This window comes from Streptomyces altiplanensis (genome assembly GCF_053591575.1).
The window spans coordinates 1-107,502 of sequence record NZ_JBSFUB010000017.1 but is presented as its reverse complement, the minus strand read 5'-3'; the positions used below and the strand labels follow the sequence as shown (position 1 = coordinate 107,502).

Below are 107,502 nucleotides of genomic sequence, written 5' to 3'. Positions count from 1 at the left end.
CAACACACTCTCCCCAACCCCCCCTCTTTTCCTTTCTCAACCCCCGTCCGGGGCTGCCCGTTCTTCCTTGTTGGCCCCCAGGGCCCGCGGCAACCCCCCGCGGCCCCCGTGTCCGAGACTTACGCCTCGTCGTTGTCGACCCAGCTCATGAGCTTGCGGAGCTCCTTGCCGGTGGTCTCCAGCAGGTGCTCGGAGTCCTGCGTCTTGTACTCGTTGTACTTCTTCAGACCGCCGTGGTACTCGTCCATCCAGTTCTTGGCGAACGTGCCGTCCTGGATCTCGGTGAGGACCTTCTTCATCTCGGCCTTGGTCTGGTCGGTGATGATGCGGGGGCCGGTGACGTAGTCGCCCCACTCGGCGGTCTCGGAGACCGACCAGCGCATCTTCTCCAGGCCGCCCTCGTACATGAGGTCCACGATGAGCTTCAGCTCGTGCAGGCACTCGAAGTACGCGATCTCCGGCTGGTAACCGGCCTCGACCAGGGTCTCGAAGCCCGCCTTCACGAGCGCCGACGCACCGCCGCAGAGCACGGCCTGCTCACCGAACAGGTCGGTCTCGGTCTCCTCGGTGAAGGTCGTCTTGATGACACCCGCGCGGGTGCCGCCGATGGCCTTGGCGTACGAGAGCGCCAGCGCGAAGGCGTTGCCGGTGGCGTCCTGCTCGACGGCGGCGATCGCCGGAACGCCGCGGCCTTCCTCGTACTGACGGCGGACCAGGTGACCCGGGCCCTTGGGGGCGACGAGGGCGACGTCGACGCCGGCCGGGGCCTTGATGAAGCCGAAGCGGACGTTGAAGCCGTGGGCGAAGAACAGCGCGTCGCCGTCCTTGAGGTTGTCCTTGACGGACTCCTCGTAGACCTGGGCCTGGATCGGGTCCGGGATGAGGATCATGATGACGTCGGCCTCGGCGGCGGCCTCGGTCGGCGTGACCACGCGCAGGCCCTGCTCCTCGGCCTTCGCCTTGGACTTGGAGCCCTCGTGCAGACCGACGCGGACGTCGACACCCGAGTCACGGAGCGACAGCGCGTGGGCGTGGCCCTGGCTGCCGTAACCGATCACCGCGACCTTGCGGCCCTGGATGATGGACAGGTCGGCATCGTCGTCGTAGAACAGCTCGGCCACTGGGATTCTCCTTGTGTGCTGGTGGTGCGTCCCACCGTACGGCGGGGTGCGGAATGAAAGATTTTGGGTCTCGCCATGCGAACAGCGGGACCGGATTCCGGTCAGGCCGAGCGGTCGAGGGCCCGCAGGCTGCGGTCCGTGATCGACCGGGAGCCGCGCCCTATGGCGATCGTCCCGGACTGGACCAGTTCCTTGATGCCGAACTGCTCCAGCATCTTGAGCATCGCTTCGAGCTTGTCGGCGCCGCCCGTCGCCTCGATCGTCACGGCCTCCGGGGAGACGTCGACGGTCTTGGCGCGGAACAGCTGGACGATCTCGACGATCTGCGAGCGGGTCTCGTTGTCGGCCCGCACCTTCACGAGGACGAGCTCACGCTGGATCGCGGCGCCCGGCTCCAGTTCGACGATCTTCAGTACGTTGACGAGCTTGTTGAGCTGCTTCGTCACCTGTTCGAGCGGCAGGGCCTCGATCACGTTGACCACGATCGTGATGCGCGAGATCTCGGGGTGCTCGGTGGTGCCGACCGCGAGGGAGTCGATGTTGAATCCGCGGCGGGAGAACAGGGCCGTGATCCGGGCGAGGACGCCCGGCTTGTTCTCGACCAGGACGGAGAGGGTGTGCTTGGACATGGGCGTTGGGTCTCTCTCTCGTCTGCTCAGTCGTCTTCGTTGTCGCCGAAGTCGGGGCGGACCCCGCGGGCGGCCATGACCTCGTCGTTGGAGGTGCCCGCGGCCACCATCGGCCACACCATGGCGTCCTCGTGCACGATGAAGTCGACCACGACCGGACGGTCGTTGACGGCATTGGCCTCGGCGATGACCCTGTCGAGATCGGCCGGGTCCTCACAGCGGATCGCGTGGCAGCCCATGGCCTCGGACAGCTTCACGAAGTCCGGGACGCGGGTGCCCGAGCTGGGCTGCTTGCCGTCGGCGCCCGGACCACTGTGCAGCACGGTGTTGGAGTAGCGCTGGTTGTAGAAGAGGGTCTGCCACTGGCGGACCATCCCGAGCGCGCCGTTGTTGATGATCGCGACCTTGATCGGGATGTTGTTGAGCGCGCAGGTGGTGAGTTCCTGGTTGGTCATCTGGAAGCAGCCGTCGCCGTCGATGGCCCAGACCGTACGCTCCGGCATGCCGGCCTTGGCGCCCATGGCGGCCGGGACGGCGTACCCCATCGTGCCCGCGCCGCCGGAGTTGAGCCAGGTGGCGGGCTGCTCGTACTGGATGAAGTGCGAGGCCCACATCTGGTGCTGGCCGACGCCCGCGGCGTAGATGGTGCCCTCGGGGGCGAGCTGGCCGATGCGCTGGATGACCTGCTGCGGGGAGAGCTGGCCGTTCTCCGGCAGGTCGTAGCCGAGCGGGTAGGTGCCCCGCCAGCGGTTGAGGTCGTGCCACCAGGCTTCGTAGTCGCCGGTGTTGCCCTCGGTGTGCTCGGCCTGGACGGCCTGGACGAGGTCGGCGATGACCTCGCGGGCGTCACCGACGATCGGCACGTCCGCGGCCCGGTTCTTGCCGATCTCGGCCGGGTCGATGTCGGCGTGGACGATCTTGGCGTACGGGGCGAAGCTGTCCAGCTTGCCGGTGACGCGGTCGTCGAAACGGGCTCCGAGGGCGACGATCAGGTCGGCCCGCTGCAGCGCGGTGACGGCGGTGACCGCTCCGTGCATGCCCGGCATTCCCACGTGCAGCGGGTGGCTGTCGGGGAAGGAGCCCAGCGCCATCAGGGTGGTGGTGACGGGGGCGCCGGTGAGCTCGGCGAGGACCTTCAGCTCCGCGGTGGCGTTCGCCTTCATGACGCCGCCGCCGACGTACAGCACGGGCCGCTTGGCCTGGACGATCAGCTTGGCGGCCTCGCGGATCTGCTTGGCGTGCGGCTTGGTCACCGGGCGGTAGCCGGGCAGGTCCTGGCTGGGCGGCCAGCTGAACGTGGTCTTCGCCTGGAGGGCGTCCTTGGCGATGTCGACCAGGACCGGGCCCGGGCGGCCCGTCGAGGCGATGTGGAAGGCCTCGGCGATGGTGCGCGGGATGTCCTCGGCCTTGGTGACCAGGAAGTTGTGCTTGGTGATCGGCATCGTGATGCCGACGATGTCCGCCTCCTGGAAGGCGTCCGTGCCGATCGCCTTGGAGGCGACCTGGCCGGTGATCGCGACCATGGGGACGGAGTCCATGTGGGCGTCGGCGATCGGCGTGACCAGGTTCGTGGCGCCGGGCCCCGAAGTGGCCATGCAGACGCCGACCTTGCCGGTGGCCTGCGCGTAACCGGTCGCCGCGTGGCCCGCACCCTGCTCGTGGCGGACCAGGACGTGACGGACCTTCGTGGAGTCCATCAGCGGGTCGTACGCCGGCAGGATGGCGCCGCCGGGAATGCCGAATACCGTGTCGGCGCCCACTTCCTCGAGAGAGCGGATGAGCGACTGGGCGCCCGTCACGTACTCGACAGCGGTGGCGTGGTTTCCGCCGTTGCGGGGCCGCGGCTGCGGATGGTGGGCCCCGGAGGCCTGCTCGGTCATCGGCATTCTCTTCTCGAAGCTGAGGGTTTTGCGAGGGTTTGGGGAGTGCCAGTGCAACAAAAAACCCCCCGTGCCGTGAGGCAAGCGAGGGGAGCGCGCCGGTGCGGTCTGCAGAGCTGCATGTGCGTGCTCTGCTTCAGCCGACGCGCTTTCCAAGTACGAGAATTCGGGTGCGCATGGCACTGACCCTCCCTCCGGCGCCCGGTGCCTGTCAAGTAGGTGGGACGGGCGTCTCACTATTTGAGCGCATTGGAGGACGTGTGATCGTTTCGCTTCCGTTCCCGCCCGCATGACGTACGGGAAGCGATCCGCCCGGTCCACCCGCCAGGACGGGCAGCGCCTCCTTGCCCGGTACGGGGAACTGCCCGCGCACGAGCGCCCGCCGCAGCCGGTACTCGTCGAGCGGCCCCGAGAAGGCCATCCCCTGCGCGTGCGTGCATCCCATGGCGCGCAGGGCGAGGACCTGCTCCGGCACGTCCACGCCGTCCGCCACGGACTGCATCCCCAGGTCACAGGCGATCCGCAGCAGCCCACTGGTGATCTTGTGCAGCCGCGCCGACTCGACGACCCCCTCGACCAGACCGCGGTCCAGTTTCAGTACGTCGACGGGGAGCCGGCGCAGCGCGTTGATGGCGGCGTACCCGCTGCCGAACCCGTCCAGCGCGATCCGCACCCCGAGCCTGCGCAGCGCCACCAGGCGCCGCTCCAGCTCCTCGAAGGAGATCCGGGGGTCGCTGTCGGCCAGTTCGATGATCAGCGAGCCCGAGGGCAGGCCGTGCCGGGTGAGGAGGGCCTCGATGGAACCGAGCGGCAGGGACTTGTCCACCAGCCTGCGGGCCGAGAGCCGGACCGTCACGGGCACCTCGTGGCCCGCCCGGTTGCGCTCCGCCGCCTGCTCGACCGCCTCTTCGAGGAGCCACCGGCCGAGCTCGGCGGTGCGGACGCTCTCCTGGGCGTCGCCGGTGTCGGCCACTCTGAGGAACTCGGCGGGCGTGAAGAGGATGCCCTGTGTGGAGCGCCAGCGGGCCTGGGCGGCGACGGAGACCACCCGGCCGGTGGTGAGGCTCACCACCGGCTGGTGGAGCAGCGCGAACTCGCCGTCGTGGAGCGCGGTGCGCAGCCGGGTGGCCTGCTCGGTCCTGCGGATCACCTCGGCCTGCATCTGCGGCGCGTACAGCTCGACCCGGTCCTTGCCGCCGGCCTTCGCCCGGTACATGGCGAGATCGGCGTTGCGCATGAGGTCGGTGTGGGTGACGCCGGCCTCGGCGAAGGCGATACCGATGGACGCGGCGACACGCACCTCGTTGCCGTCGATCCGGTACGGCTGCGAGAGCGTGAGGCGCAGCCGCTCGGCGATCTCGTGGACCTGGCACTCGCGGGTGGCCTGGTCCCTGGTCCCCTCGCCGAGGATGAGGGCGGCGAACTCGTCTCCGCCGAGCCGGGCCGCGGTGTCCCCCGACCGCACGGATTCCTGGAGACGGCGGGCCGCCTGGATCAGCAGCTCGTCGCCGGCCTGGTGGCCGAGGCGGTCGTTCACTCCCTTGAAGCCGTCGAGGTCGATGTAGAGCACGGCGGTGCCGGGATCGCAGGGGCGGCGTCCGCCGAGGGCCTGACGGACGCGTGCGGTGAACAGGGCGCGGTTGGGCAGGTCGGTGAGCGGGTCGTGTTCGGCGTTGTGCTGGAGCTGGGCCTGGAGGCGGACTCTTTCGGTCACGTCCCGGCTGTTGAAGATCAGGCCGCCCTGGTGCCGGTTGACGGTGGACTCGACATTGAGCCACTCCCCCGTGCCCGACCTGAAGCGGCATTCGATGCGGGTGGTCGGCTCCTGGGCGGGGGACGCGGCCAGGAAACGGCGTACCTCGTGGACGACTCCGCCCAGGTCCTCCGGGTGGATGAGCGAGGCGAGCTCGGATCCGATGAGCTCCTCGGCCTCGCGTCCGTAGACGCCGGAGGCGGCCGGGCTGACGTAACGCAGTACCCCGGTGGGCGCGGCGATCATGATCACATCGCTCGACCCCTGCACCAGCGAGCGGAAGTGGTTCTCCTTCTGCGCCAGTTCCTGGGTGAGGGAGATGTTGTCGACGAGCATGATGCCCTGACGCACGACCAGGGCGAGCACGACCGTACAGCCGGTGAAGATCACCACACGGTCCACGCGGCGGCCGTCGACGACGTTGTAGAGAATTCCCAGGGTGCAGACGGCGGCGGCGAGGTACGGCGTGAGGGCGGACAGTGAGCCGCTGATGGGACGGCTGCCCGGATGGCGCGTGCCCCGGTGGTACGGAGCGCCCTGGCCCCGCCGCGCCGCGCGGCGCGCGCCCCAGGGCGCGTAGGCGAGGAGCAGCGAGCCGGCGAACCAGCCGGCGTCGAGGAGCTGGCCCGAGCGGTAGTTCTCCCGCAGCAGGGGCGAGGTGAACAGCGCGTCGCACAGCACGGTCATGGCCAGGGCGGCTATCGCGGTGTTGACCGCCGCGCGGTTGGCGCTGGAGCGCCGGAAGTGCAGCGCGAGCACCATGCTGACCAGCACGATGTCGAGCAGCGGGTAGGCGAGGGAGAGAGCGGCGTGGGCCACGCTCTCGGCCTGGAAATGCGCGGTGTGCGCGAGGGCCAGGCTCCAGGAGAGCGTGAGCAGCGAGCCGCCGATGAGCCAGGAGTCGAGCGCGAGGCACACCCAGCCGGCCCGGGTGACGGGGCGTTTGGCCAGGACGAGCAGGCCGACGATGGCCGGCGGGCCGAAGCAGAGGAAGAAGAAGTCGGCGGCCGAGGGCGAGGGGACCTCGCGGCCCAGCACCACTTCGTACCAGCCCCAGACGGCGTTCCCGCACGCCGCCATCGCGGAGGAGACCGCGAACAGCAGCCAGGCGGGCCGGAAGCGGCTCTCTCGCGCGCGTGCGTAGAGGAAACAGGAGACCGCCGCGACCAGGGCGGCGGCGGCGAGGCCGAAGTCGCCCATGATGAGCGCGACCCGGGCGGACCCCCAGCCGAGGGCCGCGCCGATGGCATAGGCCCCGCAGACGAGGGCGAGCGCGAGCCGGCAGAGCAGGCCCGCTCCGCTGCCGGGCCCCTGGTACCGGGCGAGGAGCGCTCCGGGGGCACTCACCGGGCCACCCTGAGGCGCCGCGTCCCGGGTACCGCAAGTGCGGGAAGCACCTGCGGGCCGTGCCTGTCCGCCGGATCGTACGAGGGTTGTCGTCGGTGGCCCTGCCGCGTCGGATCGGTGGTCCATTCGCCGTGCATCGCCCGTCGCCCCCCTCACAGTCCGGTCGCTCCCCAGCGCCGTGACATCGCGCGGCGCAGCCCCTTGGTCCGGACGATACACCAGTCTCGTCACTCAGGGACATAGGTTCTCTACGCTCCGTGACGATCAGCGGAGTGGGCGGCACGCGGTGCATCCGGGTGACTTCGGAACGTGTTCGTGAGCCGGTGTCAGTGAGTGGTGAGGACGATGTTGCGCAGCGGTTCACCGGCGGCGAACCGGGTCAGCTGGTCGGCCATCAGGCGCTTGGCGCGGGGCATGAACGCCGAGGTGCTGCCGCCGACATGGGGGCTGATGAGGACGCCGGGCGCGTGCCAGAGGGGATGACCTGCGGGAAGGGGCTCGGGGTCGGTGACGTCGAGGGCGGCGCGCAGCCGGCCCGATTCGAGCTCGGCGAGGAGGGCCTTGGTGTCGACGACGGGGCCCCGGGCGACGTTCACGAGCAGCGCTCCGTCCTTCATGCGGGACAGGAAGCCGGCGTTCACCAGCCCCTGGGTCTCCTCGGTGAGCGGGGTGGAGAGAATCACGACGTCCGCCCCGGGCAGCAGTCCGGGGAGGTCGGCCAGTGGGTGCACGGGGCCGCGCTCCGTTGTACGGGCGGAGCGCGCGACGCGCGCCACCCGCGCACACTCGAAAGGCGTGAGCCGGTCCTCGATGGCGGCGCCGATGGAGCCGTAACCGACGATGAGTACGGACTTGTCGGCGAGCGCGGGGTAGAAGCCTGCCCGCCACTCCTCCTTGTCCTGGCCGTGCACGAAACCGGGGATGCCGCGCAGCGAGGCGAGGACCAGGGCGAGGGTGAGCTCGGCGGTGCTGGCCTCGTGGACACCGCGGGCGTTGCACAGGTGCACGCCCGCGTGCAGGTCGGCGAGGCCGGGCTGGACGTGGTCTATGCCCGCGGAGAGCGTCTGGACGGCGCGCAGGGACGTCATCGCGGCGAGCGGGCGCACCGCGATCTCGGGGCCCTTCATGTAGGGGACCACGTAGAAGGCGCAGTCGGCGGGGTCGGCGGGAAAGTCCTGGCCACCGTCCCAGAAGCGGTAGTCGAAGCCCGCGGGGAGCCCTTCGATCCCGGCGGCGGGGACGGGGAGCCATACGTCTGAAGTCATGGTCAGGAGGCTATGCGAAGGACCGGGAGGCACAGAGGTTAGTTTGGGGAGCGGCAGAGGGAGGGGTACGGGGAGTTGGAGCGCAGGACAATCGGTGCGGCAGCGCTCGAAGTGGGCGCGATCGGACTCGGATGCATGCCGATGAGCTGGGCGTACACCGGTTCGCAGCAGCGCGGGGACCGGTCGCTCCGTACCGTGCACGCGGCGCTCGACCAGGGGACGAGCCTGCTCGACACTGCCGACATGTACGGGCCGTTCACCAACGAGCTGCTGCTGGGGCGGGTGCTCAGGGAGCGGCGCGCCGATGCCTTCGTCTCGACCAAGTGCGGGCTGCTCGTCGGTGACCAGCACATCGTCGCCAACGGGCGCCCGGGGTACGTACGGCGGGCCTGCGACGCCTCTCTGCGGCGGCTGCAGACCGATGTGATCGACCTCTACCAGCTGCACCGGCCGGATCCGGAGGTGCCGGTCGAGGAGACCTGGGGTGCGATGGCGGACCTGGTCGGGGCGGGGAAGGTGCGGGCGCTCGGGATATGCGCGGTGGGGGCGCGGGCGTCGCGGCGTTCCGGGGCACGGATGTACGACGAAACGATTCGTCAGCTGGAGCGCGTGCAGCAGGTCTTCCCGGTGAGCGCGGTGGAGGCCGAACTCTCGGTGTGGTCGCCGGAGGCGCTGGCGGCGCTGCTGCCGTGGTGCGAGGCGCGGGGCGTCGGTTTCCTGGCCGCCATGCCGCTGGGCAACGGCTTCCTGACGGGGACGCTCAAGCCGGGGCAGGGTTTCGAGCCGGACGACGTACGGGCCAGGCATCCGCGGTTCACCGCCGAGATGATGGCGGCGAACCAGCCGGTGGTGGCGGGTCTGCGGCGGGTCGCCGGGCGGCACGGCGCGACTCCGGCGCAGGTGGCGCTGGCGTGGGTGCTGGCGTGCGGGCGTCATGTGGTGCCGGTGCCGGGGACCAAGCGGGAGCGGTGGGCGGTACAGAACGCGAGGGCGGCGGCGCTGCGGCTCACGGCGGAGGATCTCGCGGAGATAGCGGCCCTGCCGTCGGCGCGGGGTTCGTGGGACTGACCCGGCCGGCCGGTCCGGCCGGGAACGGAACCTGCGGGACGGCGGCGGTGTATGAAGAGTGAGAGCCGCCGCCGGTGACGACTGCCGGCCGTCGAAGGGATGCGTACCGTGCAACGTCCTGCTGTGACAGCTGTAGTGGCTGCAGCCGTTCTCCTGCTCGCGGCGGGGTGTTCCGGCCCGGACGAGAACGCGCCGGGCGGCCGGAAGAGTTCCGCACCGGCTTCCGAGGCCCCGGGCGGTGGGTCCCCGTCGCCGTCGGGCGACGCGGCCGGTCCCGGGTCCCGCGCCGAGCCGCCGCCCGCCAAGGGGTCGGTCAAGGTGGTGAGCACCCTCACCGAGGACCTCAAGTCGCCCTGGGGGCTGGCCCCGCTGCCGGACGGCGACCTGCTGGTCTCCTCGCGCGACGAGGGGACCATCACGCGGATCGACGGCGAGAGCGGCAGGAAGACGGAGGCCGGCTCGGTGGCGGGGGTCGCGCCGGACGGGGAGGGCGGGCTCATGGGCCTGGCCGTCTCACCGTCCTTCGCCTCGGACCACATGGTCTACGCGTACTTCACCACCGCGTCCGACAACCGCATCGCCCGCCTGGCGTACGACGAGGAGAAGCCCGCCGGGCAGCAGCTGGGCGCCCCGGACACCATCCTCAGAGGCATCCCGAAGGGCATGGTCCACAACGGCGGACGGATCGCCTTCGGCCCGGACAAGATGCTCTACGCCGGGACGGGGGAGACGGGTGACACGGGACTGGCGCAGGACAAGGAGTCGCTGGGCGGCAAGATCCTGCGGATGACCCCGGACGGTGATCCGGTGCACGGCAATCCGGACGCGGACTCGGTCGTCTACTCCTACGGGCACCGCAATGTGCAGGGCCTGGCCTGGGACAGCGAGAAGCGGCTGTGGGCCGCCGAGTTCGGCCAGAACACCTGGGACGAGCTCAATCAGATCCGGCCGGGCCGGAACTACGGCTGGCCGGAGGTCGAGGGCAAGGGCGGCAAGGAGGGATTCGTCGACCCGGTCGCGCAGTGGAAGACGTCCGAGGCATCGCCGAGCGGTATCGCGTACGCCGCGGGCTCGGTCTGGATGGCGGGCCTGCGCGGCGAGCGGCTGTGGCGGATTCCGCTGGACGGTACGGAGCCGGTGGCCGGCCCTCAGCCGTTCCTGGAGGAGAAGTACGGCCGGCTGCGCACGGTGGTGGCGGCCGGCGGCGACAAGCTGTGGCTCGTCACGAACGAGACGGACACCCGGGGCACACCGGGGCCGGGCGACGACCGGATCCTGAACCTGGAGGTGAAGTAGCCCCTGGTACGGAACCGGCCGGCCCGGCCGCCGCGAGCACACCCGGCACCCGTCACCCGGCTGCTGCCTCGGCCCGTTCCGGCACGTCGGTGAAGAGCCGCAGGCGGTGAGCCACCGCGGCGGCCTCGCCCCGGCCGGAGACGCCCAGTTTGGCCAGGATGTGGGAGACGTGGACGCTCGCCGTCTTGGGTGAGATGTAGAGCTCTTCGGCGATCTGCCGGTTGCTGCGGCCGGCCGCGACCAGGCGCAGTACGTCCTGTTCACGGGGGGTCAGGCCCAGCGACTCGGCCGGGCTCGCGGTCAGCTCCGGGACTTCGGGGGCCCGGGTCAGCGAGAGGCGGGCGCGCTGGGCGAGCAGCGCGACGCTCTCGCCGAGCGGACGGGCGCCCAGGTGCTCCGCCGCGGCCCGGACCAGCCGGAGCAGCTCGGTGGCCCGCACACGTTCGCCGGCGTCCGGCTCGCGGAGGCTCACCGCACCGCTCCGGGCGTCGCCGCCGCCCGTGACGGAGGCCGCGAGCAGGGACTCCGCCCAGCGCAGGCGGACGCGGGCCAGGTCGTACGGGCGCTCCAGGGGCTCGAACGCGGTGACGACACCGGCCCAGTCGTCCGGGGTGGCGCGGCCCTCGGCCCGGCGCACCTCGGCGCGGACCCAGCGTTCGTACGCGTGCCAGAGCGGCGCCGGCGTGGCCAGCAGCTTCGTTCCGGAGCGGATCAGCTCCAGGGCCTCGGTCCGGCCCGCGTCCGCCGCCGGGAGGCCGCGCGCGTCCGTCTCGGCGGCGGCGGCTTCGGCCAGCAGGAACCAGGCGTAGCGGTGCGTGCCGAGCGGGAAACCCGCCGAGACGGTCTGCGCCAGTGCCGCGCGGACCTCCAGGATGCGGCCGCGGGCGGCGGCGATGGTCAGCTCGACCTTGTGCAGCGGGAGGTCGTGCTGGGGCATCGGGTCGTGGCTGCCGAAGTACGCGCGGGCGGCCGCCGACTGCTCGTCGGCCTCGGTCAGTTCGCCGCGGGCCCGCGCCACGTCGGCCCGTATCCAGGCGGCGACGCCGCGGGGCTTGGTGCTGGGCACGGAGGCGCGCTCGATGCCCACGGCGTGCTCGACCGCCTCGCTCCAGCGCCCGAGGGAGGCGAGCGACTCGGCGAGGTTTCCGCGGACCCAGGCTTCGTTGTCCGCGAGGCCGTACTTCCGGGAGAAGGCGAGACCTTCCTCCGCAACGGCGACCGCCTCCCGGGAGCGCCCCACGGACTCCAGGTGGGAGGGGAGGTTGACATAGACGCGGCCCGCCACGCTGGCCAGGCCCTGCCCGGCCGCCTGCTCCTTGACGGCGTACAGCACGGCGAGGCCGCCTTCGACGTCACCCGAGTCGACCATCAGGCCGCCCAGCGTGGTCCGCGCGGTGAGTTCGATGTCCCGGGCGCCGACCATGCGCGCGTACTCCACGGCCTGTTCGGCGGCGACCAGAGTCTCCGGGCCTGGCTCGTGCAGCATGCCCCAGCCCGCCACCTGGGCCAGCACCTCCGCGTGGACGGCGGACGGCGGCAGCCCGCGCACGAGGTCCCGCGCGGTGGCCAGCTCGGACCAGCCGTCGCCCCGCGCGAGGTTCGACACCATCCTGGCGCGCTGGACCCAGAACCAGGCTTCGCGCAGGGGGTCGTCCTCGCCCTCCAGGATCCGCAGCGCCTTCTTCGCGATCTTGAGCGCCCGTTCGCGCTCACCGCCGAACCGGCCGGCGACGGTGGCCTCCGCCATGAGGTCGAGGTAGCGCAGGGGCGTGGTCGCGGGGGCGCAGCCGCAGGGCGGGTAGACCCCGGCGTAGTCGAGGGGGCGCAGCACCGCGCGGACGTCGGCGGGGGCGTCGTCCCACAGCTCCATGGCGCGCTCCAGGAGGCGCAGCTGTTCGGCGTAGGCGTGGCGGTGGCGCGCCTCGACGGATGCCTTCAGCACGGCGGGAAGCGCCTTGGCCGCGTCGTGCGCGGCGTACCAGTAGCTGGCGAGACGCGTGGCGTACTCGTCGGCCGGCACGAGCGTGGGGTCCGCCTCCAGCGCTTCGGCGTACCGCCGGTTGAGGCGGGAGCGCTCGCCGGGCAGCAGGTCGTCGCTGAGCGCCTCGCGGACCAGGGAGTGCCGGAAGCGGTAGCCGTCGCCGTCCGGCGTCGCGAGGAGCAGATTGGCGCCCACGGCGGCCCGCAGCGCCTCGATCAGCTCGTCCTCGGGGAGCCGGGCGACGGCGAGCAGCAGCCGGTACTCGACGGTGGAGCCGCCCTCGGCGACGATCCTGGCGACCTTCTGGGCGTCGTCGGGCAGCGCTTCGACCCGTACGAGCAGGATGTCGCGCAGCGAGTCGCTCAGGCCCGCGGTGCAGCCGGTCCCGATGCAGCAGGCCAGTTCCTCGACGAAGAACGCGTTGCCGTCGGAGCGGGTGAAGACCTCTTCGACCAGAGCCGCTTCCGGTTCGGTGGCGAGGATGCCGGTCAACTGTCGGTGCACTTCCGAGCGGTTGAAGCGGGCCAGCTCGATGCGCCGGACGGTGCGCAGCCGGTCGAGTTCGGCGAGGAGGGGGCGCAGCGGGTGGCGGCGGTGGATGTCGTCCGCGCGGTAGGTGCCGATGACGACGAGGCGCCCGCGCCGCAGCGTACGGAAGAGGTAGGCGAGGAGGTGGCGGGTGGAGGTGTCGGCCCAGTGCAGGTCCTCCAGGGCGAGGACGACCGTACGGTCCGCGGTGATGCGCTCCAGGAGGCGGACGGTCAGCTCGAAGAGGCGCGCCATGCCGTCTTCGCTGTGCTGGTCGCGGGCGGTCTCGCCGAGTTCGGGCAGCAGCCGGGCCAGTTCGTCCTCCTGGCCCGCGGCCGCGGCGGCGACCTCGTCGGGGAGCCTGCGCCGCAGGGTGCGCAGCGCGGTGGAGAACGGCGCGAACGGCAGCCCGTCGGCGCCGATCTCGACGCAGCCGCCCACCGCGACGACGACGTCCTGCCGGCAGGCCGCCGCGAAGAACTCCTCGACGAGGCGGGTTTTGCCCACCCCGGCCTCACCGCCCACGAGCAGCGCCTGCGGCTCGCCCGCGGTGGCGCGGGCGAGCGCATCGGTGAGCTGGGCCAGTTCGCCGGCGCGGCCGACGAACACCGGGCTGACGGACCTGGTTTCCACACCGCTGAGCATCGCACAGGGGTCCGACAACGCGGGACCCATTATGGCGCTCGCGGAAGGCGTGATCGTCATCCCGTGTCCTTCACGCCGTCACGCCGTCACGCGGCCCGCGCGAAGCGGTTGCGCAGTGAACTCACCGGCCCTTCCGGTGTGTTCTCCCCGGAAGCGCGGCCGGCCCTGCGGGCGGCCCGACGGGCCTTGGCGGCCTGATGTACGAGGCGTTCGGCGGCGGCCCGGCGCATCAGTTCGGCCGCGTACTGCTGCTGGAGCTCGTGCTGGAACATCGGGTTCTCCTCGGTGAGCGGTGTGTCGGCATCGCTTTCCGCGATGTCTCGACTTTCGCTTCCCAGGGGGTTCCGGCACATCGGGAGAGTGCCGCATCTTGGCGGCACGAAGGGCCTTAGGGACGTACGCGCAGGTGTACGTACGTCCCTAAGGCCCCTGGTGCGGATGCCCTACTGGCCTGCTCCGGCGCCCGTTTCCGCCACCGGCGGCACCGGCATGGCGGCGAAGAGGTCGAAGTACATCCCGGCGGAGACGAGCAGTCCGAGGACGCCGAGGGCGAAGCCCGCCCAGGCGAAGGAGCGGACCCAGCCGAAGGGGTGGGTACTGCCGGGCGTACCGAATGCCGGGCGGACCAGCACCACGACCGCGACGACCAGGGCGAGCAGTGCGAAGCCGCCGTTGACGAGGGCGGTCATGTGCCAGCCGTTGCCGTACAGCGCGGCGACCTGGTCGGCGGGGCTGTCGGTCTGCGTGGTCCCCAGCTGGCCGATGAGCGTCTGGCGCTCGGCGGCGACACGGCCGGTCCAGGTGCCGGTGAGGGCGGCGAAGCCGAGCACGGTGGAGAGCACCGCGGCGGCGCCGGCGCCGACGCCGGAGGAGACGCGCGGAGCCTTGTCCGAGGCGTCCGCGTCCGCGGCCTCGTTCCCGTCGTCGGCGTTCTCGTCGGCGTCGGCGTCGTTCCCGTCGCCGGCACCGGCGTTCTCGGCGTCAGCAGCCTTACTGGTCTCTTCTGCGGCGATCTTCTCCTCGCCCTGCTCGGACGCGTCTGCGGCGGCGGCTTCGTCGGACTCGGTACGGGCTGTGACTGTCATACGCCGCACGCTAGGTGCCGTTTCTGAGAGCCCCCTTAACGCGCCTCGCGCCACTCCCCCGCCAGCACCGACCAGATCTCCACGTCGTGCCGTACCCCCTGGTAGGGGGAGCTTTCGCGCAGTACGCCGTCCCGTGTCATCCCCAGCCGCTTCGCGACATTGACGCTCGCGGTGTTCGCGGAGGACGCCCTCCACTCGACGCGGTGCATTCCGCGCTCGTCCACCGCCCAGTCGATCAGCACCCGCGCGGCGCGGGTGACCAGGCCGCGGCCCACCGCGGACTCCTCCAGCCAGCAGCCCACCTCGCAGTTGCCCGTCGAGGCGTCGAAGATCCGGAAGAGGACCCCGCCGACGAGCGTGCCCTCGCGCCAGATGCCGTAGATCCGGCCGGTGTCGGCGGCCTGCTTGTCGGCGTACGACTGGAGGAAGGACCGCGCCGAACCGAGGTCCGTGGCGGCCGCCGCCAGCCCGATGTACCGGCCGATGTACTCGCGCCCCCGGTCCATGTGGGCCAGGTACTCCTCGGCCCGCCACGGTTCCAGGGGGCGCAGTTCGGCGTCGTCACCCAGCGGTATCGCGAACATCCTGCTCCTTGCCGGCTAGGGCACGAGCTGCTGGGAGTCCTCCGACTCGCCCGTGCGCTGTGCGTCGATCTTTTCATGCGCGACGCCGCGCTCGGGGGGTTCGATGCTGATACGCGGCAGCCACCGGTCGAGCCGGCGCGGCAGCCACCAGTTGGCACCGCCCAGCATGTGCATCAGAGCGGGCACCAGGAGCGTACGGAGAACGAACGCGTCCAGGGCGACCGCCGCCGCCAGCGCGATGCCGAACATCGCGATCACGCGGTCGCCGCTGAGCACGAAGGCCAGGAAGACCGAAATCATGATCACGGCAGCGGAGTTGATCACACGGCTGGTCTCGGCGAGGCCGACGCGCACCGCCCGCCGGTTGTCGCCGGTCTCCAGCCACTCCTCGTACATCCGGCTGACCAGGAAGACCTGGTAGTCCATCGAGAGCCCGAAGAGCACCGACACCATGATCACCGGCAGGAACGGCTCGATCGGTCCCGCGCTGCCGAGGCCGAGCAGCTCGCTCCCCCAGCCCCACTGGAAGACGGCCACGACGACTCCGAAGGAGGAGGCGACGGCGAGCACGTTCATCAGCGCGGCCTTGAGCGGGATGCCGATGCTGCGGAAGGCGAGCAGCAGCAGGACGCAGCCGAGCGCGATCACGGCGCCGACGAAGAGCGGCAGCTTGCCGACGATGACCTCGGCGAAGTCGTCGTAGCTCGCGGTCACCCCGCCGACGTACACGTCGAGCGACGTGCCCTGCTGGGCCTGGGGCAGGACGCTGTCGCGCAGCCGGTCGACGAGTTCGCTGGTGTCCTGCGACTGCGGCGACGACTGCGGTACGACGGTGAGGGCCGCCGTGTCGCCGCTGCCGTTGTACGTGACCGGGCTGACGGACGCGACGCCCTCGGTGGCGCGTACGGTGCCTTCCAGGGCGTCCATGGCGGCACGGTCGGCGGCGCCGTCGACTTCGGTGACGAGCGTCAGCGGGCCGTTGCTGCCGGGGCCGAAGCCTTCGGCGAGCAGGTCGTACGCCGCGCGGGTCGTCGTGGACGCCGGGTTGTTGCCCTGGTCGGACGTGCCCAGGCGGAGCGAGAGCGTCGGCAGCGCGAGGACCAGCATGACGACCGCGGCGACGGCGCCCAGCAGCTTGGGCCGGCGCTCGACGAAGGCGGACCAGCGGGCGGCGAAGCCGGTGGGAAGTTCGGGCTGCGGGCCGTGCTCGGCGAGCTGCCTGCGCTCGCGGCGGCTGAGCGCCCTCGTGCCGATGAGGGAGAGCAGGGCGGGCAGCAGGGTCACCGAGGCGGCGACGGTGAGGACGACGGTGAGCGAGGCGGCGATCGCGACGCCGTTGAGGAAGGACAGCCGCAATATCAGCATGCCGAGGAGGGCGATGCAGACGGTGGCGCCCGCGAAGACGACCGCGCGGCCGGTCGTGGCGACCGCGTTCACCGCCGCCTCGGTGACGGACAGGCCGCGGCGCAGTCCCCTGCGGTGCCGGGTGACGATGAACAGGGCGTAGTCGATGCCGACGCCGAGCCCGACCAGCATGCCGAGCATCGGCGCGAAGTCGGCGACCGTCATGACGTGGCCGAGCAGCACTATGCCCGCGTACGCGGTGCCGACGCTGACCAGGGCGGTGGCGATGGGCAGCAGACTGGCGGCGAGCGAGCCGAACGCGACGAAGAGGACGACGGCCGCGACCACGACCCCGACGATCTCGCTGACGTGCCCGGCCGATGTCTCGGTGAGGGCCACGGCGCTGCCGCCGAGCTCCACCTGGAGTTCGTCGGTCTCCGCGTCCTTGGCGGTGTCCACGACGGCCTTGGCCTGCCGCTCGAGCGCGTCGTCGGCCTGCGCGTCGAAGGTGACGGTGGCGTAGGCGGTGTGCCCGTCGGGGCTGGTCTGGCCCGCGCCCTCGCGCTCGTACGGGCTGATGACGGTCGCGACGCCGGGGAGGTCCTCGATGGCGTCGAGCGTCCGCGTCATCGACTGCTGGACTCCGGCGGCCTGGACGGTGGTGCGGCCCGCGGTGTGCCAGACGACGGTGTTGCCGTCACCTCCCCCGCCGTCGAATCCGGCGTCGAGGAGGGCGGTGGCGCGGCCCGACGGGGTGCCGGGCACCTCGTAGTCGTTGGTGTACGCCGAACCGGCGACGCCTGCGGCTCCGGCCACTGTGCCGAGCGCGAGCAGCCACAGCAGGACTGCGGCGAAACGGTGCCTGACGCACCACCGTGCGATTGCTGCCAACGGACTGGCTCCCTGGGGTTCGTGGCTCTTCACAGGGAACAACAGCCCGCAAAGACCTCATGACCTACGCTCAGCCACTCTGACACCTAAAACTGATCAATTGTCCCTTTCGTGTGCTTACTCACATGTGCTGGCCGGCACGCCGGCGCGGGAGGCCGGGCCGCGGCCCCGGGCTCCCGCGCACCCCCGGCGCTTCAGCCCGAAACGCTCGCACGCCCGTTCTCGATGTGCCCCATGAGGCGCCTGCGGAAAGCGTCGTCGCCCGTAACGGTGATGTCCAGGTCGTACCAGCCGTGCGCGTCGGCGGCCGAGTGCACCACGGTGCGACTGCGGCCCGGCTTCACCGTGACCTCGCGGGGACGCCTCTCGTCGAGGTCGGCCTCGTCGGCGTACGCGAGCGTCCGCACGGTGAAGGTCAGCGGCTCCCCGCCCCGGTTGACGAGGGTGAGATGCAGGTCACGGTCGCGTGCGTCGAGGTACGAGGAGACCTCGGCGGCGCCCGCCTCCGTACCGGCGAACTCGCGGCGGAAACCGTTCGGCCCGGTGATCGTGAAGCGGTAGGCGTCCTTGGCGAGGGGTACGTCCCACCGCGCCGTGCCCCTTACGTCCCGGTGCTGCGGGACGGCGAACTCACCGGCGTACGGGTAGAGGGCGAAGTGCGCGCTCGCGCGCCCCGTGTTGCTGAGCGTGACCTTGAAGACGCCGCCTTCGGCCCTGCCGTGGGCGTCCGGCTGGTACGGCAGCGGACGCGCGGGGCGCGTCCCCTCCTCCTGCACGGGCATGTGCTGCTCCAGCGGGGGCACGGGCCGCCAGCGCCCCGTGAACGGCGGAATCGCCCCCGGCCGCTCCACCTCGGGCTGCCGGCGTCCGCGCTTGAAGTCGAACGCGGAGGTCAGGTCGCCGGTGACGGTCCGGCGCCAGGGCGTGATGTTGGGCTCCTCCACACCCGTCCACCGCTCCAGGAAGCGGATCACGGAGGTGTGGTCGAAGACCTCGGAGCAGACGTACCCGCCGACGGTCCACGGCGAGACCACCAGCATCGGGACCCGGATGCCGAGCCCGGTCGGGCGGCCCTGCCACCGCTCGTCGGTGTTGTCCGCGGGCGGGACGGGCGGCGGGACGTGATCGAAGAAGCCGTCGTTCTCGTCGTAGTTGATCAGCACGACGGTGTGCCGCCAGACGTCCGGGTGCGAGGCGAGCGCGTCCAGCACCTGGTAGACGAGCGAGGCGCTGGCGACCGGCGACGAGGAGCCGGGGTGCTCGGAGTCGACCGCCGAGGGCACCAGGTACGACACCTCCGGCAGCTTGCCCGCCGCCACGTCGGCCCGGAAGTGATCGGCGAGCCCGCCCGTCTCGACGCGCCGCAGTCCGCGCTCGAAGAGCGAGCGCTCCTCGCCGCTCAGCGTGGCCACGCCCTCGTCCAGTGCGGCGAGCAGCCGCTCGCGCTCGGCGGCGTCGTCCGTGTCGCGGACCTTGGCGTAGAAGGCCTCCATGTAGGTGAAGCCGCCGGGAGCCTTCGCCAGCGCCTTGCGGGCGATCTTCTTGAAGGTCGTGAAGAACTCGATGTTGTTGTCGGTGAAGTTCTCCCACTCCGTGTACGTCTTCCAGCTGCGGCCCGCCTTCTCCAGCCGCTCCGCGTACGTCGGCCACGGGTAGCCGGGATGGCTGCCCTCGGCGTACGCCGCGTTGGTGACGGCCCGGCTGCCGTCGGCCTCGAACCCGGTCCAGCCGCTCCACAGGTGGTTGCGGTTCGGGCTCGTGGACGTGTGGATCGACGAGTGGTAGGCGTCGCAGATGGTGAACGTGTCCGCGAGCTCGTAGTGCATCGGCAGGTCGCGGCGGTCGTAGTACGCCATGGTGGCGCCGGTCTTGGCCGACACCCAGCCGTCCATCCAGCCCTGGTTCCAGGCCTTGGCGCCACCGCCCCAGGAGTGGTCGAGGTCGCCTATGTACTGGAGGTCCTTCTTCTGCGCCTCGGCCGCGTCCCGTACGGGGAAGGGCAGGACGGTGCGCAGCGGCCCGGGCTGCTCGAAGACCGGCTTCCCCGACGGGAGCTCCACGGCGTTGCGGTCGCCGAATCCCCGTACCCCGCGCAGGGTCCCGAAGTAGTGGTCGAAGGACCGGTTCTCCTGCATCAGGACGACCACGTGCCGGACGGCGCCCAGCCCGCCGGACGGCGGCTCCGCGGCCAGCGCGGCCTGGAGCGACGGGGGCAGCACGGACCCCGCGGCGGCCGCGCCGAGCGCTCCCCCGCCGAGTGCGAACAGCCGTCGCCGTGAAATGTCAGTGGCCAATTGATCCTCCCGAGTCAGGTGTGACGGCGGGGACGCTAATCACCTTCCGTGGCGGAAGGAAGGCCTGCGGACGGCGCACCGGTGAACGTCCTCGGCGCCCGGCCGTGCCACCGGCCGGGCGCGGGCACGCGGAAGGGGCGGCGCACCGGTCCTCACCGGTGCGCCGCCCCTTCTTCACCTGCGTACGGGCCGGGAACGTCAGCCCTCGACGCCCGGCTTCTCCAGGCTGTGCTCCGTTATTCCTTCGGGGCAAGCCGCTCAAGAACCAGCTCACGCACGCGCGCCGCGTCCGCCTGGCCCCGGGTGGCCTTCATGACCGCGCCGACCAGGGCGCCGGCCGCCGCGACCTTGCCGCTGCGGATCTTGTCCGCGATCCCGGCGTTGGCGGCGATCGCCTCGTCGACGGCCGTGGACAGCGCGCCCTCGTCCGAGACGACCTTCAGGCCGCGCTTCTCGACGACGTCGTCCGGGCCGCCCTCGCCCGCGAGGACGCCCTCGATGACCTGGCGGGCCAGCTTGTCGTTGAGCGAGCCCTCCTTCACCAGGGCGGTGACACGGGCGACCTGCTCGGGCGTGATCGGCAGCGACGCGAGGTCGCGGCCCGACTCGTTGGCGTTGCGGGCCAGCTCGCCCATCCACCACTTGCGTGCCGAAGCGGCGTCCGCGCCGGCCTCGATCGTGGCGACGATCGGGTCGATGGCGCCGGCGTTCAGGATCGACTGCATGTCGTGCTCGCTGACGCCCCACTCCTCGCGGAGGCGGTTGCGGCGTACCCGCGGCAGCTCGGGCAGCCCCTTGCGGAGCTCCTCGACCCACTCGCGGGAGGGGGCCACGGGGACCAGGTCGGGCTCCGGGAAGTACCGGTAGTCCTCGGCGTTGTCCTTGATGCGGCCGGCCGTGGTGGAGCCGTCCTCCTCGTGGAAGTGCCGGGTCTCCTGCACGATCGTGCCGCCGGAGGAGAGCACCGCGGCGTGCCGCTGGATCTCGAAGCGGGCGGCGCGCTCGACCGAGCGCAGCGAGTTGACGTTCTTCGTCTCGGAGCGCGTACCGAACTCCTCGCGGCCGTGCGGCCGCAGCGAGAGGTTCACGTCGCAGCGCATCTGGCCCTGCTCCATGCGCGCCTCGGAGACGCCGAGCGCCTTGATGAGCTCGCGGAGCTCGGCGACGTACGCCTTCGCGACCTCGGGGGCGCGCTCGCCCGCGCCCTCGATCGGCTTGGTGACGATCTCGATGAGCGGGATGCCGGCCCGGTTGTAGTCCAGCAGGGAGTGGGACGCGCCGTGGATACGGCCCGTCGCGCCGCCGACGTGCAGCGACTTGCCGGTGTCCTCCTCCATGTGGGCGCGCTCGATCTGCACCCGGAAGATCTCGCCGTCCTCCAGCTGGACGTCCAGGTAGCCGTTGAAGGCGATCGGCTCGTCGTACTGGGAGGTCTGGAAGTTCTTCGGCATGTCCGGATAGAAGTAGTTCTTCCGGGCGAAGCGGCACCACTCGGCGATCTCGCAGTTGAGCGCGAGGCCGATCTTGACGGCCGACTCGACGCCGATCGCGTTGACGACCGGGAGCGAGCCGGGCAGACCCAGGCAGGTGGGGCAGGTCTGCGAGTTGGCGTCCGCGCCCAGCTCCGTGGAGCAGCCGCAGAACATCTTCGTCTTTGTGCCGAGCTCGACATGGACCTCCAGGCCCATGACGGGGTCGTAGGTCGCGAGGGCGTCCTCGTACGACACCAGTTCAGTGACGGTCACGGTGAAACTTTCCCTCTCAGCCCAGCAGAACGTCGTCGTCGCCGAGGCGCTTCAGCTCGCGGTAGAGCAGAGCGACACCGGTGGCGATGGCGGCAGCGGAGAAAACGGCGTCGACGAGCCGGAGCGTGTCGTTCTCGAAGCGGGCCTGCTTGGCCTGCTTGAGCACTCCGAGCGCGCCGAAGGCCGTCGTGCCGATCGACAGATACAAACCGGTCTTGGACTTCTTGAAGCCCTTGGCCTTGGTCATTGCACTCACAGCGACGGTGCCTCCTCGAGCAGCGGGTGGCCCCACTTTTCCACGAAGGCCGCCTCGACGGCGGCGCCGACCTTGTAGAGACGGTCGTCCTTCATGGCCGGGGCGATGATCTGCAGGCCGACCGGCATGCCGTCCTCGGGCGCGAGGCCGCAGGGCAGCGACATGGCGGCGTTGCCGGCCAGGTTGGTCGGGATCGTGCACAGGTCCGCGAGGTACATCGCCATCGGGTCGTCGGCGCGCTCGCCGATCGGGAAGGCGGTGGTGGGCGTGGTCGGCGAGACGATCACGTCGACCTTCTCGAAGGCCTTCTCGAAGTCCTGCGTGATGAGCGTGCGGACCTTCTGGGCGGATCCGTAGTACGCGTCGTAGTAGCCGGAGCTGAGCGCGTACGTACCGAGGATGATCCGGCGCTTGACCTCGTCGCCGAAGCCGGCCTCACGGGTGAGGGCGGTGACCTCCTCGGCGGACTTCGTGCCGTCGTCGCCGACCCGCAGGCCGTAGCGCATGGCGTCGAAGCGGGCCAGGTTGGAGGACGCCTCGGAGGGTGCGATGAGGTAGTACGCGGAGAGGGCGAGGTCGAAGGACGGGCAGTCCAGCTCCACGATCTCGGCGCCGAGCCCGCGCATCAGCTCGACGGACTCGTCGAAGCGCTGGAGGACACCGGCCTGGTAGCCCTCGCCGCGGAACTGCTTGACGACGCCGACGCGCAGGCCGGCGACGGAGCCGCTCCGGGCGGCCTCGACGACCGGCGGGACCGGGGCGTCGATGGAGGTCGAGTCGAGCGGGTCGTGCCCGGCGATGACCTCGTGCAGGAGCGCGGCGTCCAGGACCGTACGGGCGCAGGGGCCGCCCTGGTCGAGGGAGGACGAGAACGCGACCATGCCGTAGCGGGAGACGCCGCCGTACGTCGGCTTGACGCCGACGGTGCCGGTGACGGCCGCGGGCTGGCGGATGGAGCCGCCGGTGTCCGTGCCGATGGCCAGCGGCGCCTCGTACGACGCGAGGGCGGCGGCGGAGCCGCCTCCGGAGCCGCCGGGGATCTTGGCCAGGTCCCAGGGATTGCCGGTCGGGCCGTACGCGCTGTTCTCGGTGGAGGACCCCATGGCGAACTCGTCCATGTTGGTCTTGCCGAGGATGACGACGCCGGCCGCCTTGAGCTTCCTGGTCAGCGTGGCGTCGTACGGCGGGATCCAGCCTTCGAGGATCTTCGAACCGACCGTGGTCGGAACGCCCTCGGTGGTGAAGATGTCCTTGAGCGCGAGCGGCACGCCGGCCAGCGGGCCGAGCTTCTCGCCGTTCTCCCGCTTCGCGTCGACGGCGCGCGCCTGGGCCAGGGCCCCCTCGCGGTCGACGTGCAGGAAGGCGTTCACCTTCTCGTCGACGGCGTCGATACGGGCCAGGTGGGCCTCGGTCACCTCGACGGCCGTGAGCTCGCCCGAAGCGATCTTCGAGGCGGTCTCGGCTGCGGTGAGCTTGATGATGTGCGTGTGGTCCGTCATGACTGTTTAGTCCTCCCCCAGGATCTGCGGCACCTTGAAACGCTGCTGCTCCTGGGCGGGGGCACCGGAGAGGGCCTGCTCCGGGGTGAGCGACGGACGGACCTCGTCCGCGCGCATGACGTTGGTCAGCGGCAGCGGGTGGGAGGTCGGCGGTACGTCTTGGTCGGCGACCTCGGAGACGCGGGCGACCGCGCCGATGATGTCGTCGAGCTGACCGGCGAAGTGATCGAGCTCTTCGCCCTTCAGCTCCAGACGCGCCAGCCGTGCGAGGTGGGCGACCTCCTCGCGCGTGATGCCAGGCATGCAGCGATCCTCAGGGGTGAGTGTGTGGGTTTTGGCCCAATCCTATGGGTCGCGGGCCCCTGCCCACGCAACGGATTCCCCGCGGATGCCGCGCGGGGCCCGCCCGGAGCCCGTACGGAGCCGTGCGGATGTCCCGCGGATACCCCGTGGATGTCCCGCGGACACCCCGCGAGTGGCTCCGGGGGCCTACTGCACCGGCTGGCCGGACGGGGAGGGGGACGGGTGGTCCGCCTCTTCCAGGGCCGCCGTCGCCGCGGCGATCCTGTCCAGGTCCACCTGCCGGTGCCAGCCCCGCTCGCCGCGCGCCAGCAGCCACGCCGTCGCCTCGTCCGGCGGCATCGCCGCCGCCACCAGCCAGCCCTGCACCGCGTCGCAGCCCAGGTCCCGCAGCCGCTCCCACGTCTCGTCGTCCTCGACGCCCTCCGCCACCACCAGCAGGCCCAGCGAGTGCGCCAGGTCGACCGTGCAGCGGACGATCTCGGCGTCCTCGTTGTCGACCGCGAGCCGGGCCACGAACGACCGGTCGATCTTGAGCTCGCTCACCGGGAGCCGGCGGAGGTGGACCAGGGAGGAGTAGCCCGTGCCGAAGTCGTCCAGGGACATCTTCACGCCGTGCCCGGTCAGCCCGGCCAGCGTGTCGGCCGCCCGCTGCGGATCCTCCAGCAGCACGTGCTCCGTTATCTCCAGCTGGAGGGAGCCGGCGGGGACACCGTGCCGGGCCAGCCGCGCCGCCACCGCGCCGGCGAACCCGGGCGTGTGCACGTCGCGCGGCGACACGTTCACCGCCACCGGGGTGTTCAGCCCCTGCTTCCGCCAGCGCGCGACCTGCGCGAGCGCGGTCTCCAGGACGTACTCCGTCAGGTGCGGCATCAGGCCCGACGACTCCGCGATGGCGATGAACTCGTCCGGGGGGACTCGCCCCCGCTCCGGGTGCACCCACCGGACCAGCGCTTCGAGGCCGGCCACCTGCCCGTCGAAGCGGACCTTCGGCTGGTAGTGGAGCTCGACCTCGCTCGCGTCCAGCGCGCGCCGCAGGTCGCCCAGCAGGCCGAGCCGGTCCGGTGTGTTGCTGTCGCGCTTGGACTCGTAGACCTCGACGCCCGTACGGTCCCGCTTGGCCTGGTACATCGCCACGTCGGCCCGGCGCAGCAGCCCTTCCGCGTCCAGCGCGTGGTCGGGGAAGACGGCGACCCCCGCACTGGCCTCCAGAACGAGCGTCAGGCCGTCCAGATCGAGCGGCGAGGAGAGCTCGGCCACCAGGTGCCTGGCGACGCGCTGCGCACTGGTCGTCGAATCGGCGGTCGGGAGCAGGACCGCGAACTCGTCGCCGCCGAGCCGCGCGGCCTCCGCCCCGCGCGGCAGCGCCAGCCGCAGCCTGTCGGCTATCTGCAGCAGCAGCCGGTCGCCCGCCAGATGACCGAGCGTGTCGTTGACCGCCCTGAAGCGGTCGAGGTCTATCAGGACGAGAGCGGTCCTGGTGCCGGTGTTCTCGGCCTCCTCCAGCGCGGGCCAGGTCCGCTCCAGCAGCCACTGCCGGTTGGGCAGCCCGGTCAGCGGGTCCCGCAACTGCTCCTCCGCCCTCGCCCTGGCTATCCACAGGGTGGAGTCCAGGGCGATCAGCGGTACGGCGAACAGCGGCAGCAGAACGGGCAGCGCCACCGCGATCACACAGATCAGCGGTGCGATGCCGAGCAGGGCGACCGCGACGAGCCCCTGCCGGTACAGGGCCGTCCGGGCGACCGACGGCAGCCGTCCGCTCCTCGGCGCCAGCGCGTACCAGAGCAGGACGCGCGTGAGGGCGAGATACGCCAGGGCGGCCAGGGCGACCTCCGGGACCGCCCCTATCCCCCACTCCAGCGGATTCCAGGGCCTCTCGACGGTCGGTACGTCGCCGAACACGGCCAGCACGAGCGCTGCGGCGCCTATGCCCAGGATGTCCACCGCGCCGTGCAGCAGCCCCTGCCGCCAGCGGTGCCTGCGGGCCATGCCGACCAGCACCACCACGGCCAGGCTGACCAGACCGGCGGGCACCCAGCCGTACAGCAGCAGGACGGCGAGGGTGAGCGCGGCGCCGGAGCCCGTGCCGCCCCACCACCGGTCGCGGCCGAGGGCGACCAGGTGGCCGACGATGACTCCGGTGAGCAGCGCGAGGGACCAGCCCACGTCGCCGTCGGGGAACAGCGCGCGGTCCCCCGTCACGGCGCCGAAGACCCCGGTGGCCAGGACGAGGGCGGCCAGTGTCACGACGGCGGCGGGCAGCACCCTCGGGGCGCCTGCCCACCGCCGCAGCCGTGAGGCCGGGTCGGCGCTCTCGGTCGGTTTCATTGCGTCCCTCTCACAGCCGGCGGTGCCCGTGCCACGTGATGGCCCCGTTGTCATGCCACCACGACAAAAGCCCTTCCCCAAGCCCTTCCTGAGCACTTCACGAGCAGGGAACACCTCATCGCAGCCGCGCACGACAGGCGCACGTCTCAACAGTAGGCCGCAGAAGGCTCTCGCGGGCAGCGGTCCACCGCTGTTGCCCGAATGCGACCCAGCCGCCCTTGTCCGTCTGCTATGCGCTGAACGGGTGATCCCGGCTGCGGTTCTTCCCCTCTCACCGGCCCTTTCCCCGCCCGGCGCCGCGCCTACTCCTCGGCGGGCACAGCTGCTTCACGGGCCGCTTCCGGGCCCTGGGCCAAAAGGACGGCGAATCCCTCTTCGTTGAGGACCGGCACCTTCAACTGCATGGCCTTGTCGTACTTCGAACCGGGGCTGTCACCGACCACCACGAACCCGGTCTTCTTCGAGACAGACCCCGTCACTTTCGCACCGAGGCTCTGGAGCGCCTCTTTTGCGCCATCCCGTGTGTGGTTCTGCAGGGTCCCGGTCACCACGACCGTGAGGCCCTCCAGCGGACGGGGCCCCTGGTCCTCACCGGCGCCCTCTTCCTCCATCCGCACCCCGGCCGCCCGCCATTTGCGCAGGATCTCCCGGTGCCAGTCCTCCTCGAACCACTGTTTGAGCGAGGCGGCGATGGTGGGTCCGACGCCCTCCACGGCGGCCAGTTCCTCCTGTGTCGCCTGCTCGATCCGCTCCAGCGAACGGAACTCCCGGGCCAGCGCCTCCGCCGCGACCGGACCCACGTGGCGGACGGACAGCCCGGTGATGATCCGGGCCAGCGGCCGCTCCTTCGCCGCTTCGATGTTCTTCAGCATGGCGAGGGTGTTCTTCTTCGGCTCGCCCTCCTGGTTGGCGAAGAACGTCACTATCTTCTCCTCGCCCGTCTTCGGGTCCCGCTTGGGAAGGCCCGAATCCTGGTCCAGGACATACGACTTGATGGGCAGCAGCTGCTCGGCCCGCAGGTCGAAGAGGTCGCCCTCGTCGCGCAGCGGCGGCTCGGCCGGCTCCAGCGGCCGGGTGAGCGCGGCCGCCGCGACGTATCCGAAGTTCTCGATGTCCAGGCACTTGCGGCCGGCCAGGTAGAACAGCCGCTCCCGCAACTGTGCCGGGCAGGAACGGGCGTTGGGGCAGCGGAGGTCGATGTCGCCCTCCTTCATGGCCTTCAGCGGCGTACCGCACTCGGGGCACTCCGCCGGCATCACGAACTCCCGCTCGCTGCCGTCCCGCAGGTCGACCACGGGCCCCAGGATCTCGGGGATGACGTCACCCGCCTTGCGCAGCACCACCGTGTCCCCGATGCGCACGCCCTTGGCCTTCACCACTTCCTGGTTGTGCAGGGTGGCGAACTCGACCTCGGAACCGGCGACCGTGACCGGCTCCACCTGGGCGTACGGCGTCACACGGCCCGTCCGCCCCACGCCGACACGGATGTTGACCAGCTTGGTGTTGACCTCCTCCGGCGCGTACTTCCAGGCGATGGCCCAGCGCGGCGCCCGCGAGGTCGAGCCGAGCCGCCCCTGGAGCCGGATCTCGTCGAGCTTGACGACGACACCGTCGATTTCGTGCTCCACGGAGTGCCGGTTCTCGCCGAAGTACGCGATGAACTCCCGTACGCCCGCGAGGTCCTCGACGACCTTGTTGTGCCGCGCGACCGGCAGGCCCCATTCGCGCAGCAGCTCGTACGCCTGCGACAGGCGGTCGATGCCGAAGCCCTCGCGGGCCCCGATGCCGTGCACCACCATGTGCAGCGGGCGGCCCGCGGTGACCTTGGGGTCCTTCTGCCGCAGCGAACCCGCCGCCGCGTTGCGCGGGTTGGCGAAGGGCTTGTCCTGCGCCGCCACCAGCCGCGCGTTCAGCTCCTGGAACTTCTCCATCGGGAAGTAGACCTCGCCGCGGATCTCGACCAGGTCCGGGACACGGTCGCCCTTCAGCCGCTCCGGAACGCCCGCGATCGTACGGACGTTGGGCGTGATGTCCTCGCCCGTGCGCCCGTCGCCCCGTGTCGCGGCCCGGGTCAGCCGCCCCTTCTCGTACGTCAGGTTGACCGCGAGGCCGTCCACCTTCAGCTCGCACAGCAGGTGGTACGGCACGGCGCCCAGCTCGGCCGCCACGCGCTCGCCCCAGGCCGCGAGCTCCTCGTCGTCGAAGGCGTTGTCGAGGGAGAGCATGCGCTCGCGGTGCTGGACCGCCGTGAACTCCGTCGCGTACGCCCCCGCGACCTTCTGGGTCGGCGAGTCGGGCGTACGCAGCTCCGGATACTCGTCCTCCAGCGCTTCCAGCGTCCGCAGCAGCTTGTCGAACTCGGCGTCGCTGACGACCGGCTGGTCCTTCACGTAGTACCGGAAGCGGTGCTCCTCGATCTGCTCGGCGAGGTGTGCGTGCCGCTCCCGTGCCTCTGCGGGTACCGCCGCCGCGTGCTGTTCGCCAGCCACCGTCTTGTCCTCCCGTTTCCGATGCCCGTCACTCAGGGTTGTCCGCGAGTGATCTCGCCGCCCGGGCGCAGTGCGCGAGGGCCGCGCGCGCATACGCGGGAGAAGCCCCCGCGAGCCCGCACGACGGAGTGATCACCAGGGACTCGGCGAGAGTCCCAGGATTCAGCCCCAGCCTGCGCCACAGCGTCCTGACACCCATGACGCTACCGGCCGGGTCCGACAACGCGGTGTCGGTGCCCGGCACGATTCCGGCGAACAGCTGCGTACCGCCTTCCACCGCCTCACCGATCACCTCCTCGTCACGCTCGGTGAGCAGCGAGAAGTCGAACGAGACCCCGGCGGCGCCGGCCCTGCGCAGCAGGGCGAACGGTACGTCCGGCGCGCAGGAATGGACCACCACGGGCCCCCCGGCGGCCCCGGTCACGTCCCGCAGCGTTCCCTCGACGACCTGGCGGTCCACAGCCCGGTACGTCCGGTACCCGCTCGCGGTCCTGACCTGCCCGCGCAGTACGGCCGTCAGCGACGGCTCGTCGAGCTGGAGCACCACCTGGGCGCCCGGGACCCGCCGCCGCACCTCCGCCAGGTGCGCCCGCAGTCCCTCGGCCAGCGATCCCGCGAGGTCCCGGACCGCGCCCGGGTCGCCCAGCGCCGCCTCGCCGCCGCGCAGCTCCAGCCCCGCCGCCAGCGTCCACGGGCCGACGGCCTGCACCTTGAGCGGCCCCGTGTACCCCTGCGTGAACTCCTCCAGCGCGTCGAGGTCCTCCCCGAGCCAGGACCGCGCCCGCCGCGTGTCGCGCCCCGGCCGGTCGCCGAACCGCCAGCCGCTGGGTTCGAGGTGGACGTACATCTCGACGAGCATCCCGGCGGTCCGCCCGATCATGTCGGCCCCGGGGCCGCGCGCGGGCAGCTCCGCCAGGTACGGGAAGTCCTCGAAGCTGCCCGTGACGGTCTTCGCGGCCTCCCGGGCGTCCCCGCCGGGCATCGAACCGACGCCGGTCGCCGGGCCCCACGCGTACGCGTCCGTGTGGTCGGTGCAGTCGGTGGTTCCGCTCATCGGCCCGGCCGCACCGTCAGGTCGTTGACCTCCGCGTCGCGCGGCAGGTCGAGTGCCATGAGGATCGTCGTCGCGACCGACTCGGGGTCGATCCACCGCGACGGGTCGTACTCCTTGCCCTCCTGGTGGTGGACCCTCTCCTGCATGGCGCTCGCGGTGCGTCCCGGATAGACCGAGGTGACGCGCACGCCGTTGTCGTGCTCCTCGTGGCGCAGCGCGTCGGCGAGGGCCTTCAGGCCGTGCTTGCTCGCGGCGTACGCACCCCACTGGGCGTGCGCGGCGAGGCCCGCGCCCGAGTTGACGAAGACCACGTGGCCCTTGTCGAGCCGGAGTTGGGGCAGGAAGAGCCGGGTCAGCTCGGCCGGGGAGATCAGGTTCACGTTCAGCTGGCTGTGCCAGGCGCGGGTGCCGAGGTCGCCGATCCCGCCGAGGTCGACGACGCCCGCGATGTGCAGCAGCGAGTCCACCCGCTCCGGCATCGGCTGGTGGGAGAACGCCCAGGAGAGCCGGTCGGGATTGGAGAGGTCGCCGACGAGCGTACGGGCGCCGGGGAGGCCCTCCGCGAGCTGCTTGGCGCGGCCCGCGTCGCGGGCCATGAGGACGACGTCGTCGCCGCGCTCGTGCAGGCGGCGGGCGACGGCGGCGCCGATGCCCGAACCCGCTCCGGTGATCACATGTGTAGCCATAGGGCCCATGCTCGCATCACTGCACCCCGGCGCCCTCGGCGGCAGCCTCTGATGTCGCCGCCTCAAGGTAGGCGAGTGCCGCCACGCCGTCGTCGGCGAAGAAGACCAGGTCGGTGAGGGGAAGGGGCAGGAAGCCCTCCTCGTCCATCCGCTGGAACTGCTGCTTGAGGCCGTCGTAGAAGCCCGCCGTGTTGAGCAGCACCACCGGCTTGGTGTGCAGGCCGTGCTTCTTCAGCTCCAGTATTTCGGTGGCCTCGTCCAGCGTGCCGGTGCCGCCGACCATGACGACGACCGCGTCGGACTTGGAGAGCAGCAGCGCCTTGCGCTCGGCGAGGTCCTTGGCGATCACCATCTCGTCGGCGTCCTTGCGCGCCGCGGCGCGCAGGAACTCCACCGAAACACCCACGAGCCGCCCGCCCCCTTCCTGCACACCGTCCGCGACGACCTTCATCAGGCCGGCTTCCGAACCGCCCCACACCAGGGTGTGGCCGCCCTTGCCGATCAGTTCGGCGAATTCGCGGGCGGGGCGCGTGTAGCGCTCGTCGAGGTCGGCGGCGGAGAGGAAGACGCAGATGTTCATCCCTCCAAAGTACGGGCCGCCTCCGGCACCGGGACGCCGGGACGGTTCGCGGAAGTTTTTCCGCGCGCACCGATGAGTTCCGGTGAGCCGCCCGGTCACCCTCTTCATGACCAAAGTGATTTCGCGTGACGGGACTCCCCTCGCCTATGAACGGCGGGGCGGGGGTGAGCCGTTGATCCTGGTGGGCGGTGCCTTCAGCACGGGCGCCGCCCAGGCGCCGCTGGCGGCGTTGCTCGCGCCGTACTTCGGTGTGGTCACCTACGACAGGCGCGGCCGCGGCGGCAGCGGCGACACCGCCCCCTACGCGGTCGCGCGCGAGGTCGAGGACCTGGCGGCCCTCGTCGAGGAACAGCGCGGACCCGTGTCGGTGTACGGCATGTCGTCGGGCGGGGCCCTGGTCCTGGAGGCGGCGGCGAGCGGCGTGCCGTTCGACCGGATCGCGGTGTACGAACCCCCGTTCACCGTCGTCGGGCCGGAGGACAGGATCGCGAAGGCGCGGTACACGGCGCGGCTTCGCGAACTGCTTTCGGCGGGGGACCACGGGGGCGCCGCCGAGCTCTTCCTGTCGGCGGTCGGCATGCCGGCCGAGGTCGTCGCGCAGGTGCGCAGGGCACCGATGTGGCCGGAGCTGGAAGCGGTGGCGCCGACCCTGGCGTACGACGACGCGGTGATGGGCGACGGCACGGTGCCGGCCGAGCGGCTGGCGTCCGTCAGGGCGCCGGTGCTCGTCGTCGACGGCGGGGCGAGCCCGTACGTGATGCGCGAGGCGGCCCGTCAGGTGGCGGGAGCGGTGCGGTGCGGCCGCCACCGCACGCTGACGGGCCAGGTCCACGACGTCGCGCCGCAGGTGCTGGCGCCGGTGCTGCGGGAGTTCTTCGCGGCGTGACGGCGTGGAGGACTCCGTCCCGGGCCCCCTCTGCTCCTCGGCCGCCGGAGAGGCCGGAGCCGTCGGAGAGGCCGGAGCCGCCGCTCAGGCCAGGGCCGTCGCCCGCGCCGTCGTCGCGATGGTCGCCGAGCCGACCACGCGTGTGCCGTCGTACAGCACGATCGCCTGGCCGGGCGCCACGCCGCGCACCGGCTCGGCGAAGGTGACGCGCAGCTCGCCGTCGACCAGCTCCGCGGTGACCTCGGTCTCGTCGCCGTGCGCGCGCAGCTGGGCCGTGTACGTTCCGCTGCCGGCCGGGGCCGTGCCGCACCAGCGGGGCCTGATGGCCGTGAGGGCGGTGACGTCGAGGGCCTCGACCGGGCCCACCGTCACCGTGTTGTTCACCGGGGAGATGTCCAGGACGTAGCGCGGCTTGCCGTCGGGGGCGGGGTGGCCGATGCGCAGGCCCTTGCGCTGGCCGATGGTGAAGCCGAAGGCGCCCTCGTGGGTGCCGACCTTGGTGCCCGACTCGTCGACGATGTCGCCCTCGGCCGAGCCGAGACGGTTCGCCAGGAAGCCCTGGGTGTCGCCGTCCGCGATGAAGCAGATGTCGTGGCTGTCGGGCTTCTTCGCGACCGCCAGGCCCCGGCGCTCGGCCTCCGCGCGGATCTCGTCCTTGGTGGTGAGGGTGTCGCCGAGCGGGAACATCGCGTGCGCCAGCTGCCGCTCGTCGAGGACCCCGAGGACGTACGACTGGTCCTTGGCCATGTCGGAGGCGCGGTGGAGCTCGCGGCTGCCGTCCTCGTTCAGCACGACGGTCGCGTAGTGGCCGGTGGCCACCGCGTCGAAGCCGAGCGCGAGCGCCTTGTCGAGCAGCGCCGCGAACTTGATCTTCTCGTTGCAGCGCAGGCAGGGGTTGGGGGTGCGCCCCGCCTCGTACTCGGCGACGAAGTCCTCGACGACGTCCTCGCGGAAGCGCTCGGCGAGGTCCCAGACGTAGAACGGGATGCCGATGACGTCGGCGGCCCGGCGCGCGTCGCGCGAGTCCTCGATGGTGCAGCAGCCGCGCGCGCCGGTGCGGAACGACTGCGGGTTGGCGGACAGGGCGAGGTGTACGCCGGTCACGTCGTGCCCGGCCTCGGCGGCTCGGGCGGCGGCAACGGCGGAGTCGACCCCGCCGGACATGGCGGCGAGGACACGGAGGCGGCGCGGGGTCTCAGTCATAGCTCTCCCAGGGTAGACGGAACCACCGACAGGGCCGAAAGCGTTATCAGGCTCATGGGACACAAGAGGCCGGCAGGCACGGGCAGAGGGCCGAGCAGACGCACCCTGCTCATCGGGGGTGGCGCGGCCGTGGTGGGCGGGACGGCCGCCGTGTTCGGGGAGGAGCTGTCCCGGCTGTGGTGGCTCGTGCCGGGCGTCGACAAGCAGCGCACGGAGGGAGAGGTGGATCACAAGGGCGCCCGGTGGGTGGCGGCGTCGGCCGCGAACCTGCGGACCGCCGACCGGCCCGCCGACTACTCCATCGACCGGATCGTGATCCATGTGACGCAGGGCAGCTTCGCTTCGGCCGTGCGCGTCTTCAAGGACCCGCTGCACGCGGCGGCCGCGCACTACATCGTGCGCGCGAAGGACGGACACATCACGCAGATGGCACGGGAGCTCGACGTCGCCTTCCACGCCGGGAACCGCTCGTACAACGAACGGAGCGTCGGCATCGAGCACGAGGGCTTCGTCGACCGGCCGGAGGACTTCACCGACGTGATGTACCGGTCGTCGGCCCGCCTCGCCGCCGGGATATGCCGGCGGTACGGGATACCCGCCGACCGGGAGCACATCATCGGCCACGTCGAGGTGCCGGGCACCGACCACACGGATCCGGGCCCGCACTGGGACTGGGACCGCTACCTGCGGCTGGTACGGGAGGAGCTGGCGGGCGGCCCGCCCGTCAAGGCGTAGCCGGCCGTCACGGCGCAGCCGGCCCGTCACGGCGCAGCAGCCCGTCAGGAAGCGGCCGGGGGCCCGGCAGCGTCAGACGAGCCCTGCCGTGCGCGCCCGCTCGACCGCCGGGCCGATCGCGTCCGCCACCGCCGTCACGTCCTCGGCGGTCGAGGTGTGCCCGAGCGAGAAGCGGAGCGTGCCGCGGGCCAGGTCGGGGTCGGTCCCGGTGGCCAGCAGGACGTGGCTGGGCTGGGCGACCCCGGCCGTGCAGGCGGACCCGGTGGAGCACTCGATGCCCTGCGCGTCGAGGAGGAGGAGCAGGGAGTCGCCCTCGCAGCCGGGGAAGGTGAAGTGGGCGTTGGCCGGCAGCCGGCCGCCCGGGGACGGATCGCCACCGAGGACCGCTTCCGGCACCGCGGCGCGCACGGCCGCGACCAGGTCGTCGCGCAGGCCGCCGATCTCGCGGGCGAACCACTCGCGCCGCTCGGCCGCGATCCGGCCGGCCACCGCGAAGGCGGCGACGGCCGGGACGTCGAGGGTGCCGGAGCGCACGTGCCGCTCCTGGCCGCCGCCGTGCAGCACGGGCACGGGGGTGTACTCGCGGCCGAGCAGCAGCGCGCCGATGCCGTACGGGCCGCCGATCTTGTGCCCGGACACGGTCATCGCGGCGAGTCCGGAGGCGGCGAAGTCGACCTCCAGCTGCCCGAAGGCCTGCACCGCGTCGGCGTGCAGCGGCACTTCGAACTCGGCTGCCACGTCGGCCAGTTCGCGGACCGGCATGACGGTGCCGATCTCGTTGTTGGCCCACATCACGGTGGCCAGGGCGACATCGGACGGGTCGCGCGCGACGGCGGCGCGGAGCGCTTCCGGGTGGACCCGCCCGTACGCGTCCACGGGCAGGTACTCCACGGTCGCGCCCTCGTGCTCGCCCAGCCAGTGGACGGCGTCCAGCACCGCGTGGTGCTCGACGGGGCTGGCCAGGACGCGGGTCCTGCGCGGGTCGGCGTCACGCCGCGCCCAGTACAGGCCCTTGACGGCGAGGTTGTCGGCCTCGGTGCCGCCGGCGGTGAGGACCACCTCGCTGGGCCGGGCGCCGAGGGACTCGGCGAGCGTCTCGCGGGCCTCCTCGACGGTACGCCGGGCCCGTCGGCCGGCGGCGTGCAGGGACGAGGCGTTGCCGGTGACGGCGAGCTGGGCGGTCATCGCCCCGACCGCTTCCGGAAGCATCGGGGTGGTCGCGGCGTGGTCGAGGTAGGCCATGGTGCACTCGATTCTACGAGCCCGTCGGCCGTCCCCCGGTCCCGCCCTCGCCCCGTCGCGCCCGGTCAGCCGCCGAAGCTCCAGGACACGGTGCCGTCGGCCGAGGCGAGGACGGCGAGGACCACCAGGTCGGCCGCCCCGAGGCCGAGGCCGAGCAGCGCCCTGCCCCGGCGTCCGGTGCCCCGCCGCAGGGCCAGGGAGGCCAGGACCATGGCGGCGGGCCCGAGGAAGATGTTGAAGACGAGCAGTCCGACGAGGCCGAGGACGAACGAGGCGACGGCCATCCCGTCGGGGTCCCGCGTGCCGGTCCGGCCGCGTACGGAAGCGGATGTGGGTGCGGTGAACTCCATGGCGCGTTCAGCTCCTTCGGACGGACCGTCGCGAGTGACGCTCACGGGCGGCGAAGACGAGCAGCCAGAGACCGATGAGTCCGGCGGCGACGAGGGACGCCGGGACCGGCACGTGCGCCACCGATCCCACCAGCACCCCCAGCAACAGCAGAGCCGCTACGAGGACGAACACGTGAACCCCTCCTGAGAGTACGGTTGTTCACTGACTATCCAGTCTAGGCTTTCCCCCGGGGTTTCCGGCAACAGAGAACAGTTGTTTACTGAATGTCATGAGTCACACCGCCGGGATCCGTCAGGCCCAGAAGCAGAAGACCCGCCGGGCCCTCATGGAGGCGGCCCTCGTCCTGCTGGAGGACCAGAGCCTGAGCAGCCTCGGCCTGCGCGAGGTCACCCGGGCGGCCGGTGTCGCCCCGACCGCCTTCTACCGGCACTTCCGTGACACGGCGGACCTCGGCGTCGCACTCGTGGACGAGGCTCTCGGCAGCCTGCACGCGGTGATCCGTGCGACCCTCGCCGCGACCGGCGACAGCGCCGAGCGCATCGACAGCACGGTCGGCCTCATCGCCCGCCACGTCCACGCGTACCCCGCCCACGTCCGCTTCCTCGCCCGCGAACGCCACGGCGGCGTGGCGCGGGTGCGGGCCGCGATAGGCGAGCAACTGGGCCTGTTCGCGGACGAGGTGGCGGCCTGGCTGCGTACGCAGCCCGATTCCGCGGGCTGGAGCGAGGAGGACCTGCGGATGCTCGCGCACGTCTACGTCGACCACATGGTGATGACCGCGTCCGCGTTCCTGGAGGCCGAGCCGCACGGGGACGAGCGTGTCGAGGCCGCCGCCTCCCTCGCCCGCCGTCAGCTGCGCCTGGTCGGCCTGGGCAGCCGCCACTGGCTGGACTGACGCCGGGCGGGGGCCCGGCGCCGCAGCACCTCCCGGGCGCCGGCCAGTTCCACGCCGGGCCGCCGCCGCACGGGCTCGTCGGCGGACGTGGCCGCGCGCACGCGGTCGACGCGGTGGAGCGCGGGGCTGCCGTCGTGGTCCGCGAGGATTGCGCCCCAAAGCTCCGTCAGGCCGGCCTCGGGCAGTGCGGCCATCACCTCGCGCAGCGCGGGTCCGAGTGCCCCGTCGCGCCCGAGCGCGGTGCGGGCGCCCTGCGCGGCCAGGACGAACAGGGCCCGCGACCCGTCGCCGGTCGGCCCCGTCACATCGGTGCGGAAGCCGGGCAGCAGCGCGATCCGCCGCGCCGTCCGCGCTCCGCGTACACCGGGACGCCCGACGCCCGACAACGACTCGACGTCCCGGCAGATGGTGCGTACGGAGACTCCCGGCCGCCCGGCCGGCCCGGCGGCCGGGATCAGCCCCCGGTCCGGTTTCACGGTGCCCGTCCCGCTCGAAGAGGCCCGCCCGGGGAGGCGGCCGGCCCTCAGCCGCGCGGCGCCCGCGCCAGCTGCCGGGACTGGGCGACGAGCCGGTCCGCGCTGTCCCAGACCTCCGCGTCCTCCTCCAGGAAGCCGCCCGCGAGGTTGCGGGTGGTGATGGAGACGCGCAGCGGTCCGGGGGCGGGGCGGCAGCGTATGTGGGTGGTGAGCTCGACGGTCGGCGTCCAGCCCCTGAGGCCCAGCTCGAACGAGGTCGGCGGCAGGGCGTCGACCGCGAGCAGCAGCGAGAGCGGGTCGGCGTCACGGCCGTCGGCGAGGCCGAACCAGCCGCGCATCTCGCCCTTGCCGGAGGGCGCGCCGACGGCCCAGCCGGCGGTGGCGGGGTCGAGCCTGACGTCGAGCCGGTCGGCGATGGCCGAACTGCCCGGGAGGACGACGGGCCCGGCGTCCGCGCCCAGGCAGTGCTCGTACGGCGGCATGGCCGGCGGCTTCGCGGCCGTGCGGACGTCGTCGGGCAGGGCGTCGAGGTCGCCGTACGAGGCGAGGACGCGGATCCGCTCGACCTCGGTGCCGTCCTCGGCGTACTGGAAGAGGGACGCCTGGCCGGTGGAGAGGGTGCGCCCGGCGCGGACGGTCTGGGTGCGGACGACCGCCCTGCCCGGCACGGAGGGGGTCAGGTAGTGCGCGGAGACGGTGAACGGGTCGGGGTGCGGCAGGGCGTCGCCGAGCGCCCGGCCGAGCAGGGCGAGGAGGTAGCCGCCGTTGACGGCGAGGAGGATCGTCCAGCCCGCGGAGAGCTCCGCGTCGTAGACGCCCGGTTCGTCCGGTGCGCGCGAGGAGAGGGCGGTGTCGCGGTCGAACTCGCTGTCTCCGATGGATGCCTGTGCCATGGCATGCACCGTACACCGACACGTTACTAAGCGGTAGCTTCAGATTGCTCCTCGGCCTTCGCCGAGTTCCGGTGCCAGGCGCGCGGCGCCCGCCAGTGGAAGCGCAGCGCCAGCAGGCGCAGCAGGAAGGCCGCGACGACGGCGACCGTGCTGGTCACGGCGTTCAGCGCGTCGAAGCGTATGAACAGGGCGACCATCGAGGCCCCGACGATCGCGGGGACGGCGTACAGATCACGGTCCCAGCGCAGCAGCGAGGGCACCTCGTTGGCGAGGACGTCCCGCAGGACGCCGCCGCCGACGGCGGTCGCCAGGCCCAGGGCGGCCGAAGCGGTCAGGCCGAGCCCGTGGTCGTACGCCTTGGTGGTGCCCGTGACGCAGAACAGTCCGAGCCCGGCCGCGTCGAAGGCCATCACCGAGCCCTGGATGCGCTCCACCTCGGGGTGGAGGAAGAAGACCAGGGCGGCCGCGATCAGCGGGGTGGTGAAGTACCCCAGGTCGGTGAAGGCGGCCGGCGGCACCGCGCCGATGATCAGGTCGCGGAGCAGCCCCCCGCCCAGCGCGGTGACCTCTGCGAGCACCACGATGCCGAAGACGTCGAAGTTCTTGCGGACGGCGAGCAGGGCGCCGGAGATCGCGAAGACGAAGATCCCGACGAGGTCGAGCGCATGCTGGACGGAGGGCGTGAAGAGTTCCTGGAACACCGGGCAATTGTGCCGGTTCTATTCCTTGCCGGTGTCCTCCGTGCCCGCGGGCCCGGTTTCGCCCCCGGTTTCGCCCGCCGCCTTCGCCGCCGCCGCGGGTGGCGTGACGTCGACGAGCTCGATCGCCTCGCGCGCCGTGTCGAGCACGACGGACGACTCCGGCGCCTGGTCGGGCGCGTTCTCCGGGTGGTGGCAGGCCACCTGGTGACCGGTCTTCAGAGCCGTCAGCGGCGGCTCCTGCGTCTTGCAGATCTCGGTCGCCTTCCAGCACCGGGTGTGGAAGCGGCAGCCCGAGGGCGGCGAGATCGGCGAGGGCACGTCGCCCTTGAGCAGGATGCGCTCGCGCTTGTGCTTGCTGCGCGGGTCGGGCACCGGGACGGCCGAGAGCAGGGCCTTCGAGTACGGGTGCATGGGCGACTCGTACAGTGCCTTGCGGTCCGCCAGCTCGACGATCTTGCCGAGGTACATCACGGCGATGCGGTCCGAGACGTGCCGGATGACCGACAGGTCGTGCGCGATGATCACGTACGTGAGACCGAGCTCGTCCTGGAGGTCGTCCAGCAGGTTCACCACCTGCGCCTGGATCGACACGTCCAGCGCCGACACCGGCTCGTCGGCGACGACCAGCTTCGGCTTGAGCGCGAGCGCCCGCGCGATGCCGATGCGCTGGCGCTGCCCGCCGGAGAACTCGTGCGGATAGCGGTTGTAGTGCTCCGGGTTGAGGCCCACCAGCTCCAGCAGCCGCTGGACCTCCCGCTTCACCCCGCCCTCGGGCGTGATGTCCTGCAACTTGAAGGGCGCGCTGATGATCGTGCCGACCGTGTGGCGCGGGTTCAGCGAGGAGTACGGGTCCTGGAAGATCATCTGTACGTCGCGGCGCAGCGGACGCATCTGCCCGGTGCCGAGGTGGGTGATGTCCCGGCCCTCGAACTCGATCTTCCCGCTGGTGGGCTCCAGCAGGCGCGTGATCAGCCGGCCCATCGTCGACTTGCCGCAGCCCGACTCGCCGACCACGCCCAGGGTCTCCCCCGGGCGCACGTTGAAATCGAGACCGTCGACGGCCTGGACCGCGCCGACCTGGCGCTGGAGCAGGCCCTTCCTGATGGGGAAGTGCTTCACCAGGCCGCTGACCCTCAGCAGGGGCTCGGGGGACGGCGGCGGCGAAGAGGACGCCTGCTCCGGGATCGTCACTTCGGGATCCTTCGTCTCGCTCACAGCTTCGGCGCAATCTCTTCGGTCCAGATCCGCGTCCGGTCCTCGGCCGCCATGTGGCAGGCCGAGTAGTGCCGGTCGGCTTCCTGACCGGGCAGCACCTTGAGTTCCGGCCGCTCGGTACGGGTGATCCCGCCCTTGGGCACGTCCGCGTACGGGCAGCGCGGGTGGAAGGCGCAGCCGCTCGGGATGTTGATCAGGCTGGGCGGTGAACCCTTGACCGGGATGAGGCGCTCGGTCTGGTCACGGTCGATGCGCGGCATCGAACCCAGCAGGCCCCAGGTGTACGGGTGCTGGGGCTCGTAGAAGACCTTCTCCGCGGGACCGCGCTCGACGCACCGGCCCCCGTACATCACCAGGAGGTCGTCCGCCAGTTCGGCGACGACGCCCAGGTCGTGCGTGATGATGATGACCGCCGAGCCGAACTCCTTCTGCAGGTCCCGGATCAGGTCGAGGATCTGCGCCTGGACGGTGACGTCCAGGGCGGTGGTCGGCTCGTCGGCGATGAGCAGCTCGGGGTTGTTGACCAGCGCCATCGCGATCATCGCGCGCTGGCGCATACCGCCGGAGAACTCGTGCGGGTAGCCGTCGAACCGCTTGTCGGGCTGCGGGATGCCGACCCGGTCGAGCAGTTCGATCGCGCGCCGCTTGGCGGCCTTCTTGTCGACCTTGTTGTGGATGCGGTACGCCTCCACGATCTGGTGGCCGATCGTGTAGTACGGATGCAGCGCGGACAGCGGGTCCTGGAAGATCATCGAGATCTCGCGGCCGCGCAGCTTGCGTACGTCGTCGGGGTCGGCGGACAGCAGTTCCTTGCCGTCCAGCCAGATCTCGCCGGAGATCTGCGCCTTGCGCCGGCCGTACTGGCCGACGGTGTGCAGGCCCATGATGCCGAGCGAGGTCACCGACTTGCCGGATCCGGACTCGCCCACGATGCCGAGGGTCTTGCCCTTCTCCAGCTGGAAGGAGAGGCCGTCCACCGACTTGACGAGACCGTCGTCGGTGGGGAAGTGCACCTTGAGGTCGCGCACGTCGAGGAAGGCGTCCGGCTGCGGGGAGCCGGTGCGTACGGGCTCCCCGACCGCACCGGTCTTCGTCAAGGGGGCTTCGGGGGCCTCCCCCGGGACAGGCACAGTGGTCACGAGAGCCTCACTCGGGGGTCGATCACGGAGTACAGGATGTCCACGACGAGGTTCGCGAGCACGACGGCCGCTGCGGCGATGAGCGTGACACCCAGGATGAGCGGAAGGTCGAAGTCGCCGATCGCCTTGACGGCCGCCTGGCCGAGGCCCGGGAGGCTGAAGGCGGTCTCGGTGAGGATCGCGCCGCCGACCAGGGCGCCGAGGTCCATGCCGAGGATGGTGAGGATCGGCGTCATCGTCGAGCGCAGCGCGTGCTTGCCGACGACGACCGGTTCGCTCAGGCCCTTGGCCCGGGCGGTGCGGATGTAGTCCTCGCCCAGGACCTCCAGCATGGTGGCGCGGGTGAGCCGGGCGTACATCGCGGCGTACAGGAAGGCGAGGGTCACCCACGGGAGCACCAGGCCGCTGAACCAGCCGAGCGGGTCCTGCGCGATGTCCACGTACTCGGCGTCGAACCAGCCGAGCTGGGTGCGGAAGACCGCCAGGGAGAGCAGCGCGGTGAAGTAGATCGGCAGCGACACACCGGCCAGCGCGAGGGTCATCGCCGCACGGTCGATCGCGGTACCCCGCTTGAGGGCGGAGATGATGCCGGTCGTGACACCGACGACGACCCACAGCACGCACGCACCGGCCGCCAGGGACAGCGTCACGGGGAGCCGCTCGGTCAGTACGGGCCAGATCTCCTGCTCCGTACGGAAGGAGTAGCCGAAGCACGGCGCGTCGCAGTGGAACGACGAACCGCCGCCTGTGTAGTCGCGGCCGACGAAGATCCCGCTGATGAAGTTCCAGAACTGCACCAGGATGGGATCGCCGAGGCCGAGCTTCTCCCGGACGCCTTCGACCGCGCCTGGGTCCGCCTGCTTGCCGATGAACATCGCGGCGGGGTCGCTGCCGGTCAGTTCCGGGATCACGTAGAAGATGCCGAAGGTCACGAGAGTGACCACGAGCAGCATCACGACGACGGCGGTCAGCCGCCTGATGAGGTATGCGAGCACTACGGTCGGCCCGGCGGCGGCCCGGGGATCCGGTGAGGGGTCCCCGGGCCGCCGCACGCGGCCATCACCTGCCCTTCGGGCTTAGCGGCGGGTGTGCCGGCGGAGCGAACGGACGGTCACTTGACGCCGAGGGAGGCGTAGTCGTAACGGCCGTTGTAGGAGTCGGCCGTGTAGACGTTGGTCAGCCGCGAGCTGCGCCAGATCACGTTCTTCTCGAAGGTGAAGGGCAGGTAGACCGCGGCCTCGGAGACCTTCTCGTTGATCTGCTTGTAGAACTCGGCGGCCTTGTCCGGGTCCGTCTCCAGCAGCGCCTTGTCGAACAGGGCGTCGATCGCCTTGTCCTTCATCATCGAGAAGTTGTTGTTGCCGCTGTCGAGGATGAAGCGGCTGTCGACCAGCGGCTGCGAGAAGCCCTGACCGGACGGGAAGTCGGCACCCCAGCCCATGATGATGATGCCGTAGTTCTTCTTCTCGACGTTCTTGGGAGCGCCGATGATGCCGGAGGTCTGCGCGCCGTCGTACTGGTCGATCTGCGCCTTGATGCCGACCTTCTCCAGCGACGCCTGCATCGACTCGGCGGTGGCGATCTCCTGCGGCTTGTTGTTGCGGACCGCGATCGTGGTCTCGAAGCCGTTCGGCTTGCCGCAGGCCTTGAGCTCTTCCTTGGCCTTCGCGACGTTGCCCGTGGTGTCCTTGAGGACGTTGTACGGGTCGTACTTCGGGTCGGAGCCCTTGATGCTCGGCGGCAGCATGTTGGTGGCGATGTCGCCGCCCGCCATCGGGCCGCCGCGCGCGGTCTGCAACGACTTGTGGTCGGAGCCGTAGATGACCGCCTTGCGGCAGTGGATGTTGTCCATCGGCTTGACCGTCTGCGGGAACACCGCGTACCGGATGAAGCCGGTCTGCGGGTTGTCGACGTTGGCCTTGTGGTCGCGCAGCGCCTTGGTGCGGCCGGCCGGGCTGATGCCGGTGGCGTTGATGTCGACGTCGTAGTCGCCCTCGATCAGGCGGTTGTCCATGTCGTCGGCGTTGGTGATGAGCTTGAGCGAGACCTTGTCCGGCAGTGCCTTGCGGACGGCGTCGCTCTCCTTCTTCCAGTTGGGGTTGCGGCTCAGCTCCATGCCCTTGTTGGGGGTGTAGGAGTCGATCTTGTACGGGCCGTTGGAGAAGGGCTTCAGGCCGTACTTCTCGACCGTGTCCTTGTCCTGGCGGACCGGCGTGGCGGCCGGCATGGCCAGCATCTGGAGGAAGTCGCCGTTGGGCTTCGGGAGCTTGAAGACGATGGTCTTGTCGTCCGGTGTCTCGATGGCCTTCAGACCGAGCTTGTCGGCCGACTTGTCCTTGTACGGACCCTTGTACTCCTTCTTCGGGTCCAGGACCTGCTGAAGGTAGATCGGGCCACCGGAGATCTTGTCCTGGGCCCAGATGCGCTCGATGCCGTACTTGATGTCCTTGGAGGTGACGGGCTTGCCGTCCTCCCATGTGACGTCGTCCTTCAGCGTGAAGGTGTACGTCTTCTTGTCCGCGGAGACCTTGCCCGTGTCGGTTGCCATGTCTGCGACGAGTTCGGTGGACTCGGTGCCCGCGGCCGGCTTGAAGGTGATCAGCTGGCGCGTGTAGTAGCGGGCGAAGTCCCACATGAAGCCGTAGTAACCGCGCTGCGGGTCCCAGGAGTCGGCGTCCTGCGTACCGATGAACTTGATCGTGCCGCCCTTCTTGTCCGAGGCGTTCGCGATCTTGCCGACGGCCGCGTTGAAGCCGGGGGCCTTGCCGTTGCCGTCGGCCCCGTCGTCCTTGCCTCCGCCGCCACAGGCCGCGGTGCCGACGAGCGCGGCGACGACGAGCGCCGCACTTGCGGCGAGCCGTCGCCTGGAAGAACTGTTGGCTGTCACGATCAGCAACCTCCGTGAGAGTGCCGGCCCTTGAGTGGGCCGACGGTTGTGGTGGCCTCCTGACACATCGGCAGGGGCGGCGCGTAGGGCGTGTGCGGGTGATACGGGACGAACGGTCAGCGGGAACCCTTCGGGTCCAGCGCGTCGCGCACGCCGTCGCCGAAGAGGTTGAAGGCCAGCACGGTGACGAAGATGGCCACGCCGGGCGCGATCATGAACATCGGATCCGCCTCGTAGTACTCCTTGGCCTTGGAGAGCATCTGCCCCCAGGAGGCGGTGGGCGGCTTGACTCCGGCGCCCAGGAAGCTCAGGGCGGCCTCGCTGAGGACGTTGGTCGGGATCATCAGCGTCGTGTAGACGGTGATCGGCGCGACCAGGTTGGGCAGCAGCTCCTTGAACAGGATGTACGTCCGGCCCGCGCCGAGGCTGCGAGCCGCCTCGACGTACTCGCGCTCCCGGAGGGAGAGCGTCTGGCCGCGGACGATCCGGCCGACGTACGGCCACCCGAAGAAGCCGATGACGACGATGAGCGCGCCGATGCGCACACCGGAACCGCTGAAGCCCCAGAGGGAGTTGGGCAGTACCGAGACCAGCGCGATGATGAAGAGGAGCTGCGGGAAGGCCAGCAGGACGTCCATCACGCGGCTGATCACCGCGTCGACCCAGCCGCCGAAGTAACCGGCGATGATCCCGAAGACCGTGCCGAGCGCGACGGCGAAGAGGGCCGCGAGGAAGGCGACCAGCAGCGAGATCCGGGCGCCGTAGACGAGGCGGCTGAACACGTCGCGGCCGTTGACCGGTTCGACTCCCAGCAGGAAGTCGGAGCTCATGCCGCCCCAGCTGCCGATCGGCGTGCCGAACAGCGGGTCGATCTTGTCCTCGTGGAAGTCGTTCGGCGGGTGGCCGAGCACACTGACGATCAAGGGCGCGAACACCGCGACCAGGATCAGGAACAACACGACGACGCCGCCGGCCAGTGCCACCTTGTCGCGCTTGAGCCGCACCCAGGCGATCTTCCAGGGCGAGCGGCCTTCGATGGCTTTCGCCGGGACATCGGCCGCGACGTCGACGGCCGCGGTCTGTGCCGCGTTCGTGTCGTGCAGTGGTGCCGTCATCGTGGTGGGGACCCCTCTCGGCTCGGCCGACGGTGGTCGGCCCGCGCCCGCCGCTGTAGCGGCTTGTTCGCATCGCAGGTGCAAGTGGTGCAGAAGGTGGTCGTACAAACGCATGTGACACAGGGAAAGCGGGTCGTACACAAGACCGACGTTCCTTGTTGCGGGAGTCTTCAACGAGCTCGCGATCACCCGCCAGACCTGGCGGGGAATGGATGCGCAACCGTGATGTGGCCTGCGGGCTTCCGTTATCCGAACATCTTGATCGGCTCAGCGGACCACAAGCATCCTTATGCACCAGACCGGACATGCCGCCCAACGGCCTTTATGAGCTACCGAATTGGGTTGTACGCACGATCGGCGAAATGAGTGGGGCCGGCCGGCCGGCGGGACGGGCGGGGCCGGCGGGGCGAGCGCGTTCAGTAGGCGCGCGGCGCCGGGTAGCCGTAGCCGCCCTGCGGGGCGGAGGAGGGCGCGGCGGGAGCCTGCGCCTCGCGGTCGTAGAACGGACGGGCGTTGGCGCGCAGCCACATGGCGACCGGGTCGTACGCGTCGGACATCGCGACGGTGGAGACGGGCAGCCCCTCGGGGACCGCGCCGACCGACTGCTGCATCATCGCGCGCACCGCGTCGACGGACTGCGGGCTCGTGTCGTAGAGGCCGAGTCCGATGGCCAGGTACGGCGCCCCGAGCGCCGGCTGCACCCAGGCGCGGCGCAGGGTGCGGACCGCGGGCGTACGGTGGGCGTTCTGCGTGAGCAGGGCGTAGAACTGGGGGATCTCAACGGCGGGTTCGGACAGCCGCAGCGGTCCGGCGGGCATCCGGTCGAGCCCCGTGGCGATACGCCGCAGATCGAGCCACGGGATGCCGAGGCCGCCGCCGGGCGCGTGCGGGTTCAGCCAGATGCCCCAGCGGTCGGGGAAGAGCGCGCGGGCGACGTCCTGGCCCGTGACCACTTCGTACGCCCGGCTCCAGCCGCTCGCGGCGAGTTCCTGGGCGGAGGTGACGCACGGCGCGTAACCGAGTCCGTCGACCTCCATGTTTCCGTACTGGGCGTCGGGGGAGCCCGCCTGGCCGTGCCAGAGCAGCATCCAGACCCGGCCGCCGGCCGGGTCGGCGAGGGCGCGCAGCAGCGCCTCGTACGCGTCGTACCGCCCGGGTGTCACCTGGCGCAGCATGTGCTCGACCTGCCCGGCCGCCGCAGTGCCTGACGCGCTCACCCTGGGTCCCGCCCCTCTTCGATCCACCGTGTTGCACCAGCTTAAGCGGCAGCACCGACACCGAGCACGAGTCAGGCGCGCGTGTAGAAGGGCCGCACCTTCTCCAGCATCCAGCCCGCGACCGGGTCCTGCGCCACGTCCAGCAGGAGCAGGTTGACCGGCCAGGGCACCTGGACCCGGCCGAGCGCCCGGCCGAGCGCGTCCATCGGGGCGTTCGGGTCGGCGCCCTCCCAGGTCGCCAGCTGTACGCCGACGAACAGCGTCGGGGACTCGCCCTCGATACTGGCGAGCGCCCGGCGGGCGGTCACCACCACACCGCTCTCCTCGAACTCACCGGCCGCGGCGGAGAGGAAGTCGACCGGCTCCTCCTGCCAGTCCGGCTCGAAGAGCCGCACCCTGCCCCCGGTGGCCGGCCCGTCCAGCGGCGTACGGCCGGCCCGGCAGAGCTCGGCGACGGCGGGCGGCGGCAGCGGCACGCCGACCGCGCCGTCCGGGTTCACGGCGATGCCGAGCTGCGGGGGCAGGCCGCGGGCGAACTCGCGGGCGGGCGCCACGGCGAAGGACATGTGGGGCCCGGCGCACCGGCGCAGCTGCTCCTCGGAGCTGTACACGGGGACGTACGCCTCGCCGTGGAGGTCCAGGGTGGGCAGGTCGAGGTTCGGGGAGTCGGGCCCGCCGCCGTTCGGCAGCGGCACCCACACCTGGCTGCGCCCCAGCACCTCGACGATGCGGGCGCCCGCGGCGGGGGCGCCGAGCGAGGCGGCCAGCACCTCTTCGAGCTCGTTGCCGGGCCAGCCGCCTCCGCCGTGCGGGTGGGCGGGCAGGGGGATGTCTGGGTAGTCCACGGGCACGACCCTAACGCGGCGCCGGCGGTGCCCCGAGGGGCTGTTCCCCTAACCGGAGCCGCGTCCCGGCCGGGAAGCCGATCCCCGCCAGCGCCCCCGCCGCGTCCCGGTCCAGCAGCACCGCCGACGCGCAGCCGGCCGGGAGCCTGCCGCCCTCCGCGTCCCGGACCAGCCGGCCCACCGCCCGCCGGTGCCGGGCGAACGCGTAGCCCGAGACCCCGCGGCCCCGCTCCTCCTGGCCGGCCCGCGCCACCTGCGGCGTCACGTCGAGCAGCACCAGGTGCAGGGCGACGCCCCGCCGGCGGGCGTCGCGCGCCAGCCAGCGCCGCACCCAGGCGAGCGTGCCGCAGTCGTGGACCACGACGCTCCCGCCGGACCGCAGGGCGCGCCGCAGCCCGGCGTAGTGGGCGGCCCGTACGAGGGGGCGGTAGAGCGCGTACGGCAGCAGGCGCGGCATGCGCGCCTCCCACCGCTCGCGGACGTCCTGCGAGTCGATGCGGTGCACCCCCTCCGTCGCCGTACGCCGGATGAGGGTGCTCTTGCCGCTGCCGGGCAGCCCCGAGACGACCACGACGTCGCCGGCCGCGAAGGCCAGCGTCCGCGGGCTGCGCCCGGCCCGCTCGCGCAGGTCGCGGACGGTGGGCACCGGCCGGCGGGCGCTCTCCCCGGCCTGCACGCCCTGCGGTGCGGGCACCGTGCCGTGCGTGGTGCCCGCGGTCGTCACGTACGTACCGGGCCGCTGCAACGTCATCGCACTCCCCCTGTCAGGTGTCCCCGCCCTTTTCCCCACCCTTGCCCAAGAAGTGTAAAGAAAAGGTAATGCGTCACAAGTGATTTGCGTCTGTGCCGGGGTGCCGCCCGGCCGCCCCGCCGGCGGAGGATGCGTGCAATGATGTGCGCGCCAACTCCATACCGGCCGCTTGAATCCGCGCGGGAGAGTCCGAAGCACGCAGAAGCACTCCAGGAGTGCCCGGTGCCCAGGACGCCGAAGGAGCAAGTCCCTCCCTTGAATCTCTCAGGCCCCGTACCGCGCGGGCGAGGCATATCTGAAAAGCGGGCCGCCGTGTCGCGGCTCCACCCAAGGTGCAAGCCGGGACTCTCCCGGTGAACCTCTCAGGTTCCGATGACAGATGGGGAGGATTGTCCTCACCTGTCATGCCCTGCCCTGGGAGCCCCACACATGAGCAACGCCCCCCGTCACACCGCCCTCGACGCGACTCATCGTTCGCTGGGCGCGACCATGACCGACTTCGCGGGCTGGGACATGCCGCTGCGGTACGCCAGCGAGCGCGACGAGCACAACGCCGTACGGACCCGCGCGGGCCTCTTCGACCTCTCCCACATGGGCGAGATCACCGTCACCGGCCCCCAGGCCGTGAACGCCCTCGACTACGCGCTCGTCGGCAACATCGGCACGATCGGCCTCGGCCGCGCCCGCTACACCATGATCTGCCAGGAGGACGGCGGGATCCTCGACGACCTGATCGTGTACCGGCTGGCCGAAACCGAGTACATGGTGGTGGCCAACGCCGGAAACGCCCAGACCGTCCTCGACGCGATCACCGGGCGCGCGGCCGGATTCGACGCCGTCGTACGGGACGACCGTGACGCGTACGCCCTGATCGCCGTCCAGGGCCCCGAGTCCCCCGGGATCCTGAAGTCCGTCACCGACGCCGACCTCGACGGCCTGAAGTACTACGCCGGTCTGCCCGGCACCGTCGCCGGCGTCCCCGCCCTCATCGCCCGTACCGGCTACACCGGCGAGGACGGTTTCGAGCTGTTCGTGGCCCCGGCCGACGCCGAGAAGCTGTGGCAGGCGCTGACGGACGCGGGCAAGGACGCCGGTCTCGTCCCCGCCGGCCTCTCCTGCCGCGACACGCTGCGCCTCGAAGCGGGCATGCCCCTGTACGGGCACGAGCTGACCACCGCGCTGACCCCCTTCGACGCGGGTCTTGGCCGGGTCGTGAAGTTCGAGAAGGAGGGCGACTTCGTCGGCCGCGCCGCGCTCGAGGCCGCCGCCGAGCGCGCCGAGACCGCGCCGCCGCGCAAGCTGGTCGGCCTGGTCGCCGAGGGCCGCCGCGTCCCGCGCGCCGGTTTCCCCGTGGTCGCCGACGGCAGGGTCATCGGCGAGGTCACCTCGGGCGCCCCGTCCCCGACGCTCGGCAGGCCGATCGCCATGGCGTACGTCGACGCCGCGCACGCGGCGCCCGGCACCTCCGGCGTCGGCGTCGACATCCGCGGTACGCATGAGCCGTACGAGGTCGTTGCGCTGCCGTTCTACAAGCGCCAGAAGTGACCCCCCGCACAACCTTCCCGTTCACCAGCACTCCCCCGCGTACAGGAGAATTCAGGTCATGAGCAACCCCCAGCAGCTGCGTTACAGCAAGGAGCACGAGTGGCTGTCGACCGCCGAGGACGGCGTCGCGACGGTCGGTATCACGGAGTTCGCGGCCAACGCGCTCGGTGACGTCGTCTACGCCCAGCTCCCGGAGGTCGGTGACACGGTGACCGCGGGCGAGACCTGCGGCGAGCTGGAGTCGACCAAGTCGGTCAGCGACCTGTACTCCCCGGTGACCGGTGAGGTCGTCGAGTCCAACCAGGACGTCGTGGACGACCCGTCGCTGGTGAATTCCGCCCCCTTCGAGGGCGGCTGGCTCTTCAAGGTGCACGTCGCGGAGGAGCCGGCCGACCTGCTCTCCGCCGACGAGTACAACGCCTTCTCCTCCGGCAACTAAGACCTCGAACGGGACCGTGATGACGCTTCTCAACACTCCCCTCCATGAGCTCGACCCGGACGTCGCCGCCGCCGTCGACGCCGAGCTGCTCCGCCAGCAGTCCACCCTCGAAATGATCGCCTCGGAGAACTTCGCTCCGGTCGCGGTCATGGAGGCGCAGGGCTCCGTCCTCACCAACAAGTACGCAGAGGGCTACCCGGGCCGCCGCTACTACGGCGGCTGCGAGCACGTCGACGTGGTCGAGCAGATCGCCATCGACCGCATCAAGGCGCTCTTCGGCGCCGAGCACGCGAACGTACAGCCGCACTCGGGCGCCCAGGCCAACGCGGCCGCGATGTTCGCTCTGCTGAAGCCCGGCGACACGATCATGGGCCTGAACCTGGCCCACGGCGGTCACCTGACCCACGGCATGAAGATCAACTTCTCCGGCAAGCTCTACAACGTGGTCGCGTACCACGTGGACGACGCCACCGGCGAGGTCGACATGGCCGAGGTCGAGCGCCTCGCCAAGGAGTCGAAGCCGAAGCTGATCGTGGCCGGCTGGTCCGCGTACCCGCGTCAGCTGGACTTCGCCGCCTTCCGCCGCATCGCGGACGAGGTCGGCGCGTACCTCATGGTCGACATGGCGCACTTCGCCGGTCTGGTCGCCGCGGGCCTGCACCCCAACCCGGTGCCGCACGCCCACGTCGTCACCACGACCACGCACAAGACCCTCGGCGGCCCGCGCGGCGGAGTCATCCTCTCCACCGCCGAGCTCGCCAAGAAGATCAACTCGGCGGTCTTCCCCGGTCAGCAGGGCGGCCCGCTGGAGCACGTCATCGCCGCGAAGGCCGTCTCCTTCAAGGTGGCCGCGAGCGAGGAGTTCAAGGAGCGCCAGCAGCGCACCCTGGACGGCGCCCGCGTCCTGGCCGAGCGTCTGGTGCAGCCCGACGTCACCGAGCACGGCGTGTCCGTCCTCACCGGCGGCACGGACGTCCACCTGGTCCTCGTCGACCTGCGGAACTCCGAGCTCGACGGCCAGCAGGCCGAGGACCGCCTGCACGGTCTCGGCATCACGGTCAACCGCAACGCCATCCCGAACGACCCCCGGCCCCCGATGGTCACCTCGGGTCTGCGGATCGGTACGCCGGCCCTGGCCACCCGCGGCTTCCAGGCCGAGGACTTCGCCGAGGTCGCGGACATCATCGCCGAGGCGCTGAAGCCGTCGTACGACGCCGAGGCCCTGTCCGCCCGGGTGACCGCCCTGGCCGGCAAGCACCCGCTTTACCCTGGTCTGAAGTAGTTACGTACGACACAGACTGAAATCCGGGGCACCGCGCACACTGAACAGTGAGTGCGGTGCCCCGCACCTTGTACCCGCCATTGATCATCTGCACCACCCCCGGCAGACAACGGCGTCTACCCACCCTTAGGAGTCCCCCGTGGCCATCTCGGTCTTCGACCTGTTCTCGATCGGCATCGGACCCTCCAGCTCTCATACGGTCGGGCCGATGCGCGCCGCCCGGCTCTTCGCGGGGCGCCTCAAGAACGACGGCCTGATGGCCCACACCACCTCGATACGCGCCGAGCTGTTCGGCTCGCTCGGGGCGACCGGTCACGGCCACGGCACCCCGAAGGCCGTGCTGCTCGGCCTGGAGGGGAACTCCCCGCGCACGGTCGACGTCGAGACCGCCGACGACCGGGTCGAGCGGATCAAGGCGGACCGGCGCATCAATCTGCTCGGTGCGCACGAGATCGGCTTCGACTTCGACGAGGACCTGGTCCTGCACCGCCGCAAGGCCCTCCCGTACCACGCCAACGGCATGACCCTGTGGGCGTACGACGCCCAGGGCGCGCCGCTGCTGGAGAAGACGTACTACTCGGTGGGCGGCGGTTTCGTCGTCGACGAGGACGCGGTCGGCGAGGACCGGATCAAGCTCGACGACACCGTGCTGAAGTACCCCTTCCGCACCGGTGACGAGCTGCTGCGCCTGGCCCGGGAGACCGGCCTGTCGATCTCCGCCCTGATGCTGGAGAACGAGAAGGCCTGGCGGACGGAGCCCGAGATCCGCGAGGGGCTGCTGGAGATCTGGCGGGCCATGCAGGACTGCGTCGCGCGCGGCATGTCCCAGGAGGGCATCCTGCCCGGCGGCCTGAAGGTGCGCCGGCGCGCCGCGAACACCGCCCGCAAGCTGCGCTCCGAGGGCGACCCGCTGGCCCTGTCGATGGAGTGGATCACGCTCTACGCGATGGCGGTCAACGAGGAGAACGCCGCGGGCGGCCGCGTCGTCACCGCCCCGACGAACGGCGCCGCCGGCATCATCCCGGCCGTCCTGCACTACTACATGAACTTCGTACCGGGCGCGGACGAGGAGGGCGTGGTCCGCTTCCTGCTCTCCGCGGGCGCGATCGGCATGCTCTTCAAGGAGAACGCCTCGATCTCCGGCGCCGAGGTCGGCTGCCAGGGCGAGGTCGGCTCCGCCTGCTCGATGGCGGCCGGCGCGCTGGCCGAGGTCCTCGGCGGCACCCCCGAGCAGGTCGAGAACGCGGCCGAGATCGGCATGGAGCACAACCTGGGCCTGACCTGCGACCCGGTCGGCGGCCTGGTCCAGATCCCGTGCATCGAGCGCAACGGCATGGCGGCGGTCAAGGCCGTCACGGCGGCGAAGATGGCGATGCGGGGCGACGGCAGCCACAAGGTCTCCCTGGACAAGGTCATCAAGACCATGAAGGAGACCGGCGCGGACATGTCGGTGAAGTACAAGGAGACCGCGCGCGGCGGCCTCGCGGTCAACATCATCGAGTGCTGAGAGACGCACCTGAGCAGGACCCCCTCGCCTCCGGGCTCCGGGCTCCGGGCTCCGGCGTGGCCGTGCGCCGGCCGGCTCGGGCCCCTTCGTGGCGAGGGTGAGTAATACTCTCCTTATGTCCTCACGTATTACGCGCATCCGGCGGGCCACCGCGCGGGACGCGAAGCGGCTCACCGCACTCGTGCGGACTTCCCGCGCCTACGAGGGTCCGTACGCCCCGATGGTCGCCGGGTACCGGGTCGGGCCCGACTACATCGAGACGCACCGGGTCTTCGTGGCCGTCGGCCCCGACGACCGGGTGCTCGGGTTCTACGCCCTCGTGCTCGACCCGCCGGAGCTCGACCTGATGTTCGTCGCCGACTCCGCCCAGGGGCTGGGCATCGGCCGCCTGCTCGTCGCGCACATGCTCGGCGAGGCGCGCGGCGCGGGGGCCGCCGGCGTGCGCGTGGTCGCGCACCCGCCCGCCGAGGGGTTCTACCTCAGCGTGGGCGGCGAGCGGACCGGAACCGAGCCCGCCAACCCGCCCGCGGTGATGTGGGATCGCCCGGAGTTCACCATTCCGGTCGGCTGAGCTCCTCCGCGTGCGGGCTTTGTTCCAGTCGCGCGGCCATTCGGAGGACTCACGGGAACCGAGCGGGCCGCGCAACCGTTGGCGGGATGGGCAAAGAGATCGTCAAAGGGCGCGGCCCGCGCCGGATTGAGCAGGGATCTTCATGGGTGTCAGTCTCTCCAAGGGCGGCAACGTCTCGCTCTCCAAGGAGGCCCCCGGCCTGACCGCTGTCATGGTGGGCCTGGGCTGGGACGTACGCAGCACGACCGGGACCGACTTCGACCTCGACGCCAGCGCCCTGCTGCTCGATGTCAACAACAAGGTCGTCTCGGACCAGCACTTCGTCTTCTTCAACAACCTCAAGAGCCCCGACGGCTCCGTGGAGCACACCGGTGACAACCTCACCGGTGAGGGCGAGGGAGACGACGAGCAGATCAAGGTCAGCCTCTCGACGGTTCCCGCCGAGGTCGACAAGATCGTCTTCCCGGTTTCGATCCACGAGGGCGAGAGCCGCGGCCAGAGCTTCGGCCAGGTGCGCAACGCCTTCATCCGGGTCGTCAACCAGGCGGACAACAACGAGCTCGCCCGTTACGACCTCTCGGAGGACGCCTCGACCGAGACGGCCATGGTCTTCGGCGAGCTGTACCGCAACGGCGCGGAGTGGAAGTTCCGTGCCGTCGGCCAGGGGTACGCCTCGGGTCTGCGCGGCATCGCGACGGACTTCGGCGTCAACATCTGACAGACCGCCGCAGGGCTGTCCGCGCCGGCATCCGGCCCGGACAGCCCGGTCCGGCGCGTACGGCATCTTCCCGCCAGTCCGACCAGTCGGTATGTTCCTGGAGACCCGGAAACCCGGAGACCGGGAAACCGACTGCCGCCTGGAGGGCCCGATGACCCAGCCCACGTCTGTACCTGCACCGCAGATCCACGGCCACTGCGACGACCGGTTCACCGCTGTGCGCACCGCGTTCGAGGAGAACTTCCGGGAGCGCGGCGAACTGGGCGCGGCCGTGACCGTGCGGGCCGGCGGGGAGACCGTGGTCGACCTGTGGGGCGGCTGGGCCGACGCCGCGCACAGCCGGCCGTGGGAGCGGGACACCGTGGTCAACGTGTGGTCGACGACCAAGGGCCCGACGGCCCTGTGCGCCCACCTCCTGGCCGACCGCGGGCTGCTCGACCTCGACGCCCCCGTGGCCTCGTACTGGCCGGAGTTCGCCGCCGCCGGCAAGCAGGACGTTCCCGTACGCCACCTCCTGTCGCACCGCGCGGGGCTGGCCGGGCTGCGCGAACCGCACACCCTCTCCGAGCTCTACGACTGGGAGCTGACCTGCGCGCGACTGGCGGCGACCGAGCCCTGGTGGGAGCCGGGCACGCGGTCCGGCTACCACGCGATCACGTACGGCTTCCTCGTGGGCGAGGTGATCCGGCGCGTCACGGGCCTGCTGCCGGGCGAGTTCCTGCACCGGGAGGTCACCGGACCGCTCGGCATCGACTTCACCGTGGGCCTGCCGGAGAAGGAGCACGGCCGGGCCGCCGAACTGGTGCATTCCCGGACCGGGCCCACCGAGGAGGAGGCGGCGCTGTTCGCCGCCCTGGAGCCGGTCGCCCGCGCGGCCCTGCTCAACCCGGGCACCGGCGCGGCCCAGGCCAACACCCCCGAGTGGCGGGCCGCCGAGATCCCCGCCGCCAACGGCCACGGCACGGCCCGCGCCGTGGCCGCCCTGTACGGGATATTCGCCGAACGCGGCCGCTGCGGCGAGCACCGCGTGCTGTCCCCCGAGGCCGCCGAACGGGCCCGCGAGGGGCAGGGCAGCTGCCGGGACCTGGTGCTCGGCCCGGGTTTCGGCCGCGAAACGGAGGCCGGCCTGGGCCTGTGGCTGAGCGGTCCGGACGGCTCGTACGGGCCGAACCCGCGGGCCTTCGGCCACGACGGCTTCGGCGGGTCCTGCGGGCTCGCCGACCCCGAGGCGGGCATCGCCATGGGGTACGTCATGAACCGCATGGGCCCCCACATCGCCGACGACCCGCGCAAGATGGCGCTGGTGGAAGCCGTGTACAGCGCCCGGTGACCGTCGGCCCGCGCCCGGTGGACGCCGACCCGCGCCCGGTGACCGGCGGCGCGACCCCACCGTGACGTTAGATTAGGGATGGTGACGGTACGGGAGCGCGGCAGTGCGGCAGTGCGACACGGCAACGAGAGGTCACCGGGCGTGGACAGCAAGCACATGCGGATCGGCGAGGTCGCCACCAGGACCGGGCTGTCCCTGCGGACCATCCGGCATTACGAGGAGACCGGCCTGGTCACGCCGTCCGCGCGCTCCCAGGGCGGCTTCCGCCTCTACACCGAGGCCGACGTCGCGCGCCTGATGGTCGTACGCCGCATGAAGCCGCTCGGTTTCACGCTGGACCAGATGCGGGACCTGCTGGACGCCACCGACCGGCTGGACGCGCCGAAGCCGCCGGCGGCGGACGTGCGTGAGGCGCTGCTGGAGCGCGTACGGGGTTACGAGCGGGCCGCCGCCGAGCGCGTGAGCGATCTGCGGCGGCAGCTGGAGCGGGCCGAGGAGTTCGCCCGGACGCTGCGCGAGCGCACCTCGCGGGTGGAGCGGGTGTAGCCGAACTAACACCGGCATTCTTTATGCAACTTGTTGCACAACACGTCCCGGGTGGACTACACATTGCGGCATGAGCATGAGTCCGACGACTGAGACCGCGTACCCGCACCTGCTGAACCCCCTCGACCTGGGCTTCACGACCCTGCCCAACCGCGTGCTGATGGGTTCGATGCACGTCGGGCTCGAAGAGGCCGAGCGCGGCTTCGAGCGGATGGCCGAGTTCTACGCGGCCCGGGCGCGCGGCGGCGTCGGCCTCATGGTCACCGGCGGCATCGCCCCCAACGACCGCGGCCGCCCCTACCCCGGCGGCGCCAAGCTGACCACTCCCGAGGAGGCGGCGCAGCACCGGCAGGTGACCGACGCCGTACACCGCGAGGGCGGCAGGATCGCGATGCAGATCCTGCACTTCGGGCGGTACGCCTACCACCCCGACCTCGTCGCCCCCAGCGCGATCCAGGCCCCCATCAGCCCGTACACCCCGAACGCCCTGACCGACGCCGAGGTCGAGGAGACCGTCGAGGACTTCGTCCGCACGGCGGGCCTCGCCAAGTCGGCGGGGTACGACGGCGTGGAGATCATGGGGTCCGAGGGCTACCTGATCAACGAGTTCATCGCCGCCCACACCAACCACCGCGACGACCGGTGGGGCGGCTCGTACGAGAACCGCATGCGCTTCCCCGTCGAGATCGTCCGCCGGGTGCGCGAGCACGTCGGCCCCGACTTCATCCTCATCTACCGGCTCTCGATGCTCGACCTGGTCCCCGGCGGCTCCTCCCTCGACGAGGTCATCACGCTCGCCCTCGAGGTCGAGGCGGCCGGCGCGACCATCATCAACACCGGCATCGGCTGGCACGAGGCCCGCATCCCCACCATCGCGACCTCCGTGCCGCGCGGCGCGTACGCCTGGGTGACCAAGCGCGTCATGGGCTCGGTGAACATCCCGCTGGTGACGACCAACCGCATCAACACCCCCGAACTGGCCGAGGAGCTGCTCGCCGACGGCTGCGCCGACATGGTGTCGCTCGCCCGCCCCTTCCTCGCCGACCCCGACTTCGTCGCCAAGGCCGCCGCCGGGCGCGCCGACGCCATCAACACCTGCATCGGCTGCAACCAGGCCTGCCTGGACCACACCTTCAGCGGGCTGATCACGTCCTGCCTGGTCAACCCCCGCGCCTGCCACGAGACCGAGCTGGTGCTGACCCCCACCCGCCGCCGCAAGCGCGTCGCCGTCGTCGGCGCCGGCCCCGCCGGGCTCGCCTGCGCGGTGACGGCGGCCGAGCGCGGTCACGCCGTGACGCTGTACGACGCCTCCGACGTGATCGGCGGCCAGCTCAACATCGCGCGCAGGGTGCCCGGCAAGGAGGAGTTCGACGAGACGCTGCGCTACTTCCGCAACCAGCTCGACGAGCACGGCGTCGAGGTCCTCCTCGGTACGCGCGCCACCGCCGAGTCCCTCACCGCCGCCGGTTACGACGAGATCGTGCTGGCCACCGGCGTCACCCCGCGCGTCCCGGACATCGAGGGCATCGACCACCCCAGCGTCATCAGCTACCTCGACCTCCTGCGCGACGACGCCAAGGCGGGCGAGCGCGTCGCGGTCATCGGCGCGGGCGGCATCGGCTTCGACGTGGCCGAGTTCCTCACCGACACGTCCACGAGCGCCGACGACGCGGCGAGCCTCAGCCCCGAGGTCTTCTTCGCGCAGTGGGGCGTCGACACGGAGTACGGCGCGCGCGGCGGTCTGCGGACCCCGGTCCGCCCCCCGCAGGCCCGCACGGTCCACCTGATCCAGCGCAAGGCCACCAAGGTCGGCGCCGGACTCGGCAAGACCACCGGCTGGATCCACCGCACCGAGCTCAAGCACCGCGGCGTCACGATGGTCGCGGGCGCGGCGTACGACCGTATCGACGACGAGGGACTGCACGTCACGGTCGACGGCGAGCAGCGGCTGATCCCCGTCGACACGGTCGTCCTGTGCACCGGGCAGGAGCCGCGCCGCGAGCTGTACGACGCGCTGCACGCCGCCGGACTGCCCGTGCACCTCATCGGCGGCGCCGATGTCGCCGCCGAGCTGGACGCCAAGCGTGCGATCCGGCAGGGAACGGAGCTCGCGGCCACCCTGTGACCGCCCGCCCGCCCGTACCTAGGATGCGCTCATGTCCCTCCCGCACGCCATCCTCACCGCCCTGCTCGAAAAGCCTTCGTCCGGGCTGGAGCTGACCCGCAGGTTCGACAAGTCCATCGGCTACTTCTGGTCCGCCACGCACCAGCAGATCTACCGCGAGCTGGGCAGACTGGAGGAGGCCGGCGCGATCCGGGCCCTGCCGCGGCCGGAGCAGCCGACGCGGGGACAGAAGAAGGAGTACGAGGTCCTGCCGGCCGGGCGCGACGAACTGGCCGCGTGGGTGGGGAGGATCGAGGACCCCAAGCCGATCCGTGACGCCCTCCTGCTGCGCCTGCGCGCGGCGGGGGTGGTGGGCACGCAGGGTCTGGAGGCCGAGGTGCGGCGCCATCTGGAGCTCCACCGGGCGCAGCTGGCGGAGTACCGGGCGATCGAGGAGCGCGACTTCGGCGACGGCAGGGGCAGCGAGGGCGACCGGCTGCGGCATCTCGTCCTGCGGGCCGGGATCGACCTGGAGAACTTCTGGCTCGGCTGGCTCGAAGCGGCGCGGGCCGAACTCGCGGACATGGGCGCGGACGCCGCCGCGGACACGCGTACGGGCCCGGAGCCCGCCCCCTGAGCGGGGACGGGGCTCCGGGCCCGTACGGTGCGGCGGTGTCAGCCCTTGTTCTGGGACGCCCAGAACTCGTCGAAGGTGAGCTTGCCGTCACCGTCGGAGTCGTGGGAGTTGATCACGGCCTGGGCCACCGTCTCGGTGACGTAGGGGTCACCGAGCTGCGCCATGACGCTCTTGTACTCGACCGCCGAGATCGTCCCGTCCCCGTTGATGTCGTACCGCTCGAAAGCCTTGCGCGCCGACTCGATGTCCGCCACTGGACCCACCCCTTCTGGTGCTGATCAGAACCCGCACAGATTATCGGGCCGGTGGACGGCCCCGGCGGGCGCCCGTCTCCAGCCCGGTCCCGGTCCCGGCCCCAGCTCCGGCCCGGGCCTCCCGCTGCCGTGAACGTCTGCGGGCGGTGCCCGGGTCTCCGCAGGTCCGACTCGGCCGGGCACGACCGGCAGCGCACCGGCACAGGTCCTGGCCGCCCGCCATGTGACGCCGGACCCGGTCGTCTGGGCGCATCAGCCGCCGGACCACGCCCGCAGCGTGCGCACCTCTCACCGGGCGGGGCACCGCCCGGTGGGGTCGGAGGCGTCGCTGGTGCCCCCTGAATGATTCGACGTAAAACCATTCCGGCCGGTGGAGAGTTCACTTTCCGCCCTGGAGTGCCTAGTTCCGGCCAATACCGGGGCCGCTTTCGTAACGCTCCGCCGTCGGAGGATAACTTCATGGCGTCGTCGCCACACCAGGAGCACAGGGCTCCCCGGGACTAGCGGCGGCCAAGGGCGTTTCCCTCAGTGGCCATGACAGCTGACGCATTCACCGGGGACTCTCCGGGCAATGGCGATCCGGCAGTGCCGTGTACGGAATGGTCTTCCTTCCGGCGGGGCGACGCACTGTGCGAGGAGCGCTCCTGGCTGCGCGACCAGGAGCCGGTGGCGTGGGTACGCACCCCCACCGGTGACAGCGTCTGGCTGGTGAGCAGTTACCCGTCGGCCAGACAGGTCCTGGAGGACGCGCGGTTCGGCCCCGTCGGTGCGGCCGCTTCCCGCGTGCCGCACGGGGGCGCCGGGCTGCGCGGGGCGGTGATGAGGGGGCTCAACCCGCGTGCGGACGAAGGGCTGCACAGCTGGCTGCGCGGCACGGCGGACAGACTCATCGACGACCTGATGGCCTGGGGGCCGCCGGTGGATCTCAGGGCGGGGTTCGCCGATCCCTTCGCGGCGGCGCTGCACTGCAAGGTGCTCGGGGTGCCGTCCGGCGACTGGCCGCGGCTGACGTCGGGCCTGGACATCGCGTTCATGGCCAGCGCGCACCCCTTCGAGGGCGTGCGGCCCGACTGGTACAGGGACGCCGGTTACATGGCGGAGCGGCTGAACGCTCCCGCGTCCGAACGCTCCGGCCTGCTGGGGCAGTTGGCGGCGCTGCGCGAGGGCCCGGAGCCGGTGTGCCCGGCGGACGGGACGCTCGCCGCCGTCGCCGCCTCCCTGTTCGGCGCGGGCGCGGTCTCCACGTCCGCCTTCCTGGTCATGGCGGTACTCACGTTGCTCCGGCACCCCGAACCGATCGGGCGCCTGCGCGGCCGCCCCGAGCGGACGGACCGCGCCGTCGACGAACTGCTGCGCCGGAACCTGTCGGCCGCCGACGGCGTGCGCCGCGTCGCCCTCGCCGACGTACACCTCGGCGACGTGCTCGTCCGCCGGGGCGAGCCGGTCGTCGTCCTCGTCGAGGGCGCCGACTTCGACCTGGGGGCATTCGAGGCCCCCGGGGGCCTGAACCCCGGCCGCGGGCGCAACCCGTACCTCGCCTTCGGCGGGGGCCGGCACCTGTGCCCGGCGTCCGCGCTGGGGCGCGTCCACGCCGAGACCGCGCTCGCCGCGCTCGTGGACCGGATGCCGGGGCTGGGACTCGCCGTTCCGGCGGAGCGGCTGGTGTGGCGTACGGGGTTCATGCGGCGCCTGCCGGAGAGGCTGCCGGTGCTCTGGTAGGCGCGGTGCGGCGTGCGCCCCCGGGCCGGACACCCCGCTCCGCGCCGGCCACGCCGGCCACATCAGCCGCGTCAGCGGAAGATGCCGGTGTGGCCCAGCGAGTAGCGGCCCGGCTGCGGGTAGACCGCCAGGCCGTGCGGGCCGCCGCCGACCGGGATGCGGGCGAGCTGCTTGCCGGTGACGGTGTCGATCGCGTACACCTCGGAGTCGTAACGCCCGGACAGCCACAGCACCTTGCCGTCGGCCGAGACGCCGCCCATGTCGGGGCTGCCGCCGTCGGGCAGGTTCCACTTCTTGGTCAGCCTGTCCTTCGTGAAGTCGAAGACGGAGACGGACCCCTCGCCGCGGTTGGAGACGTACATCTCCTTGGAGTCCCGCGAGACGTAGAGACCGTGGCAGCCCTTGCCCGTCGGCAGCAGCCTGGGGGTGGTGAACTTCTTGCCGTCCAGGACCCACATGCCGTGCGCCATCATGTCGGCGATGTAGAACGTCTTGCCGTCGGGCGAGATCTTCACGTCCTGCGGCATCGCGCCCGCGAACGGGAGCTTCTGCTGGCCGACGACCTTCATCTTCTCGGTGTCGACCTTGAGCAGTTCGCCGGAGAACTCGCAGGAGACGATGAAGTACCGGCCGTCGGCGGAGAAGTCCGCGTGGTTGACGCCCGCGCAGGTGACCGGCACGGTCTTGACCCGGTCCATGGTGTGCGGGTCGCGGAAGACCAGTTCGCGGTCCATCGACGCCATGACGACGGCGTACCTGCCGTTGGGCGTGAAGTAGAGGTTGTACGGGTCGTGCACCTCCACCGGTTTGCCCACGGCGCCCGTCGCCGGGTTGATCGGGGTGAGGGTGTGGCCGCGGTTGTTGTTGACCCACAGGGTCTTCATGTCCCAGGACGGGACGACGTGCTGCGGCTGGACGCCGACCGGGATCGTCTTGATGACCTTGTACGTCCTGGGGTCGATCACCGACACCGTGTTGGAGTTGGTGTTGGGGACGTAGACCCGGGACGGGAAGTCCTTGACGACCGGCGACAGCCGGTTCGGCCGGTCCGCGGCGTAGACGTCCTTCGGGTCGAGCACCGGCGGCATCCCCGGCAGTCCGGGGGGCGTGGCCTTCTTCGCCTTGACGGGCGGCGCGGCGCCCTTGGTGCCGAGTGCTTCGGCCCTGTCCTTCGGGTCGGAGTCGGCGCAGCCCGCGAGGGCGGCCAGGAGGGCGCCGGCGAGCAGCGCGGTCGTACGTCGAATGATCGTCGTCATCGGGTCAGCAGCTCCGTGGTGGTCACCGTGCACAGCACGCTGCGGCATGTCAGTGTCACGCGCACCATTTAAGGGGTAATGGGAGCAGAAGGTAATGATTGAGCCAATTCAGAGCCCAGCGGGTCGTCAACCACGAGAAGCTCTTCACCCTTGCCGGGCAATGATTCACTCGCCCTGGCTTATATTTATGCAACCATTGCCAGGTAAGTGGCCCAACTCACCTACGATTCAGGCCGCGCCTGTCCGTCTTTACATAGCTTTGCCCGATTATGAGCTTTTGGCACCGTGCTCACCTGTCTGCCATAGTCGGTGCCACGACCCCCATTGACCCGGGCCAGGTCGTCATCACAAGCCGCCGCGGATCACACCCCCTCGTTCCACGGCGCTCCACAGAAGCCCCCGAAGCGTCGTACCCCGGCCCGCAGGGGGCTTCCGTGCATCCGGGGGCGGGCCTCAGCGCTGTTCGGCGGTGCGGTCGCAGACGCGCATCTCGAACCAGGTGGTCTTGCCGCGCGGCAGCAGATCCACCCCCCACCGGTCGGAGAGCTTGTCGACGAGGAAGAGCCCGCGGCCGCTGGTGTCGAGTTCGTGCACGGGCATCAGGCAGGGCAGGCCCCGCGACGGATCACGCACCTCGATCCTGATCCAGCCCCTGCGGCGCAGCATGCGCAGCCCGAAGGTGCGGGCGCCGGTGTGCCGCACGGCGTTGCCCACGAGCTCCGAGACGAGCAGCACCGCGTACTCCGCGGTCTGCGGGGAGAGCCCCCACTGGCGGAACACCACGCAGTGCGTGAGCCGCCGGGCCGTGGCGGCCGACTCCGGACGGGAGGGCAGCCGCACTTCCCCCTCCGTCGGATTCCCGAACAACTCCACGGCCTGGAACGCCTGTCCGTCCTCCACCGCCGACGTCCACCGTGCGGCGGCCGCACCTGTGCGCGACCGCGGTTGCTCCACATCCTCCAGCCCCGCCATGCCCCCATCATGACCGCCCGAGAGGCCGCCCGCGGCCGTTCCTGTGGATTCGACCCACCCGCACCCCCCTGCCCGGGGGTGCGGTTTGGCATATGCCCTTGGCAGCAAATACCTCGCCGCACCCCCTCCTACCTGCGGTGACGTGATGCTTATGTCTGATCACCGGGCAATCGGAGCAGCGCCGCCCCCGGGCCCCGTCAGGGCCGGACCGATCCGCCCGGGAGGGTTACGCGTCAACTGGACAACCGTCAGAGGAACTTGGCCTTTCCGGGCCCCTCCTCGACGAAACTGCGCATACCGCGCTCGCGGTCCTCGGTCGCGAACAGCCCGGCGAACCAGTTCCGTTCGACGGTCAGCCCGGTCTCCAGGTCCGTCTCCAGCCCCGCGTCGACGCACTCCTTCGCCGCGCGCAGCGCCAGCGCGGGCCCCTGCGCGAGCTTCGCCGCCCACGCGTGCGCCTGCTCGTACACCTCGGCCGCCGGCACCACCCGGTCGACCAGGCCGATCGCCAGCGCCTCGTCCGCCCGCACCTGGCGCCCGGTGAAGATCAGGTCCTTGGCCCTGGACGGGCCGACCAGCCGAGCGAGCCGCTGCGTGCCGCCCGCGCCCGGGATCAGGCCGAGGAGGATCTCGGGCTGGCCCAGCTTGGCGTTGTCCCCGGCGACACGGAAGTCGGCGCACAGGGCGAGCTCGCAGCCGCCGCCCAGCGCGTAGCCGGTGACCGCGGCGACCACGGGCTTGGGGATGCGGGCGACGGCGGTGAAGGCGTCCTGGAGGCCCTTGGACCGTACGACCATCGCCGCGTGGTCCATCGCCTGCATCTCCTTGATGTCCGCGCCGGCCGCGAACACCTTCTCGCCGCCGTAGAGGACCACGGCGCGCACGTCCTCGCGCCGGGCCGCCTCCTCGGCGAGCTCGCGCAGCCGGTCCTGGGTGGCGATGTCCAGCGCGTTCATCGGGGGGCGTGCCAGGCGGATGGTGCCGACACCCTCGGAGACTTCGAGATTCACAGTCATACGAGCGAGGTTAGCCTCCGTTAACGACAACGGGCCCCGTGCTGTGGACAACAGCACAGGGCCCGTACGTACGGTGTGTGTTACTTCTTCCACTCCGCCCAGGACATGTTCCAGCCGTTGAGGCCGTTGTCCGGCTGGATCTGCTTGTCGTGGGAGTTCTTCACGACGACCACGTCACCGAGGATCGAGTTGTCGAAGAACCAGGCCGCCGGGGCCTGCTTGTCCCACCCGCCCCGCACGTCCCGCAGACCCACGCACCCGTGGCTGACGTTGGCCGACCCGAAGGTGCCCGCGCCCGCCCAGTAGTTGCCGTGGATGAAGGTGCCGGAGGTCGACAGGCGCATCGCGTGCGGCACGTCCTTGATGTCGTACTCGCCGCCGAAGCCGACGGTGGCGCCGTTCATGCGCGTCACCTCGTACTTCTCGCTGATCACCATCTGGCCGTTGTACGTCGTCGACGACGGGGCGCCCGCGGTGATCGGGATGGTCTTGAGGACCTTGCCGTCGCGCTTGACCGTCATCGTGTGCGCCGCCGCGTCCACGACGCTGACCTGGCTGCGGCCGACCGTGAACTTCACGGTCTTGGTCTGCTTGCCGTACACCCCGGGCCGGCCCTCGACGCCGTCGAGGTTCAGCTTCAGCGTGACCTTGGTGCCCGCGGCCCAGTACTTCTCGGGGCGGAAGTCGAGGCGGTCGTTGCCGAACCAGTGGCCCTCGACCGGCACCGAGGGCTCCGCCGTCACCTTCACGGCCTTCTCGACGTCCTCGGGCGCGGTGATGCCGCGGCTGAAGTGCAGCGAGACCGGCATCCCGACGCCGACCGTCGAGCCGTCCTCGGGCGTGAAGTGGGCGACGAAGGTGTTCTTCGGCACGAGCGTGGTGAAGGTGGTGTCCTTCGCGGACTCGCGGCCCTCGGAGTCCTTCGCGATCGCGTGGACCTTGTACTTGGTCGCGGCGGCGAGGTGGTGTGCCGGCTCCCAGCCGGTGCCGTCCTTGCCGATCTTCCCCTCGACCTCGTTGCCCTTGGTGTCCTCGACCCTGACGGACGTCAGCCTGCCCTTGTCCGCGCCGATCTTCAGGGCCCCGCTGGTGGCGACGTTCTCCGCCCCGTCCTTGGGCGTGACCGTCACCACCGCCTGCGACGCGCTGGTGTCCCCGGCCTTCGCCGATCCGCCCCTGCCACCGTCCTTGCCACCGGAGTCACTGCTTCCGCCGCACGCCGTCACCAGCAGCAGCACGGCGCCCAGCAGCAGAGCCAGCAGCCCCCGGCCCCCGTGCCGGGACGCGCGCCCCCGCAGCGCTCCGGTCGATATCCCCGATATCTGCTGCCTGTTCAATTCGGTGTTCTCCCCTCGCACGGCCTGGCCCCAGCCACGGCCCGCACCCCCACGCGCAGCAACAGCGCGCACGAGAAAAGGTAATCACACCGGGCGTGTCACGGACTCCCCCTGTATGTCACCGTTCAGTTCCAAGTGGCCGGGGGCCGGTACGAGCCCGCGCAGGTCAGCGAGGGTCACCGGAGAGCGGACCCGGCCTTCCAGCGGGCCCAGTCCATGTTCCAGCCGCCGAGGCCGTTGTCGGGGGCGACCTTGCGGTCGCGGGAGTTCACCACCTCCACCACGTCCCCGACGAGCGTGCGGTCGAAGAACCAGCCGCCCGGGGTGTCCGGACTGCCGCCCTTCACATCGCGCAGCCCGATGCATCCGTGGCTCGTGTTGACCGATCCGAACGTCTTTGGCGGAGCCCAGTAGTTCCCGTGCAGGAAGGTCCCCGAATCCGTCAGCCGCATCGCGTGCGGAACGTCCGGGATGTCGTACTCGCCGCCGAAACCGACGGTCCTGCCGTCCATCCGCGTCACGTCGTACAGCTCCGTGACGACCATCCTCCCGTTGTACGTCGTGCTCTTGGGCGCCCCGGCGCTGACCGGCACCTTCGCCAGCACCCTGCCGCCGCGCCGTACCACCATGGTGTGCTCCTCCGCGTCCACCGTCGACACCTGGGAGCGGCCGACCGTGAAACCGACGGCCTTGTGCTGGATGCCGAACACGCCGGGCGCCGCCTCGACGTCGCGCAGCCGCAGGTCCACGCCGACGCGGGTGCCGGGCTTCCAGTAGTCGCGCGGCCTGAAATCGAGGCGCTGGGCTCCGAACCAGTGGCCGGCCACCTCCACCGGAGGCTGCGCGGTCACCTTGATCGCGCGCTCGACGGCGGCCCGGTCGGCGACGGGCCGGTTGAAGGAGAACGAAACGATCATGCCGGTGCCGACGGTGGACCGGTTCTCCGGTTTGAAGTAGCCGATGAAGCGGTGTTCGGGGACGACCGTCGTGAACGAGGTGTGCCGGGCGGAGCGCCGGCCGCGGCCGTCGACGGCGACCGCGTCGACCGTGTACTTGGCGGCCAGCCGCAGCGGTCCGCCGTCCGGCCGCCAGTTCCGTCCGTCGGCCGAGATCCGGCCCGTGACCTCCTGCTGGTCGGCGTCCTCGACCCGTACGACCTCGACCCGCTCCAGCCGCCCGTCGGCGACGCTCACTTCGATGCGGCCGTCGGCCCTGATGTCCTTCGCCCCGTTCTCGGGAACGATCCGGATGGCGTCCTGGGGCGAACGCGGCTTTCCGCCGAACACCGGTTCGCCGCCGGCCGTGCAGCCCGCGAGTCCGGCGATCAGCCCTGCCCCTGCCAGTACGGCGGCCAGGGCCGCCCGTGCGCGTCTCACTGCGTCTCTCACGTCCGACCCAACGATCTCCCCCCTGCGGTGGAAACGTGAGTACGACCTCTGTTGCGGGCAGAACAGGTGGGAGGACCACGCGAGGCAGCCGCGGCCGGGACGCCGCGGGGCCTCATCGATCCGTCGGTCCCAACGAGCCGCGGGAGGCTTACAGGTGTCCAGCGCACCCGAGCAGGAGGCAGTTCAGGAGGCGGTGCGGGAGCCGGGGGACGACAGTCGGCCCGCCCCCGCCCCGGTCGCGGTCAACGGGCGGCGCCCCGGCCACGGCGCGGGCGGGCCACCCGTGTGGCCGGGCGCACCGACCCCCCTGGGGGCGCGTTTCCGCGTCGGCCCCGACGGGGTCGCCGGCACCAACTTCGCGCTGTGGGCGGGCGGGGCCGAAGCCGTCGAGGTGTGCCTCTTCGACGAGGACGGGACCGAGACGCGGTGCCGGCTGACCGAGCTGACGCACGAGATCTGGCACGGTTTCCTGCCGGGCGTCCGCGCGGGGCAGCGCTACGGCTTCCGCGTGCACGGCCGCTGGGACCCGTGGACCGGCGCCCGCTGGAACCACGCGAAGCTGCTCCTCGACCCGTACGCGCGGGCCGTCGACGCGCCGCCGGGAAAGGAGTACAGCACGCTGCCCGGTGAGGTGTACGGGCACGTCAGGGACTGGCCGCAGCAGCACGTCGCGGACACCGTGCGCGACGGCCGGGACTCGGCGCCGTACGTCCCCAAGGGCGTGGTCGTCCACGACGACGCGCCCGACGACGACTGGACGGACGACCGGCGGCCCAAGACGCCGTGGGCGGACTCGGTCATCTACGAGCTGCACGTGCGCGGCTTCACCAAGCTGCACCCCGGCATTCCCGAGGAACTGCGCGGTACGTACGCCGGACTCGCGCACCCGGCGGCGGTGGAGCACCTCCAGCGGCTGGGCGTGACGGCGGTGGAGCTGCTGCCGGTGCACCAGTTCGCCCACGAGGACCACCTGTTGCGGCGGGGCCTGCACAACTACTGGGGCTACAACTCCATCGGGTACTTCGCGCCGCACGCCGCCTACGCGGCGACGGGGACGGCCGGGCAGCAGGTCGGCGAGTTCAAGGCGATGGTGCGGGCGCTGCACGCCGCCGGCATCGAGGTGATCCTCGACGTGGTCTACAACCACACGGCGGAGGCGGGCGAGCTGGGGCCGACGCTGTCGCTGCGCGGCATCGACAACCGCGGCTACTACCGCCTCCAGAACGATCCCAGGCGCTACGCCGACTACACGGGCTGCGGGAACACCCTGCACGTCGTGCAGCCGAACGTCCTGCGGCTGATCACGGACTCGCTCAGGTACTGGGTCACCGAGATGGGCGTGGACGGCTTCCGCTTCGACCTCGCGGCGGCGCTCGCGCGCTCGATGCACGACGTCGACATGCTGTCGCCGTTCCTCGCGGTGATCGCGCAGGACCCGGTGCTGCGGCGCGTGAAGCTGATCGCCGAGCCGTGGGACGTGGGCAGCGGCGGCTACCAGGTGGGCGCCTTCCCCCCTCTCTGGACGGAGTGGAACGACCGCTACCGGGACGCCGTGCGGGACTTCTGGCGGGGCGCGCTGCCGGATGTGCGGGATTTGGGGTACCGGCTGTCGGGGTCGAGCGATCTGTACGCGTGGGGCGGCCGGCGCCCGTACGCCTCGGTCAACTTCATCACCGCGCACGACGGTTTCACGCTGCGGGACCTCGTGTCGTACCACCACAAGCACAACGCGGCGAACGGCGAGGGCAACCGGGACGGGACGAACGACAACCGTTCGTGGAACTGCGGCGCCGAGGGCGAGACGGACGACGCCGGGGTGAACGAGCTGCGCAGGCGGCAGCTGCGCAACCTGGTGACGACGCTGCTGCTGTCGACGGGGGTGCCGATGCTCGTCGCGGGCGACGAGATGGGGCGCACCCAGGGCGGCAACAACAACGCGTACTGCCAGGACAACGAGGTCAGCTGGATCGACTGGTCGCTCCTGGAGGAACCCGGCTGGCGGGAGCTCTTCGAGCTGACGTCCCGCCTGCTGAGGCTGCGCCACGCGCATCCGGTGCTGCGCCGCCGCGCCTTCTTCTCGGGCCGGGCCCAGGCGGCGGACGGGCTGCGCGACCTGGCGTGGTTCACCCCGCGCGGCGAGGAGATGACGGAGCAGGACTGGTACGCCCCGGCGTCGACCCTGGGGATGTACCTGTCGGGCCGCGACATCCCGGGCCGTGACGCGCGCGGCGCGAAAATCACGGACGACAGCTTTCTCGCCATTCTGCACGCGGGGCACCGCCCGGCGGACTTCCTGCTGCCCGGCCCGCCGTGGGCACGTACGTACGAACTGGTCGTCGACACGTCACGGGAGAGCCAGGAGAGCCCTCCGGGGACGGTCCACGCGGGCGGCGAGGTGATCACCGCGGCGGCCAGATCGGTGCTCTTGCTGAAGGCGCGTACGGCGTAAAACCACTGAGCGGTGTCAGTGGTGAACCGTACGCTCGATCCTGATGACCGGAACGGACGCACCCTCCACGGAACGATCGGCCGTACGTTCGCTGCTGCGCCTGTGGCCCTACGTACGGCCGGTGCGAGCGCGTCTGGCCTGCGCGGCCCTCGTCGCGGTGCTGGCCTCCTGCCTCGGGCTGGTCATCCCGCTCGTCCTGAAGTGGATCGTGGACGGCCCGGTCGCGGACCGGGACCCGGGCGGGGTGTGGCTCGGAGCGCTGTACCTGCTGCTGCTCGGGCTCACGGAGGCGGCGCTCTTCGGGCTGAGGCGGTGGCTGGTGGCACGGCCGCTGGCGGGGGTGGAGGCGGCGATGCGGGGCGATCTGTACCGGCATCTGCAACGGCTTCCGGTGGCCTTCCACGACCGGTGGCCGTCGGGGCAGTTGCTGTCGCGCGGGACCACGGACCTGATGCTGCTGCGGATGTTCCTGGCGTTCCCGCTGACGTTCCTGCTGGTCAACGGGGTGACGATCCTGGTGGGGGTCGTCATTCTGCTGCTCCAGCAGTGGTCGCTGGGGCTGGTGCTGCTGGCGCCCGTGATCCCGCTGGTGGTCCTGTGCTCGGTCTTCGAGGCGAAGTACTCGCTGGTCGCGCGGCGCTCGCAGGACCAGGTCGGCGACCTGACGACCGTCGTCGAGGAGAGCGTGCTCGGCATCCGCGTCATCAAGGGGTTCGGACACAACCGCAGCCAGGCCCACGCCTTCCGGGAGCTGTCGCTGACGCTCCGGGGCACCGAGCTGGCCAAGGCCCGGCTGCTCGCGGGGATCTGGGCGACGATCACCGCCCTGCCGGAACTGGCCGTCGGGGCCGCGCTGGTGCTCGGGACGGTGCAGGTCGCCGACGGCGTGCTGTCGGCGGGCACGCTGGTGGCGTTCCTCTCCACGGCGCTGGCGCTGCGCTGGCCGGTGGAGTCGATCGGCTTCCTGCTCGCGATCAGCCAGGACGCGGCGACGGCGACCGAACGGTACTTCGAGGTGATGGACGCGCGGGAGGAGACGGAAGGGCCGGAAGGGACGGAGGAGGGCGGGCCCTCCTCCGGCGCGGGCCCGGCTGCGGCCCCGGCTGCGGGCCCGATGGCTCCCGGGCGCGGGATCGTCTTCGACGGGGTCGAGTTCCGGTACCCCGACGCGCCCGAAGGGGCTCCGCCCGTCCTCGCGCGCATCGATCTGCACGTACGGCCGGGCGAGACCATGGCCCTCGTCGGAGCCACCGGCAGCGGCAAGACCACGCTCACCACGCTCGTACCACGGCTGCACGAGGTGACGGGCGGGCGGATCGCGCTCGACGGGACGGACATCACGGCCATGCCGCGCGAGCGGCTGCGGGAGCTGGTGTCCGTCGCCTTCGAGGAGCCCACGCTGTTCTCGGCGAGCGTAGGGGAGAACGTACTGATGGGGGCGGGGCGGGGCGCGGACGAGGCCGATCTGGCGCGCGCGCTGGACACCGCCCAGGCCGGTTTCGTGCACCGGCTGCCCCAGGGCACGGCCACGCAGGTCGGCGAGCAGGGCCTGAGCCTGTCCGGCGGGCAGCGGCAGCGGCTCGCGCTGGCCAGGGCGGTGGTGGGCAGGCCGCGCTTCCTCGTGCTCGACGATCCGCTGTCGGCGCTCGACGTGCACACGGAAGCCCTGGTGGAGGCGGCGCTGCGGCGCGTACTGGAGGACACCACCGCGCTCGTCGTCGCGCACCGGCCGTCGACCGTGCTGCTCGCCGACCGGGTGGCGCTGCTGTCCGGCGGCCGCATCACGGCCGTGGGCACCCACCACGAACTGCTGCGCACCAGCGACGAGTACGCCTGGCTGATGTCGGGAGCCGAAGCCGGCGGGAAGAAGGACGACGGGGAGGGCGCATGACGACCACCGCGGACAACCGCTCCGCCGCCGGCACCGGGCCGGAGCCCGAGCCGGACCCCGGCGCCGGCCCCGGCGCCGGCGCGCAGGGCGGCAGCGCGCAGGGCGGCGACCTCTTCGACCGCGACGCGCTGCCCGCGCCCGAGGGCGCGACGCTCGCGCTGCTGCGCTCGCTGCTGCGGCCCCGGCGCGCCAGGGTCGCCGCCGCCGCGCTGATCCTGCTGTTCCAGCTGGCGGCGGTGCAGGCGGGCCCGCTGCTCGTCGCGTACGCCATCGACCGCGGCGTACCGGCCCTGCGGCGCGACGACTTCGGGCCCCTGGCCGCCGTCGCGGCCGGCTACCTGCTGTGCTCGGTGGGCGCGGGCGCCCTGCAGTACGCCTTCGTCCGGGTCTCCGCCCGTGTCAACCAGGACGTACTCCTCGACCTGCGCGGCAGGATCTTCCGGCACGCGCAGGCACTGAGCGTCGACTTCCACGAGCGGTACACGTCGGGGCGGCTGATCTCCCGGTCGACGACCGACGTGGAGTCGCTGCGGCAGCTGCTCGGCGAAGGCCTCCAGGAGCTGATCGGCGTCGTCCTCTCCTCGGTCTTCATCTGCGCGCTGCTGCTCTACCTCGACGTGGGGATCGGCGGGCTCGCGGTGGGGTCGTTCGTACCGCTGTACCTGCTCGTCCGGCGCTACCGCAGGCGTGTCGCCGTCGTCTTCGGCAAGCGGTCGACGGCGATCGCCGCCGTCATCGTGAAGTTCGCGGAGACGATGAACGGGATCCGGCCGGTGCGGGCGTTCCGGCGCGAGCGGACGAACGACGCGCAGTTCCGCGTGCTCAACCACCGTCACGAGCGGACGAACGGCGACGGCCTGCTGGAGATGGCCCAGTACGTCGTCGGTTCGCGGCTGGTCGCCAACACGGCGGTCGCCTCGATGGTGCTGTGGGGCGCCTACCAGGTCGCCGGCGGCGGCCTGGAGCTCGGCGTCCTCGCCGCCTCCGTGCTCTACCTGCGGCGGCTGTACGACCCGATCGACCGGCTCGGGATGTTCCTGAACTCCTACCAGTCCGCGGCCGCCTCCCTGGAGAAGATCGCGGGCCTGCTCGCCCAGGTCCCGGCCGTCCCCGAGCCCGCCGAGCCGCGGAAGCTGCCCGCGCCCGCCGGTGGCGGACCGGGCCGCGAGGTCGTCTTCGACGGCGTCGGCTTCGCCTACCGCACCGGCGGCGAGGTCCTTCCGCGCTTCAGCCTGACCCTGGCGGCCGGCCGGACGGTCGCCGTCGTCGGCTCGACGGGCGCGGGCAAGTCGACGCTCGCCAAGCTGCTGGCGCGCTTCTACGACCCGACCGAGGGCCGCATCCTGCTCGACGGCACCGACCTGCGCGACCTCGCCCTGCCGGAGCTGCGGCGCGGGGTGGTGATGGTGACCCAGGAGGCGTTCCTGTTCTCCGGCACGGTCGCCGAGAACATCGCCGTCGGCCGCCCCGACGCCACCCGCGAGGACATCGAGCGGGCCGCGGAGGCGATCGGTGCGCACGACTTCATCAGCGCTCTGCCGGAGGGGTACGACACCGACGTACGCAAGCGGGGCGGCCGGATCTCGGCGGGGCAGCGGCAGCTGGTGGCCTTCGCCCGCGCGCTGCTCGCCGACCCCGCGGTGCTGATCCTCGACGAGGCGACGTCGTCCCTGGACATCCCGGGCGAGCGGGCGGTGCAGCGCGCGATGAACACGGTGCTGCGCGGGCGTACGGCCGTGGTGATCGCGCACCGGCTGTCGACGGTGGAGGTCGCCGACCGGGTGCTGGTCATGGAGCACGGCCGCATCGTCGAGGACGGCTCCCCCGCCGGACTCGTCGGCGGCACGGGACGCTTCGCGGACCTGCACCGGGCCTGGCGCGACAGCCTGGCCTGACGATGACCGGGGGCGGCGCGTACGCCGCGCTCCGGCACGCGTGGCACGGCCGCCGGCACCGGTCGCGGCGGCCGTTCACAGCCGGCCCGCCTTCGCCCTCCTCTCCAGGTACTCCTCGAACGTCACCGTCCCGACGGCCCGGTCGGGGGCCAGGTGGCCGCCCGCGCGGTACGCCCGGAACGCCTTGCCCGGCAACCGCACCGGCACGAGCCGCCGGCGCCGCCCCGCCGCGCGCAGCGCCGAGGCGGCCAGGTCGCGGGCGTCGCGCACCTCGGGGCCGCCCATGTCCGGCACCCGCCCGGCCGGCGCGCTCCGGGCGAGCTCCGCGAGCCGCCCGGCGACCTCCGCGACCTCGACGGGCTGGAAGCGCAGGCCGGCCGGCACCAGTGTCACCGGCAGGCGCCGCTGGGCGAGCGTCATGGTGGCCACCAGGTCGTGGAACTGCGTGGCGCGCAGGATCGTCCAGGGCAGCCCGGACCCCTCGACGAGCCGCTCCGCGGCGAGCTTCGCGTCGTAGTAGAAGAACGGCACCCGGTCCACGCCCACGATCGAGATGTAGACCAGGTGCGGGCCGCCGGCCCGCCGGGCGGCGTCGATCAGCCGCCGGGTCGTCGCCACGTCGTTGCGGGCGTTCGTGGCGCAGTGCACGATCGTCGCCGCGCCCTCCACCGCGGCCCCGAGCCCCTTGCCCGAGGCGAGGTCGCAGACCGCCCACGTGTACGGCCTGTCGTCGTCCGCCCGGCGCGGGCGACGGCTCATCACCTGTACGGCCGCGCCCTCCGCCAGCAGCCGGTCCACCAGGGGGCGCCCCAGCGTTCCGGTGGCGCCCGTCACCAAGATCGGTCCGTCCATCGCCACGTTCCCGTCCCTCCGGAGTGCACTGAAACCGGTCAGTCCGCAACATCATCGCGCGACCGGCCCCGGCCCGGCACCGGACCCCGGCGGCGTTGCGGCAACACCCCGTGAAACGTCCGCTGAACGGACACGGCTCTTCGGGCAGCGGACGATTTCCGGCCAACTTGTTGACGCGCTCCTGACAGACAACCCCCGTTCCTGCCACTCTTCCCCCGTTCCGCGCTCCACCTTGCTCCGCACGGCTCCGCCCGGGCAGCCCACCCCAAGCCGCCCGACACCCCCCTTGCAGAAGGAGTTCGCGTGAGATCCACGACTGGACGACGTGCCACCGCGACCGGCGCGCTGCTGACCGCGGCGGCACTGCTCACCGTCGGCGTACAGGCCGGCACCGCATCGGCCGACGATCCTTGGACCACCGCCCCGAAGACCGCCGCGGCCGGGAAGGCCGACCCCGGCGCCCTGCCCGCGAAGCTCTCCCCCGCCCAGCGCGCGGAGCTGATACGCGAGGCCAACGCCACCAAGGCGGCCACCGCCAAGGACCTCGGCCTCGGCGCCAAGGAGAAGCTCGCCGTACGCGACGTCGTCCAGGACCGCGACGGGACCACCCACACGCGGTACGAGCGCACCTACGACGGACTCCCGGTCCTGGGCGGCGACCTGATCGTCGCCGAGACGAGGGCGGGGAAGACCGAGGGCGTGACCAAGGCGTCCAAGGCCCGGCTCACGTCGGTCGACACCAGCGCCGAGGTCACGCCGGCCGCCGCCGAGAAGCAGGCGCTGGGCGCCGCGAAGGCCGAGGGCTCGAAGAAGACCGAGGCCGACCGCGCCCCGCGCAAGGTGGTGTGGATGGGGCAGGGCGAGCCCACGCTGGCGTACGAGACGGTCGTCGGCGGCCTGCAGCACGACGGCACCCCGAACGAGCTGCACGTCGTCACCGACGCCTCCACCGGCAAGAAGATCTTCGAGTGGCAGGCCATCCACAACGGCACCGGCAACACCCAGTACAGCGGCCAGGTGACGGTGGGCTCCGCCCCGTCGTACACCCTGACCGACACCGGGCGCGGCAGCCACAAGACGTACAACCTCAACCGGGGTACGTCGGGCACCGGCACCCTCTTCTCGGGGCCGGACGACGTCTGGGGCGACGGCACTCCGCAGAACGCCGAGACCGCGGGCGCGGACGCGGCGTACGGAGCGGGCCTGACGTGGGACTACTTCAAGAACGTGCACGGCCGCAGCGGTATCCGCGGTGACGGTGTCGGCGCGTACTCCCGGGTCCACTACGGCAACGCGTACGTCAACGCCTTCTGGTCGGACGCGTGCTTCTGCATGACGTACGGCGACGGCGCGAACAACACCAAGCCGCTCACCTCGATCGACGTCGCCGCGCACGAGATGACGCACGGCATCACCTCCAACACCGCCGGCCTCGTCTACAGCGGCGAGTCGGGCGGCCTCAACGAGGCGACCTCCGACATCTTCGCCGCCGCCGTCGAGTTCAACGCCAACAACACCAAGGACGTCGGCGACTACCTGGTCGGCGAGAAGATCGACATCCGGGGCAACGGCACGCCGCTGCGCTACATGGACAAGCCGAGCAGGGACGGCTCGTCCAAGGACGCCTGGTACTCGGGCATCGGCTCCATCGACGTCCACTACTCCTCGGGCCCGGCGAACCACTGGTTCTACCTGCTCTCCGAGGGCAGCGGCGCCAAGACCGTCAACGGCGTCAGTTACGACTCGCCGACCTCCGACGGCCTGCCGGTGACCGGCATCGGCCGGGAGAAGGCCGCGCAGATCTGGTTCAAGGCGCTCACCACCAAGTTCGGCTCGTCGACCAACTACGCGGGGGCCCGCACCGGCACCCTCGCGGTCGCCGGTGAGCTGTACGGCACCACCAGCGCCGAGTACAAGGCCGTCGCCGACGCCTGGGCGGGCGTCAACGTCGGGGCCCGTCCCGGCGGCGGCGACCCGGGGACCGGCACGTCCTTCGAGAACACCGCCGATGTCGCCATCCCGGACAACGGCGCGGCGGTCACCTCGTCGGTCACCTCCACCAAGACGGGCGCGGCGCCCAGCAACCTCCAGGTCGGCGTGGACATCGTCCACACCTGGCGCGGTGACCTGGTCGTCGACCTGCTCGCCCCGGACGGCACGGCGTACCGCCTGAAGGGCTCCAGCTCGTCGGACTCCGCGGACAACGTCAAGGAGACGTACACGGTCAACGCGTCCTCCGAGACGGCGAACGGGGTCTGGAAGCTCAGGGTCCAGGACGTGGCCAGGCAGGACACCGGCTACATCAGCGGCTTCAAGCTGACGTTCCCGTAACACCCCGCAAAGGCCCGTAGAACACCGCGGAAGAGCCCTGCGGGAACGGATGTCCGTTCCCGCAGGGCTCTTCCCTGTGCCTGGCGGGCCTGGCGGGCCTGCCGGGTGCGTCGGCGCATCAGTGCGTCAGCGCATCAGTACGCCCGCGCCCTCCCCCGTCGCCCCGGTCGGCAGCGCCACCAGGCCCAGGTCCGCGCTGTGCGGCAGCAGGCGGTGGGACGGCAGTATCCGGACCGTGTAACCGAAGGGGCCCGTGCGGTCGAGGGTCAGGGGGCCCTCGTACATCCAGCGGCCCTCCAGGTCCGGACCGCCCGCCGGCTTCAGCGGGAAGGTCTGGGCGTCGCCGATCGCGTCGTCCGGGTCGACCCGGCCCGCGACCGCCTGCACCTCCACGTCGTCCGGACCGAGCCGGCCCAGGGCCACGCGTACGCGCAGGCCGAGCGTCGAGCCGAGCTCCGCCGTGCCGTTGACGGCGGTGGCCGCCACGGCTTCGACGTGGTCGACCGCGACCTGCGGCCACGCGGCGCGCACCCGCGCCTTCCACGCCGCCAGTTCGCGGGCCGCGTCCGGGGCCAGCGCCCGGTGCGCCTCGGCGGCCGGGGCGTACAACCGCTCGACGTACTCCCGCACCATGCGCCCCGCCAGCACCTTCGGGCCGAGTGTGGCCAGGGTCTGACGGACCATTTCGATCCAGCGGCCGGGCAGCCCGTCCGGGCCCCGGTCGTAGAAGCGCGGCGCGACGCGCTGCTCGATCAGCTCGTACAGCGCGTTGGCCTCCAGGTCGTCGCGCCGGTCCACGTCGGTGACCACGCCGTCGGCGGTCGGGATGGCCCAGCCGAAGTCCGGCTCGAACCACTCGTCCCACCAGCCGTCGAGCACCGACAGGTTGAGGCAGCCGTTGAGCGCGGCCTTCATCCCGCTCGTGCCGCACGCCTCCAGCGGGCGCAGCGGGTTGTTCAGCCAGACGTCGCAGCCCGGGTAGAGCTTCTTCGCCATGCCCATGCCGTAGTCGGGCAGGAAGACGATCCGGTGGCGCACGCGCGGGTCGTCCGCGAACCTCACCAGCTCCTGCACCAGCCGCTTCCCGCCGTCGTCCGCCGGGTGCGCCTTGCCCGCCACCACGATCTGCACCGGCCGCTGGGGGTGCAGCAGCATGTCCATCAGCCGGTCGCGGTCGCGCAGCATCAGGGTGAGCCGTTTGTACGAGGGAACGCGCCGCGCGAAGCCGATGGTCAGGACGTCCGGGTCCAGCGCGGCGTCGGTCCACCCGAGCTCCGCGTCCACGGCGCCGCGCTGGCGCCACGAGGCGCGCAGCCGCTCCCGCACCTCCTGGACCAGTTGCTGGCGCAGGGTGCGCCGCAGGTCCCAGATCTCGGCGTCCGCGATGTCGCCGACGGCGTCCCACCGCTGGGACCCGCCGACCGACAGGGCGTCCTCGATACGGCCCCCGCCGATCTGCCGCGCTCCCAGGCGCATGACTTCCGGGGCGACCCAGGTGGGCGCGTGCACCCCGTTGGTGACCGAGGTGATCGGCACCTCCTGGGGGTCGAATCCCGGCCACAGACCGGAGAACATCCGGCGGCTGACCGCGCCGTGGAGGGTGGAGACGCCGTTGGCGCGCTGGGCGAGCCGCAGGCCCATCACGGCCATGTTGAAGAGGTTCGGCTCGCCGCCGGGGTAGGTCTCCATGCCGAGCTGGAGAACGCGCCCGACGTCGACGCCCGGCAGTTCGCCCGAGTCCCCGAAGTGGTGCGCGACGAGCTCGCGGTCGAAGCGGTCGATGCCGGCCGGCACGGGCGTGTGCGTCGTGAAGACGGTCCCGGCCCGTACCGCCTCCAGGGCGGCGTCGAACTCCACCCCTTCGTCCGCCAGCTCCCGGATCCGCTCCAGGCCGAGGAAGCCCGCGTGCCCTTCGTTGGTGTGGAACACCTCGGGGGTGGGATGGCCGGTCAGGCGGCAGTACGAGCGGACCGCCCGCACCCCGCCGATGCCGAGCAGCATCTCCTGGAGCAGCCGGTGCTCGCTGCCGCCGCCGTACAGCCGGTCGGTGACGTCGCGCTCCCCCGCCGCGTTCTCCTCGACGTCCGAGTCGAGCATCAGCAGCGGTACGCGCCCGACCTGGGCCTGCCAGATGTGGGCGCGCAGGGCCCGCCCGCCGGGCAGGGTGAGCGCGACCTGGCTGGGGGTGCCGTCGGCCTCCCGGAGCAGGGACACGGGCAGCTCGTTCGGGTCGAGCAGCGGGTACTGCTCCTGCTGCCAGCCGTCCCGGGACAGGCTCTGCCTGAAGTATCCGTGCCGGTAGAGCAGCCCGACCCCGATGAGCGGTACGCCCAGGTCGCTGGCTGCCTTCAGGTGGTCACCGGCGAGGATGCCGAGGCCGCCCGAGTACTGCGGAAGGGCCGCCGTGACCCCGAACTCGGGTGAGAAGTAGGCGACGGCGGCCGGTAGCTGGGGAGTGGGTGACTGCGACTGGTACCAGCGCGGTCCGCGCAGGTACTCGTCCAGGTCGTCGGCGGCGGCGGTCAGTCTGGTCAGGAAATGCCGGTCCTCGGCCAGCTCGGCCAGCCGCCCGGCAGGCACGGCCCCGAGCAGCCGTACGGGATCACCCCCAGCGGCCGCCCAGCCTTCGGGGTCCACGGCCTGGAACAGCTCGCGGGTCTCGGTGTGCCACGACCACCGCAGATTGCGGGCCAGGTCGCTCAGGGGTCGGAGGGGTTCGGGAAGAACGGGGCGCACGGTGAATCGACGAATGGCCTTCACGTGTTCCACCTTCGCAGGGGACGTACGAACCGGGTCGGACGCACGGCGGTGTGTGTCCGGCCTTTCCCTCCAGAAGGTAGTGCCACTCCACCCTCCTCAGCCACGGCGCACGGCGGGCGTGGAGGATCAGTGCAGGGCGTGCACCGGCACGTCGTACGGCGAGCCGAGGTTGACCGTGGCCGGGTCGAACGCCCCGGTGGCCGCGTACTTGGCGGAGACGGCCGCCAGCTCGTGCGCCGGGATCACCTCGTCGATGTCCGTGAAACCACCGGGCGCCCGTTCGTGCGCCAGGCTGATGACGGCCTCGGGGCCGAGCTGCCGGTTGGCCCGCTGGAGTTCGGTCATCGCGGGCCTGCGCTCCGCCTCGTACGCCACCAGCGCCTCGGCCGGATCGGCGTGCAGGGCCAGGGCGTGGGCGAGGGCGCGGGCGTCGACGACGGACTGGGTCGCGCCGTTCGACCCGACCGGGTACATGGCGTGGGCAGCGTCGCCGATCAGCGTCGTACGGCCGTGGCTCCAGCGTTCCAGGGGTTCGATGTCCACCATGGGATATTCGAACGCGTTGTCGGAGGCCCGCAGCACCTCGGGGACGCTGACGCCGTCGAACTCCCAGCCTTCGTAGTGGTGGAGGAACCTGGTCAGCGGGACCGGTCTGTTCCAGTCACCGCGCACGGCGTCGCCGATGGAGTCCGCGGGTCTCACCAGGGCCCAGTTGACCAGCACTTCACCGGTGCCGGCGGCCGGCCCGGACAGCGGGTAGACCACGGCCTTCTGCCGGTCGGAGCCCGCGACGAACATGAAGGGCCGCACCCGCTCGGCGGGCATCCGCGAGACGCCGCGCCACACGAGCAGACCGTTCCACTCCGGCGCGCCCCCGTCCGGACGGAGCGCGGCGCGGACGGCGGAGCGGATGCCGTCGGCGCCGATCAGCACGTCGGGCTCCAGGGTGGTGCGCCCGTGGGCCCCGCCGCCCCGGTGCTCCAGCCGCACGCGGGCCCGGCCGTCGGGCAGGGTGGTCAGCCCGGACACCCGTACGCCGGTGACGAGGGCGTCCGCGCCCAGCCGGTCCCGTACGGCATCGGCCAGCGTCCGCTGCAGGTGCGCGCGGTGGACGGAGAGCTGGGGCCAGCGGTAACCGGCGTCGAGACCGCGCCGCTCGCGGGAGATCAGGCCGCCGCCGCAGTGGTAGTAACGCAGTTCACGGGTGCGTACGGCCTCCCGGTCGAGGGCGTCGAACAGCCCGAGCGCGTCGAGTTCGCGCACCGCGTTGGGCAGGATGTTCAGCCCGGCGCCGACCGGCTGGATCGTGCGGGCCGCCTCGGCCACGGTGATCCGGTCGAAGCCGGCCGCGTGCAGGCTCAGCGCGGCGGTGAGTCCGGCTATGCCGCCGCCGGCGATCAGGATGTGCGTCATGGGTGGGTGGTCCTTCGGGTGCTCGGAGCGCGACGGCTCGACGGGAGGGGCGCCGCCGGGGCCCGGACCGTCCAGCCGGGCCTCTTCGCCGTACGCCCCGCGCGTCGTGATGCCGATGTGACGCGCGCAGAAGATCTTGAGGATACGCAGCACGCTGGCGGGGGAGACGGCGGAGGCCGGGGGCGGCTCGCGCAGGTCCGGGAAGGGGGTCCCCCGTCGCCCCCCTCGCGGACGACGCGGACGGTCAACTCCGCCGCCCTCACGCCGGGTTGAGGAGGGCGACCCCGTACATGGCGCGAACGCGGAACATCCGCCCGCGCCTTGCGGGGGCCGTCACCGCTGTCGCCGCGGCGGCGGTCCTTCCGGCCGCCGCCCCGCCCGCGCGGGCCGCCCCGCCCGAGGGCCGGACGCCGGGGACCGGTTCACGCGGCCCGGCCCGTTCGCCCCCGGCGCGGTAACCGCGTCCGCCCGGAACGCGGGTGACACGGCGACAGGAACCTTGTCCGGTACGCCGACGGCGGGCGCGGCGGCGCTCCACCTGGCCGCCCGCCCGCGGGCGCCCCCGGCGGAAGCGGTCGGGGCCCTGGCCGCGCAGGCGGTCCTGGACCAGGTCACGGGCGCGGGCCCCGGCTCGCCGAACCGCCTGCGCCAGGTGGACAACCGACCCGAACGGCACAACCCGCATCCGGCAGAAGGACGGTCCCGCCCGAACGGACGGGGCCGTTTCCCGTCCGCCCTGTTATAGAGCCGCATTACGCGGCAGTAGTTAACAAAGCGCCGGATTGCGCACCCGAGGTACGAGGGAAGGCTCCTCCGGTACACACGCCCGCGCACCCAAAGTCGGTCCACCCGAGTGAACGTGGACAGGAGCGGTGATGCCCGCACCCCGTCAGTCGCCAACGGAGCGGCTAAAAAGGACAGACCCCAAGAAAGCCCCCGACCGCGAGCCGCGCCCGTCCGCGGCCGCACAGCCACCAGGTGAGCCAATGATCGGTCGCATTCCTGTCCTGGACGTACGTCCCGCCGTCGACTGCGGCAGAAGGCCCGCCAAGGCGGTGGCCGGTGAGACGTTCGAAGTCACCGCCACCGTCTTCCGCGAGGGCCACGACGCCGTCGCCGCCAATGTCGTCCTGCGTGACCCGGCGGGCCGGGAGGGCCCCTGGACCCCGATGCGCGAACTCGCGCCGGGGACCGACCGGTGGGGGGCGCGCGTGACGCCCGCCGCCGAGGGGCAGTGGACGTACGCCGTGGAGGCCTGGTCCGATCCCGTGACCACCTGGCGCCACCACGCCCGGATCAAGATCCCGGCCGGCCAGGACACCGAGCTCGTCCTCGCGGAGGGCGCGGAGCTGTACGAGCGCGCCGCGTCCGGCGTGCCCAAGAAGGACGGGCGCGAGGCCGTCCTGGCCGCCGTCGACGCGCTGCGCGACACCACGATCCCCCCCTCGGCCCGGCTCGCCGCCGCGCTCGGCCCCGAGGCGGACGCGGCGCTCGCCCGTCACCCGCTGCGCGAGCTGGTCACGTCCTCACCGCGGATGCCGCTGCTCGTCGAGCGCGAGCGCGCCCTCTTCGGCTCCTGGTACGAGTTCTTCCCGCGCTCGGAGGGTGCCCGTACCGACACGAAGGGCAAGCAGGTCAGCGGCACGTTCAGGACGGCCGCCGAGCGGCTGCCCGCCGTCGCCGCGATGGGCTTCGACGTGGTCTACCTGCCGCCCATTCACCCGATCGGCACCACCCACCGCAAGGGCCCCAACAACACCCTGTCGGCGTCCGCCACGGACGTCGGTGTGCCCTGGGCGATCGGTTCGGCGGACGGCGGCCACGACGCGATCCACCCCGACCTCGGCACGTTCGAGGACTTCGACGACTTCGTCGCCCGCGCCCGGGACCTGCGCATGGAGATCGCGCTGGACTTCGCGCTGCAGTGCTCACCCGACCACCCCTGGGTCACCGAGCACCCCGAGTGGTTCCACCACCGCGCCGACGGCTCGATCGCGTACGCCGAGAACCCGCCGAAGAAGTACCAGGACATCTACCCGATCGCGTTCGACGCCGACATGCCGGGGCTGGTCCGCGAGACGCTGAGGGTGCTGCGGCTGTGGATGAGCCACGGCGTGCGGATCTTCCGCGTCGACAATCCGCACACCAAGCCGGTGGTCTTCTGGGAGAAGGTCATCGCGGACATCAACCGCACCGACCCCGACGTGATCTTCCTGGCCGAGGCCTTCACCCGTCCCGCGATGATGCACACCCTCGGCGCGATCGGCTTCCAGCAGTCGTACACGTACTTCACCTGGCGCAACACCAAGCAGGAGCTGACCGAGTACCTCACGGAGCTGACCGGCGACGCCGCCGCGTACATGCGTCCCAACTTCTTCGTGAACACCCCGGACATCCTGCACGCCTACCTCCAGCACGGCGGCCGTCCGGCCTTCGAGGTGCGGGCGGTGCTCGCCGCCACGCTGGCGCCCACGTGGGGCGTGTACGCGGGCTTCGAGCTGTGCGAGGGCACACCGGTCCGGGAGGGCAGCGAGGAGTACCTCGACTCGGAGAAGTACCAGCTGCGGCCGCGCGACTGGGAGGGCGCGGAGCGCGAGGGCCGCACCATCGCCCCGCTGATCACCACCCTCAACCGGGTGCGCCGCCGCCACCCCGCCCTTCAGCAACTGCGTGACCTGCACTTCCACCACGCCGACAACGACGCGGTCCTCGTCTACTCGAAGCGCTCGGGTTCGAACACCGTTGTGGTGGTCGTCAACCTCGACCCGCACCACACCCAGGAAGCCACGGTCTCGTTGGACATGCCGGAACTCGGCCTCGACTGGTCCGATTCCGTCCCGGTGCGCGACGAGCTCACCGGCGAGACCTATCACTGGGGCAGGGCCAACTATGTGCGCCTAGAGCCGGGCCGTACGCCCGCGCACATCGTCGTCCTGCGACCGTCCCCGCCGATCGGAGGGTCACCCACATCATGATCGTCAACGAGCCCGTCCACGACACCTTCGAGGACACACCCGCCAAGGACCGCGATCCCGAGTGGTTCAAGCGCGCCGTGTTCTACGAGGTGCTCGTCCGATCCTTCCAGGACAGCAATGGAGACGGCGTAGGCGACCTCAAGGGCATCACCGCCAAACTGGACTACCTCCAGTGGCTGGGCATCGACTGCCTCTGGCTGCCGCCGTTCTTCAAGTCCCCGCTGCGCGACGGCGGTTACGACGTGTCGGACTACACGTCCGTGCTCCCCGAGTTCGGCGACCTCGCCGACTTCGTGGAGTTCGTCGACGCCGCGCACCAGCGCGGCATGCGCGTGATCATCGACTTCGTCATGAACCACACCAGCGACCAGCACCCGTGGTTCCAGGAGTCCCGTTCCGATCCGGACGGGCCCTACGGCGACTACTACGTCTGGGCCGACGACGACAAGCAGTACCAGGACGCCCGGATCATCTTCGTCGACACGGAGACCTCCAACTGGACCTTCGACCCGGTCCGCAAGCAGTACTTCTGGCACCGCTTCTTCTCCCACCAGCCGGACCTCAACTACGAGAACCCGGCCGTGCAGGAGGAGATGATCTCCGCCCTGCGCTTCTGGCTCGACCTCGGCATCGACGGCTTCCGCCTCGACGCCGTTCCCTACCTCTACCAGGAGGAGGGCACGAACTGCGAGAACCTGCCCCGCACCCACGAGTTCCTGAAGCGGGTCCGCAAGGAGATCGACGCGTCCTACCCGGACACCGTGATCCTCGCCGAGGCCAACCAGTGGCCGGAAGACGTCGTCGACTACTTCGGCGACTACAAGGCCGGCGGCGACGAGTGCCACATGGCGTTCCACTTCCCCGTGATGCCGCGCATCTTCATGGCCGTACGCCGCGAATCCCGGTACCCGGTCTCGGAAGTCCTGGCCAAGACCCCGGCCATCCCGTCCAACTGCCAGTGGGGCATCTTCCTGCGCAACCACGACGAGCTGACCCTCGAAATGGTCACCGACGAAGAGCGCGACTACATGTACGCGGAGTACGCCAAGGACCCGCGGATGCGCGCCAACATCGGCATCCGGCGGCGGCTGGCCCCGCTCCTCGACAACGACCGCAACCAGATCGAGCTGTTCACGGCTCTGCTCCTCTCCCTCCCCGGATCGCCGATCCTGTACTACGGCGACGAGATCGGGATGGGCGACAACATCTGGCTGGGCGACCGGGACGCCGTACGCACACCCATGCAGTGGACACCCGACCGCAACGCCGGCTTCTCGTCCTGCGACCCGGGGCGCCTCTTCCTCCCCACGATCATGGACCCGGTCTACGGGTACCAGGTCACCAACGTCGAGGCGGCGATGACCTCGCCCTCCTCGCTGCTGCACTGGACGCGGCGGATGATCGAGATCCGCAAGCAGAACCCCGCGTTCGGCCTCGGCTCGTACACCGAGCTGCCGTCGACCAACCCGGCCGTGATCGCGTTCCTGCGCGAGTACAAGGACGACCTGGTGCTGTGCGTTCACAACTTCTCGCGGTTCCCGCAGCCGACGGAACTGGATCTTCGGGCCTTCAACGGACGGCATCCGGTCGAGCTGATCGGCGGGGTGCGTTTTCCCGCCATCGGCGAATGGCCGTATCTGCTGACCCTCGCAGGTCACGGCTTCTACTGGTTCCGGCTGCGCAAGGACGCGTCACCGCTGCCGGCCAAGCGCGGCTGAAGTCCCGTCCGGGGCGGGGCGGTTTCCACTGCCTCGCCCTGGGCACTCTCCCCCTCGTATCGGGTCCGTACGGACGATCCCCGACCCGACACTTCCCGCGTTTCGACTGCGGGGAGAACCCCACGCACCGCCCGGACAGCTACGGTCGCAATCCGGGACACTCTGCGCATCCTGTGGTGTGCCCGGGGAAAGGACGCGATGCCATGTCGGAGGCTGCATCCACCCGGAGTACGGCCGCCCGCCGCGCCACTCCTCCAGCCCCACCCCCGGCGCTGCTCCCCTCGCTGGCGCCGCTGCTTCATGAATGGCTGCCCAGGCAGCGGTGGTTCGCGGGCAAAGGGCGCCCGGTCACCGGGTTCTCGCTGGTCGCTGCCACGGAGTTGCTGCCCGCCCAGGGAAGTCCCGGGCTGCTGCATCTGCTCCTGAGCGTCCAGCAGCCCGTCGCGGCGTCGCCCGGTCCACCGGCGCCGCCGGTCGCCGACTGCTATCAACTGCTGCTCGGCGTACGGCCCGCGCTGCCGCCGCGTCTCGCGCCGGCTCTCGTCGGGCACGTCCAGGAGGGGCCGCTGGCCGGACTCACCGTCTACGACGCGCTCCTGGACCCGCGTCTCGCCGGTCTGCTCCTCGAACGACTGCGTACCGCCGGTGCGCCGGGAGCGCTGCGCTTCGGCCGTGACCCGTCGGCCGTCATCCCGCCCGGGCTCGTTCCCAGGCCACTTGGCGCCGAGCAGTCCAACTCCTCACTGGTCTATGGAGATTCGTTCATCCTCAAAGTGTTCCGCCGGGTCAGTCCCGGCTCCAACCCCGATCTGGAACTGCCCCTCGCGCTCGCCCGCAAGGGCTGCGAGCGGGTGCCGGCGCCGGTCGCCTGGTACGAGGCCGCCAACGCCGACAACCCGTACGAGCCGTACACCCTCGGGGTCCTGCAGCCCTTCCTGCACGGCTCCGAGGACGGCTGGCAGCGCGCGCTGCGGTCCCTCGCCACCGGCGACGACTTCACCGCCGACGCGCAGGCACTGGGGCGGGCCACCGCCGAGGTGCACACCGCGCTCGCCGGCGCCCTGCCGACGACGACCCTGCGCAGGCAGCAGACGGAGCTGCTGGCGGCGGCGATGACCGAGCGGCTCGACGCGGCGGCTCAGGCGGTGCCCGCGCTGGTCCCGTACGTCCCCGCGCTGCGCACCGCGTTCGACGCGTTCGCGGCGCTGGGACGGGCGGGGCGGACGTGGCCGGCCCAGCGCGTCCACGGCGACCTGCACCTGGGCCAGACGCTGCGCGCGCCGGGCGGCGAGTGGTCGGTGATCGACTTCGAGGGCGAGCCGTCGCGCCCGCTCGCGGAGCGGCGGCGCCCGCAGCCGGTCGTACGCGACGTGGCGGGCATGCTGCGGTCCTTCGACTACGCGGCCCGCTCCCACCAGCCGTGGGACGCGGACTGGGCGACGCGGTGCCGCGAGGCGTTCTGCACCGGGTACGCGAAGTCGTCGGGGGCCGATCCGCGCGACGAGCCGGAGCTGCTCCGGGCGTACGAGACGGACAAGGCGGTGTACGAGGTCCTCTACGAGGCCAGGCACCGACCGGACTGGCTCCCGGTCCCCCTGGCGGCCATCCAGCGCCTGGCCTCGGCGACCCCGGAGGCCCGCGCCGCCCGCCACCGCCCGGAGACCACCGCGCACCGCACCACCGGCCCGCCCCCGGGCACGGCCAGGCACGGCGGCTCCACCCGGCCCCCGGGGACGCCCCCGCACAGCGGTCCCGCCCCGTCCTCGGACACCGTCGGCCACCGCGCGCCCGAACCGCCCCCGGACACCGGCCGCACCCCGGGGCCGACGCCATGACCCACCGCGCACCCAGGGCGGCGGATCTCTTCCTCCCCCCGCCCCGTGCCTTCGTGAAGCGCCCTTCGACCACCCTCCCCCCGTTCACCGAACCCGACCGGATCCTCCCGAGGAGGCCGCACCCGTGACCCCCCGTCCACCGTCCCGCAAGTCCGCCGACACCCCGAACCTGCCCGACGCGCCCACGCTGCCCGATGCCGTACAGCCCGATGCCGCGCCGGCCGTACCGCCCCGGAAGCGCGCCAGGCCCGCCAGGGCCCCGAAGCAGGCCGAGGCCACCGAGCCGCCGCAGGCCCCGCAGCCCCTGGCGGCCGCCGAGACCCCGCAGCCGCGCAAGCCCGCCAGGACCACCAAGGCCACCAAGGCCGCCAAACCGGTGAAGACGGCCAAGGCCGCCAAGAGCGCCAAGGCCGCCACGTCACCGCAGGCCCCGGAGCCCGCGGCCGCCGCCGGGCCGCCCGATTCCGCGGCCAAGGCCGCACAGGACGCCGAGGCCGGCCGCGGCGCCCGCGGGCGTGCGAAGCCGGAGACCGCCGCGGCGCCCGCGGCGAAGCCGGCCAGGGCCACCAGGTCGCGGCGGGCCCCGCAGCCCGGCGCCGCGGACGGGCTGCCCGGCTCCGCGCCGGAGGCGGCGCAGGACGCCGAAGCCGCCACGCACCCCGCTGGGCGCACGAAGCCGCGGCCGGGCCCCCTGGCGCTCGACGACACCGAGCGGGGCCGGCTGCTCGCCGGGGACCACCACGACCCGCACGGCGTCCTCGGCGCCCACCCGCTCCAGGGCGAAGCCGCCGGCGTCGTCCTGCGCGCGCTGCGGCCCTGCGCCCGGGCCGTCACCGTGCTCACCGCCGGCCACCGCACCCCGCTGCACGACGACGGCGACGGGTTCTTCTCCGGCGTGCTGCCGCTGGACGCCGTACCGCCGGAGTACACGCTCCTCGTCACGTACGACGACAACGAGCTGGAGGTGCAGGACCCGTACCGCTTCCTGCCCGCCCTCGGCGAGCTCGACCTGTACCTGATCGGCGAGGGCCGCCACGAGGAGCTGTGGCGGGCGCTCGGCGCGCAGCCGATGGTCCACCAGGGGGTGACCGGCACCCGCTTCACCGTCTGGGCGCCGAACGCCCGGGGCGTACGGGTCGTGGGCGACTTCAACTTCTGGGACGGCACCGGGTTCCCGATGCGCTCCCTGGGCTCGTCCGGCGTCTGGGAGCTGTTCGTGCCCGGCGTCGGCGAGGGCGCGCTCTACAAGTTCGAGATCATGCGCCCCGACGGCAGCCGCACGATGCGCGCCGACCCGATGGCCCGCCGCACCGAGGTCCCGCCCGCCAACGCTTCGATCGTGACGGCCCCGCACCACGTCTGGGGCGACCAGGAGTGGATGGCCCACCGCGCCGACCGGCCGGTGCACGAGGCGCCGTTCTCGGTCTACGAAGTCCATCTCGCGTCCTGGCGGCCCGGCCTGTCGTACCGCGAACTCGCCGAGCAGCTCCCCGCGTACGTGTCCGACCTCGGCTTCACCCACGTCGAGCTGATGCCGGTCGCCGAGCACCCCTTCGGCGGATCGTGGGGCTACCAGGTCACCGGCCTGTACGCGCCGACGGCCCGCATGGGCACGCCCGACGACTTCCGTTACCTGGTCGACGCGCTGCACCGGGCCGGCATCGGCGTCATCATGGACTGGGTCCCGGCCCACTTCCCGAAGGACGACTGGGCGCTGGCGCGGTTCGACGGACCCCACCTGTACGAGCACGAGGACTGGCGGCGCGCCGAGCACCCCGACTGGGGCACGCTCGAATTCGACTACGGGCGCCCCGAGGTGCGCAACTTCCTGGTCGCCAACGCCACGTACTGGTGCGAGGAGTTCCACATCGACGGTCTGCGCGTCGACGCGGTCGCCTCGATGCTCTACCTCGACTACTCGCGCGAGGAGGGCCAGTGGGCGCCGAACGAGTTCGGGGGCCGCGACAACCCTGACGCCGTCGCCTTCCTCCAGGAGATGAACGCGACCGTCTACCGCCGCAACCCCGGCGTCGTGACGATCGCCGAGGAGTCCACCGCCTGGGAGGGCGTCACCCGCCCCACCGACAGCGGCGGCCTGGGCTTCGGCCTGAAGTGGAACATGGGGTGGATGCACGACTCCCTGGTGTACATCAGCAAGGAGCCGGTGCACCGCAAGTACCACCACAACGAGATGACGTTCTCGATGGTGTACGCGTACAGCGAGAACTACGTCCTGCCGATCTCGCACGACGAGGTGGTGCACGGCAAGCAGGCCCTGGTGAGCAAGATGCCGGGCGACTGGTGGCAGCAGCGCGCCACCCACCGCGCGTACCTCGGCTACATGTGGGCGCACCCCGGCAAGCAGCTCCTCTTCATGGGGCAGGAGTTCGCGCAGGGGGCGGAGTGGTCGGAGGGGCACGGTCCCGACTGGTGGCTGCTGGACCCGTCGTACTCGGCGGAGCCGGACCACCGCGGCGTGCGTGACCTGGTCCGCGACCTGAACCAGGTCTACACCGCCACGCCGGCCCTGTGGGAGCTGGACACCGTCCCCGACGGCTTCGCGTGGGTGGCGGGCGACGCCGCCGAGGACAACGTCTTCGCGTTCCTGCGCTTCGACGCCCGAAGCGGTCCGCTGCTGGCCGTGTCCAACTTCTCGCCGGTCGTACGGCAGGAGTACCGGCTCGGCGTCCCGGACCTCATCCCGGCCTGGACGGAGGTCCTGAACACGGACGAGGCCCGGTACGGCGGCAGCGATGTGCGCAACACGGAGCCGGTCAAGCCCGAGCCGGCCGGGGCGCACGGGCACCGGTCGAGTCTGCAGCTGACGCTGCCGCCGCTGGCGACGGTGTGGCTCAAGCCGGCCTGACGTCATTCACGCGGCACGCGATTCGCGCACGAGCCCTTCCCGGAGGCATGCGGGGAGGGCTCCCGTGTGGACGACGGCGAGGTGCTGGGTGGCCCGGGTCAGGGCCACGTACAGGTCGTTGGCGCCGCGCGGCGACCCGTCGAGGATCCGTCCGGGCTCGACGACGACCACCGTGTCGAACTCCAGGCCCTTCGCCTGCCGCGGGTCGAGGAGCACGACGGACCGCGTGAGGTCGGGCGCGGCGCCGTGCGCGGCGCCGGGGAGTGCGGCGGCCAGCGCCCCGTGCAGCTCGCGGGGGGCGACGACGGCCAGCCGCCCCTCCTCCGGCGCCTCGTCCGCGACCGTTTCGGCGACGGTACGGGCGAGGGCGTCCGGCTCGGTGGCGTGCGCCCGGGGGCGTACACCGGTGGAGCGGACGGAGCCCGGCGGCTCGAAGGCCGGGTCCTGGGCCCGCCGCACACCGGCCGCGACCTCCATGATCTCGGCGGGGGTGCGGTAGTTGACCCCGAGCCGGGTGTGGGCCCAGCGGTCGCCGACGTACGGGCCGAGGATCTGCTGCCAGGAGTCGCAGCCCGCCGCGTCACCGGTCTGGGCGGGGTCGCCGACCAGGGTCATCGAGCGCGTCGGGGAGCGCCGCATCAGCAGCCGCCAGGCCATCGCGGACAGCTCCTGCGCCTCGTCGACGATGATGTGGCCGAAGGCCCAGGTGCGGTCGGCGGCGGCTCGTTCGGCGGTGCTGCGGTGGTCGGCCTCCTCGTGGCGCTCGGCCATCCGCTCGGCGTCGACGATGTCGTGGGCGCCCAGGACCTCGGACGCGTCCTCGTCGATGTCCTCCTTGTCCTCGAACTCGTAGGTGCGGGAGGCGTACGCCATGTCCAGCACCCCCTGGGCGTAGGCGATGCGCTGCTGCCGCTCGGCCTCCTCGGCCGCCCGCGCGGCCGAGTCGTCCTCGCCGAGCAGTTCGGCGGCCTCGTCGAGGAGCGGTACGTCGGCGGGCGTCCACGCGCCGCCGTCGCGCCGGATCAGCCGGGCGTCGGCGTCGGGGAGGTGAACGGGGTCGGCGAGGAAGTCGGCGACCAGCTGCTGCGGGGTGAGCGGCGGCCACAGCGCGTCGACGGCCTCGTGCACCTCGCCGCTGAGCGCGACGGCCTTGCCGAGCTGGGCGATGTCGTCGGGCCCGAGGAAGTTGGGACCGCCGTACGGGTCGTAGCCGATCCGGTCGGCGAGCTGTTCGGTGAGCGCGTCGATGATCCGGAAGGCGAAGTGGGGGCGGGCGAGGTTGTGCGGCAGCCCGGTCCGGCGGGCGGCGGCCCGGGCGTCCTCCGCCATCGCCCGGTCCAGCACCAGCGTGCCGTCGTCGTGCTCGATCTCGACGGCCGGGTCGGGCACGGTCTGCCGGTCCCGTACGAAGCGGGCGAGGGCGTCCGCCATGGCGGCCCGGCCCTTGACCTCGGCCGCCCCGGCGGTGTCGGTTCCGGTGGCGGTGACGCCCGGGAAGAGCTCGCCCACGGTCGCCAGCAGCACCCCGGTCTCGCCGAGCGAGGGCAGCACTTCGCCGATGTAGGAGAGGAAGGCCGGGTTGGGCCCGACGATCAGTACACCGCGGCGGGCGAGCAGGTCCCGGTACGCGTACAGCAGATACGCCGCGCGGTGCAGCGCGACGACGGTCTTGCCGGTTCCGGGGCCGCCCTCGACGACGAGGACGCCCTGGTGGGACGCGCGGATGATGCGGTCCTGCTCGGCCTGGATGGTCTGCACGATGTCGTGCATCCGCCCCGAGCGCGCCGCGTCCAGCGCGGCGAGCAGCACGGTGTCCGCTGCGGCGCCCTCGTGGCCGGTGCGGGTGGTGTCGGTGAGGTCCAGGATCTCGTCGTGCAGCGCGGTGACGGTGCGGCCCTCGGTGGTGATGTGGCGCCGGCGGCGCAGTCCCATCGGGGAATGCCCGGTCGCGAGATAGAAGGGACGGGCGATCTCGGCCCGCCAGTCGACGACGAGGGGGGTGCGCTCCGCGTCGTTCTGCCGGATTCCGATACGGCCCATGTGGTACTGGCGTCCGTCCTGGAAGTCGAGCCGCCCGAAACAGAGTCCGCTCTCCTCCGCGTTGAATGCGGCGAGCAGCCCGGACTGTTCGGCCACCAGTACATCGCGCTCAAGTTTCGCCTGGTGGCCCGTTCCCACCTGTGTCAATGCCGATTCGACGGTGGCCTCGGCCTCTTCGCGCAGGTCATCGAGGCGCGCGTAGAGCCCGGTGATGAATTCCTGTTCCTTCTGAAATTCCTCGGTTGACAATTGAGCTCCCAACAAGCTAAGCTGTGTTCATACGGCACCTCTGTGACCCATCCCGAACAAGGTCGCAGAAACGCCCAATATACGCAGCGAAATACCCCGGGTGTCAATTCCCCGGGGTATTTCTTTTGCCTGCGGCAGCCTGTCGCCCGCCGGACCCGGTTACCTGTCCGCGTCCGCCAGTTCCTGGAGGAGCTTCCGCTTGGGGCGGGCGCCGACCATCTGCTTCACGGGCTCGCCGTCGCGGAAGACGACGAGCGTCGGGGTCGACAGCACGCCGTACCGGATCGCCGTACCGGGGTTGAGGTCCACGTCCAGCTGGACCACCTTGAGGCGGCCGGCCTCCTCCCGGGCCACCTCGCTCAGTACGGGCGCCAGCTGGCGGCACGGGCCGCACCAGTCGGCCGTGAACTGTACGAGGACGGGCCGGTCGGACTTCAGTACGTCGTCGTCGAAGGTCGCGTCCGTCACCGCGTCCACACCCACTGCTTGCACCATCGAAGTCTCCTCAGTCCGTCAGTCAGTCAGTCAGTCAGTTCGCAGCGCGGCTCGGGGCCGCCCGGCAGGGTGGCTCCGGCTTCGAGCTCGGCGCGGGCGAGCTGGGCGCCCACCTGGGTGCGTACGGCCTGCAACTGACCGATCACCGCGTCGAGTTCGGACAGCTTGCGCCGGTACACGTCCAGCGAGGCCGGGCAGGAGTCCCCCGCCGGGTGGCCCGCCCGCAGGCAGTCCACGAAGGGGCGGGTCTCCTCCAGGCCGAACCCGAAGTCCTGAAGGGTCCGGATCTGCTGGAGGAGCCGCAGGTCGTCCTCGTCGTACGTGCGGTAGCCGTTGACCGCGCGCCGGGCGGGGAGGAGCCCGCGGGACTCGTAGTAGCGCAGTGCCCGGGTGGTCGTCCCCGCCCGCTCCGCCAGCTCGCCGATTCGCATGCCCCTGACGGTAATCCTTGACGTCGGCGTCAAGGCAAGGGAGGAGACCGGGGCTCAGCCCTTGAGCTTGAGCACCTCGATCGTGCTCACCCAGTCGTCCGCGCCGTGCCCCTCGGCGACCGCACGGCCGGCGACGGCCTTGATCGCCTCCAGCTGGCCCGTGTCGAGGCCGCGGTCCCGTGACATGTGCAGGAGGTGGTCGACGCTCGCGGTCATCATGCCCAGGTTGGCCTGCTCGCCGTCGTAGTTCCCCGTGTCGATCGCGGCCGCCATGCCGGCCGCGATGTCCGGCAGGATCGCGGTGATGGAGTTCAGGTACGGGGCGAGGGCCGTGGCGGCGACCTTGTCCTCCCGGGCCAGGGCGAAGGCGTGCACCAGGCCCGACATGCTCGCGTAGAAGAGGTCCAGCATCGACAGGTCGTACACGGCGGCGAGCCCGTGGTCCTCGCCCAGGTAGGCACTCCGGCCGGCAAGCTCCTCGAGTACGGTCTCGTACGTCTCGAACACCGGCCGCTCGCCGGCGTAGAGGATCAGCGCCTGCGGCCCGCCGACGAGCTGGGTCGGCACCATCACCGCCCCGTCCAGATACGCGATGCCGTGCTCGCCCGCCCAGGCCGCCGCCGTGCGGGCCCGCTCCGGGGAGTCCGAGGTGAGGTTGACCAGGACGCGGCCCGCGAGGGCGTCGGCGAGCGGTTCGAGGATCGCCTGCGAGGCGTCGTAGTCGACGACGCAGACGACGGTCACCTCGCTCGCCCGGACGGCTTCTTCGGCGGTGGCCGCGAGGACCGCACCGCGTGCGACGAGGTCGTCGCCCTCCCCCTCGGAGCGGTTCCAGACGGTGGTGGGACGGCCGGCGTCCAGGAAGGCGCCGGCGAGTGCGCGGCCCATGGAGCCGAGGCCGATGACGGTTACGGGAGCAAGGTGGCCGGAAGTCATGACCACCATGCTTCGACGCCACCGCCCGACCGACAAGTACCGACTTTTAAGTCCGATACCCACCGGAAGGTAAGCATCGAGGTCAGCGGGCAGAGCCCCTGCCCCGGGCGCGGCGGCCGAGGCAACTGCGGGTGCTGTGCGGGCTGTTGTTCCGCCGCTCGGCCGTCCGGCCGGTACGGAAAGGGTTCCGTACCGGCCGGGCCGCTCTCGTCGCGTCGCCGCGTCGCCGCGTCACACGCCCGCCGCCGCCTTTTCGTCGTTCCGCGCCTCCGGCACGTCCGGCACGTCGCCGTGCGCGTCGTCGAGCAGCGTCTTCTCGTCGAACGGCACCAGACCGGCCAGTACCTGGTCGACCCGCTCCTTGTCGACCTCCTTCGTCCACGTGCCGACCAGCACCGTCGCCACCGCGTTGCCCGCGAAGTTCGTCAGGGCGCGCGCCTCGCTCATGAAGCGGTCGATGCCGACGATCAGGCCGACTCCGTCGACCAGTTCCGGGCGGTGCGACTGGAGGCCGCCGGCCAGGGTGGCCAGTCCGGCCCCGCTGACACCCGCCGCGCCCTTCGACGCGACGAGGAGGAAGAGGAGGAGCGGGATCTGCTCCCCGACCGACATCGGGTCGCCCATGGCCTCGGCGATGAAGAGCGAGGCCATGGTCATGTAGATCATGGTGCCGTCGAGGTTGAAGGAGTAGCCGGTCGGAACCGTGATGCCGACCACCGGCTTGCTGATGCCCAGGTGTTCCATCTTCGCGATGAGCCGCGGGAGGGCGGACTCGGAGGAGGAGGTGGACAGGATCAGCAGGAACTCACGGCCCAGGTATTTGAAGAACGTGAGGATGTTGAGGCCCGCGACGATGCGCAGCAGCCCGGCGAGCACGATGAAGACGAAGAGGAAACAGGTGACGTAGAACCCCAGCATCAGCACGGCGAGGCTCTTCAGGGCGTCCAGGCCGGCCGAGCCGGTGACGGCCGCGATCGCGCCGAAGGCACCGACCGGCGCCGCCCACATCACCATGCCCAGGATGCGGAAGACGAGCCGCTGGATGTGCTCGACACCGCGCAGGACGGGCTGGCCGGCCGAGCCCATGGCCTGCAGCGCGAAGCCGGCGAGCAGCGCCACGAGGAGGGTCTGGAGGACCTCGCCCGTGGTGAAGGCGGAGACGAACGTGGTCGGGATGATCCCGAGCACGAATTCGACCGTGTCCTTGGCCTCGGCCGCGGCCTGGCCCTGCCCCGCCTCCTTGATCGCGTCGGTCACCGCCAGGCTGTCACCGGGGTGCAGCACGTTGCCGACGATCAGGCCGATGGCGAGCGCGACCAGCGACATCACCGTGAAGTAGCCGAGTGCGATGCCACCCACCGCACCGACCTTGGCGGCCTTGCGGACCGAGCCGATGCCCAGCACGATCGTGCAGAAGATGATCGGGGAAATCATCATCTTGATCAGATTGACGAAGCCGGTGCCGAGTGGCTTGAGCTCGACGGCCACACCGGGAGCGGCGAAGCCCACCACGACGCCGAGTGCCACGGCAATGATCACGGCGATGTACAGATAGTGCGTACGGTCCCGTCTTGCGGCTGTGCCTGCCACGGGGTCCTCCTCGTATTGTCCTGCGGCGCCCACGTCCCGATGGGTCCCGGCGACTATCCATCACCCCTGTGACGGCCGTCACCCTTACGTGCATTACGTTCATGGGTTTTCGGCCAGGCACACTTGCGGCATGCGCATCCCCCGCCCACGCAGCCTGGCCGGCCAGCTCTTCGCGATGCAGGTCGTGCTGGTGGCGGTGATCGTCGCGGGGTGTGCGGTCTTCGCGTACGTCTCGGACCGGTCCCAGGCCGAGGAGACCGCGCGGCGGCAGGTGTTCGCCACCGCCACCGCCGTCGCGAAGTCCCCCGCGGTGGTCGAGGCGGCCCGCTCGGACCACCCGACCGGGCTCCTCCAGCCGTACACCGAGGCGCTCCGCAAGGAGGCCGGCGTCACCTTCGTCACGATCATGGCGCCGGACGGCACGCGCTGGACGCATCCGGAGGCGCAGGAGATCGGCAGGACGTACCTGGGGCACACGGGACCCGCCCTGGCGGGCCGCACCTTCGACGAGACGTACGTGGGAGTGCTGGGGCGGTCGGTGCGCGTGGTGGCTCCGGTACGGGACACCGAGGCCCGCGGCGGGCGGATCATCGGGCTCGTCAGCGCGGGCATCACCATCGAGACCATCAGCGCGCAGGTGCGGCAGCAGGTGGCGGCGCTGTCCGGCATGGCCTCGGGCGCGCTCGCCCTGGGCGGCGTCGGTACGTACGTCATCAACGCCCGGCTGCGGCGGCACACGCACGGCATGAACGCCCGCGAGCTGAGCCGCATGCACGACTACCACGAGGCGGCGCTGCACGCGGTGCGCGAGGGCCTGCTGATGCTGGACGGGCGTCAGCGCATCGCGCTGATCAACGACGGCGGGCGCGAACTGCTCGGCCTCGGGCCCGACGCGGTCGGCCGCCCGGTGGCCGAAATGGACCTCCCCGAGCCGCTCACGGCGGCGCTGCTGGCCCCCGGGCCGCGCGTCGACGAGGTGCACCTGACGGCGGACCGGGTAATCGTCGTCAACAGCTCGCCGGTCAGCGGCGGGGAGCGGCGCGGCACGGTCGTGACCCTGCGCGACCACACCGAACTCCAGGCGCTGTCCGGCGAGCTGGACTCGGAGCGCGGCTTCACGCAGGCGCTGCGCTCGCAGGCGCACGAGGCGGCGAACCGCCTGCACACGGTCGTCTCCCTCATCGAACTCGGCCGCGTGGACGAGGCGGTGGAGTTCGCCACGGCGGAGCTGGAGCTGGCCCAGACTCTCACCGACCAGGTCGTCGGCGCGGTCGGCGAGCCGGTGCTCGCGGCGCTGCTGCTGGGCAAGGCGGCGCAGGCGAACGAACGGGGCGTGGCGCTGCTGCTGGACGAGGACAGCCGGATCGACGACGGCCTCCTGCCGGGCACGCTCCCGGCCCGTGACCTGGTGACGATCCTGGGCAACCTGATCGACAACGCGGTGGACGCGGCGCAGGGCAGCGACGGCGCGCGGGTCACGGTGACGGCCCGCACCGACCGGGGCCGCGAGCTGCTGCTGCGGGTCGAGGACACCGGGCCGGGTGTCGACCCGGCCGCCGCGGACGCGGTCTTCGCCCGCGGCTGGTCGACGAAGAGCGCGGGGCGCGGGCTGGGGCTGGCGCTGGTGCGCCAGGCGGTGCACCGGGGCGGCGGCACGGTGGCGCTGACCGAAGCTCACGGGGGCGGCGCGCGGTTCACGGTACGGCTGCCGCTGCGCGCGACGGCGACGGAGAGGGCGGCGGAGGCACGGGTATGACGCGGCAGACCTTCTCCTTTCCCGCCCTTCCTTCCCCCGCCCTTCCTTCCCCCGCCCCTCCCTTCCCCGCCCCTCCCTTCCCCGCCTCTCCTTTCACCGTCCCTCCCTTCCCCGCCCCGCAACCGGAGACGGCCCCATGAACCCGACCCCCATCCGCGTCCTCGTCGTCGAGGACGACCCCGTCGCCGCCGACGCCCATGCGCTGTACGTCGGCCGCGTGCCCGGTTTCGCCGTGGCCGGGGTCGCCCATTCCCGGGCGGAGGCGGTGCGGGCGCTCGACCGGGAACCCGTCGGCCTGCTCCTCCTCGACCTCTACCTGCCCGACGGGCACGGCCTCCAGCTCGTACGTTCGCTGCGCGGCGCCGGCCACACCGCCGACGTCATCGCCGTCACCTCGGCCCGCGACCTGGCCGTCGTACGCGAAGGCGTGTCCCTCGGCGTCGTCCAGTACGTCCTGAAGCCCTTCACCTTCGCCACCCTGCGCGACCGCCTCACCCGCTACGCCGAGTTCCGGGCGGCCGCCGGTGAGGCCAGCGGTCAGGACGAGGTGGACCGGGCGCTCGCCGCCCTGCGCACCCCCCAGCCCGCCGCCCTTCCCAAGGGGCTCAGCGCCCCGACGCTGGAGGCGGTCACCCGTACCCTGCGCGAGGCACCGGACGGCATCACCGCGACCACGGCCGCCGCCGCGGTCGGGATCTCGCGGATCACCGCCCGCCGCTACCTGGAGCACCTGGTCGCGACGGGCCGCGCCGAGCGCAGTCCGCAGTACGGGCAGGTCGGCCGTCCGGAGCTGTACTACCGGTGGACCGCCATGCGCTGAACGACCGCACCGGTCCTCTTCGGGCGGGATCGTAGGACGTTCCTACGATTTGTGATCTTGGGGGAACGCACCGTAGTCGCCGCGGCCCCGCCCTCCGTACGGTGTGCGCGTGCACCCCTCCCCGCCTTTCAACGCTCCCGCCGCGCGCCGTCTGCGCGAAGCCCTGGGAATGGCGCCCGGCCACGTCGCCTACGGGCTGCGTGCGCAGTACGGGCTGAACATCGGCCCCGACCTGGTCACCGCCTGGGAGCGCGGGCTGCGCGCGCCCGGTTCGCAGGAGATCACCGCGCTCGCCGGAGTCCTGTGGTGTTCGGTCGGCGACCTGCTCGCCGCCCCCGCCACGCTGCGCGAGCACCGGATGGCACGGGGCCTCGGGGTGCCCGACCTGGCACGGCTGGTGGGCCTGGACCAGGACGCGTACCGGCGGATGGAGGACGCGGGGCGCTGGCGCGGCAACGAACGGCAGTCGGCGGCGCTCGCCGAGGTGCTCGGCCTTTCGGCGGAGGAGTTCCTCACGGCGACGGGCCGCGACGAGGAGCTGGCGCAGGTGCTGCGCAGCGCGGTGACGACGCGCTGGCAGGCGTACGTACGCCCGACGGCGAAGCTGGTCCCCCTGGAGCGGAGGCAGGTGGAGGACGTGCTCCAGCGGCTGCACGCCGACTACCAGTCGCGGATGGTGGCGACGCTGAGCTGGGGCGGCGATTCGGGGGACGGCGCGGCGGGCCGGGAGTTCCTGGACGAGATCGTCAGCCGTTTCTGGCAGCTGACGCGCTGAGGGGCGGGTCGAACCGGAAGATCTGCGTCGTCGCGTCCGCCGCGCACTTCGTCTGCACCACCTCGGCCCAGAGCTCGCCCGACGGCCCCTCCTCGGCTCCGAGGCACAGACCGGTGTGCAGGGGCCGGATCCGGTAGCCCTCGACGGGGCTGCCGACCGGATCGAGCCGGAAGGTCTCCGCCTCGTCGCGCCTGCCGCAGTAGTCGTTCTCCAGCGAGGCCCCCGTGTGGCGGGCCGACCTCTGGACGCCCAGGCAGCCCTCGCCGGACTCGGGGTGCAGGGTGGCGATGCGCCAGGTGGCGCCGCCGCGCGGCACGAGCGTGAAGCGCGGGGTCGCGCTCTCGCAGGGCCCCTGGAAGAGGTGCCCGGTGGATCCGGCCCGTTCGGTCAGACAGAGCGATGACTTCCCGACCCGGACGGTCCGCTCCCCGGCGGCCGGTGCGCCGTGCGCCCCGCCGTCGGCAGCGCCGCCCGCCCTGCCGCCCGACGCGTACAGCCCGGCCGCCACCGCCGCCGCGATCAGCGCGAGTACGACCGGCACCACCACCACGGCGGGGCACCGCCGCCGCACCCCGCCAGAACCCGCGCCCCCGCCGCGCGCGCCCCTGCCGTCCGCGCCCCTGCCGTCCGCGCCCGCCGGTCCCGCCTCCCCGCCGTGCACGCCCTCGACGCCCTCGCTCCCGCCGCCCGCCTTCTCGGGGCCGGTACCCGGCAGCGCGGCGGCCGGAGGCGGGGTGGCCGGCGCCGTGGGCCGCGGCTCGCGGAGGGAGCGGGCGGAGCGGGTGGAGAGCTCCTTGCGGACCTTCAGCCAGCTCTCGACCGTCCCGGGGCCGCAGCCGCACGCCCGTACGTACGCCGCCACCAGTTCCTCGCGGGGCAGCGTCGCGCGCGCCAGCATGTTGGCGACCGTGGAGCGCGGCAGTACGTCACCGGCGGCCTCCGCCCGCACCGTCAGCTCCCGGTAGGTGAGACCCGACCAGTCCTTGAGCGCGCGGAGCGCGGCGATGAGCTCGCCGGCGTTCCGTATCCCGTACGGATCCGGGGATCCCTCGTCGTCGGACATGCGCGTTCCTGCCTCTCCCGCCCCGCCGGACAGAGTTGGGACATGTCCGGGACAAGGAAAAGACTTGTTGAAAGGGGCGCGCAACTCAAGAGTGGAAACCGGCTGCTCCAGCCGGAAAGCAGCCGAGCGGCCCTGGTCGTCCACGGGGGAGTCGACCAGGGCCGCCCGGCACACGAAGCGGGTGAAGCAGGCGAAGCGCGCGAATCGGGTGAGGGCGCGGCTAGAAGACGGATTCCGCCTCGTACATCCGCTCCTCCGGCACCGTCTTCAGCTCCTCGACGCCCGCGGCCAGCGGCACCGTCGTGATCTCGGTGCCGGTCAGCGCCGTCATCCTGCCGAAGTCGCCCCGGTGCACCGCCTCCACCGCGTGCCAGCCGAAGCGGGTCGCGAGGACACGGTCGTACGCCGTCGGGGTGCCGCCGCGCTGGACGTGGCCGAGGATGACCGGCCGGGCCTCCTTGCCGAGCCGCTTCTCCAGCTCGCTCGCGAGCCGGTTGCCGATGCCGGTGAAGCGCTCGTGCCCGAACTGGTCGATGGCGCCCTTCTCGTACGGCATGGAGCCCTCGGTCGGACGCGCGCCTTCCGCGATGCACACGACCGCGAACTTCTTGCCGCGCGCGAAGCGTTCCTCGACCATCTTCACCAGGTCGTCGACCTCGAAGGGGCGCTCGGGCAGGCAGATGCCGTGCGCGCCGCCCGCCATCCCGGACTCCAGCGCGATCCACCCCGCGTGCCGGCCCATGACCTCGACGACCATGACGCGCTGGTGCGACTCGGCGGTGGTCTTGAGACGGTCTATGGCCTCGGTCGCGACACCCACGGCCGTGTCGAAGCCGAAGGTGCGGTCGGTGCCGTTGATGTCGTTGTCGATGGTCTTGGGCACGCCGACGACCGGCATCCCCGCGTCCGACAGCATCCGGGACGCGGTCAGCGTGCCCTCGCCGCCGATCGGGATCAGCGCGTCGATGCCGGTGCGCTCCGACAGCTCGTGCCAGTTCTCGGCCGCTTCGCGCAGCCGGTTGCGCTCCAGACGCGCGGAACCCAGGATCGTACCGCCGCGGGAGAGGATGCCACTGACGGCGTTGAGGTCGAGCGGGCGGTAGTGGCCGTCGAGCAGGCCCTTGAAACCGTCCTCGAACCCGATGACTTCGTCGCCGTGACCTGCCACGGCACGGTGCACGACCGACCGGATCACTGCGTTCAGCCCCGGGCAGTCTCCGCCTGCGGTGAGAACTCCGATACGCATCGTGCTGTGTCTCCTGCTCGCTAGTGGTACATGTGAGCCAGAACCCGATTGTTTCACGGCTCGCATGGGCTCCGCGCTTCCGGCTACTCCGGTCACAGGGCCCGGACAGGGCCTCGCCGGGGCCGCCGCGCAACCGCCGCGCAGCCCGTACGGGGCCTTCGCTCCCGGGCCTCACAGCCCCCTTGCCCGGCGGGCGCCCTATCCACCCGCACAGGTATTGTCAAGAGGGCAAGACCACCCTAACTGGACGGAGAGCACACGTGACGCGCAGCGTGTACGTGACCGGGATCGACCGGGGAGACGGCCGGCAGGTCATCGAGCTGGGAGTCATGGAGCTCCTGACGCGCCAGGTGGACCGGGTGGGCGTGTTCCGTCCTCTGGTCCACGACGGGCCGGACCGGCTCTTCGACCTGCTGCGCGCCCGGTACCGGCTGACGCAGGACCCGGCGACCGGATACGGAATGTACTACCAGGAGGCGGCGGCCCTTCAGGCCGAGAAGGGCACCGACGAGCTGGTGTCCCGCATCGTCGACCGCTTCCACCGGGTGGCGCGGGACTACGAGGTCGTCCTGGTGCTCGGTACGGACTTCGCCGACACCCAGCTGCCCGAGGAGCTGGCCCTGAACGCCCGCCTCGCCAACGAGTTCGGCGCCTCGGTCATCCCGGTGGTCGGCGGCAGGAAGCAGCCCGCCGACGCGGTGCGCGCCGAGACCCGCAACGCGTACCGCGCGTACGAGGCCCTGGGCTGCCAGGTCCTCGCGATGGTGGCCAACCGCGTCGCCCCGGCCGACCGCGCCGAGGTCGCCGAGCGCCTGAGGACCCGTCTCCCGGTGCCCTGCTACGTCCTGCCGGACGAGCCCGCGCTGTCCGCCCCCACGGTCGCCCAGATCACCCACGCCCTCGGCGGCAAGGTGCTGCTCGGCGACGACTCGGGCCTGGCGCGCGACGCCCTGGACTTCGTCTTCGGCGGCGCGATGCTGCCGAACTTCCTGAACGCCCTGACCCCCGGCTGCCTCGTCGTGACCCCCGGCGACCGCGCCGACCTGGTGGTGGGCGCGCTCGCCGCGCACAGCGCCGGGACCCCTCCCATAGCGGGCGTACTCCTCACCCTCGACGAGCGCCCCGGCGCCGAGGTCCTCACCCTCGCCTCGCGCCTCGCGCCCGGCACCCCGGTGGTCTCGGTGGCCGGCGGCTCCTTCCCCACCGCGGGCGAACTCTTCGCCCTGGAGGGCAAGCTCAACGCCGCCACCCCCCGCAAGGCGGAGACCGCGCTCGGCCTCTTCGAGCGGTACGTCGACACCGCCGACCTGCTGACCCGGATGTCGGTGGCCCGCAGCGGCCGCGTGACCCCGATGATGTTCGAGCACGAGCTGCTGGAGCGGGCCCGGTCCAACCGCCGCCGCGTCGTGCTGCCCGAGGGCACCGAGGAGCGCGTGCTGCGCGCCGCCGACGTGCTGCTGCGCCGCGACGTGTGCGACCTGACGCTGCTCGGCGACGTCGACATCCTGCGCAAGAAGGCCGCCGACCTGGGCATCGACCTCACGAAGACCCAGCTCATCGACCCGCAGACCTCCGAGCTGCGCGGCCGTTTCGCGGAGTCGTACGCGATGCTGCGCGCCCACAAGGGCGTCAGCGTGGAGCTGGCGTACGACGTGGTGGCCGACGTCAACTACTTCGGCACGATGATGGTCCACGAGGGCCTGGCCGACGGCATGGTGTCGGGCTCGGTGCACTCCACCGCCGCGACCATCCGTCCCGCCTTCGAGATCATCAAGACCAAGCCGGACGCCAAGATCGTCTCGTCGGTCTTCTTCATGCTGCTCGCCGACAAGGCCCTCGTGTACGGCGACTGCGCGGTCAACCCGGACCCGGACGCCGTGCAGCTCGCGGACATCGCCGTCCAGTCGGCGGCCACGGCCGCGAAGTTCGGCGTGGCCCCGCGGATCGCGATGCTGTCGTACTCGACCGGCAGCTCCGGCACCGGCGCGGACGTCGACAAGGTGCGCGAGGCCACCGAGCTGGTGCGCGCCACCCGTCCCGACCTGCCGGTCGAGGGGCCGATCCAGTACGACGCCGCGGTCGAGCCGTCCGTGGCCGCCACCAAGCTGCCCGGCTCCGAGGTCGCGGGCCAGGCGTCGGTGCTGATCTTCCCGGACCTGAACACCGGCAACAACACCTACAAGGCCGTCCAGCGCTCGGCCGGCGCCGTCGCCGTAGGCCCGGTCCTCCAGGGCCTGAACAAGCCGGTCAACGACCTCTCGCGCGGCGCCCTGGTCCAGGACATCGTCAACACGGTCGCCATCACGGCGATCCAGGCCCAGGGCGAGACCGCATGACGTCCGCGCCCACCCCTCCGACCCCTCCGAACCCAGAAAGCACCGCACCCGTGACTGCTGCCACGCGCGTCCTCGTCCTCAACTCCGGCTCCTCGTCGGTGAAGTACCAGCTGCTCGACATGCGCGACAGCACGCGTCTCGCCGTCGGCCTGGTCGAGCGGATCGGTGAGGAGACCTCGCGCCTGGTGCACACCCCGCTGACCGGCGACGGCGGCAGCGACGAGAAGCGCGAGCGCACCGGCCCGATCGCCGACCACGCGGCCGCGCTGGAGGCCGTCGCCGGAGAACTGTCGCGCGACGGGCTCGGCCTGGACTCCCCCGCGCTGGCCGCCATCGGCCACCGGGTGGTGCACGGCGGGCTGAAGTTCAGCGAGCCGACCGTGATCACCGACGAGGTGCTGAAGGAGGTCGAGCGGCTCGTCCCGGTCGCCCCGCTGCACAACCCGGCGAACATCACCGGCATCCGCACGGCGCAGTCGCTGCGCCCCGACCTGCCGCAGGTCGCCGTCTTCGACACGGCCTTCCACACGACGATGCCGGAGTCCGCGGCCCGGTACGCGATCGACGTCGAGACCGCCGACGCCCATCGCATCCGCCGCTACGGCTTCCACGGCACCTCGCACGCGTACGTCTCCCACGAGACGGCCAGGCTGCTGGGCAAGGACCCGTCCGAGGTCAACGTCATCGTGCTGCACCTGGGCAACGGGGCCTCGGCGACCGCCGTGCGGGGCGGGCAGTGCGTGGACACCTCGATGGGGCTGACGCCCTTGGAGGGGCTCGTGATGGGTACGCGCTCCGGTGACATCGATCCGGCGGTGACGTTCCACCTCATGCGGGTCGCCGGGATGTCCGCCGACGAGATCGACGTACTGCTCAACAAGAAGAGCGGTCTGGTCGGCCTGTGCGGTGACAACGACATGCGGGAGATACGCCGCCGTATCGACGAGGGCGACGAGCGGGCGCAGCTGGCTTTCGATATCTACATCCACCGGCTGAAGAAGTACATCGGTGCCTATTACGCCGTTCTGGGCCGGGTCGACGCGGTGGTGTTCACGGCGGGAGTCGGTGAGAACGCGGCGCCGGTACGCGCGGCCGCTATCGCGGGACTGGAGGAAATGGGCCTGGCGGTGGACGCTGATCTCAACGCCGTACGGGCGGATTCGGCGCGGCTGATCTCGCCGGAGTACGCCCGGGTCGCGGTCGCCGTCGTACCGACCGACGAAGAATTGGAAATCGCCCGGCAGACGTATGCATTGGTCAACGCCTGAGCGGCCTCCCGCCCATTTGTACATTCCACCAGACGGAATATTCCGCAGCGAAACAAACCGATAGGATCCGCCTCATGCGCCGTTCCAAAATCGTTTGCACACTGGGTCCCGCCGTCGACTCCCACGACCAGCTTGTGGCTCTGATCGAGGCAGGCATGAGCGTGGCCCGCTTCAACTTCAGCCACGGCACCCACGCCGAGCACCAGGGCCGGTACGACCTGGTCCGCAAGGCCGCCGAAGAGACCGGCCGCGCGGTGGGCGTGCTCGCCGACCTCCAGGGCCCGAAGATCCGGCTGGCGAAGTTCGCCGAGGGGCCGGTCGAACTGGTCCGCGGGGACGAGTTCGTCATCACCGCCGAGGACGTCCCGGGCGACAAGTCGATCTGCGGCACGACCTACAAGGGTCTGCCCGGCGACGTCTCCAAGGGCGACCCGATCCTGATCAACGACGGCAACGTCGAACTCAAGGTCACCGCGGTCGAGGGCCCGCGGGTCCACACCATCGTGATCGAGGGCGGTGTGGTCTCCGACCACAAGGGCATCAACCTGCCCGGTGCGGCGGTCAACGTCCCGGCCCTGTCGGAGAAGGACGTCGAGGACCTGCGCTTCGCCCTGCGGATGGGCTGCGACATGGTCGCGCTGTCCTTCGTGCGCGACGCCGACGACATCAAGGACGTCCACAAGGTGATGGACGAGGAGGGCCGCCGGGTCCCCGTCATCGCCAAGGTCGAGAAGCCGCAGGCCGTCGAGCACATGGAGGGCGTCGTCATGGCGTTCGACGGTGTGATGGTCGCCCGTGGTGACCTGGCCGTCGAGTATCCGCTCGAAAAGGTCCCGATGGTGCAGAAGCGCCTCATCGAGCTGTGCCGCCGCAACGCCAAGCCGGTGATCGTCGCGACCCAGATGATGGAGTCGATGATCACCAACTCGCGTCCGACGCGCGCCGAGGCGTCCGACGTGGCCAACGCGATCCTGGACGGGGCCGACGCGGTCATGCTGTCCGCGGAGTCCTCGGTCGGGGCGTACCCGATCGAGACGGTCAAGACGATGTCGAAGATCGTCGTCGCGGCCGAGGAGGAGCTGCTCTCCAAGGGCCTCCAGCCGCTGGTCCCCGGCAAGAAGCCCCGTACGCAGGGCGGTTCGGTCGCCCGCGCGGCCGCCGAGATCGCGGACTTCCTGAACGGCAAGGCACTGGTCGCCTTCACCAAGTCCGGCGACACGGCCCGACGGCTCTCGCGCTACCGCGCGGCGCAGCCGATCCTGGCCTTCACCACCGACGTCGGCACCCGCAACCAGCTCGCGCTCAGCTGGGGCGTCGAGTCCTTCGTCGTCCCGCACGTGGACAACACCGACGCGATGGTGGAGCTGGTGGACGCCGAGCTGCTCAAGCTCCAGCGCTACAACAACGGCGACACCATGGTCATCACCGCCGGCTCGCCCCCCGGCATCCCCGGCACCACCAACATGGTCCGGGTGCACCACCTGGGCGGCGGCGAACGCGACTGACGTCGCACGCTTCCGCTTCCGCGGTACGTGAACGGCGGTGGCCCGCCCCTGATCGAGACGATCGAGGGGTGGGCCACCGCCGTTGCTGCTGCTGTTGCTGCTGCGGCCGGCCTCGCTCTCAGCCGGTGAGGAAGTTGTGCAGGCCGGGGATCGTGAGGGTGCCGCCGAACTGGCCGGCCTGGGTCACCTTGACGTCCGTGAACATGGCGATCGGGATGTTCAGCGGGGGCGGGGTCTGCGGACTGAACGTGACCGGGATGAGGCCGAAGAGGTTGCCCTTCAGCTCCTCCGTGTACATGGTGACCGTGGAGTCGCGGAGGGTCGACGTGGAGCCCTTCGCGGCCTGCGCGTGCATCGTGGTGCCGCCCGGCCCGACGACCTTCTGGTGCAGGTCCTTGATGTCGGTCTCCACCGCGGTGAACTTCAGGACCTTCTTGATCTTGCCGCTGCCGGTTCTGACCTCGACGATGCCCTTGTAGTCGAGCCCGCGCAGGGTGAGCATCGAGCTCTCCAGGATCCACGGGTCGTCCGGCAGGGCCGGGATCCCCTGCTCCAGTTCGGCGTTCGCGAGCGCCTCGGGGTCCGCCGTCGGGCAGGGGAAGGGCTCCTTGCCGTCGGCGTCCGCGGCGGGGCCCTCGGTCGCGCCGTCCGCCGCTTCGTCCGCGGCGCCGTCGGTACCGTCCGCGTCGTGCGCGTCTTTCGCGTCGTTCGCGCTGTCCTTGACCTCGTCGCCGAGTTCCTCGACCTTCACGCCCGCCTTGTCCGCCGCGTCCTTGATGGCGTCCTTGGTCCTGTCGGCCGCGTCGCCCACCGGATTCTCGGCGGCCGGGTCCTTCGGCTCACTCGCCTCCGGCTTGCCGGCGTCGGGCTTGGCGGTCGCGCTCTCGCCGGTGGCGGGCTTCGACTCGGACGGCTCGGGAGCGGCGGTTTCCTTGTCCGGCCCGTCGAGTACGTCCTTGATCGCGTCGCCCACACCCAGCGGGTCGAGCGGGTTCCTGGTTTCACTCTCCGTCGGCTTCGGGGCAGGCGTCGCGGTCTTGCCCGTCTCCGGCTCCTTGGCGGGCTCGGTGGCCGGCGCGGTGGTGCTCGCGCTCGCCGACGGCGTCTCGCCCGGCTCCGGGGTTTCCGTCTCCGCGGGCTTGTCCGACGTCTCACCCGGGCCGGGCGTGGCCGTCGGGGACGAGGGCGCGTCCGAGGGGGACCTGGACGCGGAGGCGTCCGGGGCAGGAGCCTCCGAGGCGGAGGCGTCCGGGTCAGGAGTGTCCGACCGGGTCACGCAGGGGCCCGGGGCGAACGGGTTCGTCACCTGGTCGTCGGCGAGGGCCGGCTTGGGGGTGAGCGCCATGCCGACGAACACCGCCGTGGGCATCGCGGCCAGGGCCATCGCCTTGCCCGCGGGTATCTGCAACTTCGTCAGGAGCGACTTCCTGGGGGCCGCGTGACGCGGTCCCTTCCTCTCACGGGTCCCGTCCCTGCCGTTCGCGGACAGCTCCGTCTCGTCACCCCGCACTGTTCCTCCCGCCGTTGGCGTCAACAGATGTGTCGGTCGCGTACGAGCCGTCCTGGCCGGCTCTGAGGTCAGGGCGCACGGGGAGGCCGGGGCGTACGGGGCCGGCCGCTTCGCCGTCCGGGTCCGGCCGTTCGTCGGGCGCCTCGGCCGGCACGGGTTTCGCCGGCTCGCCCGGAGCCCACGAGATCGACAGCGCTCCACCGATCAGGGCCAGCAGAAAACCCACCACCAGGCCACCGAAGTTGGACACCGGAAGGGAGACCAGCGCCAGCAGGATCGACGCGATACCGGCGAACACCCGCACGATGTGGTGGAACCACATCGTCAGTCCCAGGGTGATCAGCAGTACGCCGATGATCAGCGAACCCGCGCCCGCCGTGGTGGCCATCGTCAGCGTGAGGTGGCCGAGCGTGACATCGGCATAGGGGACGTAGGCGATCGGTACGCCCCCGAGCAGCGTGAGCAGCCCCGCCCAGAACGGCCGGGCCCCCCGCCAGGCGCGGAAGCGGAGCCGCCAGTAGGTGAATCCGCGGGAACCTGTGGACTCAGTGCTCATGAAAACAGCTCCCTGAAACGATGTTGCCATGAAGAGAAGGTGGGAACGGGGCGGGCCGGGGCCACCAGCGTCGTGGACCCCTTGAGCAGCACCGTCGCCCCATACAGCGCGGCCAGCTCCC

At 71.6% G+C, this 107,502-nt stretch carries 80 protein-coding genes, 3 pseudogenes and 2 riboswitches; of the genes and pseudogenes, 30 read left to right on the top strand and 53 right to left on the bottom strand.

Annotation, left to right across the window (positions count from 1 at the left end; all coding sequences use genetic code 11):
* Positions 1 to 119 precede the first annotated feature (119 nt).
* The 5 genes from ilvC to ACWD0Y_RS11430 form a co-directional block, all read right to left on the bottom strand.
* Positions 120 to 1,121 carry a ketol-acid reductoisomerase gene (gene ilvC / locus ACWD0Y_RS11450; protein ID WP_450260143.1) on the bottom strand — a complete coding sequence of 334 codons (1,002 nt, stop codon included), beginning with the start codon at positions 1,119 to 1,121 and terminating at the stop codon, positions 120 to 122.
* A gap of 101 nt (positions 1,122 to 1,222) precedes the next feature.
* Positions 1,223 to 1,750 (bottom strand): acetolactate synthase small subunit, encoded by a 528-nt coding sequence (gene ilvN / locus ACWD0Y_RS11445; RefSeq protein WP_069933100.1) that lies wholly within the window; start codon positions 1,748 to 1,750, stop codon positions 1,223 to 1,225.
* Between the two features lie 26 nt (positions 1,751 to 1,776).
* On the bottom strand, positions 1,777 to 3,636 hold the full coding sequence (locus ACWD0Y_RS11440) for an acetolactate synthase large subunit (RefSeq protein ID WP_450260142.1): 1,860 nt from the start codon (positions 3,634 to 3,636) through the stop codon (positions 1,777 to 1,779).
* Positions 3,637 to 3,841: 205 nt separating this feature from the next.
* Positions 3,842 to 6,730, bottom strand: coding sequence for a putative bifunctional diguanylate cyclase/phosphodiesterase (locus ACWD0Y_RS11435; protein ID WP_450260141.1), 2,889 nt, complete (start codon positions 6,728 to 6,730; stop codon positions 3,842 to 3,844).
* Between the two features lie 326 nt (positions 6,731 to 7,056).
* Positions 7,057 to 7,995 carry a 2-hydroxyacid dehydrogenase gene (locus ACWD0Y_RS11430; RefSeq protein ID WP_450260140.1) on the bottom strand — a complete coding sequence of 313 codons (939 nt, stop codon included), beginning with the start codon at positions 7,993 to 7,995 and terminating at the stop codon, positions 7,057 to 7,059.
* A 75-nt stretch (positions 7,996 to 8,070) separates the two neighbouring features.
* Here ACWD0Y_RS11430 and ACWD0Y_RS11425 point away from each other — a divergent pair, with 75 nt between their 5' ends.
* The gene (locus ACWD0Y_RS11425; RefSeq protein WP_450260139.1) at positions 8,071 to 9,063 is read left to right on the top strand and encodes an aldo/keto reductase; all 993 of its coding nucleotides are present in this window, start codon (positions 8,071 to 8,073) and stop codon (positions 9,061 to 9,063) included.
* A gap of 99 nt (positions 9,064 to 9,162) precedes the next feature.
* Positions 9,163 to 10,359, top strand: coding sequence for a PQQ-dependent sugar dehydrogenase (locus ACWD0Y_RS11420; protein ID WP_450260138.1), 1,197 nt, complete (start codon positions 9,163 to 9,165; stop codon positions 10,357 to 10,359).
* A gap of 52 nt (positions 10,360 to 10,411) precedes the next feature.
* On the opposite strand, the gene ACWD0Y_RS11415 is transcribed toward ACWD0Y_RS11420, so the two are convergent.
* The 15 genes from ACWD0Y_RS11415 to ACWD0Y_RS11345 all read right to left on the bottom strand — a co-directional run bounded on the left by ACWD0Y_RS11415 (position 10,412) and on the right by ACWD0Y_RS11345 (position 30,648).
* Positions 10,412 to 13,513, bottom strand: a complete 3,102-nt coding sequence (locus tag ACWD0Y_RS11415; RefSeq protein WP_450260147.1) for a helix-turn-helix transcriptional regulator — start codon at positions 13,511 to 13,513, stop codon at positions 10,412 to 10,414.
* Between the two features lie 86 nt (positions 13,514 to 13,599).
* The gene (locus tag ACWD0Y_RS11410) at positions 13,600 to 13,785 is read right to left on the bottom strand and encodes a hypothetical protein (protein WP_450260137.1); all 186 of its coding nucleotides are present in this window, start codon (positions 13,783 to 13,785) and stop codon (positions 13,600 to 13,602) included.
* 171 nt (positions 13,786 to 13,956) lie between these two features.
* A complete protein-coding gene (locus tag ACWD0Y_RS11405; RefSeq protein ID WP_450260136.1) occupies positions 13,957 to 14,598 on the bottom strand; it encodes a hypothetical protein in 642 nt (213 codons plus the stop codon).
* Between the two features lie 35 nt (positions 14,599 to 14,633).
* Positions 14,634 to 15,182 (bottom strand): GNAT family N-acetyltransferase, encoded by a 549-nt coding sequence (locus ACWD0Y_RS11400; protein ID WP_450260135.1) that lies wholly within the window; start codon positions 15,180 to 15,182, stop codon positions 14,634 to 14,636.
* Positions 15,183 to 15,197: 15 nt separating this feature from the next.
* On the bottom strand, positions 15,198 to 17,417 hold the full coding sequence (locus tag ACWD0Y_RS11395) for an MMPL family transporter (protein WP_450260134.1): 2,220 nt from the start codon (positions 17,415 to 17,417) through the stop codon (positions 15,198 to 15,200).
* Between the two features lie 194 nt (positions 17,418 to 17,611).
* Positions 17,612 to 19,711 (bottom strand): phosphocholine-specific phospholipase C, encoded by a 2,100-nt coding sequence (locus ACWD0Y_RS11390; RefSeq protein ID WP_450260133.1) that lies wholly within the window; start codon positions 19,709 to 19,711, stop codon positions 17,612 to 17,614.
* A 236-nt stretch (positions 19,712 to 19,947) separates the two neighbouring features.
* Positions 19,948 to 21,456 (bottom strand): Asp-tRNA(Asn)/Glu-tRNA(Gln) amidotransferase subunit GatB, encoded by a 1,509-nt coding sequence (gene gatB, locus ACWD0Y_RS11385; RefSeq protein ID WP_450260132.1) that lies wholly within the window; start codon positions 21,454 to 21,456, stop codon positions 19,948 to 19,950.
* 16 nt (positions 21,457 to 21,472) lie between these two features.
* Positions 21,473 to 21,703 carry a hypothetical protein gene (locus tag ACWD0Y_RS11380; RefSeq protein ID WP_093798883.1) on the bottom strand — a complete coding sequence of 77 codons (231 nt, stop codon included), beginning with the start codon at positions 21,701 to 21,703 and terminating at the stop codon, positions 21,473 to 21,475.
* A 5-nt stretch (positions 21,704 to 21,708) separates the two neighbouring features.
* Entirely contained in the window at positions 21,709 to 23,211 is a 1,503-nt protein-coding gene (gene gatA, locus ACWD0Y_RS11375; RefSeq protein WP_450260131.1) for an Asp-tRNA(Asn)/Glu-tRNA(Gln) amidotransferase subunit GatA, read from the bottom strand.
* 6 nt (positions 23,212 to 23,217) lie between these two features.
* On the bottom strand, positions 23,218 to 23,514 hold the full coding sequence (gatC, locus tag ACWD0Y_RS11370) for an Asp-tRNA(Asn)/Glu-tRNA(Gln) amidotransferase subunit GatC (RefSeq protein ID WP_015036350.1): 297 nt from the start codon (positions 23,512 to 23,514) through the stop codon (positions 23,218 to 23,220).
* Between the two features lie 186 nt (positions 23,515 to 23,700).
* The gene (locus tag ACWD0Y_RS11365) at positions 23,701 to 25,839 is read right to left on the bottom strand and encodes a putative bifunctional diguanylate cyclase/phosphodiesterase (protein ID WP_450260130.1); all 2,139 of its coding nucleotides are present in this window, start codon (positions 25,837 to 25,839) and stop codon (positions 23,701 to 23,703) included.
* Positions 25,840 to 26,141: 302 nt separating this feature from the next.
* Positions 26,142 to 28,328, bottom strand: coding sequence for an NAD-dependent DNA ligase LigA (gene ligA / locus ACWD0Y_RS11360; protein WP_450260129.1), 2,187 nt, complete (start codon positions 28,326 to 28,328; stop codon positions 26,142 to 26,144).
* Between the two features lie 28 nt (positions 28,329 to 28,356).
* The gene (locus ACWD0Y_RS11355) at positions 28,357 to 29,382 is read right to left on the bottom strand and encodes a methionine synthase (protein ID WP_450260128.1); all 1,026 of its coding nucleotides are present in this window, start codon (positions 29,380 to 29,382) and stop codon (positions 28,357 to 28,359) included.
* Positions 29,379 to 30,068 (bottom strand): SDR family oxidoreductase, encoded by a 690-nt coding sequence (locus ACWD0Y_RS11350; protein ID WP_093798887.1) that lies wholly within the window; start codon positions 30,066 to 30,068, stop codon positions 29,379 to 29,381. Before ACWD0Y_RS11350 ends, ACWD0Y_RS11355 begins: the two co-directional genes overlap by 4 nt.
* 16 nt (positions 30,069 to 30,084) lie before the next feature.
* Complete coding sequence (locus ACWD0Y_RS11345) at positions 30,085 to 30,648, bottom strand: LOG family protein (protein ID WP_450260127.1); 564 nt, start codon at positions 30,646 to 30,648, stop codon at positions 30,085 to 30,087.
* Between the two features lie 106 nt (positions 30,649 to 30,754).
* On the opposite strand from ACWD0Y_RS11345, the gene ACWD0Y_RS11340 reads away from it, so the two are divergent.
* Positions 30,755 to 31,534, top strand: a complete 780-nt coding sequence (locus tag ACWD0Y_RS11340; RefSeq protein WP_450260126.1) for an alpha/beta fold hydrolase — start codon at positions 30,755 to 30,757, stop codon at positions 31,532 to 31,534.
* Between the two features lie 84 nt (positions 31,535 to 31,618).
* Here the strand turns inward: ACWD0Y_RS11340 and mnmA are convergent, their stop codons facing one another.
* Entirely contained in the window at positions 31,619 to 32,737 is a 1,119-nt protein-coding gene (gene mnmA, locus ACWD0Y_RS11335; protein WP_093798889.1) for a tRNA 2-thiouridine(34) synthase MnmA, read from the bottom strand.
* 54 nt (positions 32,738 to 32,791) lie between these two features.
* On the opposite strand from mnmA, the gene ACWD0Y_RS11330 reads away from it, so the two are divergent.
* Positions 32,792 to 33,472, top strand: coding sequence for an N-acetylmuramoyl-L-alanine amidase (locus ACWD0Y_RS11330; protein ID WP_093798890.1), 681 nt, complete (start codon positions 32,792 to 32,794; stop codon positions 33,470 to 33,472).
* A gap of 72 nt (positions 33,473 to 33,544) precedes the next feature.
* On the opposite strand, the gene ACWD0Y_RS11325 is transcribed toward ACWD0Y_RS11330, so the two are convergent.
* The 3 genes from ACWD0Y_RS11325 to ACWD0Y_RS11315 form a co-directional block, all read right to left on the bottom strand.
* Positions 33,545 to 34,714 (bottom strand): cysteine desulfurase family protein, encoded by a 1,170-nt coding sequence (locus ACWD0Y_RS11325; protein WP_450260125.1) that lies wholly within the window; start codon positions 34,712 to 34,714, stop codon positions 33,545 to 33,547.
* Between the two features lie 65 nt (positions 34,715 to 34,779).
* Positions 34,780 to 35,064 (bottom strand): DUF4190 domain-containing protein, encoded by a 285-nt coding sequence (locus ACWD0Y_RS11320; protein WP_450260124.1) that lies wholly within the window; start codon positions 35,062 to 35,064, stop codon positions 34,780 to 34,782.
* Between the two features lie 7 nt (positions 35,065 to 35,071).
* Entirely contained in the window at positions 35,072 to 35,236 is a 165-nt protein-coding gene (locus ACWD0Y_RS11315) for a hypothetical protein (RefSeq protein WP_450260123.1), read from the bottom strand.
* A gap of 97 nt (positions 35,237 to 35,333) precedes the next feature.
* On the opposite strand from ACWD0Y_RS11315, the gene ACWD0Y_RS11310 reads away from it, so the two are divergent.
* The gene (locus tag ACWD0Y_RS11310; protein WP_450260122.1) at positions 35,334 to 35,960 is read left to right on the top strand and encodes a TetR family transcriptional regulator; all 627 of its coding nucleotides are present in this window, start codon (positions 35,334 to 35,336) and stop codon (positions 35,958 to 35,960) included.
* 2 nt (positions 35,961 to 35,962) lie between these two features.
* Here ACWD0Y_RS11310 and ACWD0Y_RS11305 read toward each other — a convergent pair.
* The 11 genes and pseudogenes from ACWD0Y_RS11305 to ACWD0Y_RS11255 all read right to left on the bottom strand — a co-directional run.
* Positions 35,963 to 36,436: pseudogene (locus tag ACWD0Y_RS11305) on the bottom strand (helix-turn-helix transcriptional regulator); the annotation flags it as partial.
* 47 nt (positions 36,437 to 36,483) lie between these two features.
* Positions 36,484 to 37,329: a thioesterase family protein gene (locus ACWD0Y_RS11300; protein ID WP_450260121.1), complete on the bottom strand. Its 846-nt coding sequence runs from the start codon at positions 37,327 to 37,329 to the stop codon at positions 36,484 to 36,486.
* Positions 37,330 to 37,355: 26 nt separating this feature from the next.
* The gene (locus ACWD0Y_RS11295; protein ID WP_450260120.1) at positions 37,356 to 38,030 is read right to left on the bottom strand and encodes a trimeric intracellular cation channel family protein; all 675 of its coding nucleotides are present in this window, start codon (positions 38,028 to 38,030) and stop codon (positions 37,356 to 37,358) included.
* An 18-nt stretch (positions 38,031 to 38,048) separates the two neighbouring features.
* Entirely contained in the window at positions 38,049 to 39,221 is a 1,173-nt protein-coding gene (locus tag ACWD0Y_RS11290) for an ABC transporter ATP-binding protein (RefSeq protein ID WP_450260119.1), read from the bottom strand.
* A gap of 20 nt (positions 39,222 to 39,241) precedes the next feature.
* Positions 39,242 to 40,342, bottom strand: a complete 1,101-nt coding sequence (locus ACWD0Y_RS11285; protein WP_450260146.1) for an ABC transporter ATP-binding protein — start codon at positions 40,340 to 40,342, stop codon at positions 39,242 to 39,244.
* Positions 40,343 to 40,380: 38 nt separating this feature from the next.
* A complete protein-coding gene (locus ACWD0Y_RS11280; protein ID WP_450260118.1) occupies positions 40,381 to 41,379 on the bottom strand; it encodes an ABC transporter permease in 999 nt (332 codons plus the stop codon).
* A 116-nt stretch (positions 41,380 to 41,495) separates the two neighbouring features.
* Complete coding sequence (locus ACWD0Y_RS11275; RefSeq protein ID WP_450260145.1) at positions 41,496 to 43,274, bottom strand: ABC transporter substrate-binding protein; 1,779 nt, start codon at positions 43,272 to 43,274, stop codon at positions 41,496 to 41,498.
* Between the two features lie 113 nt (positions 43,275 to 43,387).
* Complete coding sequence (locus tag ACWD0Y_RS11270) at positions 43,388 to 44,386, bottom strand: ABC transporter permease (protein WP_450260117.1); 999 nt, start codon at positions 44,384 to 44,386, stop codon at positions 43,388 to 43,390.
* A gap of 416 nt (positions 44,387 to 44,802) precedes the next feature.
* Positions 44,803 to 45,603: an enhanced serine sensitivity protein SseB C-terminal domain-containing protein gene (locus ACWD0Y_RS11265; protein WP_450260116.1), complete on the bottom strand. Its 801-nt coding sequence runs from the start codon at positions 45,601 to 45,603 to the stop codon at positions 44,803 to 44,805.
* A 71-nt stretch (positions 45,604 to 45,674) separates the two neighbouring features.
* Positions 45,675 to 46,448 (bottom strand): enhanced serine sensitivity protein SseB, encoded by a 774-nt coding sequence (locus ACWD0Y_RS11260; protein ID WP_450260115.1) that lies wholly within the window; start codon positions 46,446 to 46,448, stop codon positions 45,675 to 45,677.
* A 10-nt stretch (positions 46,449 to 46,458) separates the two neighbouring features.
* The gene (locus ACWD0Y_RS11255; RefSeq protein ID WP_450260114.1) at positions 46,459 to 47,199 is read right to left on the bottom strand and encodes an AAA family ATPase; all 741 of its coding nucleotides are present in this window, start codon (positions 47,197 to 47,199) and stop codon (positions 46,459 to 46,461) included.
* A gap of 170 nt (positions 47,200 to 47,369) precedes the next feature.
* A riboswitch (glycine riboswitch) is annotated at positions 47,370 to 47,488 on the top strand.
* Positions 47,489 to 47,588, top strand: a riboswitch (glycine riboswitch).
* 40 nt (positions 47,589 to 47,628) lie between these two features.
* Between ACWD0Y_RS11255 and gcvT the strand changes: the two genes are divergently transcribed.
* The 10 genes from gcvT (at position 47,629) to ACWD0Y_RS11205 (ending at position 57,878) form a co-directional block, all read left to right on the top strand.
* Positions 47,629 to 48,744: a glycine cleavage system aminomethyltransferase GcvT gene (gene gcvT / locus ACWD0Y_RS11250; RefSeq protein WP_450260113.1), complete on the top strand. Its 1,116-nt coding sequence runs from the start codon at positions 47,629 to 47,631 to the stop codon at positions 48,742 to 48,744.
* A 58-nt stretch (positions 48,745 to 48,802) separates the two neighbouring features.
* A complete protein-coding gene (gcvH, locus tag ACWD0Y_RS11245; protein WP_450260112.1) occupies positions 48,803 to 49,183 on the top strand; it encodes a glycine cleavage system protein GcvH in 381 nt (126 codons plus the stop codon).
* A gap of 19 nt (positions 49,184 to 49,202) precedes the next feature.
* Positions 49,203 to 50,465 carry a serine hydroxymethyltransferase gene (glyA, locus tag ACWD0Y_RS11240; protein WP_450260111.1) on the top strand — a complete coding sequence of 421 codons (1,263 nt, stop codon included), beginning with the start codon at positions 49,203 to 49,205 and terminating at the stop codon, positions 50,463 to 50,465.
* A 139-nt stretch (positions 50,466 to 50,604) separates the two neighbouring features.
* Positions 50,605 to 51,972 (top strand): L-serine ammonia-lyase, encoded by a 1,368-nt coding sequence (locus ACWD0Y_RS11235; protein WP_450260110.1) that lies wholly within the window; start codon positions 50,605 to 50,607, stop codon positions 51,970 to 51,972.
* 115 nt (positions 51,973 to 52,087) lie between these two features.
* Positions 52,088 to 52,543, top strand: coding sequence for a GNAT family N-acetyltransferase (locus ACWD0Y_RS11230; protein WP_450260109.1), 456 nt, complete (start codon positions 52,088 to 52,090; stop codon positions 52,541 to 52,543).
* A gap of 142 nt (positions 52,544 to 52,685) precedes the next feature.
* Positions 52,686 to 53,261 (top strand): TerD family protein, encoded by a 576-nt coding sequence (locus tag ACWD0Y_RS11225; RefSeq protein ID WP_450260108.1) that lies wholly within the window; start codon positions 52,686 to 52,688, stop codon positions 53,259 to 53,261.
* A 151-nt stretch (positions 53,262 to 53,412) separates the two neighbouring features.
* Positions 53,413 to 54,591 carry a serine hydrolase domain-containing protein gene (locus ACWD0Y_RS11220; RefSeq protein WP_450260107.1) on the top strand — a complete coding sequence of 393 codons (1,179 nt, stop codon included), beginning with the start codon at positions 53,413 to 53,415 and terminating at the stop codon, positions 54,589 to 54,591.
* 141 nt (positions 54,592 to 54,732) lie between these two features.
* Positions 54,733 to 55,137, top strand: a complete 405-nt coding sequence (locus tag ACWD0Y_RS11215) for a MerR family transcriptional regulator (RefSeq protein WP_450260106.1) — start codon at positions 54,733 to 54,735, stop codon at positions 55,135 to 55,137.
* A 76-nt stretch (positions 55,138 to 55,213) separates the two neighbouring features.
* Positions 55,214 to 57,262: an oxidoreductase gene (locus ACWD0Y_RS11210; protein WP_450260105.1), complete on the top strand. Its 2,049-nt coding sequence runs from the start codon at positions 55,214 to 55,216 to the stop codon at positions 57,260 to 57,262.
* 31 nt (positions 57,263 to 57,293) lie between these two features.
* Complete coding sequence (locus ACWD0Y_RS11205) at positions 57,294 to 57,878, top strand: PadR family transcriptional regulator (protein ID WP_450260104.1); 585 nt, start codon at positions 57,294 to 57,296, stop codon at positions 57,876 to 57,878.
* 38 nt (positions 57,879 to 57,916) lie between these two features.
* Here the strand turns inward: ACWD0Y_RS11205 and ACWD0Y_RS11200 are convergent, their stop codons facing one another.
* Positions 57,917 to 58,132: an EF-hand domain-containing protein gene (locus ACWD0Y_RS11200; RefSeq protein WP_093798949.1), complete on the bottom strand. Its 216-nt coding sequence runs from the start codon at positions 58,130 to 58,132 to the stop codon at positions 57,917 to 57,919.
* A 534-nt stretch (positions 58,133 to 58,666) separates the two neighbouring features.
* Here ACWD0Y_RS11200 and ACWD0Y_RS11195 point away from each other — a divergent pair.
* Positions 58,667 to 59,851: a cytochrome P450 gene (locus ACWD0Y_RS11195; protein WP_450260103.1), complete on the top strand. Its 1,185-nt coding sequence runs from the start codon at positions 58,667 to 58,669 to the stop codon at positions 59,849 to 59,851.
* A gap of 71 nt (positions 59,852 to 59,922) precedes the next feature.
* Here ACWD0Y_RS11195 and ACWD0Y_RS11190 read toward each other — a convergent pair whose 3' ends face one another.
* The 5 genes from ACWD0Y_RS11190 to ACWD0Y_RS11170 form a co-directional block, all read right to left on the bottom strand.
* Entirely contained in the window at positions 59,923 to 61,107 is a 1,185-nt protein-coding gene (locus tag ACWD0Y_RS11190; protein WP_450260102.1) for a YncE family protein, read from the bottom strand.
* Between the two features lie 453 nt (positions 61,108 to 61,560).
* Positions 61,561 to 62,079, bottom strand: a complete 519-nt coding sequence (locus ACWD0Y_RS11185; protein WP_450260101.1) for an ATP-binding protein — start codon at positions 62,077 to 62,079, stop codon at positions 61,561 to 61,563.
* A 248-nt stretch (positions 62,080 to 62,327) separates the two neighbouring features.
* Positions 62,328 to 63,095 (bottom strand): enoyl-CoA hydratase/isomerase family protein, encoded by a 768-nt coding sequence (locus ACWD0Y_RS11180; protein WP_093798953.1) that lies wholly within the window; start codon positions 63,093 to 63,095, stop codon positions 62,328 to 62,330.
* A gap of 80 nt (positions 63,096 to 63,175) precedes the next feature.
* Entirely contained in the window at positions 63,176 to 64,432 is a 1,257-nt protein-coding gene (locus ACWD0Y_RS11175; protein ID WP_450260100.1) for a L,D-transpeptidase, read from the bottom strand.
* A gap of 176 nt (positions 64,433 to 64,608) precedes the next feature.
* Positions 64,609 to 65,808, bottom strand: coding sequence for a L,D-transpeptidase (locus ACWD0Y_RS11170; protein WP_450260099.1), 1,200 nt, complete (start codon positions 65,806 to 65,808; stop codon positions 64,609 to 64,611).
* A gap of 166 nt (positions 65,809 to 65,974) precedes the next feature.
* On the opposite strand from ACWD0Y_RS11170, the gene glgX reads away from it, so the two are divergent.
* A complete protein-coding gene (gene glgX, locus ACWD0Y_RS11165) occupies positions 65,975 to 68,269 on the top strand; it encodes a glycogen debranching protein GlgX (RefSeq protein ID WP_450260098.1) in 2,295 nt (764 codons plus the stop codon).
* A gap of 75 nt (positions 68,270 to 68,344) precedes the next feature.
* Positions 68,345 to 72,055 (top strand): annotated as a pseudogene (locus ACWD0Y_RS11160) (ABC transporter ATP-binding protein); the annotation flags it as partial.
* Between the two features lie 75 nt (positions 72,056 to 72,130).
* Here ACWD0Y_RS11160 and ACWD0Y_RS11155 read toward each other — a convergent pair.
* Positions 72,131 to 72,907, bottom strand: a complete 777-nt coding sequence (locus tag ACWD0Y_RS11155; protein ID WP_450260097.1) for an SDR family oxidoreductase — start codon at positions 72,905 to 72,907, stop codon at positions 72,131 to 72,133.
* Positions 72,908 to 73,210: 303 nt separating this feature from the next.
* Between ACWD0Y_RS11155 and ACWD0Y_RS11150 the strand changes: the two genes are divergently transcribed.
* A complete protein-coding gene (locus tag ACWD0Y_RS11150; RefSeq protein ID WP_450260096.1) occupies positions 73,211 to 75,238 on the top strand; it encodes a M4 family metallopeptidase in 2,028 nt (675 codons plus the stop codon).
* Between the two features lie 126 nt (positions 75,239 to 75,364).
* Here the strand turns inward: ACWD0Y_RS11150 and glgP are convergent, their stop codons facing one another.
* Both glgP and ACWD0Y_RS11140 read right to left on the bottom strand, forming a co-directional pair.
* Positions 75,365 to 77,998, bottom strand: coding sequence for an alpha-glucan family phosphorylase (gene glgP / locus ACWD0Y_RS11145; RefSeq protein WP_450260095.1), 2,634 nt, complete (start codon positions 77,996 to 77,998; stop codon positions 75,365 to 75,367).
* 126 nt (positions 77,999 to 78,124) lie between these two features.
* The gene (locus ACWD0Y_RS11140) at positions 78,125 to 79,411 is read right to left on the bottom strand and encodes an FAD-dependent monooxygenase (RefSeq protein ID WP_450260144.1); all 1,287 of its coding nucleotides are present in this window, start codon (positions 79,409 to 79,411) and stop codon (positions 78,125 to 78,127) included.
* 499 nt (positions 79,412 to 79,910) lie between these two features.
* On the opposite strand from ACWD0Y_RS11140, the gene ACWD0Y_RS11135 reads away from it, so the two are divergent.
* From ACWD0Y_RS11135 to glgB, 5 genes and pseudogenes are all read left to right on the top strand, one after another.
* Positions 79,911 to 80,156, top strand: a complete 246-nt coding sequence (locus tag ACWD0Y_RS11135; protein WP_450260094.1) for a hypothetical protein — start codon at positions 79,911 to 79,913, stop codon at positions 80,154 to 80,156.
* A gap of 241 nt (positions 80,157 to 80,397) precedes the next feature.
* Positions 80,398 to 82,386: an alpha-1,4-glucan--maltose-1-phosphate maltosyltransferase gene (locus ACWD0Y_RS11130; protein ID WP_450260093.1), complete on the top strand. Its 1,989-nt coding sequence runs from the start codon at positions 80,398 to 80,400 to the stop codon at positions 82,384 to 82,386.
* Complete coding sequence (gene treS, locus ACWD0Y_RS11125) at positions 82,383 to 84,104, top strand: maltose alpha-D-glucosyltransferase (RefSeq protein ID WP_450260092.1); 1,722 nt, start codon at positions 82,383 to 82,385, stop codon at positions 84,102 to 84,104. The genes ACWD0Y_RS11130 and treS overlap by 4 nt, the downstream gene beginning before the upstream one ends.
* Positions 84,105 to 84,307: 203 nt before the next feature.
* Positions 84,308 to 85,726 (top strand): annotated as a pseudogene (locus tag ACWD0Y_RS11120) (maltokinase N-terminal cap-like domain-containing protein); the annotation flags it as partial.
* 337 nt (positions 85,727 to 86,063) lie between these two features.
* Positions 86,064 to 88,805: a 1,4-alpha-glucan branching enzyme gene (gene glgB, locus ACWD0Y_RS11115; RefSeq protein WP_450260091.1), complete on the top strand. Its 2,742-nt coding sequence runs from the start codon at positions 86,064 to 86,066 to the stop codon at positions 88,803 to 88,805.
* 6 nt (positions 88,806 to 88,811) lie between these two features.
* Here the strand turns inward: glgB and ACWD0Y_RS11110 are convergent, their stop codons facing one another.
* The 5 genes from ACWD0Y_RS11110 to ACWD0Y_RS11090 all read right to left on the bottom strand — a co-directional run bounded on the left by ACWD0Y_RS11110 (position 88,812) and on the right by ACWD0Y_RS11090 (position 94,546).
* The gene (locus tag ACWD0Y_RS11110) at positions 88,812 to 91,094 is read right to left on the bottom strand and encodes a HelD family protein (RefSeq protein WP_450260090.1); all 2,283 of its coding nucleotides are present in this window, start codon (positions 91,092 to 91,094) and stop codon (positions 88,812 to 88,814) included.
* Between the two features lie 159 nt (positions 91,095 to 91,253).
* On the bottom strand, positions 91,254 to 91,589 hold the full coding sequence (trxA, locus tag ACWD0Y_RS11105; protein ID WP_450260089.1) for a thioredoxin: 336 nt from the start codon (positions 91,587 to 91,589) through the stop codon (positions 91,254 to 91,256).
* 26 nt (positions 91,590 to 91,615) lie between these two features.
* Positions 91,616 to 92,020: a MerR family transcriptional regulator gene (locus tag ACWD0Y_RS11100; RefSeq protein WP_450260088.1), complete on the bottom strand. Its 405-nt coding sequence runs from the start codon at positions 92,018 to 92,020 to the stop codon at positions 91,616 to 91,618.
* Between the two features lie 54 nt (positions 92,021 to 92,074).
* The gene (locus ACWD0Y_RS11095; RefSeq protein WP_450260087.1) at positions 92,075 to 92,956 is read right to left on the bottom strand and encodes an NAD(P)-dependent oxidoreductase; all 882 of its coding nucleotides are present in this window, start codon (positions 92,954 to 92,956) and stop codon (positions 92,075 to 92,077) included.
* Positions 92,957 to 93,187: 231 nt separating this feature from the next.
* Positions 93,188 to 94,546, bottom strand: coding sequence for a cation:dicarboxylate symporter family transporter (locus ACWD0Y_RS11090; protein WP_450260086.1), 1,359 nt, complete (start codon positions 94,544 to 94,546; stop codon positions 93,188 to 93,190).
* A gap of 130 nt (positions 94,547 to 94,676) precedes the next feature.
* Here ACWD0Y_RS11090 and ACWD0Y_RS11085 point away from each other — a divergent pair, with 130 nt between their 5' ends.
* The 3 genes from ACWD0Y_RS11085 (at position 94,677) to ACWD0Y_RS11075 (ending at position 97,897) form a co-directional block, all read left to right on the top strand.
* Positions 94,677 to 96,302 (top strand): sensor histidine kinase, encoded by a 1,626-nt coding sequence (locus tag ACWD0Y_RS11085; RefSeq protein WP_450260085.1) that lies wholly within the window; start codon positions 94,677 to 94,679, stop codon positions 96,300 to 96,302.
* Between the two features lie 136 nt (positions 96,303 to 96,438).
* The gene (locus tag ACWD0Y_RS11080; RefSeq protein ID WP_450260084.1) at positions 96,439 to 97,122 is read left to right on the top strand and encodes a response regulator; all 684 of its coding nucleotides are present in this window, start codon (positions 96,439 to 96,441) and stop codon (positions 97,120 to 97,122) included.
* Between the two features lie 103 nt (positions 97,123 to 97,225).
* The gene (locus tag ACWD0Y_RS11075) at positions 97,226 to 97,897 is read left to right on the top strand and encodes a helix-turn-helix domain-containing protein (RefSeq protein WP_450260083.1); all 672 of its coding nucleotides are present in this window, start codon (positions 97,226 to 97,228) and stop codon (positions 97,895 to 97,897) included.
* Here the strand turns inward: ACWD0Y_RS11075 and ACWD0Y_RS11070 are convergent.
* Together ACWD0Y_RS11070 and ACWD0Y_RS11065 are read right to left on the bottom strand one after the other, a co-directional pair.
* On the bottom strand, positions 97,869 to 98,960 hold the full coding sequence (locus ACWD0Y_RS11070; protein ID WP_450260082.1) for a hypothetical protein: 1,092 nt from the start codon (positions 98,958 to 98,960) through the stop codon (positions 97,869 to 97,871). The two genes, ACWD0Y_RS11075 and ACWD0Y_RS11070, sit on opposite strands and share 29 nt — an antisense overlap.
* Before the next feature lie 220 nt (positions 98,961 to 99,180).
* Positions 99,181 to 100,206, bottom strand: coding sequence for an ATP-dependent 6-phosphofructokinase (locus ACWD0Y_RS11065; protein WP_450260081.1), 1,026 nt, complete (start codon positions 100,204 to 100,206; stop codon positions 99,181 to 99,183).
* Positions 100,207 to 100,466: 260 nt separating this feature from the next.
* Here ACWD0Y_RS11065 and pta point away from each other — a divergent pair, with 260 nt between their 5' ends.
* The 3 genes from pta (at position 100,467) to pyk (ending at position 105,315) form a co-directional block, all read left to right on the top strand.
* On the top strand, positions 100,467 to 102,542 hold the full coding sequence (pta, locus tag ACWD0Y_RS11060) for a phosphate acetyltransferase (protein WP_450260080.1): 2,076 nt from the start codon (positions 100,467 to 100,469) through the stop codon (positions 102,540 to 102,542).
* On the top strand, positions 102,539 to 103,810 hold the full coding sequence (locus ACWD0Y_RS11055; RefSeq protein WP_450260079.1) for an acetate kinase: 1,272 nt from the start codon (positions 102,539 to 102,541) through the stop codon (positions 103,808 to 103,810). The genes pta and ACWD0Y_RS11055 overlap by 4 nt, the downstream gene beginning before the upstream one ends.
* 74 nt (positions 103,811 to 103,884) lie before the next feature.
* Positions 103,885 to 105,315 carry a pyruvate kinase gene (gene pyk, locus ACWD0Y_RS11050; protein ID WP_450260078.1) on the top strand — a complete coding sequence of 477 codons (1,431 nt, stop codon included), beginning with the start codon at positions 103,885 to 103,887 and terminating at the stop codon, positions 105,313 to 105,315.
* A 118-nt stretch (positions 105,316 to 105,433) separates the two neighbouring features.
* On the opposite strand, the gene ACWD0Y_RS11045 is transcribed toward pyk, so the two are convergent.
* Both ACWD0Y_RS11045 and ACWD0Y_RS11040 read right to left on the bottom strand, forming a co-directional pair.
* The gene (locus ACWD0Y_RS11045; RefSeq protein ID WP_450260077.1) at positions 105,434 to 106,825 is read right to left on the bottom strand and encodes a hypothetical protein; all 1,392 of its coding nucleotides are present in this window, start codon (positions 106,823 to 106,825) and stop codon (positions 105,434 to 105,436) included.
* Complete coding sequence (locus tag ACWD0Y_RS11040) at positions 106,815 to 107,381, bottom strand: DUF6114 domain-containing protein (RefSeq protein ID WP_450260076.1); 567 nt, start codon at positions 107,379 to 107,381, stop codon at positions 106,815 to 106,817. The genes ACWD0Y_RS11045 and ACWD0Y_RS11040 overlap by 11 nt, the downstream gene beginning before the upstream one ends.
* Between the last annotated feature and the right edge of the window lie 121 nt (positions 107,382 to 107,502).

Coding starts and splice junctions, on each gene's coding strand:
- ACWD0Y_RS11085 (WP_450260085.1), top strand. CDS start 94,677: ATGCGCATCCCCCGCCCACGCAGCCTGGCCGGCCAGCTCTTCGCGATG.
- ACWD0Y_RS11400 (WP_450260135.1), bottom strand. CDS start 15,182: ATGTTCGCGATACCGCTGGGTGACGACGCCGAACTGCGCCCCCTGGAA.
- ACWD0Y_RS11220 (WP_450260107.1), top strand. CDS start 53,413: ATGACCCAGCCCACGTCTGTACCTGCACCGCAGATCCACGGCCACTGC.
- ACWD0Y_RS11330 (WP_093798890.1), top strand. CDS start 32,792: ATGGGACACAAGAGGCCGGCAGGCACGGGCAGAGGGCCGAGCAGACGC.
- ACWD0Y_RS11320 (WP_450260124.1), bottom strand. CDS start 35,064: ATGGAGTTCACCGCACCCACATCCGCTTCCGTACGCGGCCGGACCGGC.
- ACWD0Y_RS11070 (WP_450260082.1), bottom strand. CDS start 98,960: ATGTCCGACGACGAGGGATCCCCGGATCCGTACGGGATACGGAACGCC.
- ACWD0Y_RS11055 (WP_450260079.1), top strand. CDS start 102,539: ATGACGTCCGCGCCCACCCCTCCGACCCCTCCGAACCCAGAAAGCACC.
- ACWD0Y_RS11380 (WP_093798883.1), bottom strand. CDS start 21,703: ATGACCAAGGCCAAGGGCTTCAAGAAGTCCAAGACCGGTTTGTATCTG.
- gatA (WP_450260131.1), bottom strand. CDS start 23,211: ATGACGGACCACACGCACATCATCAAGCTCACCGCAGCCGAGACCGCC.
- ACWD0Y_RS11155 (WP_450260097.1), bottom strand. CDS start 72,907: ATGGACGGACCGATCTTGGTGACGGGCGCCACCGGAACGCTGGGGCGC.
- ACWD0Y_RS11310 (WP_450260122.1), top strand. CDS start 35,334: ATGAGTCACACCGCCGGGATCCGTCAGGCCCAGAAGCAGAAGACCCGC.
- ACWD0Y_RS11205 (WP_450260104.1), top strand. CDS start 57,294: ATGTCCCTCCCGCACGCCATCCTCACCGCCCTGCTCGAAAAGCCTTCG.
- ACWD0Y_RS11040 (WP_450260076.1), bottom strand. CDS start 107,381: ATGAGCACTGAGTCCACAGGTTCCCGCGGATTCACCTACTGGCGGCTC.
- ACWD0Y_RS11195 (WP_450260103.1), top strand. CDS start 58,667: ATGACAGCTGACGCATTCACCGGGGACTCTCCGGGCAATGGCGATCCG.
- ACWD0Y_RS11340 (WP_450260126.1), top strand. CDS start 30,755: ATGACCAAAGTGATTTCGCGTGACGGGACTCCCCTCGCCTATGAACGG.
- ACWD0Y_RS11225 (WP_450260108.1), top strand. CDS start 52,686: ATGGGTGTCAGTCTCTCCAAGGGCGGCAACGTCTCGCTCTCCAAGGAG.
- ACWD0Y_RS11405 (WP_450260136.1), bottom strand. CDS start 14,598: ATGACAGTCACAGCCCGTACCGAGTCCGACGAAGCCGCCGCCGCAGAC.
- ACWD0Y_RS11325 (WP_450260125.1), bottom strand. CDS start 34,714: ATGGCCTACCTCGACCACGCCGCGACCACCCCGATGCTTCCGGAAGCG.
- ACWD0Y_RS11365 (WP_450260130.1), bottom strand. CDS start 25,839: ATGAAACCGACCGAGAGCGCCGACCCGGCCTCACGGCTGCGGCGGTGG.
- mnmA (WP_093798889.1), bottom strand. CDS start 32,737: ATGACTGAGACCCCGCGCCGCCTCCGTGTCCTCGCCGCCATGTCCGGC.
- ACWD0Y_RS11210 (WP_450260105.1), top strand. CDS start 55,214: ATGAGTCCGACGACTGAGACCGCGTACCCGCACCTGCTGAACCCCCTC.
- ACWD0Y_RS11180 (WP_093798953.1), bottom strand. CDS start 63,095: ATGACTGTGAATCTCGAAGTCTCCGAGGGTGTCGGCACCATCCGCCTG.
- ACWD0Y_RS11355 (WP_450260128.1), bottom strand. CDS start 29,382: ATGAGCGGAACCACCGACTGCACCGACCACACGGACGCGTACGCGTGG.
- gcvT (WP_450260113.1), top strand. CDS start 47,629: ATGAGCAACGCCCCCCGTCACACCGCCCTCGACGCGACTCATCGTTCG.
- ACWD0Y_RS11350 (WP_093798887.1), bottom strand. CDS start 30,068: ATGGCTACACATGTGATCACCGGAGCGGGTTCGGGCATCGGCGCCGCC.
- pyk (WP_450260078.1), top strand. CDS start 103,885: ATGCGCCGTTCCAAAATCGTTTGCACACTGGGTCCCGCCGTCGACTCC.
- ACWD0Y_RS11255 (WP_450260114.1), bottom strand. CDS start 47,199: ATGACGTTGCAGCGGCCCGGTACGTACGTGACGACCGCGGGCACCACG.
- ACWD0Y_RS11065 (WP_450260081.1), bottom strand. CDS start 100,206: ATGCGTATCGGAGTTCTCACCGCAGGCGGAGACTGCCCGGGGCTGAAC.
- ACWD0Y_RS11420 (WP_450260138.1), top strand. CDS start 9,163: ATGCGTACCGTGCAACGTCCTGCTGTGACAGCTGTAGTGGCTGCAGCC.
- glyA (WP_450260111.1), top strand. CDS start 49,203: ATGACGCTTCTCAACACTCCCCTCCATGAGCTCGACCCGGACGTCGCC.
- treS (WP_450260092.1), top strand. CDS start 82,383: ATGATCGTCAACGAGCCCGTCCACGACACCTTCGAGGACACACCCGCC.
- gatC (WP_015036350.1), bottom strand. CDS start 23,514: ATGCCTGGCATCACGCGCGAGGAGGTCGCCCACCTCGCACGGCTGGCG.
- ACWD0Y_RS11080 (WP_450260084.1), top strand. CDS start 96,439: ATGAACCCGACCCCCATCCGCGTCCTCGTCGTCGAGGACGACCCCGTC.
- ACWD0Y_RS11190 (WP_450260102.1), bottom strand. CDS start 61,107: ATGACGACGATCATTCGACGTACGACCGCGCTGCTCGCCGGCGCCCTC.
- ACWD0Y_RS11410 (WP_450260137.1), bottom strand. CDS start 13,785: ATGTTCCAGCACGAGCTCCAGCAGCAGTACGCGGCCGAACTGATGCGC.
- ACWD0Y_RS11095 (WP_450260087.1), bottom strand. CDS start 92,956: ATGACTTCCGGCCACCTTGCTCCCGTAACCGTCATCGGCCTCGGCTCC.
- ACWD0Y_RS11140 (WP_450260144.1), bottom strand. CDS start 79,411: ATGACGCACATCCTGATCGCCGGCGGCGGCATAGCCGGACTCACCGCC.
- ACWD0Y_RS11230 (WP_450260109.1), top strand. CDS start 52,088: ATGTCCTCACGTATTACGCGCATCCGGCGGGCCACCGCGCGGGACGCG.
- ACWD0Y_RS11345 (WP_450260127.1), bottom strand. CDS start 30,648: ATGAACATCTGCGTCTTCCTCTCCGCCGCCGACCTCGACGAGCGCTAC.
- ACWD0Y_RS11100 (WP_450260088.1), bottom strand. CDS start 92,020: ATGCGAATCGGCGAGCTGGCGGAGCGGGCGGGGACGACCACCCGGGCA.
- ACWD0Y_RS11130 (WP_450260093.1), top strand. CDS start 80,398: ATGATCGGTCGCATTCCTGTCCTGGACGTACGTCCCGCCGTCGACTGC.
- trxA (WP_450260089.1), bottom strand. CDS start 91,589: ATGGTGCAAGCAGTGGGTGTGGACGCGGTGACGGACGCGACCTTCGAC.
- ACWD0Y_RS11440 (WP_450260142.1), bottom strand. CDS start 3,636: ATGCCGATGACCGAGCAGGCCTCCGGGGCCCACCATCCGCAGCCGCGG.
- ACWD0Y_RS11270 (WP_450260117.1), bottom strand. CDS start 44,386: ATGACGGCACCACTGCACGACACGAACGCGGCACAGACCGCGGCCGTC.
- ACWD0Y_RS11430 (WP_450260140.1), bottom strand. CDS start 7,995: ATGACTTCAGACGTATGGCTCCCCGTCCCCGCCGCCGGGATCGAAGGG.
- gcvH (WP_450260112.1), top strand. CDS start 48,803: ATGAGCAACCCCCAGCAGCTGCGTTACAGCAAGGAGCACGAGTGGCTG.
- ACWD0Y_RS11415 (WP_450260147.1), bottom strand. CDS start 13,513: ATGCTCAGCGGTGTGGAAACCAGGTCCGTCAGCCCGGTGTTCGTCGGC.
- ACWD0Y_RS11300 (WP_450260121.1), bottom strand. CDS start 37,329: ATGGCACAGGCATCCATCGGAGACAGCGAGTTCGACCGCGACACCGCC.
- ilvN (WP_069933100.1), bottom strand. CDS start 1,750: ATGTCCAAGCACACCCTCTCCGTCCTGGTCGAGAACAAGCCGGGCGTC.
- ACWD0Y_RS11185 (WP_450260101.1), bottom strand. CDS start 62,079: ATGGCGGGGCTGGAGGATGTGGAGCAACCGCGGTCGCGCACAGGTGCG.